A 108,272-nucleotide genomic window follows, 5' to 3' on the forward strand; every position below is an offset into this window, starting at 1 on the left:
CTCCGGGTGGAAAAGGCCCCGGCGAGGCCGGGGGAGGTGGTCTTGAAGGTGGAGGACCTCGAGGCCCCGCCCCGCCTCAAGGGGGTGAGCTTCCAGGTGAGGGCCGGGGAGATCGTGGGCATCGCCGGGGTGGAAGGGAACGGCCAAACCGAGCTGGTGGAGGCCCTGGCGGGCCTGCGCCCTTACCGGGGGGCGGTGCGCCTCCTGGGCCACCCGCTGCCCCCAAGGGCCCGGGGGGTCAGGGACCTGGGGGTGAGCCACATCCCCGAAGACCGCCTGTCCCGGGGCCTGGTCCTGGACTTTTCCGTCAAGGAGAACGCCATCCTGGGCGACCAACACCGCCCCCCCTTCCGGGGGTTTCTGGGCTTCCTGGAAGACGGGGCGATGGAGGCCAGGGCCCAGGCCCTGGTGGAGGCGTTTGACGTGCGCCCCCGCTCCACGGCGCTTCCCGCGCGGCGCTTCTCCGGGGGAAACCAGCAAAAGATCGTGGTGGGACGGGAGCTCCTAAGGGGCCCCCGGCTCCTCATCGCCGCCCAGCCCACCCGGGGCGTGGACGTGGGGGCCATAGAGTTCATCCACCAGCGCCTGGTGGAGGCCAGGGACCGGGGCTTGGCGGTGCTTCTGGTCTCCGCAGACCTGGCCGAGGTCCTTTCCCTTTCCGACCGCATCCTGGTCATGCAGGGAGGGCGGATCGCAGGCGAGGTGACCCCCGAGGAGGCCACGGAGGAGCGCCTGGGCCTCCTCATGGCCGGGGTCACTCCCTGAACTCCCCCGAGACCCGGGCCAGGACCACCACCTCCCCGGTCTTCAGGGCGTAGCGCACCCGCTCCCCTCGGACAAAACCCTTCTCGTCACGGCTCTCCACGCCGCCATACAGGTAGGCGTACCCCTCCTTCTCGGCGAGGAGGGCCCTCTCCGCCTTGGTGACGCGACCCCCTTGGGCGAGCTCCACCCCCCCCAAGAGCCAGAGGCGGTCCTCGTCCAGGAGGTAGCGGAGGCTTCCCGCCCTACCCTTAAGGGGCTTTTCCCCCTCCCTCTGGACCTCGAGGGGCCCCTCCAGGAAGGCCTCCCCCGTGTCGTTCAGGTAGCGGAGGCGGCTCCCCTTCACCCGTACCGCCCCCTGGGCCACCCATACCTCCCCCGGCTTAGGGTCCAGAAGGAGGCGGCCTTCCCCCTCCAGAAACCGGGCCTCCCCCCCGGAGAGGAAAAGCTCCTCCCGCCCGCCCCGCTCCACCACCGCCAAGGGCCCCCGGGCCTCCACCTCCTCCCCGAGGCGCACCCCCACCCCCTTGGGGTCAAAGAGCACCAGGCGCAGGTACCGCTCCGCCCGCCCCTCCCCCGCCCGCCTCAGGCGCATCAGGTAGGGCAAGCCCTCCCGCTCCAAGTCCCGGTTGAAGGCGGCCTCCACCCGCTCCCCCGGCCTCAGGCCCTCCTCCACGGCGCTCTCCTCGTTGCGGAAGAAGGCCCTCTCCCCCACCTGCACCCGCGCCTCCGTAAGCTCCCGGAGTTCCCCCACAAAGAGGTCCCCGTAGTCCGCGTAGAAGAGGGTCCCCTCCTCCCCGCTCACCCAGGCCACCACCTTCTTGTCCTTGCGGACCAGCTCCACTTGGGGACGGTACACCTCCTGGGCCAGCCCGAACACCAGCCCCACGAGGAGTCCGAGAAGGCAGGCGCGGCCGGGGAGCACGGCCTTAGGCCCTCACCTTTCCCCAAGCTTACGGAAGTCCTCCAGGGGGAGGCGGAAGGCCTTGCCGTACACCCGCACCTGGTGGCGGTTCACGTTGTGGAGAAGGGTGGAGCCGGAAAGCCGGAAGCCCTCCTTCTTGTTCTCGCTCACCGCAGGCCTACCCAAGACGATGGCCTCCCCGGTGGTGTCGTCGTAGTAGAGGCTCTCCCCGGTGGTCACCAGGTCCCCATCCTGGAGCCGCACGCCCCCGGTGGCGACGAGCCGCTTGGGACCGGTGAGGCTCCGCACCTCCTTGGCCAGGATCCTGAGGTCCCCCTCCTTGCGCTTGCGGGTGAGGACCACCTCCTTGGGGTCGGTAAAGACGGCAAGGCCACGCTCCTCCTCGTAGTACACGAAGCCCGCCCGGCCCTCCTGGTTGCCGCTCTTGAGGAGGGCGTTTTCGCTGGTGGAGGTGTCCGTATCCACTTGGAAGGTCATCCGGCTGGCCTCCACCTCCACGGGATCCTCCCCGGGCTTGGGCTCCTGGCGCATCCTGGCCGGGCCCAGAAGCTCCCCTTCCCCGGTCCTTTCCTGGTAGACCAGGATGGGCCCCCTGGCCTCCACGCGTCCCCTCTTCACCACCACCCCTCCCTCAAACCGGGCCTCCCGCTCCCCCTCCGCCTCCTGCATGGTCTTGCCCTTAGGCGCGGTGAGGGTGGCCCTCGGGGCCTCGATGAGGAGGTCCTTCACCCGGCCCTTGACCCCACCCTCAAAGGTCCAGGGACCAAAGCGCAGGTCCCCGGAGAGCCGACCGCCCTCCACCTGGATCACCCGGACGCCCGTGGCCGCCAAGGCCAGGCCTAAAAGCCAGATCCAGCCCAGTTTTCTCATGCGCTGCCTCCTTCCACGGTGCAGGGGCCAAAGCTTCCTCCTGCGGGGAACTCAAAGCGGGGGCTTCCCGCCTCCATCGTCTGGAGGCCGAAGTCCGAGCGGAAATCCCGGGCCTCGCCCCGGAGGTTGGGGGCCTCTACCCGCACCCAAGGGGCGAGAAAGCCCTCCTTCTGCCGGATGAGCACCTCCCCCTTCCCGGGGGCGGAAAGCTCCAGGCGGTAGCACCCCTTGAGGATCTCCACGCGGGCGTAGGGAGCCCGGAGGTTGTCCCCCGGCTCCACCACCACCTCGGGGGCGAAAAGGCGCAGGTCCAGCCGCCCCTCCACGTACCGGGCGCCGGAAAGCCCCCCGCGGATGCGGAAAACCCCCCCCTCCTCCACCATCGCCTCCGCCCGAAACCGCCACACCACCCCCTCCTCCTCGGGGAAAAGGGTGAACTCCACCCCCTCCAGCCTCACCGGAGGCCCCTCTTTCGCTCCCCTAGGGGGGCGAAAGAGGAAGAGGAGGGGAAGGAAGAGGGCAAGGAGGAAAGGCCAGAGGCGCCTCACGCCCTTCACCTTAGCCCAAGCTCCTTGAGAAGGATGACGCCTAGCCCAAAACATCCCGGGGGTTGCCCCGCACCCGAAGGTTCACCCAGGTCTTGCGCAGGCGCAAAAGGACCTTCAAGGGGCGGTAAAGGGGGGAGAGGGGGAGGGCGTAGGCGGGAAACCAGACCCTCCTCCCCCCAAACCCCTCCTTGAAGCGAAAGATCCCCTGCGCGTGGCTCCCTTCGGGGTTCCTCGGCACCCCCCAAAGGTCGTAGATCCGGTAGCCCCGGGCCATCCCGTGGCGGATGGCGGCGAGGTGCATCCCCATGGGGGCCTTGGCCTCGGGGTGGGCGCGGCTGCTCCCCCCATAGAGGTAGTCCACCTTCCCGGCAAAGGCCACGAAGAGCCCCGCCGCCAGGGCCTCCCCCTCCTTCCGGGCCAGGGCGAGGAAGGCCTCGCCCCAGGGCTGGTTCATCTCCCGAAGGACCGCCCGGTAGTAGGCCTCGGCGTGCTGCAGGAGCCTGGCCCGGCGGTTGGTCTCCTCAAAGAGGCGGAAGAACTCGGGAAAGGCCTCCTCCCCGGCGATGGCGAGCTCCACCCGCTTCAGGGCCAGGCGGGCGTTCCTGCGGTGCATCTCCTTCATGCCCCGGAGGAGGGCCTCCTCCCCTTGGGTGAGGTCCAGCCAGAGGGAGAAGGCCGGCTGTACCGGCTCCTCCGGGTAAAGCCCGGGGAAGGCCGGTGGAGGCTCCTCGAGGGCGAGGCCCGCCTCGGGCTCCAGAACCAGGTGGGTGCCCCGCACCCCCTGGGCCAGGGCCCGGGCCACCCGGGGAAGGTCCTGAAGGCGGGAAAGGGCGGGGCCTCGAGGGGCGTAGGCCAGGCCAAGCCCCCCGGGAAGGGGGCGAAGGAGGACCTGGGCCGCCCCCAAGGGCCTTTCCCCCTCGTAGACCGCAAGCCGCCTGGGCTCCCAGCCGGAAAGGCGCTTGACCTCGCCCCATCCCCAGGACTGCAGGGCGCTGGTGATGGGAAAGCCCGCCACCAGGCGGTTCCAGGCTTCGGGGTCGGTGATCTCTCGGAGCTCTGGCACCCCTCAAGCGTACAGAAGGGAGGCCAGCTCTTCCACCAGCCCATTCCCCTCCAGGGGAAGGCGCCCGGCCTTCAGGTACGCCTTCACCGCCTCGGCGAAGCGGGGGTCCTGAACCCGGGAGGCCCGCACCTCTATGGGAAGGAGGGGCCAGCCGTAGGCCAGGTGGCCGAGGAGGTCGTAAAGGTCGTAGTTCCCGGGGAGGAGGCGCCTTAAGAAGGCCTCGGTCCACCCCTTGGCCGTGAGGTTGTGGAGCAGGGCTCTGCGGCTCTGGGTCCTCCGCCAAAGGGCCTTGAAACGCGCCTCCTCGGGGAGGGCCTGGGCCAGGCGGACCCGCACCTCCTCGAGGGAGGCCGCCCGCTCCCCGCCCGGAAGGAGGAAGCCCTCCCGGGAAAGAAGGCCTTCCACCGCCTGCCTGAGCCTGCGTCCGGTAACGGGCTTTTCCAGGAAGAGGTCCGCCCCTAAAGCCTTCCCCACCTCCCCGAGTTCCCGCCCCCCGCCCGTGAAGAGGATCACGGGCACCTTGGCCAGCCGCCGCACGGCCCGGATGCGGCCCAGAAGGGTAAGGCCGTCCATCCCGGGCATAACCACGTCCAGAACAATAAGGTCGGGGGTTTCCTTTCGCAGGTATTCCAGGGCCTCCCTGGCGGTCTCCGCCTGGACCACCTGGTGGCCGTCGCCGGAAAGGACCACCTCCAGGAGGTAACGAAGGCTGGGATCGTCGTCCACTACGAGGATCCGGGCCACCTCCCTATCCTAAACCCCAGGCCCTTAGCGTACCATGAATGGGTATGAGGATCGCCTTTCAGGGAACCGAGGGGGCCTACAGCGAGGAGGCCCTGCTCAAGACCTTTCCCGGGGCCACGCCCCTAGGGTTCCCCACCTTCCATCAGGTCTTTGAGGCGGTGGAGTCGGGAGAGGCCGAGCTGGGGGTGGTGCCCGTGGAGAACACCACCGCCGGCAGCATCAACCAGACCTACGACCTCCTCCTGGAAAGCGACCTCCACGTGGTAGGCGAGATCGTCCACCGGGTGGAGCACTGCCTCCTCGCCCCCGAAGGTACCGAGCTCACCGAGCTCAAGGCGGTGAAGAGCCATCCCCAGGCCCTGGCCCAGTGCGACGGGTTCCTGGCCCGCCTACGCCTCGCCCCGATCCCCGTCTACGACACGGCGGGGGCGGCCCGGGCCCTGGCAGAAAACCCTGAGCCCGGGGTAGGGGCCATCGCCTCGAGGCGGGCCGCGGAGCTCTACGGGCTTAGGGTGCTGGCGGAGAACATTGAGGACTATCCCCACAACTACACCCGCTTCTTCGTGATCGGGCGGGAAGAGGCCCCAAAGGGGGAAGGCCCCTACAAGACCAGCATCGTCTTCGCCGTAAGGCACCGCCCCGGGGGCCTTCTGGAGGCTCTACAGGTCTTTGCCGAAGCCGGGGTGAACCTCACCAAGCTGGAGTCCAGGCCCAGGCGGGACAGGCCCTTCAGCTACCTCTTTTACCTGGACCTCGAGGGCCATCTGGAAGAGCCGGGGCCCGCCCAGGCCCTTTTGGGGCTCCTACGGCGGGCGGCCTTTCTCAAGGTCTTAGGCTCCTACCCCGCCTACCGGAACGGCGCTTAAGGGAAGGTTCAGCCGGAGCGCACGTCCACCACCCGCTCCCCCGCGGCCTTGAGCCTTTCCGGTACCCCCGCCACGTCCTCCCCCACCACCCGCATCACCAGGCGCTGGTAGCCCGGAAGGTGGGCCGCGGTGGCGATGGAAACGATGTTGGCTGGGGGCACGGCCCGGGCCATCTGGGCCAAGGCCCCGGGCACATCGGGAATGTCCACGGTGATGCGCAGGCCCCCAAGCCTCAAGCCCAGGGCTTCAATAAAGGCCCGAAGGACGTCGGTGACGGTGATGATGCCCACAAGCCTTTCCCCCTCCATCACCGGGAGGCCCCCGATCTTCTTCTCCTCCATGAGGAGGGCGGCCTTTTCCAGGGGCTCGTCGGCCGCGATGGTGATCACCGGTTTGGCCATCACCTCCTCCACGGGGAGCTTGGAGAGCAGGTAGTTCATCTCCCAGACGGAAAGGGTGGTGGCCTTGGAGGGCATGGCGTCCTTGAGGTCCTTGTCCGTCACCAGGCCCACGAGCTTCCCGTCCCTCATCACGGGGAGGCGACGGAAGCCCCTCTGCCGAAGCAGGTGGATGGCCTCCAACACCGGGGTGTCGGGGGTGACGGTAAGGGGGTCCCGCGTCATCCAGTCCCTGACCAGCATGGTCCACCTCCAAGCTGCAGTCTATCCCGGGCGGAGGGGGAAGAATGTCCCAAGGCCCAGCCCCATAGGCCGGGCCCCGGCTTGCCCACGTCCCTTAGCGCAGGTTAACCCCGATCACCGTGCGGCCGAACCGCCCGCCGCCAAAGGCGTAGAAGTACTCCCCGTCCAGGAAGAGGCCGGTGCGGGGGTCCAGCAGGAACTCCACCCCCAGGGAAAGCCCGAGGCCCACCTCGGGGTTGCTGCCGCCGGGGATCCACACCCCAAGGCCCCCGCCGAAGTAGGGGCGGATGCCCCTGAGGTCGCGGTCCACCTGCCCCAGGTCGGGCTTGAAAAGGAAGTCCCCCGCCACCAGGAAGGAGGGCCCGGAGGGGAAGAGGTCCCCGTAGACCCGGAGGGCGGTGTTCCGCTCCAGGGGCGCCTCGAGGCCGAGCCCGAGGCCCGCAGGGGGAAGGGAGAGGCGGAAGGAAACCGCCCGCTCAGCCCAAGCTCCTGTTCCCAAGGCCAAAAGCGCGAGAAGGAAGAAGGCTTTCCTCATACCGTCACCTCCCGGGGGCTAGGGTACCCCAGCCCAGGCCAACAGGGAAGAGGGGATTTTCTCACGCGCCCTTCACCCAAGGCCGGTAGGCTCTTTCCCATGAAGCGCTTTTCCCCGGCCCTCCTTCTTCTGGCCCTGGGCGCCCTCCTTACCCCCATGCTGGCCCAGAACAAAAACGTGGCCAGCCGCGTGGGCTTCGTGGACGCCGATGCCCTGGTCCAGGCCCACCCCGACTACAAGAAGGTGCAGGAGCTCCAGGCCCAGGCCCGCAAGGAGCTCGCCCCCCTCGAGGAGAAGCTCAAGCCCCTGGACCAGAAGGTGCGCTCCGGACAGGCCACCGCCAAGGAGCGCCAGGATTACGAGGCCCTGATGAAGACCTATCAGGACACCCTCAAGCGCTGGCAGGAACGGCAGAACCCGGTGCTCAAGCCCATCCTGGAGGAGGTGGACCAGGCCATCGCCAAGGTGGCCAAGGCCCAGGGCTTCGCCGTGGTCATGAGCCGGCAGGTGGCGGCCCAGTCGGGCCTGGTGGTCTACGCCGACGAGGAAACCGACCTCACCCAGGCGGTCATCCGGGAGCTGAAGCGCTAAGCCCCGATGAGCAAGGCCCCGGAAGCGCCGGGGCCCTTTCCTCCTCTTCCCCCCGCTTTATATAATGCCTCCGATGGCTAAGCGGAAGCCCGCGAAGCCCACGCGCAACCGCGACCTCGAGGCCCTCTCTGCCCTGGCGGGAGGGGCGGGCTTTTTCCTCCTCTCCCCCCTCCTCCTTCCCACCGCCGCCCTGGGGGAGTTCTTAGAGGAGCACTTCTACCGCTTCCTGGGGCTTCCCGCTTACCTGGTGCCCTTCGGCCTCTTCCTCCTGGCCTACGCGCTATACCGCCACCATCCCCTTAAGCCCCTCCTCCGGCACCTCCTCCACGCCCACCTCCTGGCCTTCGCCCTCACTCCCCTCCTCGGCCCCCTCTCGGGAAGGCTGGGGGAGGGCTGGAGGCGGGCCCTCGAGGCCCAGGCGGGGGCCCTCGGCCTCCTCTTCCCCGCCCTCCTCGCCTCCTTGGTCCTGGACCTCTGGCGGGGAAGGCCCCCCTTCCACCTGCTCCTCGGCCTGCTGCGCCTCGGGGTGGAAGGGGTACGCCGGGGGCGCTACGGGGTGAAGACCCTCCTCCTCAAGGCCCAAATCGCCCGCCTGGCCCGCCTCTACCCCGAACACACCGCCCTCAAGGCCCTGGGCGAAAGCCTCTCCCCCGAGGAGCTCCCCGAGGTGGAGCAGGCCCTTAGGGCCTTCCTGGCCGAGCGGGCCAAGGAGCTGGAAAAGCGGCTGGGGGAGGAGCAACGCCCGCTAGAGCCCAGGCTCCAGGCCCTCCTCCAGGGCCTGAAAACCCCCGTGGCCGGAACAGGCCCCTTGCGGGACGCCCTGGAGGAGAGGCGGGCCGCCCTGCTCCTCGAGGCCCAGGCCCTCCGGGCCAGGCTCAAAGCCCTCTCCGCCCTTCCCCGGGTGTCCCCGAGCCTCCGGGGCCTCCTCCGGGGAAAGAGGCTCCTGGAGGAAAGAAGGGCCCGCTGGGAGGAGGCCTCCGGCCTGCTCATGGACCTGGAGGAGCGCTTTGGGGAGCTTTCCCGCTGGCTGGCCTTTCTCGCCGCCCACCCCGAGGCAGAGAAGGAGGCCCTCAAGGCCCTCCTCACGGGAAGCCCGCCCCCCAAGGAGGCCCCACCCCCAGCCCCGGAACCCGAGCCCTTTGACCTGGACTTGGTCTTCCCCGAGCCCGTTCGGGAGGAAAGGCCCCAGGAGAAGACCCCGCCCGCCCCCGCCGCCCTCGCCCTCCCTCCCCCTGACCTCCTGGACCCGCCCGAGCCCAAGGGGACGAGCCGGGCCCTGGAGGAAGAGGCGGAGCGCCTGAAGCGGGCCATCGGGGAAACCCTAAGGCAGTTCGGGGTCCAGGCCGAGGTGGTGGGCCACGCCCGGGGGCCCTCGGTGACCCGCTACGAGCTCCTCCCCGCCCCGGGGGAGAAAATCAGCCGCATCCAGAGCCTTCAGAACGACCTGGCCCGGGCCCTGGCGGTGGGGGCGGTACGCATAGAGGCTCCCATCCCCGGGAAGCACACCGTGGGCCTCGAGGTGCCGAACCCCAAGCGCGAGGTGGTGCGCCTCTCCGAGGCCATCCTCTCCCCCGCCTTCCAGCACGCCAAGGGCCTCCTCCCCCTGGTCCTGGGCAAGAGCATAGAGGGGGAGATCTGGGTGCGGGACCTCGCCCGAATGCCCCACCTCCTCATCGCTGGCTCCACGGGAAGCGGCAAGAGCGTGGCCATCAACGCCCTCATCGCAAGCCTCCTCTACCGGCACCTCCCCACCTCCTTGCGCCTCCTCCTCATTGACCCAAAGATGGTGGAACTCACCCCCTACGAGGGGATCCCCCACCTGGTGCGCCCCGTGGTGACGAGCCCAGAGGAGGCCGCCGGTGTGCTCCAAGGGGCCGTGGCCCACATGGAAAGGCGCTACCGGATGATGAGCGGGGTGGGGGCGAGGAACCTGGAGCAGTACAACGCCAAGGTGGGCCCCGAGGAGGCCCTCCCCTACCTGGTCATCGTGGTGGACGAGCTGGCCGACCTCATGATGACCGCCCCCAAGGAGGTGGAGGCGGCCATCCTGCGCCTCGCCCAGATGGCCCGGGCCACGGGGATGCACCTCATCCTCGCCACCCAGCGCCCCAGCGTGGACATCCTCACCTCCCTCATCAAGGTGAACATCCCCGCCCGGCTGGCCTTCGCCGTCTCCAGCGGCTTTGATTCCCGCACCATCCTGGACACCCAAGGGGCGGAGAAGCTCATCGGCCAGGGGGACGCCCTCTTCCACCAGCCGGGCCTCCCCAAGCCCGTGCGCCTCCAGGTGCCCTACATTTCCGAAGAGGAGGTGGCCCGCCTGGCCGGCTTCCTCCGGGGGCAAAGCCACGAGGACCGCTTCGCCGAGGCCTACGCCAGCGACTTTGAGCCCCCCAGGCTCCCGGAGGGAGGGGGCGTGGGCGAGGTGGACTTCTCCGACCCCCTCCTGAAGAAGGCGGCGGAGATCGTGGTGGAGGAGGGCTACGGCTCGGTGAGCCGCCTGCAGCGGCGGCTTTCTGTGGGCCACGCCCGCGCCGGCAAGCTCATGGACGCCCTCGAGGCCATGGGCATCGTGGGGCCGGCCCGGGGGTCCAAGCCCCGGGAGGTCCTCATCACCAAGGAGCAGCTCAAGGACTTCTTCGGCTGATGTGCTAACATGGGCCCTCGTGGAAACGGTGCCGGGCGGGCGCTGGGTGGCGGAGATCTACGGCTGCGACCTGGACGTGCTGGAGAACCCCAAAATGGTGGAGGCCGCCCTTCTGGACGCGGTGATGCGTCTGGGCGCCCCTAGGGAATCGGCCCAGTCCGTGGTCTACAAGTTCCACCCCCAGGGGCTTTCGGCGGCGGTGGTGAGCCCCGTGGCCGCGGTGATGATCCACACCTGGCCTGAGGACGGCGCCTCGGCCACCCTGGACCTCTACTTCTACCGGGACGGGGTGGACCCGGAGGAGGTCCTGAAGGGGCTCTCTCGGGCCTTTGGGGCCAAGGAGGAGTCCGCCTTCCGCTACTGGCGGGGCACGGAGCACGCCATCAAGCGCCGCGCCTTCGGCGCGCAAAAGGAGGGTTAGCCATGGACTACGGCATGTACTTCTTTGAGCACATCACCCCTTTTGAAACCATGGTGCGCCGCATGGAGCGGGTCATCGCCTCGGGGCGCACCCGCTACCAGGACTATTTCCTCTTTGAGACCAAGGGCTTTGGCAAGGTTCTGGTCTTGGACAAGGACGTGCAGAGCACGGAGCGGGACGAGTACATCTACCACGAGACCCTGGTCCACCCCGCCATGCTCGCCCACCCCGAGCCCAAGGCGGTGCTCGTGGTGGGGGGCGGGGAAGGGGCTACCCTGAGGGAGGTCCTCAAGCACCCCACGGTGGAAAAGGCGGTCATGGTGGACATCGACGGGGAGCTCGTGGAGGTGGCCAAGGCCCACATGCCCGAGTGGCACCAGGGGGCCTTTGAGGACCCCCGCACCGTCTTGGTCATCGAGGACGCCCGGGCCTACCTGGAGCGGAACCCGGACACCTACGACGTGATCCTCATTGACCTCACCGACCCCGTGGGGGAGGAGAACCCGGCCAGGCTGCTCTACACCGTGGAGTTCTACCGCCTGGTGAAGAGCCGGCTGAACCCAGGCGGGGTCATGGGGATGCAGGCGGGGATGATCATGCTCACCCACCACCGGATCCACCCCGTGGTCCACCGGACGGTGCGGGAGGCCTTCCGCTATGTGCGGAGCTATAAAAACCACATCCCGGGCTTCTTCTTGAACTTCGGCTTCCTCCTGGCCTCCGACGCCTTTGACCCCGCAGCCTTCTCGGAAGGGGTCATGGAGGCCCGGATCCGCGAGCGGGGCCTCCCCTTGCGCCACCTTTCCGCCCCCTACCTCGAGGCCATGTTCGTCCTCCCCAAGGACCTGGAGGAGGCCATCGCCCAGGAAACCTTGGTCTCCACCGATCAAAACCCCTTTTACGTCACCCCTGAGGGGGAGGCCCGGCAGGCTCCCCTCCCGGGCTAAGGCTTCTCAGGCAGGGGCGTGGTACAGTGAGCCCATGCCGCGCGTCATCGTGGCCGTAGTGATGGTGCTCGCCCTGGTGGGCCTGGGCTGGATCTTCCTCGGTCCCAAAGGAAAAGCCGGCCTGGACCCCGCCCGGGGAGCCCGGTTCGCCTTGGGCCGGGAGGACGCCCCCCTCGTGGTGGTGGACTTCTCCAACTACCTCTGCCCCCACTGCCAGAACCACGCCCTAAACGTTCTTCCCCGGCTCAAGGCCGAGTACATAGACACGGGCAAGGTGCGCTACCTCTTTCGGGACTTCCCCTTCCCCGGCCAGGCGAACGTGATCCGGGCGAGCGAGGCCGCCGCCTGCGCCGCCGAAGAGGGCCGGTACTACGAGTACCACGAGGTCCTCTTCCGGGCGGCGGCGAGCTGGGGCGGCCTGGAGGGCCCCTCCCTGGACCGGTACCTCACCGACCTGGCCGGCCAGCTGGGGCTGAACCCAAAGGCCTTCGCGGAATGCCTAGCCTCGGGGCGGCACCGCGAAGAGGTCCTGGCCGACCAGAAGCTCGCCACCGACCTGGGCCTTACGGGCACCCCCACCTTCTTCATCGCGGGGGAGAAGCGCACGGGCTTCTTGCCCTACGAGGAGTGGAAGGCCCTCTTGGACAAGGCCTTGGCTGAGAAAAAGTAGGCAGGTCGGGCTTGGGGCAGGGGGTAGGCTTCCCCTGCCCCCTTTGCTACCCTTGGGGCATGGAAGCCCTCTGGGTGGGCGCGACCTTCGCCCTGGGCCTTCTCGCAAGCCGCCTGGGTTTCCCGCCCCTGGTGGGCTACCTGGGGGCAGGGTTTGCCCTCCACGCCCTGGGCTTCCGGGAGACGCCCTTCCTGCGCCAGGCGGCGGAGGTGGGGGTTCTCCTCCTCCTCTTCAGCGTGGGGGTAAAGCTCAGGCTCAAGGATCTCCTCGAGGCCCGGGCCCTGGGAGCAGGAAGCCTCCTCCTCGTCCTCTTCAGCCTCCTGGCCTTTCCTTGGGTGAAAACCCTTCCCCTGGCCCTAGCCCTGGGCTTCTCCAGCACGGTGCTGGTGGCCAAGATCCTGGAGGACAAGAGGGAGCTCACCACCTACCACGGGAGGCTTTCCATCGGCATCCTGGTCCTGCAGGACCTGGTGGCCGTGGGCCTCCTCGCCCTTTACGGGGCCCACGGCCCAAGCCCCTGGGCAGCCCTCCTCCTCTTCCTGCCCCTTTTGCGCCGGGGAACGGCTTGGCTCCTAGAGCGAAGCGGGCATGAGGAGCTTTTGGTCCTCTTCGGTCTCGGGCTCGCCCTCCTAGGCGGGGAAAGCTTCCGTTGGCTTGGGCTTCCCCCCGAGCTCGGGGCCCTGGTGGCGGGGGCCCTCCTTTCCGGCCACCCCAAGGGCACGGAGATGGGCAAGGCCCTCTGGAGCCTGAAGGAAGCCTTCCTTGTAGCCTTTTTCCTGGAGATCGGCATGCGGCAGGGCCTGGCCGGGGTGGACTGGGGCTTGGTCCTCAGCCTCCTCCTCCTCTCCCTGCTCAAGGCCCCCCTGTACCTCGCCCTCCTCCTCCTCCTCGGCCTCAGGGCCCGCACCAGCTTCGTGGCGGGGCTCTACCTCGCTAACGCCTCGGAGTTCGCCCTGATCGTGGGCGTGGCCCTGGAAAAGCAGGGGGCCCTGCCAGGGGGCCTGGCCACCCTGGCCCTCACCGTGGCCCTCTCCATGCTCCTCTCCGCCCCCCTGGCCCGGCAGAGCCACGGGCTCTACAAGCGCTTAGAACGCTTCCTCCTGCCCTGGGAACGCCGGGGCGTCCACCCCGATCAGGAACCCGAGCGCCTGGATGGGGCCACGGTGCTGGTGGTGGGTATGGGACGCACCGGAGGGGCGGTCTACCGGGTGCTGGAGGCCCAAGGGGAGCGGCCCTTCGGCCTGGACGCCGACCCCGAGAAGGTGGAGCGCCACCGGGCCAAGGGGAGGAAGGTCCTCTACGGGGACGCAGAGGACCCGGAGCTTTGGGAAAGGCTGGACCTTTCGGGGCTGAAGGCGGTGGTGTTGGCCATGCCGGACCTCGAGGCCAAGCTCCTCGCCGCCCGCTGGCTTAAGGAGCGGGGCTTCCGGGGTCTGGTGGCCGCCACCAGCTTCCACCTGGAGGAGGACCCAGCCCTTAAGGGGGCGGGGGTCACCCTCCTCTTCCACCCCTTCCGCGAGGCGGGGGAACGCCTGGCGGAGAGGGTTCTGGAGGCGCTGGCTATAATGGGTGGGGTGAGCCATGGCCGGTCATAGCAAGTGGGCCCAGATCAAGCGGAAGAAGGCCGCGAACGACCTGAAGCGCGGCAAGATCATCTCCAAGCACCTTAGGGCCATCCAGGCAGCGGCCCGGGCCGGAGGAAGCCCTTACCCCGAGGCCAACGTACAGCTACGGAACGCCATTGAGGCCGCCCGGGCCGAGGACGTGCCCATGGAGAACATTGAGCGCCTCCTGCAGAAGCTCCAAGGGGGCGGGGAGGGCGCGGAGCAGTACGAAGAGGTGGTCTACGAGGGGTACGCCCCCGGGGGGGTGGCCGTCTTGGTCTACGCCCTCACCGACAACCGCAACCGCACCGCCAGCGAGGTGCGCCACGTTTTCACCAAGCACGGGGGCTCCTTGGGCACCTCCGGAAGCGTGGCCTGGCAGTTTGAACGGAAAGGGATCCTCGTCTGTGAGAACAGCGAGGCCGCCCAGGAGGCCGCCATTGAGCTTGGGGCCTGGGACCTGGAGGAGGAAGGGGAAAGCCTCACCGTGTACACCGATCCGGCCGACGTCTACCGCATCGCCGAGGAGCTGCGGCGGCGGGGCGTGCGGGTGGAGGCGGTGGAGGTGGCCCAGCACCCGCAGAACACCGTAACCCTTTCCCCGGAGGAGGCGGCCAAGGTGATGCGCCTGGTGGAGGCGCTAGAGGACCTGGACGACGTCCAGCACGTCTACACCAACCTAGACCCCGCGGGCCTCCAGGTGGAGGCCTAGTACCCCCCCCGAAGTCCCCGCAAGGGTATAAGGCCTACTCCTTCTTACGCCTCTTCTCCTCCCGCATGAGGCGGCGGCGCTCCGCCCGGGAGAGCCCCGGCTGGGGAGGGGGGGTGGAGGGGCGTTTCTTGGCCACCCCAAAGACCCCGGCCTCCTGGGGCTTGGCCTCGGGCTCGGGCACGGGGGTGTAGGGGGCCGGGCGCACGGGCTCGGCCTCCACCTTGAGGCGGAAGAGGAACTTGGCCACCTCCCCCTTGATGGAGGCCACCATCTCGTTGAAGAGGCGGGTGGCCTCAAACTTGTACTCCTGGAAGGGGTCCTTCTGGCCGTAGCCCCGGAGGAAGATCCCCTGGCGGAGGACGTCCAGGTTGTGCAGGTGCTCCTTCCAGGCGGAGTCCACCACGTTGAGGATCACGAAGCGCTCCACCGCCCGCATGAGGGGAGGGGTGAGCTCCCTTTCCCGGGCCTCGTAGGCCTTCAGGGCCGCCTCCACCAGCCGCTCCACCCCTTCCTCGGCCTTGAGGGCGCGGAGCTCGGGGAAGGGGAAGCCCTCGAGCTGGGGGACCGTGTCCAGGAGGGCAGCCCTGAGGGCCTCGAGGTCCCAGTCCTCCGGGTGGACCTGGGGGTTTAGGTGGTTCTCGGCGATGGCCGCCACCGTCTCCTCCACCATCCCCAAGGCGGCCTCCCGCACCTCCTCGTCCTTCCCCAGGAGGATCAGGCGGCGCTGGGCGTAGATGACCTCCCGCTGGCGGGCCATCACGTCGTCAAACTGGAGGAGCTGCTTGCGGATGGCGAAGTTTCGGTCCTCCACCCGCTTCTGGGCCCTCTCTATGGAGCGGCTCACCATGGGGTGTTCAATGGGCTCGGAGTCGTCAAAGCCCATCCGGTCCAGCATGGCGATGACCCGGTCGGAGGCGAAGAGGCGCATGAGGTCGTCGTCAAAGGAGACGTAGAAGCGGCTCCCCCCCGGGTCCCCCTGGCGCCCCGCGCGGCCCCGGAGCTGGTTGTCTATGCGGCGGGACTCGTGCCGCTCCGTGCCGAGGATGAAAAGCCCCCCCAGCTTCCTCACCCTCTCCTCGTCGGCCCGGCACTCCTCCCGGATCTCGCGAATCCTGTGAAGAAGCTCCTCCCTCACCCCGAGCTCGGCCGCAAGGGCCCGGGCCTCCTCCTCCTGGCCCGCCACCATCTTCTTGATGAGGAGCTCCACCTTCCACTCGTAGCGGCTATAGCCCTCCTTCTCCAGAAGGGCGGCGGCCAGGTACTCGGGGTTGCCCCCGAGCTTGATGTCCGTGCCCCGGCCCGCCATGTTGGTGGCGATGGTGACGGTCTTGGAGCGGCCCGCCTGGGCGACGATCTCCGCCTCCTTGTCGTGGTGCTTGGCGTTTAGGACCTGGTGGGGGATGCCCTGGCGGAGAACGGAGAGGGTGTGCACCGCCCGCTTAAGCCCCTCCCAGGCCGTGCGCAGGGCCCCTTTTGGGGGAACGAGGCCCTCAAAGGGGGCGAGGTCCTCGTCCTTGAGGCCCGTGGGCCTTTCCAAAAGCTTCCTCAGGCGCTCCCACTCGGGGCCCTGTTGCTTGGCGCTGGCCTTCTTGAAAAGCTCCACCCGCATCTCCAGGCGCGGGAAGTACAGCCTGGGCTCTTTGAGCATCTGGGAGAGCCTTTCGGACTTCTCAATGCTGATGGTGCCCACCAGGACGGGCTGGCCCCGCTCGTACTTTTCGGCGATCTCCTCCACCACGGCGTAGAACTTCCCCTTCTCCGTCCGGTAGACCACGTCGGGGAAGTCCACGCGGATCATGGGCCGGTTGGTGGGGATCACCACCACGTCCATGCCGTAGATCTCCTGGAACTCCTTCTCCTCGGTCTTGGCGGTGCCGGTCATCCCCGCCCGCTTCTCGTAGAGGCGGAAGAAGTTCTGGTAGGTGATGGTGGCCAGGGTCTGGTTCTCCCGCTCAATCCGGACCCCCTCCTTGGCCTCAATGGCCTGGTGGAGCCCCTCCCCGTAACGCCGGCCCGGCATGAGGCGGCCCGTGAACTCGTCCACGATGATGACCTGGCCGTCTTGGACGATGTAGTCGCGGTCCCGGTGGTAGAGCTCCTTGGCCCGGATGGCCTGGATGAGCATGTGGGCGAGCTCCATGTTCTCCGGGCTGAAAAGCCCCTCCACCCCGAGGAGCTTCTCCGCCTTGGCGATGCCCTGGAGGGTGAGGTGGACGGAGCGGTTCTTCTCCTCAATGGTGTAGTCCCCCGTGGGCTCCTTCCGCACCCCGGGCTCGGCGGGCAGGCCCCTCTCCAGCTTCTTGGCGATCTCGGCCATCCTGTAGTAGAGGTCGGTGGCCTTCTCGGCGGGGCCACTGATGATGAGGGGGGTGCGGGCCTCGTCAATGAGGATGGAGTCCACCTCGTCAATGATGGCGTAGTGGAGGGGGTGATCGTGGCGGAGGACGAGCTGCTCGGGGCTTATCGCCATGTTGTCCCGGAGGTAGTCAAAGCCGAGCTCGGAGTTGGTCACGTAGGTGACGTCGCAAAGGTAAGCCCGGCGGCGCTCCTCGGGGGTGGAAGCGTGCTGGATGACCCCCACGGAGAGGCCCAGGCCCCGGTAGACGGGCCCCATCCACTCGGCGTCGCGCCGGGCCAGGTAGTCGTTCACCGTGACCACGTGGACGCCTTTGCCGGTGAGGGCGTTTAGGGCCACGGCCAGGGTGGCCACCAGGGTCTTGCCCTCCCCCGTCTTCATCTCGGCGATCTTCCCCTCGTGAAGGACGGCCCCGCCGATGAGCTGGACGTCAAAGTGCCGCATGCCCAGGTAGCGCTTGGCCGACTCCCGGGTGAGGGCGAAGGCCATGGGGAGGAGCTCGTCCAGGGAGGCCCCCTTCTCGTGCTTCTCCTTGAGCTCGCGGTAGGCGGCGGCGAGGTCCTGGACCCTCTCCACCTCGGCCTCGAGCCGGTTTACCGGCTCCACCACCTGCTTCTGGTAGCGGGCGATCTCCCGCTCGTTGTTGTCAAAGAGCTTCCGTATGAGGCCCAGCATCCTAAGCCCGATTGTACCCCCTCGGGATGAGAAACCCCTCAGGGCCCCTCGAGGGGCCAGTAGGCGGTGGCCCCCAAGGAAAGGGGACTTGGGGGAAAACCTCTCCTATAGCGGCGCCAGGCGGCCAGGGCGATCATGGCCCCGTTGTCCTGGGAAAGGCCCCGGGGCGGGAAGAAGACCTGCAGGCCTGCCTCCTTAAAGCGCTCCTGCAGCGCCCGGTTCGCCGCCACCCCCCCGGCCACGAGGAGGGTTGTGTGCCCCGTGTTCTTCGCCGCCCTTAAGACCACCTCGGCGAGGTGGGCGATGGCCGCCTCCTGGAAACCTTTGGCCAGGGCGGCCTTGGGGAGGCCCTTCTCCACCAGGCGGAGGGCGTGGGTCTTGAGCCCGGAGAAGCTGAAGTCGTACCCCTCCTGATCCCTGAGGGGCACGGGGAAGGGAAGGGCCTCCTCCGCCTCTCCCGCCAGGCGCTCCACCTCCGGCCCCCCGGGGAAGCCGAGGCCCAAGAGCCTCGCCACCTTGTCAAAGGCCTCCCCGGCGGCGTCGTCCCGGGTGGCCCCGAGGAGGCGGTAGCGGCCCAGGTCCAGGACCTCGTACAGGTGGGTGTGCCCTCCCGAGGCCACCAGGGCGAGGAAGGGGGGGTTTAGGTCCTCGGGCCAGGCGGCGGCGATGTGGCCCTCGAGGTGGTGGATGGCGTAGAAGGGCCTATCCAGGGCAAAGGCCAGGCCCTTGGCGAAGGTGTACCCCACGAGGAGGGCCCCGATGAGGCCGGGCCCCCGGGTGGCGGCGATGAGGTCCAAGTCCTGGGGCCCTATCCCCGCCTCGGCCAGGGCCCTTTGGACGAGGGCGGGAAGGGCCTTCAGGTGTTCCCGGCTTGCGAGTTCCGGCACCACGCCGCCGTAGGCCTCGTGCAGGCGCACCTGACCCGCCACCAGGTTCACCCGCACCTCGCCGTCCTGCACCAGGCCCACCCCGGTGTCGTCGCAGGAGGTGTCCATCCCCAAGACCCACACCGCCTCCACTCTAGCAAGGGGTAGCCTGAGGGCAGGGTGCTCTGGCTCCTCCTTCCCGTCCTCCTCCTCGTCTACCTCCTCTACCGGAGGCGCGCCCCTAGGCCCAAGCCCTGGGCCGGGGTGTGGCTTTGGAAAAGGGGGCAGGCGAGGCGCTTCCGCCCCCGGCCGGACCTCAGGCTTTTCCTCCTCCTCTTGGCCGGGGCCCTCCTGGTTCTGGCCCTCGAGGACCCTCCCCTGGGGCCTTCCCCCATGGTCTTCGTGGTGGACGCCTCCGCCAGCATGGCGGCCCTGGAGGGCCGGGAGACCCGCCTGGACCTGGCCAAAAAGCGGCTCCTTCCCCTCCTGGAAAGGGCCCCGGAGGCGGTCTTGGTGCGGGCGGGGGAAAGGCCCACCGCCTTCGGCCCCGCTCCCGGAGTGGCCCTAAAGGAGAGGTTGCTCGCCTTGGAGGCCAAGGACCGGGGGGCGGACCTGGAGGCGGCCATCGCCTTGGGAAGGAGGCTTCTCAAGGCCCCGGTGGTGGTGGCCACGGACGGCCCACCGCCCCCTGGGGTAGAGGGGTACCTGGGGGTGGGAAGCTCCCAGGAGAACCTGGGGATCGTGGCGGTGGCCCCGAGGTTTTTGGCGGTGGGGAACAGCGCCCCTGCCCCCCGCCTGGCCCGGGTGGAGGTGGGGGGCAGGGTGCGGGAGGTGCGGGTCCCCGCCCGGGGCTACGCCCGCCTTCAGGGCCTCCCCCAAACCTTTTCCGCCCGGCTCCAAGGGCAGGACGCCCTGCCCCTGGACGACCGGTCGGCCTTCGGCCTAAGGCGCCTGGGGGTGGACTTCCCGAGGCTTCCCGCCCTGGAGAGGCTTTTCCGCCTGCTCTCCGCCGTGCCGGGAAACGAGGTCCGGGTGCGGGTGGGCGTGCCCCAAGGCCCCCCGGAAGGGCCCACCCTCTACCTGGCCCCCTCCGGAGGTAGCCCTCTTCCCGTCCTCCTCACCGCCCCCCATCCCCTTCTGGAAGGGGTGGTCCTCCTGGGGGAAAGGCTTCCCCCGCCCCCCAGGCCCCCAAAGGGCTGGCAGGCCCTGGCCGAAGGGGAGGGTGGCGTGGGCCTCCTCTACTTCGCCGAAGGGGGCCTTTACCTCCCCCCCCTCCCCGCCATCCAGGACCGGCCCTTTTTCCCCCTTTTGGTCTACCAGTTCCTGAAGCCCTACCGGGAGGTGCGGCAAGGCCTCCTCGCCCCGGAGGAGACCCTCCTCCCTGTCCCCGAGGGGAGCTTCCTCCCCAGGGCCCCCGGAGGGGCGGGCCGCCTCCTGGCCCTTTTGGCGGGGCTCACCCTCCTCGCGGAGGGCCTCCTCTTCCTGCGGAGGCCACAAGGGGCATAATGGAGCCATGCGCTTTCGCCCCTTCGCCGAGGAGGACCTGGACCGCCTGAACCGGGTAGCGGGGGCAAGGCCCCTCCGCCTCGGGGCCCTCCGGTTCTTCGCCCGCACGGGCCACTCCTTCCTGGCCGAGGAAGGGGAGGAGCCCTTGGGCTTTGCCCTGGCCCAGGCGGTTTGGCAAGGGGAGGCCACCACCGTGCTCATCACCCGGATTGAGGGAAAGGCGCAAGAGGTCCTCCAGGGCCTCCTTCAGGCCGTGGTGAAGAGCGCCTACGACGCCGGGGTCTACGAGGTGGCCCTGCACCTGGACCCCGCCCGCAAGGAGCTGGAAGAGGCCCTCAAAGCCCAGGGCTTCGCCGTGGGGCCCCTGGTCCTGGCGGTGCGGGTCCTGGGAAGCCGCGGGATGCGGGGGGAAACCCGAGGCGTCCTAGAATAGGGCCATGAGCCGCGTGTTGATCGGGATTCGCGGGGAGCCCACCCCAGAGGGGATGGCGCGAATCCTCGAGGCCCTTAAGGCCCTGGAAGGCGTCGCCGAGGCCCAGGCCACGGGCCCGGCCCAGGTCCTGGTGGAATACGACCCCCAGACCCTCACGGTCATGGACCTGATCCGCACCCTCCGGGAGGAGGGCTTCCTCGCAGGCATGCTCTAGTAGACTGAAAGCCGAGGTGCCCCATGCTGGACTTTTACGCCGTGGAGGACCTCCTCACCCCGGAGGAAAAGGAGGTGCAGAAGGCGGCCCGCCGCTTTCTGGAGAAGGAGGCCCTGCCCCACATCGCCGAGTGGTGGGAAAGGGGGGTGTTCCCTACCCACCTCGTCCCCAGGTTTGCCGAGCTAGGCTTCCTGGGGGCCACCCTCCCCCCGGAGTACGGGGGAGCGGGGGTGACGAGCGCCGCCTACGGCCTCATCTGCTACGAGCTGGAAAGGGTGGACTCGGGGCTCAGGAGCTTCGTGAGCGTCCAGAGCTCCCTGGTCATGTACCCCATCTACGCCTTCGGGAGCGAGGAGCAAAAACGGCAGTTCCTCCCCAGGCTCGCCCGGGGGGAGATGGTGGGGTGCTTCGGCCTCACCGAGCCCGACGGGGGCTCTGACCCCTACGGCAACATGAAGACCCGGGCCCGGCGGGAAGGGGACACCTGGGTCCTCACAGGGAACAAGATGTGGATCACCAACGGGCACCTGGCCCACCTCGCCCTCATCTGGGCCAAGGACGAGGAGGGGGTGGTGCGGGGCTTCCTGGTGCCCACCGACGCCAAGGGCTTCCAGGCCCGGGAGGTCAAGCGCAAGATGAGCCTACGGGCCTCGGCCACCAGCGAGCTCATCCTGGAGGGGGTGCGGGTCCCCGAGGCCCTGCGCCTGCCCAAGGCGGAGGGGCTCAAGGCCCCCCTCTCCTGCCTTACCCAGGCCCGCTTCGGCATCGCCTGGGGGGCCATGGGGGCGCTGGAGGCCGTGCTCCTCGAGGCCCTGGACTTCGCCAAAAGCCGGCAGAGCTTTGGCCGGCCCATCGCCGCCAAACAGCTCGTGCAGGCCAAGCTGGCCGAGATGCTTTCCTGGCACACGGAGGGCCTCCTCCTCGCCTGGCGGCTCGCCCGGCTCAAGGACGAGGGGAGGCTTAAGCCCGCCCAGGTCTCCTTGGCCAAGCGGCAGAACGTGAAAAAGGCCCTGGAAGGGGCCAGGCTCGCCCGGGAGATCCTGGGGGGGAGCGGGATCACCCTGGAGTACCACGCCATCCGCCACCTGCTCAACCTGGAGACCGTCTACACCTACGAGGGGACCCACGAGGTCCACACCCTGGTCCTGGGACGGGAGCTCACGGAAGAGAGCGCCTTCTGATGCTGGTGGCCTTTACCGGGGATCCCTTCTTGGCCAAGGAGGCCTTCTGGCAGGAAGCGCGGCTATGGGGGCTTTCCCGCCTTACCGAGCCCACGCCCGAGGCCCTCGCCCAGGCCCTCTCCCCTGGCCTCTTCGGGACCGGGGGGGCGCTTTTGGACCTTCGGGAGCTCTCGGAGGGGGAGTGGAAGGCCCTCAAGCCTTTCCTGGAAGGGATCCCGGAAGAGGTCCCCGTCCTCGTCCTGGACCCCAGGCCAAGCCCCTCCCGGGCTGCCTTCTACCGGAGCCGGGAGCGGCGGGACTTCCCCACCCCAAAGGGGAAGGACCTCCTCCGGCACCTAGAGAACCGGGCCAAACGCCTGGGCCTCCGGCTTCCCTCGGGGGTGGCCCAGTACCTGGCGAGCCTCGTGGCTCCCCCCTCAGGGGAGGAGGCCGTGGACCTGGAAGCCCTGGAGCGGGAGCTGGAGAAGCTTGCCCTCCTCACCCCGCCCCTCACCCTGGAGAAGGTGGAAAGCGCCGTGGCCCTCAAACCCCCCGTGGGCGGCTTTGACCTGGTGAGGGCTGTGCTGGGGAAGGACCCCAAGGAGGCCCTGGCCCGCCTAAAGCGCCTTAAGGAGGAAGGGGAGGAGCCCTTGCGGGTGCTCGGAGCCCTTTCCTGGCAGTTCGCCCTCCTCGCCAAGGCCCACTTCCTCCTCCAGGAAACCCCCAGGCCCAAGGAGGAGGACCTCTCCCGCCTCAGGGTCCACCCCTACGCCGCCCGGAAGGCCCTGGAGGAGGCCCGCCGCCTGCAGCGGGAAGGGCTTGCGGAAGCCCTGGACACCCTCATAGAGGCGGAAAGGCGCGCCAAGGGGGGCAAGGACCCCTGGCTCGCCCTCGAGGCGGCCGTCCTCCGCCTTGCCGGTTGACCCGCGGGTCAGCCCCGGGTAGACTCGGGGCATGCTCAAGCCCGAGCTGGTGGAGGCGGTCCTGGCCCGCGCCCTCAAGGGCGGGGCGGACTTCGCCGAGGTCTACGCCGAGCGCTCCAAGAGGCGCAGGATGAAGGTGCGCTCCGGGGCCTTAGAGGAAGCCCTCTCCGGCCTAGACTTCGGAGCAGGGATACGGCTCTTTTTCGGCACCGAGGTGGTCTACGCCTACACCAACGACCTCACCCAGGAAGGCCTCCTGGAGGCCCTGGACACCCTCCTTTCCGCCCGGGGGAGCCTGGGGCTAGTGGATGAGCGGGGAAGGGGAGGCCTGGACTTCCGCAAGGCCCTCCCTCAGGGCCTCCACGCTCCCAAGGTGGGCTACGGGGAAAAGGACAGGCGCTACCGGCTGGAGAGGCTCCTCGAGGCCGAGGCCGGGGCCCGGATCGCCCCCGAGATCAAGGAGGTGGAGGCAAGCCTCCTGGAGTGGGAAGAGGAGGTCCTCATCGCCAACACCGAGGGGGTCTGGGCGGAGGAAAGGCGGGTGCGCACGCGGCTCTTCGTCCTGGCGGTGGCCCAGGAGGGGGCCGAGGTGCAGACCGGCTACGCCGGGCCTGGGAAGAGCATGGGGCTGGAGCTCTTTGACCTCTACCCGCCCAAGGCGGTGGGGGAGAAGGCCGCCCGCCAGGCCCTGACCAACCTCAAGGCCAGGCCCGCCCCCGCGGGCACCTTCCCCGTGGTGGTGGGGCCGGGCTTCGGCGGGGTCCTGTTCCACGAGGCCGTGGGCCACCTCCTGGAGACCACGAGCGTGGCCAAGAAGGCGAGCGTCCTGGCGGACAAGCTGGGGGAGGTGGTGGCGAGCCCCGCCGTGACCTACATTGACGACGGCACCCTGCCCCAGGCCTGGGGCTCCACCGAGGTGGACGACGAGGGCCGCCCCACGGAGCGCACGGTGCTCATAGAGGAGGGGGTCCTCAAGAGCTACATGGTGGACCGGCTGGGCCACCTCCTCACCGGCTACCCCATGACGGGCTCAGGCCGCCGCCAGGACTACACCTTCGCCCCCACCTCCCGCATGCGCAACACCTTCCTCGCCCCCGGAAAGGCCCAGGTGGAGGACCTCTTCGCCGGGATAGACTTCGGCCTCTACGCCAAGGAGATGGGGGGCGGGCAGGTGAAGCCGGGAAGCGGGGAGTACAACTTCGCCGTGCAGGAGGGGTACATCATCCGCAAAGGCCGCATAGAGGAGCCCGTGCGGGGGGCGATGCTGGTGGGGAAGGGCCCCGAGACCCTCATGCGGGTGGTGGCCGCGGCCCAGGACCTGGAGAACGCCCCCGGCATGTGTGGGAGCCTCTCGGGGGCCGTCCCCGTGGAGGTGGGCCAACCCCACGTGCTGGTCTCGGAGATCGTGGTGGGAGGTCGGGCATGACCCTGGAGGAGGCCAAGCGCTACGTGCTCAGGCGGGCCCAGGAGCTGGGCCTGAAGGCAGAGCTCCTCTTTCAGGAGGAGCGGGAGCTCTCCTTGAGGGCCAGGGAGGGAAGGCTCGAGGAGATCAAGGAGGCGAGGCAGCGGGGCCTGGGCCTCCGGGTGGAGGCGGAGGGAAAGGTGGGGTACGCCTACACCGAGGAGCTCTCCCAGGAGGCCCTGGACTGGGCCCTCGAGGAGGCCCGGGAAAACGCCCTCCTCTCCGGCAAGGCAGGGGCCCTGCCCCAAGGGAAGCCCCTGGGAAGCCACGACCTCCTGGGGGAGGGCCTCTCTGCCCCTCTGGAGCGGAAGAAGGCGGCGGCCCTTGCCCTGGAGCGGGCGGTCCGCGAGGACCCCCGGGTGAAGAGCGTCCTCATGGGCGGCTACCTGGAGCGGGAGATGCGGGTGGGCCTGGAAAGCACCCAAGGGGCGAGCGGAAGCTTCCGTACGGGCCTGGCTGCCTTGATGGGAAGCTTCGTCATGGCCGAAGGGCAAAGCGTCAAGCAGGGGTGGGACTTTAGGGCGGGGAAGGAGTTCCACGCCCTGGAGCCTGGCCGCACCGCCCTGGAGTTCCGGGAGAAGACCGCAAGGCTCCTCAATGCCAAGCCCCTAAAGACCGGACGCTACCGAGCCTACCTGGAGCCCAGGACCATGGCCATGCTCCTCTCCGTCCTCGCCCAGGCCCTCTCCGGCAAGAACGCCCTGGAGGGGAAAAGCCGCCTCCTGGGGAGGCTTGGGGAAAAGGTGGCGAGCGAGCTCGTGACCCTCATAGACGACCCCACCCTGGAAAGGGGCCTCCTCTCCCGCCCCTTTGACGCCGAGGGCACCCCTACCGCCCGCACCGTGGTGGTGGAGAAGGGGGTCTTCCACACCTTCCTCCACAACTCGGAGACCGCAAGGGCCCTCGGACACAAAAATACGGGCCACGCCGTCCGCTCCTACCGAGGGGTCTTGGGAACGGGGCCCACCAACCTCTACCTGGAGCCCGTGGGGAACCTCCGCCTCACGGAAGGGGTGGTGGTCACCGAGCTCATGGGCCTCCATGCCGGGGCAAACCCCGTGAGCCTGGACTTCTCCGTCCAGGCCCTGGGGCTTTGGGTAGAGGAGGGAGAGGTGCGGCACGCCGTGGAGAACTTCGCGGTGAGCGGAAACCTCCTGGAACTCCTCCAGGCGGTGGAGGCGGTGGGGGACGACCTGGACTGGTTCCTCTTAGACGCCGCCTACGGGAGCCCCACGGTGGCGGTGGCGGAGCTCTCCTTCGCCGGGGCATGACCCCACCCCAGGCTGGCCCAAGCCAGCGTGGGGACCGAGGTAAAAAAGCATGAGGGTCTTCGTCACCCGCTCCCTCCCGGGGGAGGCCCTAAACAGGCTAAAGGAGCGAGGCCTCGAGGTGGAGGTCCACCCGGGCCCCCTCCTTCCCCGGGAGGAGCTCCTAAGGAAGGTGGAGGGGGTAGTGGGCCTCATCCCCACGGTGGAGGACCGCATAGACGCCCCGGTGATGGACCGGGCCAAGGACCTCAAGGTCATCGCCTGCTACAGCGTGGGGGTGGACCACGTGGACCTCGAGGCGGCCAAGGCCAGGGGCATCCGGGTCACCCACACCCCGGGTGTCCTCACCGAGGCCACGGCCGACTTTACCCTGGCCCTTCTCCTCGCCGTGGCCAGGCGGGTGGTGGAGGGCGTGGACTACGCCAAGGCGGGCCTCTGGAAGGCCTGGCACCCCGAGCTCCTCCTGGGGCTGGACCTCGAGGGCCTAACCCTCGGCCTCATCGGCATGGGGCGGATCGGCCAGGCCGTGGCCCAAAGGGCCCTGGCCTTCGGGATGCGGGTGGTCTACCACGCCCGCACCCCCAAACCCCTCCCCTACCCCTTCCTCCCCCTGGAGGACCTCCTCCAAGAGGCCGACATCGTCTCCCTCCACACCCCCCTCACCCCGGAAACCCATAGGCTCCTGAACCGGAAAAGGCTTTTCGCCATGAAACGGGGGGCGATCCTCCTCAACACCGCCCGGGGCCCCCTGGTGGACACCGAGGCCCTGGTGGAGGCCCTAAAGGGCCACCTCTTCGGGGCGGGCCTGGACGTGACCGACCCCGAGCCCTTGCCCCCAGGCCACCCCCTTTACGCCCTTCCCAACGCCGTCATCACGCCCCACCTGGGCTCGGCGGGGCGGAGGACCCGGGAGCGCATGGCCGAGGTGGCGGTGGAAAACCTCCTCGCCGTCCTGGAGGGCAGGGAACCAAAAAACCCGGTAGTATGAGCCCCATGAGCCTCCTCATCGGCTTTCTCGGCGGGCTCTTTGGGGGCCTCGTGGGCCTGGGGGGCGGGGTGGTGATGATCCCCCTCATGGTGGGGGTGCTCAAGCTCTCCCAGCACCGGGCCCACGGCACCAGCCTGGTGGCCGTCTTCTTCACCGGGCTCGTGGGGGCGCTGACCTACGGCCTCCGGGGCTCCTTGGAACCGAAGGCAGCCCTTTTCCTGGCCGTGAGCGCCATCCTTACCGCACGCCTAGGGGCTCAGTACGCCCATGGCCTTCCCGAAAGGGAGCTCAAGCGCGCCTTCGGGGGGTTTCTCCTCCTGGTCTCCTTCCTCCTCCTCCTAAAGCCCTACCTCGCCCCCATGGGCCTCCTTTCCGGCGAGGCCCTACAGGACCTGGCCCTCCTCCTGGCCGGAACCCTCACCGGGTTCCTTTCGGGGATGATGGGGATCGGGGGGGGAACCATCATGGTTCCGGCCATGGTGCTCCTCCTGGGGATACCCCAGCACACCGCCCAGGGCACCAGCCTTCTCGCCATGGCCCCGGCCAGCCTCGTGGGGGCCTACACCCACCACCGCCTGGGCAACGTGGCCGCGCCCGTGGCCTTGGGCCTCGTGCCCGGGGTCTTCCTGGGCACCTTCGCCGGGGGGGAGCTCGCCCACTTCCTGCCGGAATCCGCCCTCCGGACGGCCTTCGCCCTCCTCCTCGCCTGGACGGCCCAGCGGTACCTCCGCTCCCCCAGCCGGAGAAAGTAAGTAATCTCACTATTTTTTGGACTCAAGCAGGTTTAAGCTCCGGTTGGAAGGAGGTGAGGGTGTATGCGGCGTTGGCAGGACTGGGCCAACCTTGTCCTGGGCCTTTGGCTCATCCTCTCTCCGTGGCTTCTCGGCTTCAGCGGCACCCCTGTGGCCACCTGGAACGCGGTGGTCATCGGGGTGGCGGTAGGGCTCATGTCCCTCTTGCACCTCCGGAACGGCCCCATGTGGGAGGAGTGGGTCAACGTGGTCCTGGGCGTCTGGCTCATCCTCTCTCCCTGGATCCTCGGGTTTAGCGGGATGGCCAACGCCCTGTGGAACGCGGTGATCGTGGGCGTGCTGGTAGGGGCTCTGGCCTTGAGCGTCACCCGGGAAACGCCCAAGGCGGCGTAAGCCTCGGCCGCCTGGCCCCCGCCCGGGGGTTCCCCTTGCCCGGGCGGGGCAGGGGGTGTAAGGTAGGGGTGGCCTTTAAACCGGTCCCGCGAGGCCGGAAAGGGGGGAAGATGCGAGAAACCGGGGAACAAACCGAGGTTGGGCGGACGGGCGGAGGCTTCGGCCTCCGCCCTTTTTGGGGGGTGGGGCGTGCGTTTTAAGGCAGAGCTCATGAACGCCGAGGAGATGCGGCGGGCCCTCTACCGCATCGCCCACGAGGTGGTAGAGGCCAACAAGGGAACGGAGGGCCTGGCCCTGGTGGGCATCCACACCCGGGGCATCCCCCTCGCAGCGCGCATCGCCCGCTTCATCGGGGAGTTTGAGGGGAAGGAGGTGCCCGTGGGGGTGTTAGACATCACCCTCTACCGGGACGACCTCACGGAGATCGGCTATAGGCCAGAGGTGCGGGAGACCCGGATCCCCTTTGACCTCACGGGGAAGGCCCTCGTCCTGGTGGACGACGTCCTCTACACGGGCCGCACCGCCCGGGCAGCGTTGGACGCCCTCATGGACCTGGGAAGGCCAAGGCGCATTTACCTCGCGGTCCTCGTGGACCGGGGGCATAGGGAGCTTCCCATCCGGGCGGACTTCGTGGGGAAGAACGTCCCCACCTCGAGGACCGAGGTGGTAAAGGTGAAGGTGGAGGAGGTGGACGGGGAGGACCGGGTGGAGCTCTGGGAAAAGGAGGGGGCATGAGGCACCTCCTGGACTTCGGGGGCTGGACCAGGGCCCAGGTGGAAGCCCTCCTGGACACGGCCCGGGTAATGCGGGAGGTCCTGGAGCGCCCCATAAAGAAGGTTCCCGCCCTGCAGGGCTTCACCGTGGCCACGGTCTTCTTTGAGCCCTCCACAAGGACCCGCATCTCCTTTGAGCTCGCCGCCAGGCGCATGTCGGCGGACGTGGTCTCCTTCGCCGCCCAGACCAGTAGCCTGCAAAAGGGGGAGAGCTACAAGGACACCCTCCTCACCCTCGAGGCCATGGGGGTGGACGCCTACGTGATCCGGGCCGACAGCGCCGGCGTGCCCCACCAGGCCACCCGCTTTGTCAAGGGGGCGGTGATCAACGGCGGGGACGGCCGCCGCGCCCACCCCACCCAGGCCCTCCTGGACGCCTACACCCTCCTGGAGGCCCTGGGGACCCTCGAGGGGAAAAAGATCGCCATCGTGGGGGATATCCTCCACTCCCGGGTGGCCCGCTCCAATGCCGAGCTCCTTCCCCTCCTCGGGGCCCGGGTCTTCCTAGCCGGCCCCCCAAGCCTCCTTCCTCAAAGCCTCCCCGGGGTCCACCTTACCCCCCGTTTGGAGGAAGCCCTGGAGGAGGCGGACGCCGTCATGGTGCTCAGGCTCCAAAGGGAAAGGATGGAAGCGGGGCTCGTGAACCTGGAGGACTACCTCGCCCGCTACCAGGTGACCGAAAGGAGGCTCGCCCTGGCCAAGCCCCAAGCCCCCCTTCTCCACCCCGGCCCCATGAACCGGGACGTGGAGCTGGAAGGCTCCCTGGCGGACTCGGCAAGGAGCCTGGTGACCCGCCAGGTGCAAAACGGGGTGGCGGTGCGCATGGCGGTGCTCTACCACCTTTTGGTGGGAAAAGGGAGGTGACGTGGGGTACCCTGAGGCCATGGCGAAGGCCGAGGAAGCCCTGGCGGAGCTTCTCCACCGGGTGCGGGTGCGCCCCCCGCAAAAGGCCCGCAGGAAGCGTCCCAAGCCGGTGCTCCTGAAGGGAGAAACGCCCCCTCTCCATGAACTCCTCACCCAGGAACGGCGCTAAGGTCTTCTTCGCCGACACCAGCGCTCTCCTCTACCTCGAGGAGGCCCCCCTGGCGGCGGCCATGGCCCTTTTTCGCCAGGTTTCGGGGGTGTTCTTGACCCTGGACCGCAGGCAATACCGGGTGGCCCGGGCCCTGGTGCCCACCTAGCCGGTGCCCGAACTGGAGGAAGCATGATCCTGATCCGAAACGTACGGCTCGTGGACGCTATGGGGGAACGCGGCCCCCTGGACGTCCTCATCGGCGAAGGGAGGATCCTCTCCCTGGAAGGCGGCGAGGCCCAACGGGTGGTGGACGGCACAGGGTGCTTCCTTGCCCCGGGGTTTCTGGACCTTCACGCCCACCTGCGGGAGCCCGGGGAGGAGGTGAAGGAGGACCTGGCCTCGGGGCTTCTCGCGGCGGTGCGGGGCGGGTATACGGACGTGGTTTCCATGCCCAACACCAAGCCCGCCGTGGACGCGCCGGAGGTGGTGCGGGCCCTCAAGAGGAAGGCGGAAGGCCTCCGCCTGGCCAGGCTCCACCCCGCCGCCGCCCTCACCCTGGGCCAGGAGGGGAAGGAGCTCACGGAGGTGGGCCCCCTTAAGGAGGCGGGGGCCGTCCTCCTCACCGACGACGGGCGGACCAACGAGGACGCGGGGGTCTTGGCGGCAGGGCTTCTCATGGCCTCGCCCCTGGGCCTCCCCGTGGCGGTCCACGCCGAGGACCCAAGCCTAAGGCGCCACGGGGTGATGAACGACGGGGCCCTGGCCGATCTCCTGGGCCTTCCCGGGAACCCCCCGGAGGCCGAGGCCGCGCGGATCGCCCGGGACCTCGAGGTCCTCCGCTACGCCCGAAGGCGGAGCCAGGCCACGCCCAGGCTCCACGTCCAGCACCTCTCCACCCGGCGGGGCCTGGAGCTTGTACGGGAGGCCAAGCGGGCGGGCCTTCCCGTGACCGCCGAGGCCACCCCTCACCACCTCAGCCTCACCGAGGAGGCCCTAAAGGGCTTTGACCCCCTCTTCAAGGTGGCCCCGCCCCTCCGCACGGAAGAGGACCGGGAGGCCCTCCTAGAAGGGCTCTTGGACGGCACCCTGGACGCCATCGCCACCGACCACGCCCCCCACACCCTGGCGGAGAAGGAGGGGGACCTCCTAAGGGCCCCCTTTGGCATCCCCAGCCTCGAGGTGGCCTTCCCCCTGCTCTACACCGAACTTCACCTCAAGCGGGGCTTCCCGCTTCCGAGGCTCGTAGCCCTCTTCACCGACGGCCCGAGGCGGGTCCTGGGCCTTCCCCCCCTTCACCTGGAGGAGGGCGCCGAGGCGAGCCTCGTCCTCCTCTGTCCCAAAGAGCGCCCCGTGGACCCCACCGCCTTCGCCTCCAAGGCCAAGTACTCCCCCTGGGCGGGATGGGTCCTTGGGGGCTGGCCCGTCCTCACCCTGGTGGAGGGCCGGATTGTCCACGAAGCGCTAGAATAGGGGCGTGCTGAAGAAGCTCTTGGAGGCGGATGCCATCGGCCTCAGGCTGGGGGGGGGGGGTGGGCTTCCCCTCTGGGAAGCCCACCCCACCTACCGGCACCGGAAGGCGGTGGACCGGATCCGGCAAAGCCTCCGGCCTAAGGAGGGCGCCTCCTGCGCTTGCGTCTACGTGCGCTTTCCCGATGGCTCCTACAAAAGGCCCGACATCGCCCTCTTCTGCCGGGAACCCGAGGAGCTGGACGAGGCCATCACCCTTCTCCCCGAGGCGGTGGTGGAGGTGGTGAGCCGGGGCTACGAGGCCAAGGATTTGGAGATCGCTCCCCGCTTCTACCTCTCCCAGGGGGTGAAGGACGTGGTGGTCTTTGACCCCTACACCCTTCTCGTCCTCCACCTACGCCGGGACGGAGCCTCGCGCTACGTTTCCCCGGTGGAACTGGAGCTCGAGGCGGGCTGTCTCCTCACCGTCTGAGGCCCCGGCAAAGTCCTGGCGAGGTTTTTGGAGCTTAGATCCACGGGGGCCCGGGTGAAGACCCTTTGCCTGGACTCAGGAGGGGCGAAGCTCCCTCAAGGAGGAAACCCCCTCCGCCTCCATGAGGCGGAGAAGCCCCTGAAGAAGCCGCCTGGGGAAAAGGGGCCCTCCGTAGACGAAGCCGGTGTAGACCTGGAGGAGGCTCGCCCCCGCCTTGAGCCTCTCCCAGGCCTCCTCAGGGGTCTCTATCCCCCCCACGCTCACCAGGGCGAGGCCTCGAGCGCCCTCTGCCAGGTGGCGGAGGACCTCCAGGGCCCTTCCCCTCAAGGGCCTCCCGGAAAGCCCCCCGGCCTCCCGGGCGAGGGGGCTTTTTAGGCCTTCCCGGGCCAGGGTGGTGTTCACCGCCACCAGGCCCTCGAGGCGGTGCTTCCGCGCCAGGCCCACCACCTGGTCCAAGGCGGGCCAGGAGAGGTCCGGGGCCACCTTGAGGAGGAGGGGCTTAGGGGTGGCCGGGCGCAGGCGGGCGAGAAGCTCGTCCAGAAAAGGCCCCTCCTGGAGCGCGCGAAGCCCCGGGGTGTTGGGGGAACTCACGTTGAGGACGAAGTAGTCCCCGAAGGGCTCCAGGATGCGGAGGGCCTCCAGGTAGTCCTCCGCCGCCCTTTCCAAAGGGGTGTCCCGGTTCTTCCCCAGGTTGACCCCCAAAGGGAAGGAAAGCCCCCTTTGGCGGAAGCGCCTCAGCCGCTCCGCCGCCTCCAAGGCCCCCCGGTTGTTGAAGCCCATGCGGTTGATAAGGGCGCGGTCCTCCAGCAGGCGGAAGAGCCTGGGCTTTGGGTTTCCCTCCTGGGGCCTGGGGGTGAGGGTGCCCACCTCGGCGAAGCCAAAGCCCAGGGCCCACCAGGCGCCGAGGGCCCTGGCGTCCTTGTCCATCCCCGCCGCCAGGCCCAAGGGGTTGGGGAAGCGCTGGCCCAGGGCCTCCACCTGAAGCCTCGGGTCCTCCACCCGGAGAAGCCTCCCAGGAACCTCCAGAAGGGGGCCCCTTTCCGACCAGAGGGCAAGGAGCCTCAGGGCAAGCCCGTGGGCCTCCTCGGGGTCCAGAAGGAAGAGGGCGCGGTGCATCCTTCCCTATGGTAAAGTCCTCCCGTGAGACGCGCCGCTTGGCTCCTCGGATTGCTCCTCGCCGCCTGCTCGGCCACCCTCACCGTGCCCCTCCCCGACCAGGTCCTGGACCTCCCCGGCCTCACGGACACCGCCGGGCAGGTGGCCTACCCCAAGGAACCCCTCTCCTTTAACCCTCCTCCCGTGAACGTGATCCGCGGGATACGGGTGGAAGGAACCCTCGAGGCCTCCCTTCCCCTGAACGCCACCTTGGAGTTCTACGCCCGCACCCAGGACCCGAAAGACGACCCCTCGTGCCAGGCCTTTGCCTCCTTTTACCTCTGCCCCGTGGGCCCCGGGGACGAAAAGGCGGGCGAAGCGGCGTTTCAGGGGAGCACCCAGGCCGCCTTCACCCTCCAGGGGAATAAGCTCCTAGAGGGGCTACGCGCGGGCCGCTTCTTTCTGGGCCTGAAGGCCAGCGGGCTCCCCGCAGGGCCGCTGAGGCTCACCTTTAAGAACATGAAGGCCTACCTCACCGTGGGGCTTTAGCGCCCTTGGTGCCCTGGGCCCCTTTGGGTCCCCTGGGGGCCCGCTATCATGGAGCTAGATGAGAGACGCCTTGCGCCTAGAACTTCCCGTTTTGCCCCTTAGGAACACCGTCATCCTCCCCCATACCACCACGGGGGTGGACGTGGGCCGCATGAAGAGCAAGCGGGCGGTGGAGGAGGCCCTCTCCGCCGACCGGATGCTCTTCCTGGTGGCCCAGAAGGACGCCGAGGTGGACGACCCCGCCCCGGAAGACCTCTACGCCGTGGGCACCCTGGCCGTGGTGAAGCAGGCCATGCGCCTCCCCGACGGCACCCTCCAGGTGATGGTGGAGGCGAGGAACCGGGCGAAGCTTCTCCAGTACGTGGCCGCCCCCTACCTCCGGGCCGTGGGGGAGATCCTCCCGGAGCCCCCTCTGCAGGACGCGGGCCTCGCCCGGGTTCTGGTGAACGAGGTGCAGGAGGCCTTTGAGCGTTACCTGCAGGCCCACAAGACCCTGCGCCTGGACCGCTACCAGCAGGAGGCCGTGCGGAGCACCCTGGACCCCGCGGTCCTGGCCGACCTCGTGGCCCACCACGCCACCTGGTCCCTCGAGGAGAAGCAGGACCTCCTGGAGACCGCGGAGGTGGAGGAGCGGCTAAAGAAGGTGCTCTCCCTCCTTCTGCGCGACCTGGAGCGCTTTGAGCTGGACAAGAAGATCGCCGCCCGGGTCAAGGAGCAGATGGACCAGAACCAGCGGGAGTACTACCTCCGGGAGCAGATGAAGGCCATCCAGCGGGAGCTCGGGGGCGGGGAGGACCTCCTCTCGGAGATAGAGGAGCTCAGGGAGCGCATAGAGAAGAAGGGGATGCCTGAGGCGGTAAAGGACAAGGCCCTGAAGGAGCTCAGGCGCCTGGAGCGCATGCAGCCCGGCTCCCCCGAGGCCACGGTGAGCCGTACCTACCTGGACTGGCTTCTGGAGGTCCCCTGGACCGAGGCCGACCCCGAGGTCCTGGACATCGCCGTCACCCGGCGCGTCCTGGACGAGGACCACTACGGCCTTCGGGACGTGAAGGAGAGGATCCTGGAGTACCTGGCGGTGCGCCAGCTCACCAAGGAAAAGGAGGTGAGGGGACACGCCCCCATCCTCTGCTTCGTGGGGCCTCCGGGGGTGGGCAAAACCTCCCTGGGCAAGAGCATCGCCCGCAGCATGAACCGCAAGTTCCACCGCATCTCCTTGGGCGGCGTGCGGGACGAGGCGGAGATCCGGGGCCACCGCCGCACCTACATCGGGGCCCTGCCCGGCAAGATCATCCAGGGGATGAAGCAGGTGGGGGTGGTGAACCCGGTCTTCCTCCTGGACGAGATAGACAAGCTCTCCTCCGACTGGCGGGGGGACCCCGCTTCGGCCCTTCTGGAGGTCCTGGACCCGGAGCAGAACCACACCTTCACCGACCACTACCTGGACGTGCCCTACGACCTCTCCAAGGTCTTCTTCATCACCACGGCCAACACCCTGGCCACCATCCCCAGGCCCCTTTTGGACCGGATGGAGGTCATTGAGATCCCCGGCTACACCCTCCCCGAGAAGCGCGCCATAGCCCGCCACTTCCGCTGGCCCTTCCAGGTGAAGGAGGCGGGGCTTGAGGGCAGGCTGGAGATCACCGACCGGGCCATAGAGCGCATCGTCCAGGAGTACACCCGGGAGGCCGGGGTGCGGAACCTGGACCGCGAGCTCTCCAAGGTGGCCCGCAAGGCGGCCAGGGAGTTCCTGGAAAAGCCCTGGGAGGGGGTGCGGGTGGTGGACGCGGAGGACCTCGAGGCCTACCTAGGCGTGCCCAAGTACCGCCCCGACCGGGCAGAGAAGGCCCCCCAGGTGGGGGCGGCCCAGGGCCTGGCCTGGACCCCTTACGGGGGGACCCTCCTCACCATAGAGGCCGTGGCCGTCCCCGGGACGGGCAAGGTGAACCTCACCGGGAACCTGGGGGAGGTGATGAAGGAGTCGGCCCACGCCGCCCTCACCTACCTCAGGGCCCATCGGGAGGAGTGGGGGCTCCCCGAGGGCTTCCACAAGGACTTTGACCTTCACATCCACGTACCCGAAGGGGCCACCCCCAAAGACGGCCCCTCGGCGGGGATCACCATGGCCACCGCCCTGGCGAGCGCCCTCACGGGCCGCCCGGTGCGCATGGACGTGGCCATGACGGGGGAGATCACCCTGAGGGGCAAGGTCCTCCCCATCGGCGGGGTGAAGGAGAAGCTCCTCGCCGCCCACCAGGCGGGGATCTACCGGGTGATCCTCCCCAAGGAGAACGCCCCCGAGCTCAAGGAGGTGCCGGAGGAGATCCTCAAGGACCTGGAGATCCTCTTCGTGGAGGAGGTGGGCGAGGTCTTAAGGCTCCTCCTCCTGCCTCCCCCGCCGCCGCCCCTCCCCGCCGATAGGCCCCAGCCCGGGGCGGGAGCCTAGGAGAGCACGGGGACGCCGAGGGGGGCCAAGGCCTCGGCCGAGCCTTCCTCGGGAGCGTAGGCCTCCAGGCGGAAGGAGGCGATGCCCGGCGTCCGGAGTTCCAGGAAGTAGAGCCCCTCGGGCAGGAGGAGGAGGTGGTCCATCCCCTCCTCCGGCAGGACCGTCCCCCAGAAGTAGTGGCCGGGGACCGCGCCGGGAAGAAAGCTCACCTCCCGCTCCGCGCCCCTGAGGCGAAGGGGGAAGGCCTCGAGGCTCGCCCCGAGGCCCAGGGGGAGTTCCTGGTGCACCTGCCCTCGCAGGCGGAGGAGGGTGGGCTCCGGGAGGCCAAGCTCCACCCCAACCCCCTCGCCCCCCAGGGAGACCAGGTGCACCTCCTCGAGGCCTTCCAGGATCCGGCGCCGCCCCAGGCCGACCCGCACCCGGGGCACGGAGGGAGGACGGGCCACAGCCCGGCGCCAACCCCTTAGCCGCGTCCCCAAAAGCCCCACGTCCACGGCCTCCCCCCCTTGGTGGCGGTGGTAGGCCTCGGCCACGGGGTCCCCGAGCCCGGCGAAAGCCTGGGCCAGCCTCCGGTGGAGGTGGGCCCGCTGCCCCGCCCCAAAGCCTGCGGCGAGGTAGGGGCGGAACTGGGGCTCGGTCAGGCGGTAGCGCCCGCCCTGAAAGGCGAGCCACCCCCGGTGTTCCAGCTCGTTCACCTCCTCCTGCAAGCCCAGGGCTTCCGCGAGCTCCGCCGGCCAAGGCCCGGGGTGCAGGCTCAGGACCTCCAGGGCCAGCCGTACCGCCAAGGGGAGGTAGCGGGCCTCGAGGGCCACTGCGGCCCGCACCCGCTGGGGCAGGGCCTCGGGACTTCCCATACTGAGGAGCTCCCGTAGCACCTCCACCCGTCCCCCGCTCCGCAAAAAGAAGCGGGCGGCCTCGAGGAAAGGCCGGTGGCGCAGAGGGCCGTCCCTCGCCTCCGGCCAGGAGAGGCGGGGCACCTCCTCCACGAAGGTGATCTCGGCGGGAAAGCGGGCCCTCAGGGCAAGGAGGAAGGCCGGGTCCTCCCCAAAGCGGCTCCGGGCCACCACCAGCACCTGTTCCGGGGCGGGGTGCAGCGCGAAGGCCAGCTCCTTCCCGGGCAGGGGCTCGCCGAAGTAGTACACCCCCGGGCCCTGGGGCCTCCCCTGGCGGAAGGGGAGGGAAAGCCGCTCCGAAAGCGCCCTGGCCACCTCCTCCCGCCCCGAGCCCGGAGGGCCGATGAGCACCACCAAGGCCGGAGGTCTGACCCCTTTCAGGCGCTCAGGGAAAGGAAGGGTTTCCTCCGCCTTTCCCCACCGGGCCCGCCACATCTGCACCCAGTCGGCAAAGGAGGGGGAAAGGTCCTCGAGGCCCTCCAAAGGGTCCCCGCCCGAGGCGGTACGGTCCAGCTCCACCCCGGGGGGCAGGGAGAGCACCGGCCCGCGCAGGGCCTCCTTCCCCAAGAAGGAGCGGAGGTGGGTGAGCTCGGCCCGCAGGTTCTGCAAGGCGGCCCCATGCCCCCAAAGGAGGTCCGCAAGCCTCTCCCTGCGCGTAGGGCCTTCCAGGGCGAGGTAGTAGAGGATCCCCAAGGCCTTCCGCCTCAGGGGCAGGGGCCCAAGAGGACCCGCTGCCTTGGCCGATCCGTAGAGGGGAAGCCGTACCCTGAACATGCCTTGCCACCGCTAAGCCAAACATAAAACGTCCCTGAAGCAGCCAAGCTCAACGTGCTTCCATCTTAGCGGATTCCGGTAAAGGACCTGTCAAAGGGCACATTCCACGCCGCACGCGTCCGGGCCTGGGGATCAAGTACCTCAAAGGGAAGGCCTGCAGAAGCCGGTGCTCCCTCCACACTGCCAAAGCCCAAGCCCTAGAGGCTTAAGGAAGCTCCCCCTTCCGATTGGCGTTCAGGAAGAGGTGCTCCCCGAAGCGGGCTAGTACCTCCTCCGCCGGAATATAGGTGGCCCCCGACACCTCCATCACCCGCCTCAGGAGGAAGTCCCCTTCCCGGATCTGCCTTTCCACCTGGGGCAGGCAGTCCTTGTGGTAGAGGGCCATGAGGGGCTCGGGGTGGCCCTCCGGGCCGTGGACCGCCACCACGGGATGGGGGGAGGCCAGGGCCTTCTCATAGAGGAAGTCCCAGTACTCCCGGGTGAGGAAGGGGAGGTCGGTGGCGGCCACCGCCACCCAGGGGAAGCGGGCGTGGTGGAGGGCCGAGTGGAGTCCCGAAAGGCTATCCGCCCCCGGAAGGAGGTCGGGGTAGACGGGGACGCCGAAGCCCTCGTAGGGGCGGTTGGCCACCAGGAAGCGCTCCGCCGCCCCCCTTAGGCTCTCCAGGACCCAGAGGAGGAGGGGCTTTCCCCGGTAGACGAAGAGGGCCTTGTCCTCCCCGAAGCGCCTCGAGGCTCCCCCCGCCAGCACCGCGCCCGAGTACACCCTCCAGTTTAAAGCCGGGAGGCGAGCCGCTCGGCGAGGAGGGGGGCGTGGAGGAAGCCCGTGGAGCCAAACCCCGTGAGGGCAAACCCACCCTCCACGGGGAAGAGGTGGGGCCCGGGAAGGCGGAACCTCGTCCCCCGCCAGCAGGAGACCACCCGGGGCCGGAACCCTACCAGGGCCTCGGCGCCCGCTAAAAGCCACTCCACCTCCCCTTCCGTGGGCGGGGGAAGGCGGTAGGCCTCCTCCCCGGGAAGGTAGCTCCCCCCGAGGGCGGACCCCGCCAGGTAGACCCGGTAGCTCACCGCCCGGGGAAAGCCTTCCCTAAGGGCGAGGACGAGGCCCGGGATGTGCCGCCCCTTTAGGCCTAGGAGGTGGGCCCCCCGGCCGCCCCCGGCATAGACCAGGACCTCCCCCCTGACCCTCACCCCTCCTTCCAGCTCCAGAAAAGGCGGAACCCACGCCCTCACGCGCCCCCTGAGGAGGGGAAGCCCCTGGGCGAGGCGGGCGAGGAGGGGTCTAGGCTCCAACCAAAAGGCCTCCTCCAGGACCACGCCCCCCGCCTCAAAGCGGTGCCTAAGGCCGGAAAGCCTTTCCGCCACCTTGGAGCGCTCGGCCTCAGGAACCGGGCGGAAGACCTCGAGGTGGAGCTCGGCGAAACGGGTGTAGAAGGCAAGGGCCCTCTCCAGAGCCTCCTCCCCCTCCTCCGCCAGGGTGAAGCGCTTGCCCCTCAGGGGGTTCACCAGGGCCACCGGGGTCCTGCTCGCCTCCCCCAGGTCCTCGGCCACCACCAGGACCCGCAGGCCTCGCTCCCAGAGGAGCCGGGCGAGGGCGAGCCCCGCCACCCCCGCCCCAAGGATCACCACCCCCGCTTCCCTCAGGGCCACGGCCGCCTTATACCTAGGCTCCAAAATCTCCCGGGGCCCGCATAGGGTCCCCCCCATGAAGCCGCCCGATGGACCGCACTTAGAACCGGAATCCCTCCCCCTCCCTCCGGCAGAGGCCCCGCTCCGAAAGCCCCTCCAAGAGGGCCCGGGCCTCGGCCTCGGGAAGGAAGGCCCGAAGGTCCTCGGGCCGCACCACCCCACCCCGCCGCCAGGCCTCCCTCATGGCGAGCCTTTCCAGGGCCTGCCGGGAAGGTCCCCGGGCGAGAAGCCCCCCTTGCCAGCGCCCAAGCCCCACATAGCCCAAGGCCCCGCCCAGGAGGGCCAGGAGGAAACCCACCCCCGTGAAGCGGGAGAGGGCGAAGAGGAGGAGGAAGAGGGCAGCCGCAGCGAAAAGGGGAAGGAGCCTGCCCATCCCGCCCCCTTAGGCCACGGGCAGGGGGATGGGGGCGGGTGCCCCGGCCCCCACCACCTCGCCAAAGAGCAGGTGGGGCGTGGCCTGCGTGATCTCCACCTGGTAGAGGCCGGGCGCGGGGGCCTGGGAGGCGGGAAGGAGCACGGGGTGGTTCCCCCGGTCGTGCCCCTGTACATACCCCTCCTCCTTGGCCTCGCCCCGCACCAGGACCTCCACCGTCTTCCCCACCCACCCCAGGTTCCGGCGGTAGCTCCACTCCTTTTGCTTCTCAATGAGGCGTTGCAGGCGCTCCACCTTCACCTCCCGGGGCAGGTCCTGGAAGTGCTTGTAGGCGGGGGTACCAGGACGGGGGGAGTAGATGAACATGTAGGCCTGGTCGTACCCCACCTCGTCGTAGAGGGAGAGGGTCTCCTGGAAGTCCTCCTCCGTCTCCCCCGGGAAGCCCACGATGATGTCGGTGGAGAGCACGGCATCGGGGAGCACCTCCCGGATCCTCCGGATCCGTTCCAGGTAGTGGGCCCGGCGGTACTCCCGGGCCATGCGGCGGAGCACCCGGTCCGAGCCGGACTGCACGGGCAGGTGGATGTAGCGGCAGATGGCGGGGGTCTCGGCGATGGCCTCGAGGATATCGTCGGTGAAGTTCACCGGGTGGCTGGTGAGAAAGCGCACCCGGGGGATGCCCATCCCGCCCACCATGCGGAGGAGCTCGGCGAAGGAGGGAAAGCCCGGCTGATCCTTGCCGTAGGAGTTCACGTTCTGGCCGAGGAGGGTGACCTCCACCACCCCCGCCTGCTTCAACCGCTCCACCTCCTTGAGGATGAGGTCGGGGTGGCGGGAGACCTCGGGGCCGCGGGTGGTGGGGACGATGCAGTAGGTGCAGTGGTGGTTGCACCCTCGGATGATGGTCACGTGGGCGGAAAGCGCCCCCTTGGGCGGCGGGGGGATGTAGTCCAGGAGGTCGTCGCGGAAGGTGAGGTCCCAGAACTTCTCGCTCGCCTTCAGGGCCTCAGGGAGGGAGGTGAGGGCCCCGGGGCCCAGAAGGACGTCCACCCCGAACTTCCGGGCCATCTGCTGGCCCTCGTCCAGCTGGGCCAGGCACCCCATCAGGCCGATGAGCAGGCCCCGCCTCTCCTTCTCCTTGCGGAGCTTGCCCAAAAGGGAGCGCACCTTCTCCACGGGCTTACCCCGCACGGCGCAGGTATTCACCAGGACAAAGTCCGCCTCCTCCACCGTGTCCACCAGCTCCCAGCCCAGGCTCACGAGCTCGCTGGCCACCAGGTGGGAGTCGTACTCGTTCATCTGGCATCCGTAGGTGATGATGTGGGCGCGCATCTTCCCTCCAGGGCGACCGGGGGGATCCCGGGCCCGTCCCTTCAGTGTAGCAAGAAAGGCCCCCACCTCGAGGGGCCCCCTGGTGGCGGCGGTGGGACTCGAACCCACGACACCACGATTATGAGTCGTGTGCTCTGACCACCTGAGCTACGCCGCCCGGCGCCAGGCAACCCCCATCATAGGGGAGAGCGGGTCTTCGGTCAACACGGCGTTTTTCCGGAGCCCGCATGGGGCGGCCTCACACAATGCCCCGCTCCCGCAGGGGCTTTCCTTCCCGAAAGCGGCTTAGGCGGAAGGGCCCGATGTCCAGGGTTTGAGCCTGGCCGTAGGCCACCTCCTCCGCCATGAGGCGGCCCACCATGGCCGCCTGCTGCACCCCGTGCCCGGAGAAGCCTGCCGCCACCAGAAGCCCCTCCTCCACGAAGCCCAAGATGGGGTTGTGGTCCGGGGTCACCTCGTAGTAACCCCACCAGCTTGCCCTTGGGTCCAGGGAAAGCCCCTCCAGGAAGGGGAAGCGGGCGAGGCCGGCCTCAAGGGTAGGCCCGAGCCAACTCCAGTCCATCCCCTCCCGGAAGCCCGGGGGTTCCTTGGGATTGGAGCGGCCGAAGAGGAGGCGGAGGCCTTCGGAGCGCAGGTAGAAGCCCGTGGCGAGGTCTATGGTGAGAGGGAAGGCGTGGGGAAAGGGCGCGGGGGCGGTGGCGAAGACCATGCGGCGCACCGGGTAGATGGGGATCTCCAGGCCCAAACGCCTTCCCACCTCCCCCGTCCAGGCCCCGGTGGCGAGGAGAAGGTAGGGGGCCTCGTACCGCCCCTTGGGCGTCTCCACCCGCCAAAGCCCCCCCTCCCGCCGGGCGGAGAGGAAGGCTTCCGAAAAGCGCACCTCCGCCCCCAGGCGCCTGGCCTCCCGCAGGTAGAAGGCCGTGGCCCCGTGGGGGTCTATGGTCCCGTCCATGGGGCCATAGGTGGCGAAGGCCAGCCCCTCCTCCCTAAAAGGCACCCGCTTCCTGGCCTCCTCCAGGGAGAGCCGCTCCACAGGCACCCCCAGGGCCTTCTGCGTCCGGAGGGCCTCCTCCTGGGCCTCCCTAAGGGCCTCGGGCACCAGGAAGAGGTAGCCCGTGGGGCGGTAGGCGGCCTCGGGGATCCTCTGGTACTCCAGGATGGAGTGGTAGGAGAGGAGGACGTTCAGGGGCTCGGAGAACTGCACCCGCACCCCCGCGGCGCTCCGGCCTGTGGAGCCTTGGGCGAAGGTGGCCTCCTTCTCCAGGAGGAGGACCTCGAGCCCCCTCTCCGCCAGGCGGTAGGCCGAGGCCGCCCCTACGATCCCCGCCCCCACCACCACTACCCGGGCCACACCCCGAGTCTACAGGGCCTTAGCCCCGTGGTGTAGTGTAAGAGGGGGCGCTTCCGCCCCCGGAGGTGAACCCATGCCCCTGATCACCACGGAAACCGGCAAGAAGATGCACGTCCTCGAGGACGGGCGCAAGCTCATCACCGTGATCCCCGGAGACGGCATCGGGCCCGAGTGCGTGGAGGCCACCCTAAAGGTCCTCGAGGCGGCCAAGGCCCCCTTGGCCTACGAGGTACGAGAGGCGGGGGCGAGCGTCTTCCGGCGGGGCATCGCCTCGGGCGTTCCCCAGGAGACCATTGAGTCCATCCGCAAGACCCGGGTGGCCCTGAAGGGTCCTTTGGAAACCCCGGTGGGCTACGGGGAGAAGAGCGCCAACGTCACCCTAAGGAAGCTCTTTGAGACCTACGCCAACGTCCGCCCCGTGCGGGAGTTCCCCAACGTCCCCACCCCCTATGCGGGCCGGGGCATAGACCTCGTGGTGGTGCGGGAGAACGTGGAGGACCTTTACGCCGGGATTGAGCACATGCAGACCCCGAGCGTGGCCCAGACCCTCAAGCTCATCTCCTGGAAGGGGTCGGAGAAAATCGCCCGCTTCGCCTTTGAGCTGGCCCGGGCCGAGGGGCGGAAGAAGGTCCACTGCGCCACCAAGTCCAACATCATGAAGCTCGCCGAGGGGACCCTGAAGCGGGCCTTTGAGAAGGTGGCCCAGGAGTACCCCGAGATAGAGGCGGCCCACATCATCGTGGACAACGCCGCCCACCAGCTGGTAAAAAGGCCCGAGCAGTTTGAGGTGATCGTCACCACCAACATGAACGGGGACATCCTCTCCGACCTCACCTCGGGGCTCATCGGGGGCCTGGGCTTCGCCCCCTCGGCCAACATCGGCAACGAGGTGGCCATCTTTGAGGCCGTCCACGGCTCCGCCCCCAAGTACGCTGGGAAGAACGTCATCAACCCCACCGCGGTCCTCCTCTCCGCGGTGATGATGCTCCGCTACCTCGAGGAGTTCGCCACGGCGGACCTTATAGAGAACGCCCTCCTCTACACCCTCGAGGAGGGCCGGGTCCTCACGGGGGACGTGGTGGGCTACGACCGGGGGGCCAAGACCACGGAGTACACCGAGGCCATCATCCAGAACCTGGGTAAGACCCCAAGGAAAACCCAGGTACGGGGCTACAAGCCCTTCCGCCTGCCCCAGGTGGACGGGGCCATCGCCCCTATCGTCCCCAGGAGCCGCCGGGTGGTGGGGGTGGACGTCTTCGTGGAAAGCGACCTCCTGCCCGAGGCCCTGGGGAAGGCCCTGGAGGACCTCGCCGCGGGCACCCCCTTCCGGCTCAAGATGATCTCCAACCGGGGCACCCAGGTCTACCCGCCCACCGGCGGGCTCACGGACCTGGTGGACCACTACCGCTGCCGCTTCCTCTACACGGGAGAGGGGGAGGCCAAGGATGCAGAGATTTTGGACCTTGTAAGCCGGGTAGCGAGCCGCTTCCGCTGGATGCACCTGGAAAAGCTCCAGGAATTTGACGGCGAGCCCGGCTTCACCAAGGCCCAAGGGGAAGACTAAGGCCAACCCATGCCGGCATGGGGCCCCCGCCTAGACCAGGGCGAAGCGGGCCTCGAGGCCCGGAAGGTCCGCCTCCAGGAAGCGGAGGCGGACCTCGGCGTTCAGGGGGAGGGGCCCGGAGAGGGCCACCTGGGCGGAAAGCCCGAGCTCGGGAAGGAGGAAGACCCCCTGCCCGCCCCGCCTCTCCACCAGGACGCCCGGGCCCTCATAGCCTTCCTCCATCAGGTAGAGGAGGGTCCGGTGGAGCTTGCTCCGCCTTTCCGCCTCCCGCACCAGGTCGGCCACCGCCTCCGCCGCCCCCACCCTCTCCAGGACCTCGGCCTGGGAGAGGGACCTTTCCCCCTTAAGCCAGGCCCTGAGCTGCTGGTGGGCCACCAGGTCTAGGTAGCGCCGTAAGGGGCTCGTCACCTGGGCGTAGAGGGGAAGGCCAAGGCCCCTGTGGGGGGCGGGGACCGCTTTGAGCTGGGCCCTTTTCAAGGCCTTCCTTTGCTCCCACATGGCGGCGAGGCCCTCCCCCTCCACCCGCCTTCCGGGGGCCTCCTGGGTGGCGAAGGGGATGGGAAGCCCCTCCCTTAGGGCGAGGTGGGCGGCGGCATACCCTGCGAGGAGCATGGCCTCCCGCACCCAGATGCGGCTTGCGTAGGGGGGAAGGGGGGTAATCCGGACCTCCTCCCCCTCCACCCGCACCTTGACCTCGGGGAGGTGGATCTCTAGGGCGCCCGCGGCGAGGCGCCTCGCCCGGAAGGCCTCGGCGAGCTCCTTAAGGGGCTCCAGGGCCGCCACCTCCAGGGCCTCCCGGTAGGTGAGGCGCCTCACCCGCACCCAGGAGGGGTAGACCCTTTCCTCCAGGACCTCTCCCTCCTCGGAGACCCAAAGCTCAAAGGTGAGGGCCGGGGAGACCTCTCCTAGGCCCAGGCCGAGCGCCTCGGTGACCGCGGGGGGAAGCATGGGCACCGTGCCCTCGGGGAGGTAGAGGTTCGCCCCTCGGCGCAGGGCCTCCCGGTCCAGGGGGCTTCCCGGCGCCACCAGGGCCGCCACGTCGGCCACATGGACGAAAAGCCGAAAGCCCCCCTCCACCCGCTCGGCGTAGACGGCGTCGTCCGGGTCCTCGCTCCCCTCGTCGTCTATGGCGAAGGCCGGGAGCGGGGTGAGGTCGGCCCGCGCCTCCTCGGGGAGGGGGGGGACGGGGAGGTCAGGGGGCAGGAGGGGAAGGCCGAGCCGCCTCGGGTGGGGGTTCTCCCTCTTCCAGAGGCCCAGGCGGAGGAGGAAGGCGTGGGCAGCCTCCGGGGCCTCGGGAAGGCCCAGGGCCCTCAGCACCCGGCTTTCCCGCCTTTCCCCGTAGGCCAGGGCCTCCACCTCGGCAAGGAGGGGGCGGTCCTCGGGAAGGAAGCCTCCCTTTCGGAAGCGCTCCAGGGCCTCCTGGAAGGCCCGCTCTCGCTCCGCCCGTTTCCTCTCCGCCTCCTCGAGGGCTTGAAGCTCCGCCCGGGTGCGGGCCCGCACCCGCTCCCCTTCCAGGACGAAGCGCTCCCCCGCCTTGGCGAGGAGGTAGGCCCCGTAGGCGGCCTCCGGGGTATAGGCCCCGTAGACCAGCTCGGCAAGCTCCCTTAGGCTCACGGTCCCGCCCTCCAGAAGCTCCCAGGCGGCTTCCTCCTCCCCCTTGGGGACCTTCAGGCCCAAGGAGGCAGGCCCCGGGTGCAGGAAGAGGACGTCCTTGGGGCGGACCCTCTGCCTTTCGCCCCCCTCCAGGGTGAGCTCCAAGCGGCCTTCCCTTTCCTCGGCCAGAGCGGGCCTCCCTTTGTAGATGACGAGCGCGGCCACGCCCTCTAGCTTAAGGGCCAAGGAGGCCAAGCCCTTAAGCTAGGGACGAGGGGGTAGCCCATGACCGTAGACCTAAACGCGGATGCCGGGGAGTCCTACGGCGCTTTCACCTACGGCCACGACCAGGAAATTTTCCCCTGGGTGAGCTCCGTCAACCTGGCCTGCGGCTTCCACGGGGGAAGCCCGGACCGGATGCTGGAGGCCGTCCGCCTGGCCAAGGCCCACGGGCTGGCCATCGGGGCCCACCCCGCCTTCCCCGACCTGGCGGGCTTCGGCCGGAGGGAGATGGCCCTCCCCCCCGAGGAGATCTACGCCCTCGTCCTCTACCAGGTGGGCGCCCTCCACGCCTTCCTGCGGGCGGAGGGGCTCTCCCTGCACCACGTGAAGCCCCACGGGGCGCTTTACCTCCAGGCCTGCCGCCACCGGGACACGGCCCGGGCCATCGCCCTGGCCGTGCAGGCCTTTGACCCGAAGGTGCCCCTGGTGGTCCTGCCGGGGACCGTCTACGAGGAGGAGGCGCGGAAGGCGGGGCTCAGGGTCGTCCTCGAGGCCTTCCCCGAAAGGGCCTACCTCCGAAACGGCCAGCTCGCCCCCCGCCACCTGCCCGGCTCCTGGATCGTAGACCCCGAGGAGGCCGCGCGGAGGGCGGTGCGCATGGTCTTGGAGGGCCGGGTGGAGGCCCTGGACGGGGGCGAGGTGCCGGTGAGGGCCGAGACCCTCTGCCTCCACGGGGACAACCCCAACGCCCCTCAGGTGGCCAAGGCGGTGCGGGAGGCCCTGGAGAAGGCGGGTGTGGAGGTGAGGGCGTATTGAGCGCCCGCCTGGAGGGCGGGAAAAGGGTATCCTTGGGGCGTGGAGTGGGACCTTTCGGACCTCTATGCCTCCCCGGAGGACCCCGGGCTATGGGCGGACCTGGACCGGGCCCTCGCCCTGGCGGAGGGGCTTTCCCCGGAGGACCTCTTGGACCCAGAGCGGGCGGAAGGCCTCTTCCGCCGCTACGAGGAGGCTCTGGAAAAGGCCTATAAGCCCCTGAACTACGCGAGCCTCTACTTCGCCACGAGGACCCAGGACCCCGGGGCCAAGGCCCTGTTGGACCGGGTAAGGAACCGGTTCACCGAGGTCAAAAACCGCCTCGTGCCCCTGGAGGTGGCCCTGAGGAACCTCCCCGAGGAGGCCTTCTTGCGCCTCCTAGATCACCCGGGCCTCAAAGACCTCCACCACTTCCTGAGGAGGCAGAGGGCCTACGCCCCCCACACCCTCTCGGCGAAGGAGGAGGAGCTCCTTAACCTCAAGGCCCTGGTGGGCAGGAACGCCTGGAGCCAGTTCTACACCGAGTACACCGGCCGCTTCCGCTTCCAGGTGGGGGGGAAGGAGCTCACGGAGATGGAGGTGCGGGCCCTCCGCCGCGACCCAAGCCCAGAGGTGCGCCGGGAGGCCCACCGGGCCCTTTACGGGAAGCTTTGGGAGGAAGCCCCCACCTTAAGCGCCGTCTTCAACGCGGTCTACCTGGACTACCTGCAGGAGCTCAGGCTCCGGAACTACCGCCACCCCCTGGAGCCCGTGGCCCTCCGGGACGAGGTAGAGGTGCGGGACATTGAGGCCCTCTTGGAGGCCACGGAGAGCTTCTATCCCCTGGTGGAGCGCTACTACCTGTGGAAGGCGAGGCGGCTCGGCCAGGAGAAGACCCCAAGCGAGGACCTGCTGGCGCCTTTGGGAGAGAAGCCCAAGGTGCCCTTTGAGGAGGCGAAGGCCCTGGTCCTCGAGGCCTTCCGCCGCTTTTCCCCCGAGGTGGAGGCCATCGCCCGCGAGTTCTTTGCAAGGCGGTGGCTGGACGTCTACCCGAGGCCCGGGAAGCGGGGCGGAGCCTTCTGCAGCGGGGGGCTTCCCTCCACCCACCCCTACGTCCTCCTCAACCACACGGACGACCTGGACAGCGCCCACACCTTAGCCCACGAGCTCGGGCACGGGGTGCACTTCTACCTCGCCCGCCAGCAGCGCCTCCTCAACTTCGGGGCCTCCACCCCCCTGGCCGAGACGGCCAGCGTCTTCGCCGAGATCCTCCTGGACGACCTCCTCCTGGAGAGGCTTTCCGGGGAGGAAAAGACCCTCCTCCTCGCCGAGCGGGTGGAGGACGCCATCGGCACCCTCTTCCGCCAGGTGATGTACACCTTCTTTGAAAGGCGAAGCCTCGAGGCCCGACAGGAGGCCGCCCTCTCCCCGGAGGCCTTCCACCAGGTCTGGCAGGAGGAGCAGGAAAGGCTCTACGGGAAAGCCGTGGCCTGGACGGCGCTGGATCGGGCGGCCTGGGCGGGTATTCCCCACTTCGTCCACTACCGCTTCTACACCTACAGCTACGCCCTGGGGTACCTGGTGGTCCTCGCCCTCTACGGCCGCTACCAGGAGGAAGGCCGGGCCTTCGTGCCCAGGTACCTGGAGGTCCTGAAGGCCGGGGAAAGCCAAAGCCCGAGGGAGATCCTGAGGCGGGCCGGGGTGGAGCCCTTCACCGACCGCTTCTTTGCGGAGGGGTTCCGGGTCCTGGAGTCTTGGCTCAAGGCCCTCCCCTAGGCGAGAATGGGGGGATGGACCTCATCTACCGCCCTGAGCGCTACCCCTTTCTTACCCAGGACCTCCCCGGGGTAGGCGGGGAGATCCGGGTGGAGCCCGAGGACTTCCAGGTGGAGGAGATCCCCGCCTACCTCCCCAAGGGGGAGGGGGAGCACCTCTACCTCTTCCTGGAGAAGGAGGGGCGCACCACCCGGGAGGTGGTGGAGTTCCTGCGGGACGAAGTGGGGGTACCCGAGAAGGAGATCGGGGTGGCGGGCCTCAAGGACAAGCACGCCCGCACCCGCCAGTGGCTCTCCCTCCCCAGGCGGTACGAGGACGCCCTCTGCCTTTTGGAGAACCTAAAGGGGGTGAGGCTTCTTGAGGCCCACCTCCACCCCCATAAGCTCAGGACCGGGCACCTCAAGGGAAACCGCTTCCGCGTCCTCATCCGTAATCCCAAGGGGGGCCTCCCCGAGGCGGAGGCGGTCCTTAGGCGCCTCGCGGAGAAGGGCGTCCCCAACTACTACGGCCCCCAGCGCTTCGGCCTGGGCGGCCTCAACCCGGTCCGGGGCTACCGGTTGGTGAAGGAGGGGAAGGGCCGGGGGACCCCCTGGCTCAAGCGCTTCCTCATCGGAAGCCTCCAGAGCCTCCTCTTCAACGACTGGGTGGCCCTGAGGCTGGAGCGGGGCCTCTACGACCGGGTGGTCCCCGGGGACTGGGCCAAGAAGCACGACACCGGGGGGGAGTTCCTGGTGGAAGACCCGAAGGAGGCGGAGCGCGCCCTAAGGCTTGAGATCAGCGCCACCGGCCCCCTCTTCGGCAAGAAGTACCCCGAGGCCCAAGGGGAGGCGAGGGCCCTGGAGGACGAGGTCCTCGCCCAATACGACCTCAGGCGGGAGGAGTTTAGGGCGCGCAAGGGCGCAAGGCGGCCGGTAAGGGTGCCCCTTAAGGAGTGGCAGGTGGAGGAGGCCAAAGAGGGCCTCTGGCTAAGCTTCTCCCTTCCCAAGGGGAGCTACGCCACCAGCCTCCTCCGGGAGGTGATGAAGAAAGAGGTGGACACGCCCAAGGAGGCGGAGGAGGAGGCCTAGGCCCCGCGAAACCCCTCCCCGAGGAGGAAGCCCCCCACGAGGTCCAAGACCTCTGCCGGCGCCTCCCAGGGCACCAGGTGCCCTGCCTCGTCCACCGCGAAGCGGAGGGCCTCCCCCTTGGCGAAGTCGGCCACCTTGGCCCCGTGAAGGGGGGGCGTGAAGGCGTCCAGGGCCCCCTGGACCACGAGGACCCGGGCCCTCGTGCCCCGCAGCCAGCGCCTCTCATCCTCCAGGGCCTCGAGGCGCCCAAGCCACTGCCAAAGCCCCGCCTCGCTCAGGCCCTCCTTCCAGGCCTCGTAGACCTCCTCGCTCCCCGCGCTTAAGGCCCCGAAGAAGAGGGCCCGGCCCACCCGGGCGAACCCCTCCACCCCGCCTTGCTCCAGGCCGAAGCGGAGGGCGGAAAGCCGGGCGGAAAGCAACGCGTCCCGGAAAAGGACCGGGGAGAGGAGGACGAGGCTTCTCGCCTCCTCGCGGAAGGCCACCTTTAGGGCGTCCAGGGCCCCCTCGGCGAAGGCGACGAGGTGGAGGCCCTCCTCCGCAGGAAGGCCTTGCAAGAACTCCAGGCCCGCCGGAGGGGCCAAAAGGCCGGGGAAGAGCCGGATCTCCCCCACAGCCCCTTTATACTTCAAGGCATGGACGCACAGGCCCTCCTGGAGCGGGAGACCCTGGACAAGACCCTGGGGGTGCGCTACCTGAGGGTAGAGAAGGACGAGGTGGTGGCGGAGCTTGCGGTGGTCCCCCGGGTCCACCAGCCCTTCGGCTTCCTCCACGGGGGGGCCACGGTGGCCCTGGCGGAGAGCGTGGCCAGCCTGGGCGGGCTCCTCCACTGCCCCCCGGGGCACGCCGCCTTCGGCCTGGAGATCAACTGCAACCACATCCGGAAGAAGCGGGAAGGGACGATCCGGGCCGTGGGAAGGCCCCTGCACGTGGGCCGCACCACCCAGGTCTGGGAGGTCAAGGTCTACGACGAGGAGGAACGCCTCGTGGCGGCGAGCCGCTGCACCCTGGCCGTGGTGCCCTTAGAACCAGCTAAGGAGCCAGCCTAGCCAGTTCCCGCCCAGGAAGCCCTCGTCCCCAAGCAGCCAGAGGTCCCGGTGCCGGTCCAGGCCCAAGGGAACGGCCTCGAGGCCGAACCCGCCGTCCCAGTCTGTGCCCAGCCCCACCCGCCCTGGGCCCATCACGGCCTCGGCGTGGGCCCGGTGGCGCAGGAAGGCCTCTAAGGGAAGCCGCGGCATCCCCCGCCGCCAGCTGGAGTCCAGGAAGGCGTTAAAGGGCACGAGGCCCAAAACCCCCTCCCGCCCGGCCAGGGCCCGGAGGAGGTCGTCGGAGAAGTGCCTCTCCGAGGGCACCAGGGCCCGGCAGTTGGCGTGGGTGGCGGCCACGGGCCCCCCGTAGGCCTCCAGGGCCTCCCAGGCCGCCTCCTCCGCCAGGTGGGAAAGGTCCAGGGCCACGCCCAAGGCGGCCATCTCCCCAAGGAGGGCCCTCCCCGCCTCCGTGAGGGGCCCAGGCTCGGCATTCCCCCCGGCGTAGGCGTTTTTCGTGGCCCAGGTGAGGGAGAGGAGCCTCAGGCCCCGCCTACGCCACGCTCTTAAGGCCCCGGGAGTGGGAAGGGGGTGGGCCCCCTCCATGAGGAGGACGAGCCCCAAAACGCCGTCCTCGGGAAAGCGCTCCAGGTGGGCCTTGAGGTCGTCCCTCTCCCTCAGGATCCGCACCAGGCCCCGCCCTTCCCAGGCCTCGTAGAGGGCGAGCTGGGCCCAGGCCTCGTCCTCGTATTCCCCGGGGGGCACCCCTTGCGGGTCCACGAAAAGGGTGGCAAAGGCCAGGGCGACCCCCGCCTCCTGGAGGCTCGGAAGGGTGACCAGGGGGGTTTCGGGGTGAGGGTCTTGGGCGCGGAGGGCCTCGAGGGGGAGGGTGAGGTCGCGGCCTAAGGCCCTGGCGTTCCAGGCCAGGTCCAGGTGGGCGTCCACCAAAAGGGGCACGGGAAAAGTCTACAATGGAGGCCGTGCGGCTCGAGGACCTTCCCCCTCTCCCCGAGGCGCCCGGCGTCTACCTGTGGAAGCGGGGGGAGGAAGTGCTCTACGTGGGCAAGGCCAAAAGCCTCCGCGCCCGGGTGAAAAGCTACTTCCACGCCGAGGGGAAGGCAAGGCGCATCGCCCAGGAGGCCACGGGCCTGGACTTCATCGCCACCCGGGACGAGGTGGAGGCCCTCCTCTTGGAGGCCAACCTCATCAAGGCCCACCGCCCCCCCTACAACGTCCTCCTCAAGGACGACAAGCACTACCCCTTCCTCAAGCTCACCCAGGAGCCCTTCCCTACCCTTCTCGTGGTGCGGCGGGTGGAGGAGGACGGGGCCAAGTATTACGGCCCCTTCCCCGAGGCGGGGGCCCTCCGCCGCATCAAGACCCTCATTGACCGCCTTTTCCCCTTGCGCAAGAACTCGGGCTACCCCATGCGGAAGAGGCGCTACCCCTGCCTCAACTACAGCATGGGCCGCTGCCTCGCCCCCTGCGTGGGCCTGGCCGACCCCGAGGCCTACCGCGAGGCGGTGCGCCAGGTGGAGGCGGTCCTGGAGGGGCGGGTGGACGGCCTTCTCGCCGAGCTGGAGACCCGGATGCGGGAAGCGGCCAAGAAGCTTGAGTTTGAGCGCGCGGCCGAGCTCCGGGACCAGATGGAGGCCCTAAGGGCCTTCTTCTCCACCGCGCAGCAGGCCTTTGACCCGGAGTTGGGCGACCTGGACTTCCTGGGGATGGCCCGCTCGGGGGCCCTGGCCGTGGTCCAGCTCTACCAGGTGCGCTCCGGGCGCATCCTCGGCCGCATCAGCCGGGTGGTGGAGAAGGAAGAGGCCCAGGAGGAGGAGATCCTCTGGGCCTTCCTCCGAGAACACTACCTCGAGGCCTCCCCCCTGCCCTCCCAGGTCCTCCTCCCCTTCCCCCTGGAGGACCTGGACAGCCTCGCCGAGCTCCTCCGGCGCCGCGCCGGGCGCAAGGTGGAGCTCAAGGTGCCCAGGCGGGGGGAGAAGCAGAGGCTTCTGGAGCTCGCCCAGCGGAACGCCCGCCTCGCCCTGGAGGCGGAGCTCAAGCTCTTGGAGAAGCGGGGGGACCACCCGGCCCTTAAGGCCCTCCAGGACCTCCTCGGGCCCTCCACGCGCCCCTTCCGCATAGAGGGCTACGACGTGAGCCACCTCCAGGGCCAGGCCCGGGTCTTCTCCCTGGTGGCCTTTGAGGGGGGGAGGCCCAAAAAGGCGGAGTACCGCAGGATGCGCCTAGGTTCGGGGAACGACGACTACGCCGCCATGGAGGAAGGCGTATACCGCCGCTTCACGGGAAGCCTCAAGGACCTTCCCCTCCCCGACCTCCTCCTCATTGACGGGGGCTTAGGCCAGGTACGCGCGGCAGAGAAGGCCCTGGAAAGGGCCGGGCTCAGGCTTCCCCTGGTGGGCCTCGCCAAGGGGGAGGAGGTCCTGGTGACCCCGGAAGGAAGGGAGCTCCGCCTCCCCCTCACCCACCCGGCCCTCCAGCTCCTCATCCACGTGCGGGATGAGGCCCACCGCAATGGCCTCCGCTATCACCAGAAGAAGCGCACCGAGGAGGCCCTGAAGGTCCTCGCCGGGATCCCCGGGATCGGGGAAAGGCGGAGGCGGCTCCTTTTGGAGCGCTACGGGGGGCTTAGGGCCCTCAAGGAGGCCCCCTTGGAGGAGCTCGCCAGGCTTCCCGGGATGAGCCTGAAGGCGGCCCAAGCTCTCAAGGAAGCCCTGGAAAGCGGACCTGAACGGGCCTAAGCCTCCCCTCCCTCGAGCCATCCCCCAGCTGGCCGAAGCGGTTGTCCCCCCAGGCGAAAACGCTCCCGTCCGAGCGAAGGGCGAGGCTGTGGGCGTCCCCCGCCCCCACCGCCACCACCCCCTCCAGGCCCTCCACCCTCCGGGCCTCGAGGCGCCCCTCCTGGGTGCCGTCCCCCAGCTGGCCCTCCTCGTTCTCCCCCAGGGCATACACGCGGCCGTCCTCCCCCAGGACCAGGAGGTGGGCCCGGCCCGCGGCCAGGGCGCGGGCCCGGGGCAGGCCCTCCACCTTGCGGAAGGTGGCGCTGTCCAGACCCGTGATCCAGACGCTCCCGTCCTGAAGCAAGGCGGCAGTGAAGCTGCCCCCGCCCACGGCAAGCCGCACCCTCTCCAGGACCTTCACCGGCCTCGGGCTGGACTCCACGGTGCCCGTGCCCAGCTGGCCGGAAAGGTTGCTGCCCCAGGCGTAGAGGTCCCCTCCCTCCGTCCAGGCCAGGCTATGGAAGTAGCCCGCGGCGACCCCCACCACCAGGGGCAGGCCCTCTACGGGGAGAAAGCGGTTTCGCGACCTTTCTCCGGACTCCCCAAGCTGCCCCTCCTCGTTGGACCCCGCGGCGTACACCCTTCCCTCGGGGCTAAGGAGAAGGCTATGGGTGTAGCCTGCGGCCAGGGCCTTGGCAGGAAGAGGAAGGGGCACGGGCTTCCCCTTACTGGCAAAAGTGCCGTCCCCAAGTTGCCCCCGCTCGTTGTGCCCAAACCCGAGCGCTTTCCCCTCGGGAAGCAGGACCAGGGTGTGGAGGCTCCCCACGGCCACCCCCAGAACCCCCTCCAGCACCCGAAGGGGCCTCGTCCGGTTGAGGAATGAACCGTCCCCCAGCTGGCCGTCGTACCCCCAACCCCAGACCCAAAGCGCCCCCCCTACCACTGCGGCGCTGTGCCCCTGCCCTCCCCCAAGAAGCCCCTGGCCTAGGGCGAGGCCCAACCCCAGAGCGAACCCCAGCAAGCGCCTCCCCATACCCCAAGCTTAACCGGGGCGCCCTAAACGCCGCTTAAGGGTATGATGACCCCCTGATGGTGCGCCGCGCCCTGGAGGAAGCCGTCCACGAGGCCCTAAAGGAGCTGGGCCTGGACCTGAGGCCCAAGGTGGCCCGGGCCCCCAAGGACAAGCCGGGGGACTACGGGGTCCCCCTCTTCGCCCCCGCCAAGGCCCTGAAGAGGCCTCCCCAGGCCCTCGCGGAGGAGCTGAAGGCCCGCTTGAAGCTGCCCCCCTTCGTGGAGGAGGCCATCCCCGTGGGGGGGTACCTTAACTTCCGGCTCCGCACCGAGGACCTCCTCAAGGAAGCCCTCCGCCCCAAGGGTCCCCTTCCCAGGCGGGAGGGCCTGGTCCTCATGGAGCACACCTCGGTGAACCCCAACAAGGAGCTCCACGTGGGCCACCTGCGCAACATCGTCCTGGGGGACAGCCTGGCCCGGATCCTGGCCTACGCAGGGCGGGAGGTGTTGGTCCTGAACTACATCGACGACACCGGACGCCAGGCGGCGGAAACCCTCTTCGCCCTAAAGCACTACGGCTTGGAATGGGACGGGAAGGAGAAGTACGACCACTTCGCGGGCCGGGCCTACGTGCGCCTGCACCAGGACCCCGAGTACGAGAAGTTGCAGCCCGCCATTGAGGAGGTCCTCCACGCCCTGGAACGGGGGGAGCTGAGGGAGGAGGTAAACCGGATCCTCCTGGCCCAGATGGCCACCATGCACGCCCTTTCGGCCCACTACGACCTCCTGGTCTGGGAGTCGGACATCGTCCGGGCAGGGCTTCTGGAGAAGGCCCTCGAGGTTTTGCAGCAAAGCCCCCATGTCTTCCGGCCCAAGGAAGGCAAGTACGCCGGGGCCCTGGTGATGGACGCCAGCCCCTTCATCCCGGGCCTCGAGGACCCCTACTTCGTCCTGGTGCGCTCCGGGGGGGCCGCCACCTACTACGCCAAAGACATCGCCTTCCAGTTCTGGAAGATGGGGCTTTTGGAGGGGCTCCGGTTTAGGCCCTACGAGAACCCCTACTACCCGCGCCTCCGGACCAGCGCCCCCGAGGGGGAGCCCTACACCCCCAAGGCGCGGGAGACCATCAACGTCATTGACGTGCGCCAGAGCCACCCCCAGGCCCTGGTGCGCACCGCCTTGGCCCTGGCAGGGCACCCGGAGCTCGCCGAGGGGGCCTTCCACCTGGCCTACGAGACGGTCCTCCTGGAGGGCAGGCAGATGTCGGGAAGGAAGGGCCTCGCCGTGAGCGTGGACGAGGTCCTGGAGGAGGCCACCCGCCGGGCCCTCCTGGTGATAGAGGAGAAGAACCCCGAGCACCCCGACAAGGAGGGGGCGGCCCGGATGGTGGCCCTGGGGGCGATCCGCTTCGCCATGGTGAAGACGGAGCCCAAGAAGCAGATAGATTTCCGCTACGAGGAGGCCCTCTCCTTTGAAGGGGACACGGGCCCCTACGTCCAGTACGCCCACGCCCGGGCCCACGCCATCCTGCGCAAGGCGGGGGCATGGGGGAGGCCCGACTTCGCCCAAGCCACCCCCTACGAGAGGGCCCTGGCCCTGGCCCTTCTGGACTTTGAGGAGGCGGTGCAGGAGGCCGCCGAGGAGAGGACCCCCCATGTCCTCGCCCAGTACCTCCTGGACCTGGCGGGAAGCTGGAACGCCTACTACAACGCCAAGGAGGAAGGCCGCCCGGCCACCCCCGTCCTCACCGCCCCGGAGGGCCTGAGGGAGCTCCGGCTGGAGCTGGTGAAGAGCCTGCAGGAAACCCTGAGGGCGGGCCTTGGGCTCCTGGGGATTCCGGCCCCTGAGGTAATGTAAGGCCATGCGACCCCTCTTCCTGGCCTTCGCCCTCCTCGCCCTCGCCCTGGGCCAGCGCCTCGTCTCCCCCGAGGAGGTGGCCCGGAGCCAGGTCATCAAGAAGGCCCTCCCCGCGGTGGTGCGGGTGCAGGGCACCTCCCCCACCGCAGGCGAAGGGGGGGTGATGGGCACGGGCTTCTTCGTCAGCCCCTTCCGGGTGGTGACCAACTACCACGTGGTCCAGGACCTGGCGGAGATCACCCTGCGCCTCTACGATGGGCGCACCGTCCTGGCGGAGCGCTTCGCCGTGGACCCCGGGATAGACCTGGCCCTCCTCACGGTCCGGGGGGTGCAGGCCCCGGGGGTCTTGGGCTTCAGCAAGACCCCGAGCTCAAGCCTCCCCTTGGGGATGGGGGTGGTCCTGGTGGGCTTCCCCTACGGTCAGGGCCCCCTGGCCTCCTACGGCATCCTGGCGGGCCTCGGCCCCCTCGAGGTGGCCACCCCGGACCCGAGCATCGGAACCGAGGTGGGGGAGTACCTCTTCACCGACGCCCCCCTCACCGTGGGCAACTCGGGAAGCCCCCTGCTGAACCTTCAGGGCGAGGTGATCGGGGTGGTGGCGGACGTGGTGGGCGGGCCCTCGGGGGTAGGAGGGATCGGGGTGGCCATCCCCGCCGAGCTCGCCGCCCAGAGCGTCCAGGACCTGGAGCGATTCGGCATTCCCCAGCGGGGCTGGCTGGGGGCGAGCCTGGTCTCCCTGGAGGAGCTCCCTCCCGTCCTCCTCCGGGCGGTGGGGCTCACCACCGTCCAGGGGGCCATGGTGGACCGGGTGGAGCCGGATAGCCCCGCCGCCCGGGCCGGCCTCCGGGGGGCGCAGCGGGACGCCCAGGGAAGGCTCCTCGCCCTGGGGGACGTGATCCTCTCGGTAAACGGCAAGCCGGTGCGGAACAAGGCCGAGGTGGTGCGCCAGATCGCCCGCTATCGCCCCGGGGACCGGGTGCGCCTCACCCTTTGGCGGGAGGGGCGCAGGCTGGAAGTGACCCTGGTCCTGATGGCCCGCCCCAGGAGGTGAGGGAATGTACCTCGCGGTGGAAGGCCCCATCGGGGTGGGCAAGACCACCCTGGCCCGCCTCCTCTCCGAGGCCTTGGGCGCCGAACCCCTCCTGGAGGTGGTGGAGGAAAACCCCTTCCTCCCCCTCTTCTACCAGGACCGGAAGGCCTATGCGTTTAAGGTCCAGGCCTTCTTCCTCCTCTCCCGTTACCGGCAGCTGGAACCCCTCCGGCAAAAGCCCCTCTTCGGCGGGGTGGTGGCCGACTACCTCCTGGACAAGGACGCCATCTTCGCCAGCCTCAACCTGGAAGGCCCCGAATGGGACCTCTACCTGGAGCTCTACCGGGCCCTGGCCCCCAGGGTGCCGCCCCCCGACCTCACCATCTACCTGAGGGCCCCGGTGCCCGTGCTCCTGGAAAGGATCCGGAAGCGTGGGCGGCCCTTTGAGGCAGGCCTGGACCCCGCTTACCTGGAAGCCCTTTCCGAGGCCTACGAGCGGCACTTCGCCCGGTACCCCCATCCCCTCCTGGTCCTCGAGGCCCAGGCCCTGGACTTCGGCCCAGGAGGACCCCACCGGGAGGAGGTGGTGGCCCTGGTCCGGGCCCACCTTCCCCAGGGCAAGGTCTAGGCCATGTACCTCGCCATTGCCGGCAACATCGGAAGCGGCAAAAGCTCCCTCACCGCCCTCCTCTCCGAGGCCTTCGGCCTAAGGCCCGTGTACGAGGCGGTGAGCGAGAACCCCTATCTGGAGGACTTCTACCGGAACATGGCCGCCTACGCCTTCCACTCCCAGGTCTTCTTCCTAGCGAGAAGGCTACGCCAGCACCTCCTGGAGGTGAACGGCCAGGACCGCGTGGTCCAGGACCGCACCCTCTACGAGGACGCCCTGGTCTTCGCCCGCCACCTCTACCGGGAGGGCTACCTCTCCGAGCGGGACTGGCGGACTTATTTGGACCTCTTCCAAAGCATTGCCCCCGCGCTGAGGAAGCCCGACCTCCTCCTCTACCTGAGGGCGAGCCTCCCCACCCTCAGGGCCCGCATCGCCAAGCGGGGCCGCCCCTTTGAGCGGGAGATCCCGGACCGCTACCTCCTGGGGCTGAACCGGCTCTACGAGGAGCTCATGGCGGATTGGGACCTCTCGCCGGTCTACGTGGTGGAGGCGGACCGGGTAGACTTCGTGGAGAGGGAGGAGGACCGCGAGGCCCTTCTGGAGGCCCTGCGCCCTTGGATCCGGCCATGACCCTGGAGGAGCTCTTCGCCCCCTTCGACCAAAAGGCCCCGCCCCTTCCCGTGGCGGGCCTCGCCTGGGATTCCAGGCAGGTGGAGAGGGGCTTTGTCTTCGTGGCCATCCCCGGGGTCCCCCTCCCCCACCGCAGGCCCCTGGACGGCCACGCCTTCATCCCCGAGGCCCTAAAGCGGGGGGCCATCGCGGTGGTGGGGGAAAGGAACCTCACCCTTCCCGTCCCCTACCTGAGGGTGGAGGACGCCCGCCGGGCCCTTGCCCTCCTGGCGCGGCGCTACCACCGGGAGCCGGACCAAGACCTCTGCCTCTTCGGGGTCACGGGCTCCAAGGGGAAGAGCACCACGGCAGCCCTCCTCCGCCACCTCCTCCCCCAAGCGGCCCTCCTCTCCACCGTGGGCCTGTGGCTAGGGGAGGAAAGGAGGCCCCCCCTGGGCCACTTCACCACCCCAGAGGCCCCCGAGGTCTACGCCTTTTTGCGGGAGGCGGCCGACCGGGGCCTGAAGGAGGCGGTGCTGGAGGTGTCCAGCCACGCCCTCGCCCTCAAGCGGGTGGAGGGCCTCCGCTTCCGGGTGGGGATCTTCGTGAGCTTCTACCCCGACGACCACCTGGACCTCCACGGCACCCCGGAGAACTACTTCCGGGCCAAGGCCCTCTTGGTAGAGCGCTCCGAGCTCGCCGTCCTGAGCACCCGGCTACCCCACTTGGGGCTTCTTTGCCAAAAACCCCACCTCCTCTTCGGCCCTGGCGGGGAGGTCTTTGCGGAAGGGGTCCGGGAAACGCCAAGGGGCCTCGCCTTCGTCCTTCACACCCCCTGGGGCCGGGGAGAGGCCTTCTTGCCCATGCTCGGCCCCTACAACGTGGAAAACGCCCTGGCCGCCAGCGCCGCCGCCCTGGCCTCAGGGGTCCCCTTGGAGAGGGTCCTGGCCCGCCTGGCCGACTTCCCGGGGGTCCCGGGCAGAATGGAGGTGGTCCAGGAGGAGCCCTTCCGCGTGGTCATTGACTTCGCCCACACCGGGAAGAGCCTCGAGGAGGCCCTCAAGACCCTGAGGCGCACCACCAAGGGAAGGCTTCTTTTGGTGGTGGGGGCGGCTGGGGAGCGGGACCCGAGGAGGCGGGAGGACATCGGCAAGGTGGCCGCCCGCCTCGCCGACAAGGCCTTCTTCACCGAGGAGGACCACCGCACGGAGCCCCTGGAGGCCATCCTCGAGGCCCTCGCCGAGGCAGCGAGGCGGGAGGGTGGGGTCTTTGAGCTCGTCCCGGACCGGGAGGAGGCCATCCTCCGGGCCATCCAGGAGGCCAGGGCGGGGGACACGGTGCTCCTTTCGGGCAAGGGACACGAGGCCACCCTGGAAAGGGGAACCCTCGCCCTTCCCTGGAACGAACGGGAGGTGGCCCTGAGGGCCCTCAGGCTCAGGGCGCAGGCTGAAGGGTCCGCGTCCCGGGAAGGGAAGGCCTGAGGGCGGAAAGCCATCCCGAGAAGGCCAGTAGGCCTCTCCGGTACATGGCCTCCCGCTTCTCCTTCTTCCCCATCCTGCCCTCCACGGGGGGCACCAGGCCCCAGTTGGCGTTCATGGGCTGGAACCCCTCGGGGTGGGCGGTGGCCAGGAAGCGGACCAAGGCCCCGAGCATGCTCTCCTCGGGGGGCGCCGCGGGAGGGAGGCCGAGGAAGCGCCTCGCCGCGTTGAGCCCCGCCAAAAAGCCCGTGGCCGCGCTCTCCAGGTACCCCTCCACCCCGGCCAGGACCCCGGCGGCATAAAGCCCCTCCGCTCCCTTGAACTCCAGGGTCTCCGCAAGGAGCCTCGGGGCGTTTAGGTAGGTGTTCCGGTGCATCACCCCGTAGCGGACGATCTCCGCGTTCTCTAGGCCTGGGATCATCCGCAGGAGGCGCTTCTGCTCCGGCCACTTGAGCCCTGTTTGGAACCCCACCAGGCTCCACATCCGCCCCGCCTTGTCCTCCTGGCGGAGCTGGACCACGGCAAAGGGCTCCTTGCCCGTGCGGGGGTCCTTTAGCCCCACGGGCTTCATGGGGCCAAAGAGCAGGGTCTGGTAGCCCCTCCGGGCGAGCTCCTCCACAGGGACGCAGGCCTCAAAGAACTCCAGCTTCTCCCAGTCGTGGGGGGTGTGGCGCTCGGCCTCGAGGAGGGCCTGGTGGAACCTCCGGTACTCCTCCTCGGTCATGGGGCAGTTGAGGTAGTCGGCGCTTTGTCCGTAGCGGCCGGCGCGGAAGCACTTGGTGAGGTCAAGGCTCTCGTAGAGGACGATGGGGCTTGCGGCGTCGTAGTAGGCGAGGAAGTGGTCCCCGAAGCGGCGCTTCAGGGCCTCGGCCAGGGCCTCGGAGGTGAGGGGGCCGGTGGCGAGGACGGTGATCCCAGGGGGAATCTCCTCCACCTCCTCCCGTACGACCTCGAGGAGGGGGTGGCCCGTGAGCCTTTCGGTGATGTGCTGGCTAAACTCCTCCCGGTCCACGGCCAACGCCCCCCCGGCGGGGACCCGGGCCCTTTCGGCCGCCTCCATGACGAGGCTCCCCGCAAGGCGCATCTCCGCCTGGAGGAGGCCCTTGGCCTGGGTCTCCCCTTCCCCGCCTAAGGAGTTGGAGCAGACGATCTCGGCGAAGCGGTCCGTGCTGTGGGCCGGGGTCATCCGCTTGGGGCGCATCTCAAAAAGGCGCACCGGGATGCCCATGCGCAAGAGGGTCCAAGCGGCCTCACTCCCCGCGAGGCCCCCGCCCACCACGTTCACCCGTTCCATCCCTTAGATGGTAGCACCGGAAGGGCCTTTGGGAAAGTATAATGGCCCCTATGGTGCGGCACCGGTTCCGGGTGGAGCCCCTACGGGCCCTCCATCCTGAGCCCCGCCTGGAACTCCTAGACGGCGAGGTCTACGAGATGGCCCCCCCCTCCAGCGAGGACGCCGGGCTACTGGACGGGCTCCTCTCCGCTCTGACCCCCAAGGCGGCGGGGCGCGCCCAGCTCCGGGGGCAAAACCCCTTGCGCCTCTCCGAGGAAAGCCTGCCCCTTGCCGACCTCCTCCTTAAGCCCCGGGAGGACTTCTACCCAGAGGTGAGCCTCTCCACCGCGGGCTGGGAAAAGCTTCCCCTTTACGCCCAGGCGGGCCTCCCCAAGGTCTGGCTCCTCACCCGGGAGGGCCTCGAGGTCCACCGGGAGCCCGAGGAGGGCCGCTTCCCGGCGAGAGGCGAGAGGGTCGCCCCCCTCCTCCTGCCCGAGGCCGAGCGCCTCTTCCGGCCCCCCCTATGAGCCTCGCCAAGCGCATCGTCCCCTGCCTGGACGTTCACGCGGGCCGCGTGGTCAAGGGGGTGAACTTCGTGAACCTCAAGGACGCCGGGGACCCCGTGGAGGCGGCCCGGGCCTACGACGAGGCAGGGGCAGACGAGCTCGTCTTCCTGGACATCTCCGCCACCCACGAAGAAAGGGCCATCCTCCTGGACGTGGTGGCGAGGGTGGCCGAAAGGGTCTTCATTCCCCTCACCGTGGGCGGGGGGGTGCGCTCCCTGGAGGACGCGAGGAGGCTCCTCCTGGCCGGGGCCGACAAGGTGAGCGTGAACTCAGCGGCGGTGCGGCGCCCCGAGCTCATTCGGGAGCTTGCCGACCACTTCGGAGCCCAAGCGGTGGTCCTGGCCATTGACGCCAGGTGGCGGGGGGACTTCCCCGAGGTGTACGTGGCGGGGGGGCGGTTTCCCACAGGGCTCCACGCCGTGGAGTGGGCGGTTAAGGGCGTGGAGCTCGGCGCTGGGGAGATCCTCCTCACCAGCATGGACCGGGACGGGACCAAGGAGGGGTACGACCTAGAGCTCACCCGCAGGGTGGCGGAGGCGGTGGGGGTGCCGGTGATCGCCAGCGGGGGGGCCGGGCGGATGGAGCACTTCCTCGAGGCCTTCCAGGCCGGGGCTGAGGCCGCCTTGGCCGCGAGCGTCTTCCACTTTGGGGAGATCCCCATCCCCTCCCTCAAGCGCTTCCTTTCGGAAAAGGGCCTGCACGTGCGGCTAGACTAGGGGCATGGACCTGGAGGCGGTGCACTTTGACGAGCGGGGCCTTGTGCCCGTGGTGGTCCAGGACGCCCGCACGGGGGAGGTCCTCACCCTGGCCTACGCCAACCGGGAGGCCCTGGAGGAGACCCTAAGGACGAGGCGGAGCACCTTTTTTAGCCGAAGCCGCCAGGCGCTTTGGCGCAAGGGGGAGACCTCAGGGCACACCCAGGAGGTGGTGGAGGTCCTCCTGGACTGCGACGGGGACGCCGTGGTCTACCGGGTCCTCCCCCAAGGGCCCGCCTGCCACACCGGAGCGAGGACCTGCTTCCACCGCCCCCTCCTGGAAGGCCCCAAGGACCTGGGCTTCGTGCTGGGCCAGGTCTACGCCACCATAGAGGAGCGCCTAAGGACCCTCCCCGAAGGGAGCTACGTGGCCAAACTCCACCGGGCGGGCCTGGACCGGATCCTGAAAAAGATCGGGGAGGAGGCCGGGGAGGTCATCCTCGCGGCCAAGAACGGGAGCCCGGAGGAGGTCTGCCACGAGGCCGCGGACCTCCTTTTCCACCTCCTCCTCACCCTGAAGGAGGCGGGGGTGACCCTGGAGGACCTCGCCCAGACCCTCTGGGAGAGGCACCGGCCTAGGGAAGGCTAGGACCCGCTACATGGGATGCCCTGGCCAGGTTTGTGGAGGAGCCCTTTGGGGCCCCCGAGAGCGGGCGAGGCTCCTCAGCGGGATTCCCGGGGACAAGGTGGTATGATGCCAGGCAATGGGCGAGGTTTTCGTCCGCCTCCGGCAGGGTCGCTGGCCCCTCTCCAAGGGGCTTCTGGTGGAAGCCCTCCTGCCCCTGGGGGTGCCCCTCGAGGCCGCCCAGGCGGTGGCCCACACCGTGGAGGAGCGCCTCAAGGAGGAGGGCCGGGCCGAGGCCACGCCCCGCGTCCTGCGCCGGGTCTTTCTGGAGGAGGTGGCCCGGGCCCTGGGCCCGGAGGTGGCGGAGAGGCTCGCCCGTCAGACCCTTCCCTTTGAGGAGATCCAGGTGGTGGAGGGCCGGAGGCGGCGCCCCTTCTCCAAGGGGCTTCTCGCCCGGAGCCTGGAGGAGGCAGGCCTCTCCCTCAGGGAAGCCCACGAGCTCGCCAAACAGGTGGAGCGCCGCCTCCGGGAGGAGGGAACCCGGCGGATCTCCGCCCGCCGCCTGGAGGCCCTGGTGGCCCAAGAGCTGGGCCGCGTCAAGGGGAAGGCCGCCAGGCGCCGCTATTTGCAGCGGCAGGCCTTCGCCGGGGAACTCTTCGTGGAGGAAGCGGAAGGGGAACCGAGGATGCCCTTTTCCAAGGGCATCCTGGCCCAGTCCCTCATGGGCATCGGCCTCTCCCCGGAGCGGGCCTACCGCCTGGCCCGGGAGGTGGAGGTGGGGCTCCGCCAGGAAGGGCGGCGGAGCATCCGCCGGGATGAGCTGAGGGCGCTGGTGTACCAGACCCTCCTTAAGGAAGCAGGGGAGGAGATGGCCCGCCGCTACCTCCTCCTAAGGCACCTCCGGCGGAGCGCCCGGCCCGTGCACATCCTCATCGGTGGGGTCACGGGGGTGGGAAAGAGCGTGCTGGCCTCCGCCCTCGCCTACCGCCTGGGGATCACCCACATCGTGCCCTCGGACGCGGTGCGCGAGGTCCTCCGCGCCATCCTCTCCAAGGACCTCCTCCCCACCCTGCACCACTCCACCTTTGAAGCCTGGAAGGCCCTCCCCTCGGAGATGGGCCGGGGGGACGGGACCCACGAGGACCGGGTCATGGGGGGGTTCCTGGACCAGGTGATGAAGGTGGCCGTGGGCCTCCGGGCCATCCAGGAGCGGAGCGCCCTGGAGGGCACCTCCATCGTCCTGGAGGGGGTGCACGTGGTGCCCCGTTACCTGGACCACCCCTACCGGGAAAGGGTCCTCACGGTGCCCATGCTGGTGGTCCTACAGGACGAGAAGCTCCACCGGGACCGCTTCCTCTTGAGGGACCGGGAAACCGCTCACGCCCGGCCGCAGGAAAAGTACCTGGTCCACTTTGCCGAGATCCGCCTCATCCAGGAGCACCTCCTCCTCTGGGCCCAGGAAGAAGGGGTTCCGGTCATCCCGGGGGAAGACCTAGACGAGGCGGTGGAGAAGGCCCTGGAGGTGCTGGTGGCCTACCTGAAGACCCAGGAGGGGACCCATGCTTGAGGCGGCCGGCTTCCTCCTCCTCCTCGCCCTAGCCCTCCGCCTGGAAAAGCGCCTTTCCCTCCCGGTCCTGGGGATCTGGCTCAACCTTCTGTGGTTCGTCTACCAGAACGAGTGGGGCTCGGGGTGGATCCCCTACCTCCGGGGGCTCGGGGCAGGGCTTTTCCTCGCCGCGGGGTACGGCAGGCCCGACCTGGCCTGGGCCCTAACCCCTTGGCCCCTCCTCCTCTACCTGCACCTGAACCTGCGGGAGCTGGCCCCTTACCTCCCCGCCCTGGGGGAGGGCATGCTCCTCGGGGCCTTGCTCTATCTGGCGGGCCTCCGCAGGCGGTAGGCCAGGTAAGGCAGCGCCGCCCCCAAGGCCCCGCCCAGGAGGAAGGGAAGGGGGTGGCCGAAGAGGGCCTGGAGAAGGAGCAAAAGGCCGAAGAGGCCCAGGAAAAGGGGTACGGGAAAGGGCCTTTCCCCGTAGGCGAAGGAGGCGCCCCCAAGGGCCAGGCCCAGGGCCAGGGCGATGCCCTCCTGGTTCGGGCGAAGCCAGAGGAAGTAGGCGTAAGCGGCCACCCCCAGAAGGGAGAGGGCCTGCGCCAGGCGGTTGGCGTCCATCAGTCCTTGACGAAGCGGACCACGAGCAAGGAGCTGAGGGCGAGGGCCACACCCCCCCAGGCCACCTGGGGCTCCCGGCCCAGGAAGCCCATGGCCGCGGAGAAGACCCCAGCCAAAAGGAAGAAGGGGGCGTACCTAGGGTTCACGGTGAGGCCCAAGACAAAGGCCACCAGAAACCCCGCCACCCCGGGGGGCAGGTTCGCCCCCAAGGCCAGAAAGAGGAGCATAAGGGCTATGGTGATGGCCCCGGCCAGGTAGTAGGCCCCGGGAAAGGGCTCCTTCCGCCTCTTGCGGGCATCCTTGGCCTCGGACATGGCCCAAGCTTATCACAGGAGGCCCGCCGCCTGGGCCACCGCCTCGAGGCGGGGGGGGACGGGCGGGGGAAGCTCGGCCACCTTCTCGGCGGTGGCCGGGTCCTTGAGGCCGTGGCCCGTGAGGGTAAGGACCACGGTGCTTTCCGGAGGAAGCCTCTCCTCCCTCAGGAGCCGCCACACCCCGGCCATGGCGGCGGCGCTGGCGGGCTCGCAGAAGACCCCTTCCTCTCGGGCCAAGTAGCGGTAGGCCCAAAGGATCTCCTCGTCCGTCACCGCCTCTATGGCCCCGCCCGACTCCTCCTTGGCCCGGATGGCCCCCTGCCAGCTCGCCGGGTTGCCGATGCGGATGGCGGTGGCCAGGGTCTCCGGGCGCTCCACCGGGTGCCCGAGGACCAAAGGCGCCGCCCCCGCCGCCTGGAAGCCGAGCATTTTGGGAAGCCGCTTGGCCTTCCCCAGGGCGAAGAACTCCTTGTAGCCCATCCAGTGGGCGGTGATGTTGCCGGCGTTCCCCACGGGGAGGGCGTGGTAATGGGGGGCGTCGCCAAGCTCCTCCACCACCTCAAAGGCCAGGGTTTTCTGGCCCTCCAGGCGGTGGGGGTTCACCGAGTTCACCAAGGCCACGGGAAAGCGCTCCGTGAGCTCCCGGGTGAGGCGGAGGGCGTCGTCAAAGTTCCCCTCCACCTGGACGATCCTGGCCCCGTGAACCAGGCTCTGGGCCACCTTGCCCAGGGCCACGTACCCCGCCGGGAGGACCACCACGGAGAGGATCCCCGCCCTAGCGGCGTAGGCGGCCGCCGAAGCGGCGGTGTTCCCGGTGCTGGCACAGGCCACGGCCCTGGCCCCGGCCTCCACCGCCTTGGAAACGGCCAAGGTCATGCCCCGGTCCTTGAAGCTCCCCGTGGGGTTCAGCCCCTCCAGCTTGGCGTAGAGACGGACGCCAAGCCTCCTCGCCTCCTCGGGGCCCTTGAGGGGGAGGAGGGGGGTGGAGCCCTCGAGGAGGCTCACGACCGGGGTTTTCTCCGAGACCGGGAGGAAGTCCCGGTAGCGCTCCATGAGGGGAAGCCGCATAGCCCCATGCTCCGGCCTCGAGGCCCCGCCGTCAAGGGAGGAAAAGGCCCCGGGTTTCCAAGCTCGGGGTCTAAGGGCCCCCGTTCCGGCCCCTAATGCCTCCCGGCCGGAAGACCCCCAGCCGGTGAGCGTGGGGGTCAAGGAGGACCCAAAGAGGCACCCCGTTTTTCAGGTACCACGCCGCCTTACCCCGCAACCCTTCCAGGCTTTGGCTTCGGGAACGGACCTTAAAGACCGCGTCCGGGGCGAGGACCGAGCCATCGGGAAGCTTGAACCAAAAACCACCCCCAGCCCCCACGCCTCGTTCCAGCGGTAAAGCTGTCCAAGGACGGCGGCGCTGATCCGCCCGCTCTCGCCTCCCGTCGGCCAGACGCTCAAACGGCCAGCCCGGGTTCTTTTCGGAGAGGGCGCGCAGTTCCTCCTCGCTCACGGGGCGCAGGAGGTCCAGAAGGGGCACGGGCTCACTCTACCCCCGGCCAAGGGCTCCCCTCCGCCAAAGGGGGCCTCGCCCGAGGTGCGGGCAGGTGCCCCGGGGCCCCGGACAGCAGGCGGAGGAGGTCGGCGAAGAGCCCGCTTGCCGTGGCCTCCCCTCCTGCCCCAGGCCCCGCCACGAAAGCCTCGCCCAGGGGCCTCGCCCGCACGTAGAGGGCGTTCCCCCGGGCCCTCGCCAGGGGGTGGTCCTGGGGGAGGCGGACCGGGGCCACCCGGGCCCGCCACCTCCCCCCCTGGCCGTAGAGGCTCGCCACCAGGCGCACCCTTTCCCCCCGGGCCTCCGCCTCCCTCAGGGCCTCGAGGGTGAGGCGGGTAATGCCCCGGACCTCCACCGCAGGAAAGGGAAAGCCGGGGTCCACGAGGAGGCGGGCCAGGAGGGTGAGCTTGTGGGCGGCGTCTATCCCCTCCACGTCCAGGCTGGGGTCGGCCTCGGCGTAGCCCAGGCGCTGGGCCTCGGAAAGGGCCTCGAGGTAGGCCTTTCCCTTTTCCATCTCCTGGAGGATGTAGAGGGTGGTGCCGTTCAGGATCCCATGGAGCTCCAAAGGCTCGCTTCCCCTTAAGGTCTCCAAAAAGGAGAGGGCCGGGGTGCCCGCCATGACGCTGGCCTCGTGGTAGATCAGGCCCTCCTCCGCGAAGGGACGGAGGCGGTCCCAGGCCTCGGCCAGGAGGGCCTTGTTGGCGGTGAGGAGGGGGATGCCCGCCTCGAGGGCCGGGAGGACGAGGCGAAGGGGGGCCTCCACCCCCCCCATGGCCTCCACCACCAGGTCGGCCTCGAGGAGGTCAAAGGGCTCGGCGCGAAGGAGTTCCTCGGGAATGGCCCGGGGCTTCTTCGGGTCCCGCACCAAAACGCCCATAAACCGGGGAATGACCCCAAAGGCGGCAAGTTCCTCCTCCCTCTCCAGGACGAGGCGGTAGAAGGCGCTTCCCACGGTGCCGCCGCCCAGAAGGGCGATCTTTAAGGCCTCCATGGGGGGATTATACCCCTTGCGCCTCTTAGCTAAGCTGACTAAGCTAAGTCCGTGAAGACCTTCACCGTGCACCAAGCCAAGACCCACCTCTCCCGCCTCTTGAAGGCCGTGGAAGAGGGGGAGGAGGTGGTGATCCTTAGGGGCAAAACCCCCGTGGCCCGCCTCGTCCCCTACCGCAAGGGGAAGCGCCCCCTGGGGTTCGTTCCGGGGAGGCTCCCCGAGAGCTTCTTTGAACCGCTTCCCGAGGAGGGGCTCGCCCTGTGGGAAGGCGCTACCTCCTAGACACCCACGTCCTCATCTGGGCCCTCACGGAACCCAAGCGGCTGAGCCCCAGGGTCCGGGGGCTTTTGCAGGACCCCGACACCCCCCTTCTGGTCTCCTCGGCCAGCGCCTGGGAGATGGCCACCAAGCACCGCTTAGGCAAGCTTTCCGGCGCCGAGGCGGTCTTAGAGGGCCTGGAAGGCCACCTCTCCCGCCTGGGGGCCGAGGAGCTTCCCATAAGGCTCGCCCACGCCCTCCTGGCGGAAAGACTTCCCGGGGAGCACCGGGACCCCTTTGACCGCCTCCTGGCTGCCCAGAGCCTGGTGGAAGGCCTCGTCCTCCTCACCACCGACCGCGCCTTCCCCACCTTCGGCGTGGAGACCCTGTGGTGAAGGACCTCCTGGAGGAACGGGCGCGGGAGCTGGGGCTGCTTTTTGCCTGGGCCCCTCTAGACCTGCCCGAGGAGGCGGAGGCGCGCCATCGGGCCTGGCTAGAGGCAGGCCGCCACGGGGGTATGGCCTACCTGGAATCCCCGGAGCGCTTCCACCCAAGGGGGCGCTTTCCCTGGGCAAGGAGCGCCCTCCTCCTCTTCGCCCCCTACGCCTACCCCGACCCTGGGCTTCCCCAGGGGGGCCTCCGGGTGGGCCGGGTGGCCCGATACGCCTGGGTGCGGGACTACCACCTCCTCCTAGGCGAGGTCCTCCGGGAGCTGGAAGGGGTGGCGAGGGGCCTGGGCCTAGAGGCCAAGGGCTACGTGGACCACGGGCCCCTCCCCGAAAGGACCCTCGCCGCCCTCTCAGGGGCGGGCTGGATCGGGAGAAGCGGCTACTTCCTCTCCCAAGCCTTCGGGGTCCACGCTTTTCTAGGCGTCCTCCTCACCCCCCTGGAGGTGGAAGCTCCCCCCCTCCACCCACACCGCTGCGGCCGCTGCGCCCGCTGCCTTCCCGCCTGCCCCACGGGGGCCCTCCTCGGGGATGGGACCCTGGACGCCCGCCTCTGCGTGAGTTACCTGACCATTGAGCACAAGGGGCCGATCCCTCCCACGCTCTGGCCCGGGGTGGGGGCCTGGGTCTATGGGTGCGACCTCTGCGGGGAGGCCTGCCCCTGGGAGCGGTTCGGCCGGGTCTGGAAGGGGTTTCAGCCCGAGCCCGAGCTCGCCCACCCGGACCTTTTGGACTTCTTCCGCCTCTCGGGCCGGGCCTTCGCGAGGAAGTACGCCGGCACCGCCTTCCTCCGGGCAGGAAGGCCCCGCCTGGCCCGAAACGCCCTTATTGTCCTCTCCAACCTGGGCCTCGGGGAGGCCCTCTTCCTAGAGGCGGCCCGCGACCCCAGCCCCCTGGTGCGGCGCACCGCCCTTCACGCCCTCCTACGGGCAGGGAAGGGGATAGAGGCCTTTCGGGAAGACCCGGACCCCGGGATCCGGGGGGAGGCCCTAGCCCTGCTTGGGGAAGCGCCCGGTGCGGTAGACCTGGGCCAGAACGGGGGGGAGGCCGGAGGCCTCTAGGTCCCTGATCACAGGACCAGGGTCATAGGGGACCTTAAGGAAACGGGCCTCGAGGGTTTCCGTGTCCAGGAGGAGGGCGTCGGCCCCGGGCTCGCCGGAGAGGCTTAGCCCCGCGCTCCCCGGGTCGGCCAAAAGCCCCGCCCCCACCCGCCGGGCCAAGGGGAGGTGGCGTCCCCCCAGGAGGAGCACCTGGGCCCGGTAGCGGGAGAGAAGCTCCCAGAGGCCCCTGGCCGGGGCCAAAAGGTCCAGGGGTTCCTCGGGGTTTCCCGGGCTTCCGTGGAAGGCCAAAAGCCGACGCTCCCCGAAAACCAGGCGGTGGGAAAGGCGCAGGGAGCGCAGGTAGGCGAGCTCCCTTTCGGAAAGCTGGGCCCGGGTCCACTCCAGGGTGGCCCGCCCCACCCCCTCGGGCAGGGCGCCGGGAAGGGGGTAGGCCACCCGCAGGTCCCAGGCCCCGGCGATGGCGGGGAGGCCCTCCTTCCAAACCCGGTGGATCACCTCCCGGGGGTGGGGGCCGTAGCCCACCAGATCCCCAAGGAGCAGGACTTCGTCCACCCCCTCCCGCCTCAAGGCCTCCAGGGCGGCCTCGAGGGCGGGGAGGTTGGCGTGGATGTCCGAGAGCACCCCCAGGCGCATGGCCCCATTCTGCCACCCCTCCGGTAAAAGCCCCGTGAAAAGTGGCCGGGAAGCCCCTATACCAACCCAGGCGGGCCCCGGTGGAAAGTCCCCGCGAGGTTCATTATGGTGTAGGGGTGCGGGCCTTCCTCAAAGGCCTCCTCCTGGCCCTCGCCCTGCCCCCCTTCCCCTTAGGCTTCCTCGCCCCCCTCCTCCTGGTCCCCCTCCTAAAGGGAGGGTTCCGGGAGGGGTTCTGGGCGGGGGTGGGTTTTTGGGGCCTCCACCTTTTCTGGCTTCCCCAGAGCTTCGCCGAGAACTTCGGGCCCTGGGGGGCGGTGCCCTTCCTACCCCTCGTCCTGGCGAAGGCCCTCTCCTGGGGCCTCCTCTTCGCCCTCACCCCCAACGTCCCCATGCGCATCGGGGGCTGGGTCCTCGTGGAGTGGCTCTCCGAGCAGGGGGAGCTCGCCTTCCCCTGGGGGCCTTTGGGCTCCGCTCTGGTGGAAGCCCCGGGGAGGGTGCTGGCCGCCTGGGGCGGGGTCTACCTCCTCTCCCTCCTGGTCCTCCTCTTCGCTTGGGGGCTTCGGGCAAGGCGGCTTTGGGTCCTCCTCCCCTGGGCCCTGCTCTGGCTCCTCCCTCTCCCGCCCGCAAAGCCCGAGGCCAAAGCCCTCCTGGTCCAGGGCAACATCAATCCCCTGAGGAAGTTCCAGGGTGAGCTGGACGAAGCCGTCTACCTGCGCCTCACAGAAGCGGGGCTTAGGGCCTACCCGGAGGCGGACCTCGTGGTCTGGCCCGAGACCGCGGTCTGGGCCATCCCTAGCGGCGTAGACCGCCTCCTGGGTCCACGCCCCCTCCTCACCGGGCTCAACCTCTTTGGCCCCAACCGGGCGGTCCTCTACCGGGAGGGGCGGGTTCTGGCCCACTACGATAAGACCCGCCTCGTCCCCTTTGGGGAGCGCTTCCCCTTCCGGGAGGCCTTGGGCGGGGTCTACGCCTTCTTCTTCCGGGCCATGGGGCTCGGCGAGCTGGCCGACCGCGTCCCCGGGGAGAAGGTGGCCCCCCTCGGTCCCTACGGCGTCCTCATCTGCTACGAGTCCGCCTTCCCCGCGGTGGCCCGGGCCCTGGCGCGGGAGGGGGCCAGGGTCCTCGTCCTCCTCACCAACGACGCCTGGTTCGGTCCCTCCTACGGGGGCCGGCAGCACTTTGCCCTGGGACGCCTGAGGGCAGTGGAAACGGGGCGCTGGCTCCTCAGGGCCGGGAACGACGGCATCACCGCGGCCATAGACCCCTGGGGCCGGGTGGTGGCGGCCATCCCCCCCCACCAGGAGGGCCTCCTCCTCGCCCCCTTCGCCCTAAGGGAGGGGAAAACGCCCTACGTGCGCTACGGGGACTGGGCGGTGGGCCTCGCCTTGACGCTCCTCCTCCTGGGGCGTATCCTGGGCTTGCGCGCGCCGGGGTGGCGGAACCGGTAGACGCGGCAGACTCAAAATCTGCTGCCCTTCTGGGGCGTGCGGGTTCGAGTCCCGCCCCCGGCACCAAGGGGCCCCCAAGGGGGCCCTTTGCCTTCCCTTGACCGGGCGGGGGAGGCGTGGGAAAATCCCTGGCATAAGGAGGCGGTATGAAGGCCGTGGTGATGGAGGCTCGAGGCGGTCCGGAGGTCCTTAGGTTGGCGGAGGTGCCCGCGCCGGAGCCCGGGCCCAAGGAGGTGCGCCTCCGGGTGAGGGCAGCAGCGCTCAACCACCTGGACGTCTGGGTGCGCAAGGGGGTGGCGAGCCCCAGAATCCCCCTTCCCCACATCCTGGGCTCGGACGCCAGCGGGGTGGTGGAGGCGGTGGGGCCCGGGGTGAAGGCCTTCCGCCCGGGGGACGAGGTGGTGGTGAACCCGGGGATCTCCTGCGGGCTCTGCGAGCGCTGCCTTTCGGGAGAGGACAACCTCTGCCCCCACTACGAGATCCTAGGGGAGCACCGCCCAGGGGCCTACGCCCAGTACCTCGTAGTTCCCGAGGCCAACCTGGCCCCCAAGCCCAAGGGCCTCTCCTTCGCCGAGGCCGCCGCCCTCCCCCTCGCCTTCCTCACGGCCTGGCAGATGGTGGTGGACAAGCTCGAGGTGCGCCCCGGGGACGACGTGCTGGTGATGGCCGCGGGCAGTGGGGTGAGCGTGGCCGCCATCCAGATCGCCAAGCTCTTCGGAGGGCGGGTCATCGCCACCGCCGGCTCGGAGGAGAAGCTCAGGAAGGCCCTGGAGCTCGGGGCCGACGAGGGGGTGAACTACACCCACCCCGACTGGCACAAGGAGGTGCGCCGCCTCACGGGGGGCAAGGGGGCGGACAAGGTGGTGGACCACACCGGGGCCCTTTACTTTGAAGGGGTGATCAAGGCCACGGCCAACGGGGGCCGGATCGCCATCGCCGGGGCCTCCTCGGGGTACGAGGGCACCCTTCCCTTCGCCCACGTCTTCTACCGCCAGCTCTCCATCCTGGGCTCCACCATGGCCTCAAAAAGCCGCCTTTTCCCCATCCTGAGGCTGGTGGAGGCGGGAAGGCTCAGGCCCGTGGTGGGCCAGGTGCTCCCCCTCGAGGCGGCCGCGGAGGGGCACCGCCTCCTGGAGGAAAGGCGGGTCTTCGGGAAGGTGGTCCTCGAGGTGGCCTAGTCCCCCCTGAGCCTCGGAGCCTCTAAGGGTATGCATGTGCAGGAAAGGGCAATAAAATGCCAAGGAGAGGAGGGGGCATGGAGCACACGGACGTGATCGTCATCGGCGCGGGGCCGGCGGGGCTTTTCGCAGGGTTTTACGTGGGCATGCGGGGGCTCTCCTTCCGCTTCCTGGACCCCCTGCCCGAGCCCGGGGGGCAGCTCACCGCCCTCTACCCGGAAAAGTACATCTACGATGTGGCGGGGTTTCCCAAGATCTACGCCCGGGACCTGGTGCGAGGCCTGGTGGAGCAGGTGGCCCCCTTCCACCCCATCTACAGCCTGGGGGAGCGGGCGGAGACCCTGACCCGGGAGGAGGGCCTCTTCCGGGTGGCCACCTCCCTAGGCCACACCTACACCGCCAAGGCAGTGATCATCGCCGCCGGGGTGGGGGCCTTTGAGCCCAGGCGCCTCGGGGCCCCAGGGGAGAAGGAGCTGGAGGGCCGGGGGGTTTACTATGCGGTGCGGGCCAAGGCCGAGTTCCAGGGAAAGCGGGTGCTCATCGTGGGCGGGGGGGACAGCGCCGTGGACTGGGCCTTGAACCTCCTGGACACCGCGGGGTCCATCACCCTGATCCACCGCCGCCCCCAGTTCCGGGCCCACGAGGCCAGCGTTCAGGAGCTCATGCGGGCCCACGAGGCAGGCCGGCTCCGGGTGCTCACCCCCTACGAGGTGCGCCGCCTCGAGGGGGACACCTGGGTAAGGCAGGCGGTGATCTTCCACAACCAGACCCAGGAGGAAGAGGCGCTGGAGGTGGACGCGGTGCTCATCCTGGCAGGCTACCTCACCAAGCTGGGCCCCCTGGCCCACTGGGGCCTCGCCCTGGAGAAGAACAAGATCAAGGTGGACACCACCATGGCCACCAGCCTCCCGGGGGTCTTCGCCTGCGGGGACATCGTCACCTACCCGGGGAAGCTTCCCCTCATCGCCCTGGGCTTCGGCGAGGCGGCCATCGCCGCCAACCACGCCGCCGCTTACGCCAACCCCGCCCTCAAGGTGAATCCCGGCCACTCCTCGGAAAAGGCAGAGGAAAAGGCCCCGGCCTAAGTACCCCAAAAGGGCCTCCTTATATCTAGTTCCTGCGCTCCTAGGTTCCAAAAACCTCGCAGGGACTTCCTACCGGGACCCCCATGCGGGCTTGGGCCCGCACGGGGTGGTATAAGATGAGGGCGCCATGCGGGTTGCCCTGTTCATTGACGGTTCCTACATGTACCAAGCGGCGAAGCGCCTGGGTTGGAACGTGGACCACCGGCGGGTCCTCACCCAGTTCGCCACCCCCGAGCAACTCTACAACGCCTTTTACTATGTGCCCATCACCGACCCCGAGGACGAGCGCCAGCAGCGCTTCATAGACGCCCTGGTCTTTATGGGCTACACGGTCCGGAGCCGCTTGGTGCGGGGAGAGGTCCGCTTTGAGGCTATGATGGCCACGGACCTCCTGACCACCGCGCCCCGCTGGGAGCGGGCCATCGTGGCCTCGGGCTCCGGGGACCTGGTGCACACCTTCCAGGCCCTTCGGGCCATGGGCAAGGAGATCTACCTCCTGGGCGTGCACGAGCTTGCGGACCTCGAGCTCCGCAACCAGGCGGACCGGTTCCTCCACCTCCCCGAGTGGCGGGAGGTGCTGGAAAGAACCTTAGGGGGCCGGCGCACCTACGCGGGCTACCCGGTGGAGGCCACGGTGGAGGTGCCCCCCTCCCAGGCGGAGACCCCGGGAACCTGACCCATGCCCCGGGGGCCTTGGCCCGCCCTTCTCCTCCCGGTCCTCCTCTTCCTGGCCCTACCCCTTCCCCCCTCCTCACCCGCCTCCCCGAGCCTCAGGGAACTTCTCCCCTACCCTAAGGCGGAGCAGGAGGCCCTGGTGGCCCAGCACCTGGCCCAGAAAGCCAGCCTCCAGCTCCTCCTCGGGGAGGAGGCGGCCCGGGCCTACGACCGCCTCCTGCGCCTCGAGCTCCACAACCAGCGTGCGGGCAAGCGCTCCGCCTTCCATAGCGCCAAGGAGGCCCTTCTCGCCGCCGGCCTCTGGATCCAGGCCATCGGGGAGGCCTGCCGGCAGGCCCCGGTAGACCTGTCCCACCTGCCCGCCGCCCCCCACCACGTCTTGCCCCACGCCCTAGAGATCCGCGCCGCCGCCTACGCCCTCCGCCTGCCCTTTGGGGTGCTGGCGGCCATCGTGGACAATGAGCAGTACGGCGGGGACAAGGCCCTGGGCCTCTCCCGGGGAGTGCGGGAGGTGGCGGACGGCCTGGCCCAAGAGCTTTCGGTCCGGGAGGGCCGGGCCCCCTTCAGCAAAACCCTGGGCCTGGCCCAGATGAGCTGGGAGGACGCCCTGAAGCAGGAGGCCCGCCTCAGCCGCTTCGGGGCCTGGGATCCGGCCAGGCCCTTTCCCCGTAGGGAGGCCGAGGCGCGGGAGGCCCTCTTGGATCCCTACCTCAACCTCCTCTTCACCGCAAGCCGCCTGCGGGGCTACTTCAACGCCCTCCTCGGCCTTTCTCCCGAGGACACCCGCCCCCTCGAGGACCCCTGGCTCTACTACCTGGGACCCGCCTGGCACAACTACCCCCTCCGGGCCCAGAACCTGGAGACCTGGGAGGACAGCTTCCACGGCTTCTTCAAGGGCCTCTTCTACCAGGTGGCCCTGGAAAGGCGGTGGCGCCTGGAGGGCAAGCGGCTCCTCCCCTTGCGGGCCTGGGGACCCGGGGCAAGCCCCACCCGCCCGGATTCGCCCCCCCAGTACGTTCCCTGAGGAGCCGCTTCCGCGCCCCGGAAGACCCCTTTACCAGGCCCGGGTCCGCTCCCGGCTTAGATGCGCTCCATCCAGGGAAGGGGCTCCCCCGGGGGGAGCACGGGCCATCGCCCTTCACGCATGTGGCGGAAGATGGCCTCCACCGCCTCCTCCGCCCGGGCCACCCACTCCGGGGGGTAGAGGGGGCGCTTCGCCAAAAACTCCTCCCGGTCAAAGACCTCACAGGTGTGGTCGGCCCGGCACCGCACGTCCAGCTCCAGGTCGTACTGGCGGAAGGCCTCCCCCGTCCACTCCGCCGGGGTCTGGACGTTCCAGTAGTATTCCAGCACCCTTCCTGCCCGGACGTCGGGCCCCCCCGAGTACCAGGCCCCGGGGAAGAAGGCCACGTAGGCGTCGTGGTCCAGGACCACCGCCTTCCCCTTGGCCGCGTGGTGGAACACCCCTCCCTGGGGCAGCAGGGTGAGGACCCCCTCCTCCCGCACCTCCACCACCCTCGCCTCCCACCAGTAGTGGAGCCCATTCCCGGGGAACTTGTAAAACTCCACCCGCACCCGCTCCCCGGGGGCCACGGGGAAGCTCACCGCTTGGTGCTAATCCCAAGGAGCCGGTAAAGGGCGCAGAAGCCGGTGAGGGCGGTGAAGAGGAGGACAACGGCCACCACGCCCAGAATCCAGTTCCAGGGCGAGGCGGACTGGAAGGCAAAGTAGAAGAGAACCAGGGCCAGCACAAAGCGGATCACCCGGTCGGCGGTGCTCTCGTTTACCGTCATGGGTCTCACCTCCACAACAAGTGTACACCCGAAAGCGTGGGCCGTCGCCCTGCCTTGTGCTACAATGGCTTTCCGGCGCGGGCCGTTAGCTCAATCGGTCAGAGCGGCCGGCTCATAACCGGTTGGTTGCAGGTTCAAGTCCTGCACGGCCCACCATCTCGCCCCCTTGCCGGGGGCTTTCCCTTTCCGCATACTCAGGGCATGGAGCCTTTGGAAGCCTTCGGATTTTTGGACCTGAGGGTGGGCCGGGTGATCCGGGCCGAGCCCAACGAGAAGGCCAAAAAGCCGAGCTACAAGCTCTGGGTAGACTTCGGGCCCTTAGGGGTGAAGACAAGCTCGGCCCAGATCACGCACCTCTACCGCCCCGAGGACCTGGTGGGCCGCCTGGTGGTGGCGGCGGTGAACCTCGGCACCCGGGTGGTGGCCGGCTTCCCTTCGGAGGTCCTGGTCCTGGGGGTGCCGGACGCCGAAGGGCGGGTGGTCCTCCTCGCCCCCGAGCGGGAGGTGCCCCTAGGGGGAAGGGTTTTTTGAGGCCCTAGCGGGTGCGGGTCACCTTGGCAAGGTGCCGGGGCCGGTCCGGGTCCAGACCCCGGGCCCGGGCTAAGGCCTCGGCCATGGGGTAGAAGGCCTGGAGCAAGAGCAGGGGCGTAAGCTCCGGAGCGGAGGCTACCGGCAGCCGCAAAGGATCGTGGGCCAGGGCTAAGGCATCGGGTTCGGGAGAGAGGACAAGGAGGTGAGCCCCCTTGGCCTTTAGGCCCTCCAGCACCCTCAAGGAGGCCTCCAGAGCCTCATCCTTTTGGACCAAGGCCAAGACGGGGAAGCCCTCTTCCAGAAGGGCCTGGGGGCCGTGGAGGAACTCGGCCAAGGAAAGCCCTTCGGCGTGGAGGCCGGCCGTCTCCTTGAGCTTGAGGGCGGCCTCGAGCGCCGCGGGGTAGACTAGGCCCCGCCCCAGCACAAAGAGGTGCTCCACCCCCACCAGGTAGTCCCACCCCCCCTCGGCGGCCAGGGCCTGGGCCAGGGCCTCGGGCAGGGCAAGGAGGGCCTCCCTCAGGGCCAGGCCCTCCTCGAGGTGGGCAAGGAGCTGGGCGGTGGCCGCCATCATGGCCAGCACGCTTTTGGTGGCCGCCACCGCCTTCTCCTCCCCTGCGTAGAGGGGGAGCACCACCTCCGCCGCCTGGGCCAGGGGGCTTTCCTCCCGGTTCACCAGGGCCAGGGTGAGAACCCCCGCCTCCCGGTAAGCCCGCACCGTCTCCACCACATCGGGGCTCTCCCCGCTTTGGCTGTAGGCCAGGAGGAGGGCGGGGTAGGGCAGGAGCAGGCGGGCCCGGTAAAGGGTGAGGACCGAGGGGGCAAGGGAAAGGACGGGCCAGCGGCGGCGGGCCTCGAGGAGGTACTTGGCGTAGAGGGCCGCGTGGTCCGAGCTTCCCCGGGCCACGGTGAGGACCAGGGCCGGTGGGCGTCGCTTGAGGAAGGCGGCCAGGCCCCTCACCTCCCCCTCGTTCTCCCGGAGGAGGCGCTCCACGACCCCAGGGGCTTCCTCCGCTTCCCGGCGCATCCAGGAGGCCATAAGCCCATCTTAAGGCCCAAGCCCCGGCCCTACTCCTTCCCCCGGAGGGGTGGTATACTTCCACGGATGGACCGCATCGTCATCCGGGGCGCGCGGGAGCATAACCTCAAGAACATCAGCCTCGAGCTCCCCCGGGGCAAGTTCATCGTCATCACCGGGGTCTCGGGCTCGGGCAAGAGCACCCTGGCCTTTGACACCCTGTACGCCGAGGGGCAGCGGCGGTACGTGGAAAGCCTCTCCAGCTACGCTCGGCAGTTCCTCGGAGTGATGGACAAGCCTGAGGTAGAGAGCATTGAGGGGCTCTCCCCCGCCATCTCCATAGACCAGAAGACCACGAGCCACAACCCCCGCTCCACCGTGGGCACGGTGACGGAGATCCACGACTACCTCCGCCTCCTCTTCGCCCGCGTGGGGCAGGCCTACTGCCCCGAGTGCGGCCGCCCCATAGAGAAGCAGTCCGCCAGCGAGATCACCGACCGCCTCCTCATGCGCCCCCCGGGGACCCGGGCCGTCCTCATGGCCCCCCTGGTGCGGGGGAGGAAGGGGGAGTACCGGAAGCTCTTCCAGCAGCTTCTGAAGGAAGGGTACGCCAGGGTGCGGGTGGACGGGGTCATCTACCTCCTGGAGGAGGCCCAGGGCCTCAACCTGGAGAAGTACGAGAAGCACGACATTGACCTGGTCATTGACCGGGTGGCCCTTAGGGAGGAGGAGCGGCCCCGGATCGCCGAGGCGGTGGAGCTGGCCCTCCTCCGGGGAGAGGGGCTTCTCCGGGTGCTCTACCCCGACACGGGGGAGGAGGAGCTGTTCTCCGAGAAGTTCGCCTGCCCCGAGCACGGCTCGGTCCTGGAGGAGCTGGAGCCCCGCATCTTCTCCTTCAACGCTCCCTACGGGGCCTGCCCCGCCTGCTCGGGCCTCGGGTACAAGCAGGAGTTTGACCCAGCCCTCATCGTGAACCCCGAGCTCTCCTTGGCCGAGGGGGCCATCCTCCCCTGGGCCCGGGGGCGGGACACGGGGCGGAGCTACCTCTGGGAGCGCCTTAGGGCCCTGGCCGAGCACCTCGCCTTTGACCTGAGGACCCCCTTCAAGGACCTGCCGGAGGCGGTGCAAAGGGCGGTGCTCTACGGCCTCCCCGAGCCTTTTGAGGTGGTCTTCCGCCGCGGGGGCAAGGAAACCTTCCGGGTGGAGGTGCACTACGAGGGGGTCATCCCCTGGCTGGAGAAGCGCTACCAGGAGTCGGACTCCGAGGGGGTAAGGGAGGTCCTGGAGGGCTTCATGTCCCTAAAGCCCTGCCCGGTTTGCGGGGGCACCCGGTACAAGCGGGAGGTCCTCTCGGTGAAGGTGGCGGGGCAAAACATCGCCGAGGTCTCTGCGCTGCCCGTGCGGGAGGCTTTGGAGTTCTTCCGCACCCTGGAAAAGAAGCTTCCCCCCTTTCAGGCCAAGATCGCCGAGCCCATCCTGCGGGAAATTGTGGAGCGGCTCGGGTTTCTGGTGGACGTGGGCCTGGACTACCTCACCCTGGACCGGGCGGCCAACACCCTCTCCGGCGGGGAGGCCCAGCGGATCCGCCTGGCCACCCAGGTGGGCTCGGGCCTCACGGGGGTGCTCTACGTGCTGGACGAGCCCAGCATCGGCCTCCACCCCCGGGACAACCAACGCCTCATCGCTACCCTGAAGCGCCTCCAGGCCCTGGGGAACACCCTCATCGTGGTGGAGCACGACGAGGAGACCATGCGGGCCGCGGACTGGATCGTGGACATGGGCCCGGGGGCGGGGATCCATGGGGGAGAGGTGGTGGCGGAGGGCCCCCTCGAGGCCATCCTCCAGAACCCGCGGAGCCTCACCGGGGCCTACCTCAGGGGGGAGAAGCGGATCCCTGTGCCCAAGGAGCGCCGCAAGGGAAACGGCAAGTGGCTCGTGCTCAAGGGGGCCAGGGAGCACAACCTCAAGGGGGTCACCCTACGCATCCCCTTGGGCCGCTTCGTGGCGGTCACCGGTCCCTCGGGCTCGGGCAAGAGCACCCTCGTCCACGATGTCCTCTACGCCGCCTTGGCCCAGCGGCTCATGCGGGCCAAGACCACCCCGGGAAGCTACGAGGCCTTAGAGGGGGTGGAGCACCTGGACAAGGTCATTGAGATTGACCAGTCCCCCATCGGCCGCACCCCCCGCTCCAACCCCGCCACCTACACGGGCATCTTTGACGAGATCCGCGACCTCTTCGCCAAGACCCCGGAGGCGAGGAAGCGGGGCTACGGCCCGGGCCGCTTCTCCTTCAACGTGAAGGGGGGGCGGTGCGAGGCCTGTGGCGGGGACGGCACGGTGAAGATTGAGATGCTCTTCCTGCCGGACCTTTACGTGCCCTGCGAGGTGTGCAAGGGGAGGCGCTACAACAAGGAGACCCTCGAGGTGAAGCTCAGGGGGAAGAGCATCGCCGACGTCCTGGACATGACCGCCGAAGAGGCTCTGGACTTTTTCCAGAACGTGCCCACCATCGCCCGCAAGCTCCAGCTCATGGTGGACGTGGGCCTCGGGTACATGCGCCTGGGCCAGCCCTCCCCCACCCTCTCGGGGGGCGAGGCGCAGCGGATCAAGCTCGCCACGGAGCTCGGCCGCAAGTCCACGGGCCGCACCCTCTACATCCTGGACGAGCCCACCACCGGCCTTCACTTTGACGACGTGGCGAAGCTCCTCGCCGTGCTCCACCGGCTGGTGGACGCGGGGAACACGGTGGTGGTCATTGAGCACAACCTGGACGTGGTGAAGACCGCGGACTGGGTCATTGACCTGGGCCCCGAGGGAGGGGACCGGGGCGGGGAGATCGTGGCCGAGGGGACGCCCGAGGAGGTGGCCCTCACGGGAAGCCCCACCGGGGCCTTCCTGGCCAAGATCCCCGAGATCGCCCAAAGGCTCAAGGTGGCCGCGGACTAGGCCCTGGCCCTCCTGGGCTTGGCCTGCCGTTCCAGGATCCCCTCGAGGGCCAAGGCCAGGGACTTCTTCAGCTCCTCCCCCAGGTCGCGGTGCGGAGTGTAGGCGGCCCAGCGGAGGGCCGAGAGGAAGTAGAGGTCGGCCAGGGTCCGCCCCATGCGCTCCAGGGAAAGATCCCTCCGCACCACCCCCCGCTCCCGCAGGGGCCTTAGGACCTCGGCGATGAGGTCGCCCAGGGGCAGGGCCTCAAAGGCCGCCTTGGCCCGGATGGGATCGGGGTTCAAAAGCTCGTAGAGGAGGGGAAGGACCAGCTCCTTCTCCGCCTTGGTGAAGGAGGCCACCTCCTGGAAGAGGTAGTGCAGGACCTCCAGGGGGTCCGCCCCTTGGGCCAGCCGCCGCTTGACCTCCTCCTTGAGGCGGGAAAGAAGCAGGCTTCCGTAGTCCAACAAGACGGCCTCCTTGTAGGGGAAGTAGTTGAAAAACGTGCCCCGGGACACATGGGCCGCCTTGGCGATGTCGCTGGCCGTGGTCTCCCGGAAGCCCCGCTCGCGGAAAAGGGCCATGGCCGCCTGGAAGATCCGGTCCCGGCGGCGCTTCTTCTGGTACTCCCTCACGGACATGGGCTAAGTGTACTACAGAGTCCAAACTCAAAGCTCAACCGCTTTTCCTACCCAGTCCGAGAGGGCCTCCAGAAGGGCAAGCCCCCCCCGGGTGGCGTACACCTTCCCCTCCCGCAAGAAGGCCCCGGCCACCACCCGGTAGCCCATCCCGGAAAGAAGCCCCGCCACCTCCTCCCCCGCCGCCACCCGGGCGGGAAGCCTTCCCGCCTCCGCCAGGAAGAGGTGGGCGTTGAAGCCCAGGAAGACCGCCTCGAGGCCCTCCCACACCTCCTCCAGAAAGGCCAGCCAGGAGGCGTCCTTGGCGGGGCGCTCGGGCCTCCTGGCCCCGGGAATGAGAAGGGCGCTGGGCGGCGGGGCCGCGGGGAAGGCGTAGGCGGGGGTCCAGACAGAGCCCGCCAGGGCCAAGGTGCCCTTGCGGCCCTTGGCCACGGTGTAGGCGGGAAGGCCGAGGCGCCTCGCCCCCTCCAGGGCCAAGGCCGCCTCCAGCTCGGAAAACTCTGGGAGGAGGAGGACGGCGAGCACCCTGGGCCCATTATGGCAGAAGGCGGAAGAGGAGCTCGGCTGCCTCCCCCCGGGAGACCCCCTCCGGACCCCCCACCCCAGCCTCTCCTAGGGCCAGCAGGAGCTGGTTGAGGAGCCGGCGCGCGAGGGGGCGCTGCAGCTCCTCCCGGTAGAGCTCCCTGGCCTTCAGCACCACCCGGAGGTCCTCCTCGAGGCCCTTGGCCCGGTAGTAGTGCTCCAGGTTGGCCAAAAAGTCCCCCAGGAGGATGGGGTCGGCAAGGCCGAGGCTTCCTTTCAGGTAATAAGGTCCGGCGAAGAGGCCCCGCCGGAGGAGGCTCACCGCTTCCCGGAGGCCCCGCCTCCCCTCCTCCGGCCGCCCCTTCTCCGCGGAGGAAAGCCTCGCACCCCGCTCCAGGAGCCGCTTCCGCAGGGCCTCCATCCCGCTTGCGCTCTGGGCGAGCTGGTGAAAGTCCACCAAGGGGGCCTTCTCCAGCCCCGCCTGGGGGGCCTTGCGCAGGAGGGCCGCCGCTACCCCCGCTGCCTCCCCCAAGGCCATCTGCAGGGGCACCACCCGGGCGGAGAAGGCGGCGGCGCTGTCAAACCCGGCCGCCTGGGAGACCACCAGGAGGTTCCGGACCTCCCGCGGAACCAGGGTACGGAAGGGCACGCCGTAGGGGGCTGGGGTGCCCAGGAGGTAGGGGGTTTCCCGGGGGAAGTAGGCCTGGCCGTCCAGGGGGTACCCCCCGAGGGCCACGGCGTCGGGGAAGTTCCTGCCCAGGAGCACCTCCTCGGCCCGGAGGCGGTAGAGGGCCTTCAGGTGGCGGCTTTCCCTGAGGTAGAGGGCCGGGGCCACGCCGGAAAGCCGGGCCGTGCCGAAGACCAGGGGGTCTTTTTCCCGCAAATAGGCCACCACCCGATCGGCCTCCAGAGCCCCCTCGGCCCGGGTGCGCTCCAGGGCCAAGGGATCCGTCCCGTCCACCCCGAAGATCAATAGGGCGTTCACCAGGAGGCTCCCGTCGTCCTGACGGGCCAGGTTGAGGCCGCGGAGGGCGTAGCGGGCGGGGTCGGAAGGAACGTACCCCCGCGCCAGGTCCCCAAACCCCCACCCGCTCCGCCCCCAGGCCCCGGCCCCCGTGCGCCGGACCTGGCCCTCGTAGTTCAAGGCCAAAAGGACCGCCCCCCAGGGGACGCCCTCCAGGCGGAAGACCAAGGTGGCGGCCATGGCCCTCTGGTCCAGCCCCGTGTCCTCCCGCCCCAGGGTGAAGGAGGCCCCGGCGCGGAAGGCCAGCTCGGCGGTGTCCGTGGCGTCCACGAAGTAGAGGGCCGGGTAGGTCCCCTTGGGGGTGGCCAGGGCAAGGAGTCTGGAGCCCTCCCGCTCCAGGCGGTCCAGGGGCTCCTCGAGGCGCACCTCCACCCCGGCCTCCCGGAGCATGGCCCAAAGGCCTCGTTCCGCCTCCTTCACGTCAAAGGAGGCCTCCTGCCCGATGCGGCGGTAGAAGTCCCGGAAGAGGCCGCCCTGCAGGAGGCCCTCGCGGTCCTTGGCCAGGTCCAAGGTGGCGAGCCACCCCTGGGTGAGCACCCCCCCGACGCCCCGCCCGGGCTCCAGGAGGAGGACCTTAAGCCCCTCCTGGGCCCCCGCCACCGCCGCCGCCACCCCCTGCGGCGTGGCCCCGTAGACCACCAGGTCGTACTGGGCCCAGGCCGGGGTCAGGACCAGAAGAAGGAGAAGGAGCGCGCGCATACCCGAAGACCCGGGGCTCCCTTTAGGGCAGGGTCCCCTTGGCCTCCTGGTACTCCGCCACCAGGCGGGCCACCACCTCCTTGGCCGAGGGGATCTCGCGGATGAAGGCCACCCCATGCCCGGCGGAGTAGACCTCCTTCCAGGCCTTGCCCCCACCTTTACGGAAACGCTCCAGGTAATCCCGGAGGAAGTTGGCGGGCACCCCGGTGACCTCGGGGGTGTACAGGATGTCCTCCGGGGTGGCCCTGAGGAGGGCCTCCTTGTACTCCAGGGGGGCCGCCGACTCCCGGGTGGCGATGAAGCGGGTGCCGATGTAGACCCCGTCCCCCAGGGCCAAAGCCGCGAGCACCTGCCTGCCGGTGGCGATCCCCCCGGCGATGAGCACGGGCACCCCCAGCGCCTCCTTGAGCCAGGGGCCGAGGACGAAGGGGCTTACCTGGCCCGCGTGCCCCCCAGCCCCCGAGGCCACGGCCACCAGGGCGTCCGCACCGGCCTCTACCGCCTTTTTCCCGTGGCGAAGGCCCACCACGTCGCACCAGACCACGCCCCCGTAGGCCTTCACCCGCTCCACCACCCGCGTGGGGTCGCCCAGGGAGGTGACCACCAGGGGCACCTTGCGTTCCACCACGGCCTGGAGGTCCTCCTCGAGGCGGGGATTGTCCTTCAGGATGAGGTTCACGCCGAAGGGCACCCGGGGGAAACTCTCCAGGAACTCCCGGAAGGCCTCGTGGGTGCGGAAGTTGAGGCTCGGGATCACCCCGATGCCCCCAGCCTCCGCCACCGCCTGGAGAAGGGGGCCGTTGGACACCAGGAACATGGGCGCGGCCACGATGGGGTAGCGAAGGCCCAGCATCCTCGTGATGGCCGTCTCCATGGGGAGGATTTTACCCGGTTCAAGGATAATCGGGGGGTGGAACCGGAGCGCTCCCTCAAGCTTTCCATCTGGGAAGGAGCCCTTTCCATCCTCTTCCTCAACTGGAGCACCGGGGTGCTCCTCACGGGCTACGCCCTCGTCCTGGGGGCCTCCCCCGGGGCCTTGGCCGCTCTTGGGGGCCTTCCCTTCCTGGCCCAGCTCCTGGCCCCCCTGGCCCTCTTCCTGCGGGGAAGCCGCAAGGCCTTGGCGGCGCGCCTCAACCTCCTTGCCCGGGCCCTCTTCCTGCCCGCGGTCCTCGTCCCCTTCCTGCCCGAGGCCCTCCAGGTACCCAGCCTCCTCCTCTTCGCCGGCCTCTCCCAGCTCCTGGCGGCCCCCGTGGGGGTGCTCTGGCTTTCCTGGATGGCGGACCTCGTGCCTGAGGAGAAGCGCGGGCGCTATTTCGGCCTCCGCAACGCCCTTTTGGGCCTGGTGGGCACCCTGGGCAACCTCCTGGGCGGGGCGGTGGCGGACCGCCTTCCCCCGCCTCTGGGCTACCAGGCGGTCCTCCTCCTGGGGGTGGCCCTGGGCCTTCTCTCCGTGCGCCTCCTCTGGCTCCAGGCGGAGCCCCCGCCCCCCTCCTCCCCCCCTCCCCTCGAGGCCCTCCGCGCCGCCGGGCGGGACCGGACCTACCTCCGCTACCTGCTCTGGGTCTTCGCCTGGTACCTGGCGGTGATGGTGGGGGGGCCCTACGCGGTCCCCTACTTCGTCCAGGTGGGGGGGCTTTCCATGACCCAGGTGGGCCTTTGGACGGTTCTCTCCGCCGTCTCGGGCCTTCTCTTCGGCCCTCTGTGGGGCCGGATGGCGGACCGGGAGGGGCACGGGGCGGTCCTCTTCCGCACCGCCCTGGTGGCGGCCCTGATGCCCCTCTTGTGGCTTGCGGGCTCCCGGGGCTTCCCCTGGCCCATCTGGCTCGCCGCCCTGGCCGATGCCCTGGCCTGGAGCGGCCTGAACACCGCTCTGGCCAACGCCGCCCTGGCCCAGGCCCCCAAGGCCGCCCGGGGAGGCTACCTGGCCCTCTTTTGGCTGGCCCTGGGGCTTGGGGGGCTCGTGGGAAGCCTGGGGGCAGGCGGGCTTGCCCGGCTCAGCTCCGAGCCAAGCCCCTACCACCTGCCCATTCTGGCCTCCACGGTCTTAAGGCTCCTCACGGCCCTGATCCTTCGCCGCCTAGCCCCCTAGCCCCTTGCGGCGCATCTCCCCCCACTGGCCCCGTCGGCGCAGGACCTGGAAGGTGGCCAGGAAGCGCTCCAGGGCCAGGACCTGCCGGTAGCCCAGGACCTCGGCCAGGCTCAAGAAGAGGAGGGCCACCCGGTCCCAAAGCCTGGGGTAGCGCTTGAGGAGGAGGGTCTCCATGCCGATGGCCAGCTGGGAGAGGAGAACCCCGTAGCCCAGCGCCAGGAGCAGAAAGAGGAGGGCGAACTCTACGTTCAAGACGCCGAAAAGGAAAAAGATCGGCAACACCCCATATCCCAGCACCTCCACCACCGGGCCTAAGCCCTCAAAGAGGAAAAAGTAGGGCATGGCCAAGAGGCCTAGACGCCCATAGCGGGGGTTGAAAAGCATGGCCCGGTGCATCCATAGAACCTCCCAGAGACCCCGGTGCCAGCGGTTGCGCTGCCGCCTCAGGGTGGTCCAGTCCGAGGGCACCTCGGTGTAGCAGATGGGGTCGGGGGTGTAGAGGATGCGGTAGTCCCGCCCCTCCTCCCGGGCCCGGCGGTGCAGGCGGACCACGAGCTCCATGTCCTCCCCCACCGTGTCGGTGCGGTAGCCCCCTACCCGCAGGACCTCGGCCCGGCGGAAGAGGCCGAAGGCCCCGGAGATGATGAGCAGGGCGTCCATGGCGCTCCAGCCCGCCCGGCCCATGAAGAAGGCCCGGGCGTACTCAATAATCTGCATTTTTTCAAGAAATCCAGGGGGAAGGTGGAGCTCCTCCACGATCCCTTCGCGCACCCTGGCCCCGTTCAGGGGGCGGATGGTGCCCCCCACCGCCAGGACCCTCTCGTCCTCCAGGAAGAGGCGGCTCGCCCGGAGAAGGGCCTGGGGGTCTAGGAGGCTGTCAGCGTCCACGGCGCAGAAGAGGGGGTAGCGGGCAAAGTTGAGTCCGGCGTTCAGGGCGTCCGCCTTGCCCCCGTTCTCCTTGTCCACCACCAGCAGGTTGGGGTAGAGAAGGGAGCGGTAGACACCGCGGATGGGCTTGGTAGGAAGGACCCTGCGGAAGACCCAGTCCACGCGGACCAGCCTGAAGGCCTCCTGCAGCACCTCGAGGGTCCGGTCCTTGGGCCCATCCGCCACCACGATCACCTCAAACTGGGGGTAGTGGAGGGCCAGGAAGGAGCGCACCGAGGCGGCGATGGTCTTCTCCTCGTTGTAAGTGGGGACCAGGATGGAGACGGGAAGGTAAGCCTCCCGCTCCAGAAGGTCCTTCAGGGAAAGCTCGGAAAGCTCCCTGGCGTAGCGGGCCACCATCTGGAGGCCAAAGAGGGCGAAGGCCGCGTAGAGGAGGTTCAAAAAGGCAAAGTAGTAGAGGACGAAGACCTGGTAGGCGTAGAGGATCAGGGCTACGACCTCCATACCCCCTCCCGGAGCACCTGGGCCGCCATGGCCCGGCCGTAGGGGTCGGGGTGCCTCCCCGCCGCTTCCCGTAAGGCCTGGGCATCCAAGGCGGCCAGAGCCTCCGCCGCCGCCCGGCGCACGTAAAAGGAGGGGTCCTTGAGGGCCTCCCACAGGGCCCTGCGGGCGAGGCCAGGAGGGAGAAGGGGGAAGAGGCGGGCCGCCTGCACCCGCAAAAACTCTTCCCCCTGGCGCAAGAGGGAGAGGACCACCCCCTCGCGGCCGGAAGGCGGGTAGCCCAGGCGGGCGAGGGCCCGGAGCGCGGCCGCTTGAACCTCGGGGTCTTCCGCCTCCAGGAAGGGGAGCACCTTCTCGGCCAGGGCGTGGAGGCGGAGGCGGCCCAGGGCCTCGAGGGCCGCCCAGACCGCCTCCTTGTCCCCCTTCTCCAAAAAGAGGGCCGCCACCGGCGGGGCCCGGTCCTCCAGGAGGAGGAGGGCCTCCAGCAGCGCCCCCCGGGAAAGACCCGAGGCGAGGAGGGCCTGGCCCAGGCGCAAGACCCCCTCGCCCTGGGCCACCCGGGCCCCGGCCCGGGCCGCCGCCAGGCGGAGCACGGGGTCCTGCTGGCCCAGGTAGGGCAGGATGACCTCCAGGGTCTCCGGCAGGCGGGCGAGGCCCAGGGCCTCCAGGGCCTGAAGGCGCTCGGGCCTCGAGGTGAAGCGGCTTCGCAGCCAGTGGGCCCAAGGGGGGCGGGCCCTGCGGATCCAGACCGCCACCTTTTCCCCCATCTCCCCCTTAAGCATCTCCCGCAGGCGGAGCAGGGCCCAAAGGGCGGGCTCCGGCCAGGGGGGAGGCGGAGGGGGCTTGTCGGCGAAGAGGGCCTCGGTGAAGATCCCGAGCCAGCGGGCGAAGGCCTCCTTGTCCCGGGCCTCCTTGAGGGCGGTGTAGGCGTGGTAGAGGAGGATGTACGCCCCCAGCACCAGGAGGATCAGGCCGGTGAGGCCTAGGGCCTGGAAGAGGGCCGCCTGGACCCGGGAAAACTCCGCCCTTTGGAAGAGCCGGGCGGAAAAGGCCAGCACCAGGGCCCCGAGGGCGTAGGCCTCCAGGGCCACCACCAGGAGGACCATGAAGGCGTAAAGCCGCTCACCGCGCCGCCACATACCGCTCCAGGCGGAGGAGGAGCTCCATGGGGCTAAAGGGCTTGGTGAGGTAGTCCTGGGCCCCGAGCCTTAAGGCCTCCAGGACGTGGTGCTCCTGCTTGAGCCCCGAAAGGACGAGGACCGGCGTGTCCCGCCCGAGTTCCTGGCGGAGGTGGCGTAGGAGGTCCAGGCCGAAGCCCCCGGGCAGGTTCAGGTCCAGGACCACCGCATCCCAAGGCTCCGCAAGGGCCTTCCTGCCCAAGGGAAAGTCCTGCACCAAGAATACCTGATGACCTGCCCGCTTGAGGGTCAGCTCCAGCACCCGGGCCACAGTGGGGTCGTCCTCCACCACCAGGATCCGGGCCATGGGGCTATTGTATCCGGGCAAGCAGGGCGCGCACCTCGGGGTCGGGGTTTAGGCGGAGTTCCTCCAGGAGGAGCCCCTTCGCCTCCTCCTTCCTTCCCTCCTCCAGGAGGGCCTTGGCCAGGGTGAAGCGGGCAAGAGGGTAGTCGGGCCTCACCGCCAGGACCTGGCGGGCAAGAAGCTCCGCCTCCTTGGCCCGGCCCAGGGCGAGGAGCACCTCGGCCAGGCCCCAGCGGGCGTCCAGGTTCCCGGGGTCTTGGGCCAGGACCCGGCGGTAGACCTCCTCTGCCTCCCCGTAGCGCCTTAGGTGATAGAGGAGCCTGCCGTAGCGCACGCGGATGTCGGGGCTATCCAGGAGGGCGAGGGCCCTTTCGTAGAGGGGCTTGGCCTCCAGGTAGCGGCCCTGGAGGTAAAGGGCAAAGGCGAGCTCCCCAAGGGCCTCGGCATCGTCGGGAAAGGCGGCCACGGCCCGCCTGAGGTGGGCCTCCGCCCCCTTGGGGTCCTGGGGCAGGCGGCGCTTGCCCTCGTAGAAGCTCTTCCTTTCCCGGAAGGGGACGGGGTCGGAGGGGAAGCCCTCGAGGCCCACCTCGTCCAGGGCGAAGGCCCGCACCTCGGCGAGACGGTCGGCCTGGGGGCGGTAGGTGAAGGAGCCCTCTACCGTCTTGGCGGAGAGGACCACCCGCCCCCCGCTTCGCACCTCCACCCGGAAGCCGCGCGCCCCCTGCGGGCCCACCAGGCGGAAGACCACCTCGCCCGCCTCTCCCGGGGCCGGGCGGACCAAAGGAGGGGGAAGGAGCTTCCGCCTCTCCTGCGTGCCCAAAACCGCCCCCTCCCCGGCGGGAAGCCGCTCCTTCCCCAAGGCTACCTGACCCTGGTAGAGGGAAAGCCGCGCGCCCCCCTCCCGTGAAAGGCGGAGGTGGGTGCCCAGGGGCCGCACCCCTCCTTCGGGGGTGGAGAGGAAAAGGGGCACGGGGGCCTTCCGCACCGCCTCCACCCCGCCCCCTTCCAGGGTGATCCGCACCCGCTCTCCCCCACCCCAGAGGCTCCGCCAGCGCCTCGCCTCCCCCCGGGCGTCCGGGCTGAAGGCGAGCTCCAAGCCCTCTAGCCGCACCACCTCCCCGGCGGGCACCTCCCCGAAGGCCCTGCCCCCCAAGGGGGCGGGAAAGAGGGGAAGCCGGGTGAGGGCCAAGAGGAGAAGGAGAAGGAGCAACAGCCTTCCCACGGGGGGCCGCTCCCCGGGCCTCGGCCGGGGCAGGAGGAGGAGGAAGGTGCTCCCCCGGCCCAGGCGGCTTTTCAGGCGCACCTCCCCCCCGTGGGCCTCGAGGACCCGCTTCACCAGGGCAAGCCCAAGCCCACTCCCCTCCACCCCTCCCCGGGTGGAGGCCCGGTAGAAGGGCTCAAAGACCTTGGCCTGTTCCTCCTTGGGGATCCCGGGCCCCGTGTCCGAGAAGGCGAGAACGTACCGGTCCGTCCCGAGGAGGAGCCTCACCGAAACCCTTCCCCCCTCGGGGGTGTATTTAACGGCGTTGTTTAAGACGTTCAGGACCGCCTGGTAGAGCCAGTCCGGGTCCCCGTAGACCCAGGCCTCCCCCTTGGGCAGGGTGAGGCGGAGGGCTATGCGCTTCCTCCGGGCCAAGGGCCGCACCTCCTCCGCCGCCTGGCGGAGGAGGGCCTTCAGGTCCACCCGCTCCGCCTTCAGCCGGACACCCTGGCCAAGCCTCAGGTAGTCCTGAGCCTTGTCCAGAAGCTCCCGGATGCGCCGGGCACTCCTTTCGGCGATGTCCAAAAGCTCCCTGGCCTCCTGGGGCAGGTCCTCCGTTTCCAGAAGCTCCAGGGCCCCGAGGATGCTCATGAGGGGGTTTTTGATCTCGTGGAGGAGGAGGCGCAAAAGCCGCGCCCCCTCGTCCTGGGCCTTGAGCAGGGCGAGCTCCCGCTCCTTGAGGGCCAGGAGCTCCCCGAAGGCCCGAAGGAGGAGGCGGAGGGCCTCCTGGGTCTCCTTGGCCGGGGGTCTCGGGCTCTCCCAGTAGAGGGCAAGCTCCCCCTCCTCCAAAAGCTTTTCCCCCTTAAGGGGGCCCTCGGGGAGCACCCTTCCCCGGAAGACCACCCGCACCGGGTAGCGCCTCAGGAGCTCCGCGAGGAAGGCGAGGTCTTTGGGGAGGTGCTGGACCACGGCTAAAGGCTAAGGCCTGCCCGTGAAAACCCTGTGAACGCCTAGGGCTTGGGCGCCATCACCACCAGGAGGAGGGCGGGGCTTGCCGACTCGTTGCGCACCCCGTGGGGCGCCTGAGCCGGTGCGAAGGCGGCCATGCCCGGGGCCAGAAGGGCCTCCTCCTCCCCCACCCGCACCACCACCTCTCCCTCGAGGACCACGTAGACCTTGTCCGAACCCTCGTGGGCGTGCACCCTCTGGGCCTGCCCAGGGAGGAGGGCGTAGAGGTCCAGGAACATGTGCTCCGAATCAAAGACGGGAATCTTCAAAAGCCTCTCCTCGGAGAACCGGGCAAGCTTCTTCAGATCGCGGATTTCCATGGCCCAAGTGTACTTGACGGAAGGGCGGCCAAGGGCTAGACTAACCTTTGCGCGCCGGGGAGTAGCGCAGCCTGGTAGCGCACACGCTTGGGGTGCGTGTGGTCGTCGGTTCAAATCCGGCCTCCCCGACCAAAGCAAGGCCCCGCCACAACGCGGGGCTCTTTCCTTTTCCCTAAGCCCGGCCCACCGTACCCATGAGGGCAAACTTCTCGCGGATCACCTGCTTCAGGTAGTCCCGCCCCTTGCCCAGGATCTTGCGGGGGTCGTACTCCTTGGGGTTTTGCGTCACCACCTCCCGTATCCCCAGGGTCATGGCCAGGCGCAAATCCGTGTCTATGTTGATCTTAGCGATGCCGTTGGGGATGGCCCTTTGGATGTCCTCGTCGTGGATGCCGGTGGCCTCCTTGAGCTCGGCTCCCGTGGCGAGAAGCCTCTCCTTAAGCCACGTGGGCACCCCGCTCGCCCCGTGGAGGACCAAGGGGATGGAAACCCGTTTGGCGATCTCCTCCAGGCGCTTGTGGTCTATGTAGGGCCTTCCCCTCCCCTTGTAGGCCCCGTGGCTGGTGCCGATGGCGATGGCCAGGTAATCTATCCCCGTCTCCGCCACGAAGCGCTCGGCCTCCCCGGGGTCGGTGAGGAAGGCCTCGGCCTCGGAGACCTGGACGTTGTCCTCAATCCCCTGGAGACGCCCCAGTTCTGCCTCCACGCTCACCCCCACGGCGTGGGCCGCCTCCACCACCCTTTGGGTCTCCCGCACGTTCTCCTCAAAGGGATGGTGGCTGGCGTCTATCATCACGCTGGTAAAGCCCGCCCTGAGGGCCTGCATGACCATCGGGAAGTCCGCCCCGTGGTCCAGGTGGAGGACCACGGGCACGCGCACCCGGCCCGCCATGTCCTTCACCAGGTTGGCCAGGGTCTCCATGCCGGCGTACTTGCGGGCCCCGTCGGAAACCTGGATGAACACCGGGGCCCTAAGCTCCTCGGCCACCTCGAGGATGGCCTGGGTGATCTCCAGGTTGTTGGTGTTGAAGCTGGGCACAGCGTAGCCTTCCCGCCTCGCCTTGTCCAAGACCTCCTTACCTGTCACCAAGGGCATAGATGGCCTCCTTCAGCGCTTTTAAGTTCTCTGCCACCGGGCGGCCGTTAAAAAGGGCGCTTCCCGCCACGGCCACGTCGGCCCCTGCCCGGTAAACCTCGGCCACGGTCTGCCGGTTCACGCCCCCGTCCACCTCAATCAGGCAGCCTGGGTTCAGGCGGTCCCGCATCTCCTTGAGGCGCTTGAGCCTGGCCGTGGCGGTGGGGATGTACCGCTGGCCGCCAAACCCCGGGTTCACGCTCATGAGGAGGGCGAGGTCCAGCTCGGGAAGGAGGGGCTCAAAGGCCTCTAGGGGGGTCCCAGGGTTCACGGCGAGCCCCGCCTTTTTCCCCAGCTCCTTCACCCGCTCCACCGCCCGGTGCGGGTGGTAGGTGGCCTCAAAGTGCACGGTGATGTGGTCCGCCCCGGCTTGGGCGAAGTCCTCGAGGTAGCGCTCCGGCTGCACGATCATGAGGTGAACGTCCAAAGGAAGGTCCGTGACCCGCCGCACCGCCTCCACGAGGAGAGGCCCGAAGGTGAGGTTGGGGACGAACAAGCCATCCATCACGTCCAGGTGGATCCAGTCCACCCCCGCCGCCTCCGCCTCCGCTATGGCCTCCTTCAGCCTCGTCAGGTCCGCCGTGAGAATGGAGGGCGCGAACTTTAGCATCCTTCCCCCTAGGCCACCCGCAGGTGCCCCCGCTCAATGGCCAGCTCCCGCATCTTAACCAGGTAGTAGGCGATGATGAGCTGGGTCAGGGCCAGGGGGTAGCTCTGCCCCGCCCTATCCCAGAAGGTGCCCACCAGGCTGGGGTCAAAGTGCTCTGCGTGGGGACCCAGGTGCTCCCAGACGATCCTTTCAAAGGCTTGGGCCCTCTCGGGGGAAATGTTTCCGGTGATGTCCAGGATGTCCGCCTCCTTGCGGGTTTCCAGGCGGACGAGGGCCTCGTCCTCGTAGGCGGAATGCAGGACCTCCGAAAGGTCCATCCGGGGCAGGGTGTGCTTGAGGGTGATGCGCACGTTAAGGGTGCTGGGGTTTTCCGGGTCGTAGCCAGGGGGACGGTAGAAGCGGACCACGATGTCCGCGTGCTCCTTCTGGGGCCAGATGAAGGCACGAGAGTCGGGCATGCGCCGCTCTATATCGGCCAAGACCTCCTCCGGGGTGTAGCCCCGCTTGGCCACATCCCGTTTCACCTTCCACTCCCGCCTAAGCTCCTCCTCAGGGTCCAGGTAGACCATCAGGTGGTACCGCCCCCTCAGGGCAGGGGAGTACAGGGTGAGGAGGCCTTCCAGGATCACCACCCTCGGGATAAGCCGCCCCCCTTCCTCCACCGCCCGTGGGGCAGGTACATATACCGGCGGGTCAAAGGTGCCGGTGGAGTGGTTATAGACCGGCTTCAGAATGGGCTCCCCCTCCGCCAGGAGCCGCACGTGCTGCTCCATGATGTCCAGGTAGTTGCACTCGGGGTTCAAGGGGGTGATGCCCAGCTGCTTGCGCTGCTTGCGGTCGTACCTGTGGTAGTCGTCCACGCAAATCCGGGTGGTGCGCTCCTCCCCCAGAAGCCGAGCGATGCCTGCGGAGAGGGTGGTCTTCCCCGCCCCCGAGTCCCCGGCAATACCCAACATGAAGGGCCTATGTGGCATCTTCCGCCTCCTTCCTCTCCCTAAAGACGGAGCTTTGGTAGATGTCCTCCGCCTCCAAGGTCATGAGCTCCTCCGGGGTCACGGGGCCCGCCTTCTGGTAGAGGCGGTAGGCCTGCCGGAGCTTGAAGCGGTCTAGCGCGTTGCGCACGCTCCGGGCATAGGCAAAGTTAGGCAGGGCCATCCGCCTCTCCAGGTACTCCCGGAAAGCCCCCTCGGCCTCCGGGCTAAGGCGGTAACCCTGCCTCTCCAGCATGAGGAGGCCGATGCGGTAGAGCTCCTCTAGGCTGTAGGGGGGGAACTCTATGTGGTGGGCGATGCGGGAGCGCATACCCGGGTTAAGGGCGAAAAACTCCTCCATGCGGTCCTTGTACCCGGCCAGGATCACCACCAGGTCCTCCCGCTGGTTCTCCATGACCTGGAGGAGGATCTCCAGGGTTTCTTGCCCGTAGTCCCGCTCGTTTTCTGCCCGGTAGAGGCTGTAGGCCTCGTCGATGAAGAGGACCCCCCCCATGGCCCGCTTCAATACCTCCTTGGTCTTGGGGGCTGTGTGGCCGATGTACTGGCCCACCAGATCGTCCCGGCTCGCCACCACCAGGTGGTCCCGGCGAATGTAGCCCAGCCGGTGGAGGATGGTGGCCATGCGGAGGGCCACGGTGGTCTTTCCGGTGCCCGGGGGGCCCACGAAGGCCATGTGGAGGGTAGGGCGGTCGGAAACCAGGCCCAGCTCCCGGCGGAGCCGGTCCACGGAGAGGTAAGCGGCGATCTCCCGGATGCGCCGCTTTACGGGGGCAAGGCCCACCAGCTCCCGGTCCAGCGCTTCCAGCACCGCCTCTATCTCCGGGTTTTTCACCACCGCGAGGCCTTTCGGTTCCATGATCCTCCTTTGGGGAAGAGGAGGGCCGGAAAGGCCCGGCCCTCCTTGGGTTCCGGCCTTACTCCTCCCGATAGCGCTCCCCTTCTGGCTTCTGGGTGGCGTAGGGTTCCAGGGTGTACTTGAGCCTCCTGCCGTCGCTCCAGAGGGTGCGGTGGAGGCGGAAGCCCGGCTCCTCCGCCCTGGGCCTGTGGGCGATGAAGGAGACCCGCTGGGCCTGCCACATGGGGGAGGGGTCGTAGCCGTTCACCTTGATGTAGTGGTGGGGGAAGGCCTCCCGGCACTTCCTGAACTCGTACATGGCCGGGGCCGGGTCCTCCAGGTCAAACATGGGCAGGCCCCACATGTTCCAGTAGACGTTGTAAGGGCTGGGATCATCGGTGTACTCAATGGACACCGCCCAACCGTTTTGGAGGATGTAGCGGATCTGGGCCTCGATCTCCTCGTCAGTGAGGTCCGGCAGATAGGAAAAGGTCCCTTGGGTGATCCTCATGGCTTCCTCCTCTAGCTCGGGGTAGGCAGGGCATCCGGGGTGTCGGTGGAAGCGAAGTCAAAGGTGACGCTCCCCCAGGTCTCCAACGCGGCGGCCAGGGCAGGGGAGTGCTGGGCCGCCTTCTTCAGGATCTCGGGCCCCTCGGCCAGGATGTCCCGGCCTTCGTTTCTGGCCTTGACCATGGCCTCGAGGGCCACCCGGTTGGCCGTGGCCCCTGCCTGGATGCCCATGGGATGGCCGATGGTGCCACCCCCAAACTGCAACACCACGTCGTCTCCAAAAAGGGAGAGGAGCAGGTGCATCTGGCCGGCGTGGATGCCCCCCGAGGCTACGGGCATGACCGCGGGCAGGTAGGCCCAGTCCTGGTCAAAGAAGATGCCCTTTACGGGATCGGCCCTGACATACTGCTCCCGGAGGATATCGTAGTACCCCCGCACGAGGTTGGGATCCCCCTCCAGCTTCCCCACGGCGGTGCCCGCGTGGATGTGGTCCACCCCCAGCATGCGCATCCACTTGGCCAGAACCCGGAAGTTGATGCCATGGTTTTTCTGCCGGGTAAAGGTGGCATGGCTGGCCCGGTGGAGGTGGAGGATCATGCCGTTTTTGTGGCACCAGTTGGAAAGGCTCTGGAGGGCCGTATAGCCCATGGTGAGGTCCGCCATGATGATGATGGACCCTATTTCCTTAGCGAACTCCGCCCGCTCGTAGACCTGCTCCATGTCCGGAGCGGTGACGTTCATGTAGTGCCCCTTGCGTTCCCCGGTCACCTGCTCCGCCTTCATTACCGCCTCCTGGGCGTAGAGGAAGCGGTCCCGCCAGCGCATGAAGGCTTGGGAGTTGATGTTCTCGTCGTCCTTGGTGAAGTCCAGCCCTCCGGCCAAGGCCTCGTAGACCACCCGGCCGTAGTTTCGGCCAGAAAGCCCCAGCTTGGGCTTCACCGTGGCCCCGAGGAGGGGGCGGCCGTACTTGTTCAGCATGTCCCGCTCCACGGGGATGCCGTGAGGGGCCCCCTTGAAGGTCTTGAGGTAGGCCACGGGGATTCGCAAGTCCTCAAGCCGCAGCGCCCTCAAGGCCTTGAAGCCGAAGACGTTGCCGATGATGCTGGAGGTCATATTGGCGATGGAGCCTTCTTCAAAAAGCGCCAGGTCGTAGGCGATCCAGGCAAAGTACTGCTCGGGGTTACCGGGAACCGGCTCTACCCGAAAGGCCTTGGCCCGGTAGCGGTCCAGGTAGGTGAGGCGGTCCGTCCAGACCACGGTCCACGTGGCGGTGCTGGACTCCCCAGCCACCGCAGCGGCCGCCTCTTCGGGCTCCACCCCAGGCTGAGGGGTCACCCGGAAAAGGGCGATGGTGTCGGTGTCCTTAGGCTCGTAGTCGGGGTCGTAGTAGCCCATCTCCTTGTACTCCAAGACCCCCGCCTTGCTGTACTTGCCTTTGCCCGCGTACTGGGTTGCCATACCTCCCACCCCCTCAGTAGGCCACGGGGCTGATGCCCCGAAGCTTCTCAAGCCGATGCCAGGCCTCCACCTTGCGGAGGGTACCCGTGGCCCCACGGATCACCCAGCTTTCCGTCCACGCCTGGCCTTTCCCATAGCGCACCCCCCGAAGGAAGGGACCGTCGGTGATGCCCGTGGCGGCGAAGTGGGTGTCCTCGGCTTTACATAGTTCATCTAATGTGTAAACCTTGTCCAGGTCAAAACCCGCGTGAATCAGGTTCCAGCGCTCCTCCTCACCCTGAGGATCCAGGCGCATCTGCATCCCACCCCCTAGGGCCTTGACCGCCACCGCAGCCAGCACCCCCTCTGGGGTACCTCCCGTGCCCATGAGCACGTCCACCCCGGTGTCGGGAAGGACGGCGGCCAAGGCGCCGGCCACGTCCCCATCGGTTTGCAGGCTCACGCGGGCCCCCGCCAAACGGATCTCCTCTATGAGCCGGGCATGCCTGGGCTTGTCCAAAACAAAAACGGTAAGCTCCCGCACCTCTTTCCTCAGGGCCTTGGCGATCGCCCTCAGGTTCTCCGCCACGGAGGCCCGGAGGTCTATGGCCTCCCTGGCCTCAGGCCCCACCACCAGCTTGGCCGCGTAGAAGCCGGGCCCGGGGTTGAAGAGGGCCCCCTCAGGGGCTGCGGCGATGGCGCTGATGGCCCCAGGCCGCCCCAGGGCGAGAAGCCTGGTGCCCTCCACGGGGTCCACGGCCAGGTCCCAAAAGGGACCCTCCCCCTGGCCCAGCACCTCCCCGTTGTACAGCATGGGGGCCCGGTCCTTTTCCCCCTCCCCGATCACCACCCGGCCCCGAAAGTCCAAGGTGTTGAGCAGGAGGCGCATGGCCTCCACCGCCGCCCGGTCCCCGGCCTCCTTGTCCCCCCGGCCCACGTGCCGGGCCGAGGCCAACGCAGCGGCCTCTGTGGCCCGCATGAGGTCCAGGCCGAGGTTGCGCGTGGGCATAGCCATGCGCTTACCTTAGGGGGGGAAATCTATTATTGCAATCATATGCTCAGCCATTTACTATAAGCACATGCTCATATCCAAAGGCGCTAAACTCCCGAACCCTGCCGCATTACGGGTCTTCGTGACGGTGGTGGCGGAGGGGGGAGTGGGCCGGGCGGCCTTGGCCCTGGGGATCACCCAGCCCGCGGTAAGCCAGTACCTGCGGACCCTGGAGGAACAGGTAGGCCATCCCCTCTTTGAACGGCAGGGACGGCACTTGGTCCTCACCCGGGTAGGAGAGGCCCTGCTCCCCGAGGCCCGGCGGGTGGTGCAGGCCCTGGAGGAGTTCCAGCGCATTTCCCAGGCCATGGGGCGGCTGGAGCTGGGCGAGGTAACCCTGGGGGCTGCTACCACCATGGCCACCTACGTCCTCCCCCTTTTCCTCAAGAAGTTCCACGAGGCCCACCCCGGGGTGCGGGTCCACGTGGAAAGCGGAAGCTCCGAGCGCCTGGCAGAGCGCCTCCGGCTTGGCGAGCTGGAGCTAGCCGTCCTGGAAGGGGTGGAGCGGTGGGAGGGGTACGAGCGCCACCTCTTCTACGAGGACGAGCTGGTGCTCATCGTGCCCCCGGAACATCCTTGGGCAGCCCGGGAAGGGGTGCCCCCCGAATGGCTGAGGGAGGAAACCCTGGTGGTGCGCAAACCGGGCTCCATGACCTGGCGGGTGCTGGAAAGGGCCTTTGAACAGGCGGGGTTGGAGTTAAACCCCACCTTTTACACGGACAACAACGAGGTCACCAAGCGGCTGGTGATGGCGGGCGCAGGGGTGGGCATCGTGAGCCGGGTGGTGGTCCAGCCCAACCTGAAGGTGGGGAACCTCAGGGCCCTCAGGCTTGCCCCGCCGGTGGGCGAGATCCGGCGTTACTTCTGGCTGGTCCACCCTAAGGCGGTGACGAATCCCGCAGCCCAGGCTTTGATTGACCTCCTACGGGCCTGACCCAGCGTATGGCCAGGGCAAAGGCCAGCACCATGAATGCGAGGAGGCCAAGCTCGGCCAAGGCCGCCAGAAAGGCGGGCTCTTTGAGGTCAAACTTCTCCAGTGCCTCAGCGGTTAGGACCAGCACCCGGCGGATGGCCGCGATGATGCCGATGACCAGGAAAGGCGTGGCCTCGAGGCCCCCTTCCCGGGCAAAGCGAACCAAGGTGTAGAGGATCTCCGCCAGCATCAGGGAGAGGAGCACGCGGTCCAAAAGCCCCAAGGCCACCCTTCCATAGTCCCCCTGCCAAAAGTGCTGGATCCCCTCCGTCAGGGTGGTGAGGAGGAGGAGGGCAGCTCCCGCAGCGATCAGGAACCCGGCGAAGAGGTAGATGATCGTCTCCGTGGCCTGAAGGATGCGCAAAGCGGTCCCTCTCATCCCGTCAGTCTACATCGTTCAGGTAATTCATCTCCCCGTGCTCTTCCAGAAAGCGCTTCATCTCGTAGGGGGAACGCACCTCGGAAAGATCGGACTTGGGTCCCTCCATCCAATGGGGCAGGGCGGCGGGGGGCGGGGACTGGAAGCCGTAGAAATAATAAAGGGCATAAAAACCCCGCTCGTCCTTCAGCACCACGGCGTCCCCATACCCGTCCTCTAGCACCTTTACTGCCATGGCCTTTGCCTTAGCGAAGGGCAGCTCATCGTACTCCATACCCCCTCCTTACTTAGACTCATTGATGAAAAGGTGGTAGCCGTTCTCCTCCAGCCACCGCGCCTGGTCGTAGGGGTCGCGAAAGCCTTCGGGCGAAGGCTTCGGGCCCTCCACCCAGTCGGGCGTTTCCTCAGGGTGAGGCGCCCTGAGACCGTAGAGGCCGAAGAGGTAGTAAAGGGCATAAAATCCCCCTTCCCCCTCTAGGACCAAGGCCTCCCCCATCCCGTCCGCCAACACCTTGAGGGCCTTCTCCTCCGCCTCCCGGTAGCTCATCTCCCGCATGGGGGCACCTCCAGGACCACCTGGTAATCGGTGGTGAGGCGGTCCTTGGCCATGGGGCGAAAGACCCGGTCGGCGAAGTCCACGTGCAGGGGGTGGTCCCGGTAGCGTTCCACCACCTCGGGCCCAGAAAAGAGAACGGAGATAAAGTAGCGGTAACGAACCCCTGGCAAAAGGGCCTCCCCAAAGCGAAGCCCCACCACCCCGGGAATGCGAAGCAGGACCTCCTTGGCCTCCTCGGCCATGCGCAAGACCTCCTCACGGGAGGCTTCCGCGTTGAACACGATCAGGTGCTCCACCACCCTCTCACCTCCTCCAGATACGCCAGGTCCGCCACCAGTGCCTGCCCCTGCCGGGGACCCTGGAGCACCCGCCCGGGCCTTCCCGGCTCTCCCAGGTGGGTGAGGACCGCCTGGGCCTCGGAAAAGTCTTGGTGGGCGGTATAAAGCCCCGGGGTGACCAGGACGGGAAGCCCGGCCCCCGAGGCAGCGAGAAGGCCATTGCGGGAATCCTCCAGGGCCAAAGCCTCCCGAGGGGCCAACTCCAGGCGCTTTAGGGCGAGGAGGTAGATGGCGGGGTCGGGCTTTTTCCGGGGAACCACATCCCCTGCCAAAACCAGGTCAAACACCCCCTCTAGGCCGGTACGCGCCAGGAAAGCGTGGGCGTTTTCCGGGCTGGTGGTGGTGGCCAGGGCCAACCTAAGCCCTGCCCCTTTGGCCTCCCAAAGGAGCCGAGACACCCCAGGCCTCAGGGCCACACCCTGCGCCAGGAGCTCGGCGAAGAGCTCGTTCTTGCGGCGGTGCACGCGGGCGATCTCCTCGGGGGAAAGAGGGGGGCAGCCTTGGCAACCCTGGAGGAAGCGGGCGATGCGCTCCTTGCCCCCGGTGGTCTCCAGGAGGGAGCGGTACAGGTCTTGGTCCCAAAAAAGGGGCAGGCCCATCTCGGCGAACGCCCGGTTGAAGGCCGCCCGGTGGACCTCCTCCGTCTCCGCCAGGGTGCCGTCCAGATCCCAAACCAACGCCTTCAGCCCCACCATAGGCGCATCCTGGCCATGGCCAGCCCCTTGAGGGCCTCCTTCATTCCCGCCATAAGCTCCAAGTACGCCCCCTGGGCCTCCTTTAGAGCCCGGGCGGCCTCGAGGGCCAGGTCGGCGTAGAGGTTGATCTTGCGGATCCCCCGGGCGATGAGGGCCCGGTACTCCTGCGGGGAAAGCCCCGAGGCCCCGTGCAACACCAAGGCCACGGGTAAAGCGGAAAGCTCCTCCAGGAGGGGAAGGTTCAGGCGCACGGGTCCCTTGTAGAACCCGTGCCGGGTACCCACGCTCACCGCCAAGGCGTCCACCCCGGTAGCTTCCCAAAAGCGGCGGGCCTCCTCCGGGTCCGTGTAGAGGGGCTGGGCCTCCCCTTCCTCCCCCTGGGCGCCGTAATGCCCCGGCACCACCCCCACCTCCCCCTCCACCCCGGCCCCAAAGGCCCGGGCCACCTCCACCGCCAAGCGGGTAAGGCGGAGGTTCTCCTCCAAGGGCAGGTGGCTTGCGTCCAGCATCACGCCGGTGAAGCCCAGGCGGAGGGCCTCCGCGATCTGGGCGAGGCTTTCCCCGTGGTCCAGATGGAGCGCCACGGGAACCCGGGCCGACTCCCCCAGGTAGCGAAGCCCGGGGGCCAGGGCCCCCAGAGGGGCCCCCCCCAGGTGAGGGGCCACGCTGAGGATCACCGGCACCCCTAGGGCCTCCGCCGCTTCCAAAACCGCCTCGGCCCACTCCAGGCCCACCACGTCAAAAGCGGCCACGGCCCGGCCCCGTTCGGGAAGGACCTCCCTAAGGCTCCTGAGCATCGGCCCTCCGGAAGACCATGCCCTCCCCGCGGAACCCCGCATAAAGGGGCACCACCCCATGGGCGTCCACCCGTGCGCACGCCTCCACGTCCGCCGAAAGCCCCACCTCCCGCAGGGCCAAGGCGGCTTCGGATGCTTGTAAAACCTCCAAGGGGGGTTGATGGGTGAGAAGGAGGGCAAGGACAGCCCCATCCCCCATAGGCCGGAAGCCCCTCTCCTGGAGGCGCTTACCGATGATGCCTGCGGTGTAGAGGTCGTCCAAGGCCACCCGGCCTTCCCTGCCCGCGCACACCAAGGCGACCTCCTCCCCCAAGCGGGCGGCCTCCTGGGCCACAGCGGTGGCGTTTTGCAGGCTTCCCAGAAGGATGGCCCGGGCCCCCCGGACGGCGTGGGCAGCCCGGGTGCCGTTGGTGGTGGCCATGACCACGGTCCGACCCTCGAGGCCAGCCACCTCCCTCGGGGAGTTTCCCAGGTCAAACCCCGGGGGCCTAAGCCCCCCCACCTCCCCGGCCAGAACCTCCTCCCTGCCCTTTAGGGCCCGGGCGGCCTCGAGGGAAGGGGCCAATACCAAGGCCCGGGCCCCGGCCCTAAGGTAGGCCGCTGCGGTGGTGGTGGCCCGGATCACGTCCACCACAACGACCACCCCGGCGTAGGCCCCAGGGCGCGGGAGGGGGTCCACCCAGAACCTCATAGGAGCTCGGCCAAAGCCTCCGCCACCCGCTCGGGGGTGAAGCCCAGCCGCTCGTAGACCTCGGGATAGGGGGCGCTCGCCCCGAAGCGGTCCAGGCCCACCACCTTCTTTGCATACCGCTCCCAGCCCAGGGTCGCCCCGGCCTCCACCGCCACCACCGGAAGCCCCGGGGGAAGGACCTCGTGGCGGTAGGCCTCGGGCTGGGCCTCAAAGAGCTCAAAGGAGGGCAGGCTCACCACCCGCACCCGCACCCCCCTCTCCAGGAGGAGGGCCCTGGCCTTCAGGGCCAGGTGCACCTCGCTCCCCGTGGCCACGAGAACCCCTTGGGGCTCCTCGGCGTCCTCCAGCACATAGCCTCCCCGCAAAAGCCCCTTGGCCTTCTCCGGGGAGAGGAGGGGCACCGCCTGGCGGGTGAGGACGAGGGCGGTGGGGCCCTCCTTGCGCTTTAGGGCCACCTGCCAGGCGTAGAAGGTCTCGTAGGCATCGGCAGGCCGGATCACCCAGAAGGTCGGCATGGCCCGAAGGCTCATGAGGTGCTCCACGGGCTGGTGGGTGGGGCCGTCCTCGCCCAGGGCGATGGAGTCGTGGGTGAAGACATAGACCGTGGGGGTACCCATGAGGGCGGCGAGGCGGAGGGCGGGGCGCATGTAGTCGGAGAAGACCAGGAAGGTTCCCCCGTAGGCCCGGTACCCCCCGTGGAGGTTGAGCCCGTTCAGGATCGCCCCCATGGCGTGCTCCCGCACGCCGAAGTGCAGATAGCGGCCCAAAGGGTTCCCCCGGGAGAAGCCCTCCATGCCCTCGGCCTGGGTGTTGTTGGAAGGGGTAAGGTCGGCACTTCCCCCAAGAAGCTCCGGCAGACGGGGGACGAGGACGCTTAGGACCCGGCCGCTCGCCGCCCGGGTGGCCACGGGCTTGTCAAAGACCGGGGGTTCCTCGGGAAGGGGGGGAAGCTCCCCTTGAAGGCGCCGCATAAGCTCCTGGTACAGGTCCGGGTACTCCCGAGCGTAGGCCTTAAGGCGCCGCTCCCAGTCCTCCTGAAGCGCCCTTCCCCTTTCCCGCTGGTCCATGTGGCGGTAGACCTCCTCCGGCACCGCGAAGGGGGGATAGGGCCAGGCAAGGCGCTTGCGGGTGGCCTCCACCGCCTCGGGCCCCAAGGGCTCCCCGTGGGCCTTGTGGGAGTCCTGCTTGGGGGAGCCAAAGCCGATGTGGCTCCGCACAGCAATCAAGGTGGGCCGCTCGTCCAGCTTGGCGAGCCTTAGGGCATGGCGGAGGGCGTCTAGGTCGTTGGCGTCCTCCACCCTTAGGGTCTGCCACCCGTAGGCCCGGTAGCGCCCGAGGACATCCTCGGTGAAGGCGAGGCCGGTGGGGCCGTCAATGGAGATGCGGTTGTCGTCCCAGAAGACGATGAGCTTGGAAAGCCCCCAGTGCCCCGCCAGGGAGGCCGCCTCCCCGGAAACCCCCTCCATCAGGTCTCCGTCCGAGGCCAGGACGTAGGTGTAGTGGTCCACCACGGTGTGCCCGGGGCGGTTGAACTCGGCGGCGAGCTTCCTTTCCGCCAGGGCCAGGCCCACGGCGGTGGAGATTCCCTGGCCCAAAGGCCCCGTGGTCACCTCCACGCCCGGGGTGTGGCCGCGCTCGGGGTGGCCCGGGGTCTTGGAGCCCCACTGGCGGAAGCGCTTTAGCTCCTCCAGGGGAAGGTCGTAGCCCGTGAGGTGGAGGACGGCGTAGAGGAGCATGGAACCGTGCCCCGCCGAGAGGACAAACCGGTCCCGGTCGGGCCAGCTGGGGTCCAGGGGGTTGTGGCGCATGACCTCCCGGAAGAGGAGGTAGGCCAAAGGCGCCATGGCCATGGGCATCCCGGGGTGGCCGCTTTTGGCCTTTTCCACAGCGTCCACAGCCAGAAAGCGGATGGCGTTCACCGAAAGGGCGGTGAGGTCCTGGGTCTGGGTCATCTTCCCTCCAGGCTAGCCTCCCGTGAAGCCGGGCACAAGGCAGGCCCGGACCTCCGGGCATAAAGGGGGGCTTATGGAAAACCCGCCCCTCAAGGGGCTTTGGCCCCGGGGGAAGACTATACCCCGAGGCCAGGGGGAGGAGGGCTTGACCCTAGGGGCCCGAGCCCCTAGACTGGGGCCCAACATGTGGCCTTACTCCCGCAATGACGCCTAAGAGGGGGGCCAGGCTTCCGCCCCCCCGGCAGCCCTTGGCCGGGGGGGCTCGGCTTAAGGAGGTAAGGATGCGCGTTCTAGTGAGCGAACTCAGGGAGCACACGGGCCAGGAAGTGGAGATCTTGGGGTTTTTACACTGGCGAAGGGACCTGGGAAAGGTGCAGTTCCTCCTCGTCCGGGACCGAAGCGGGGTGGTCCAGGTGGTCTCCGGGGGCCTAAAGCTTCCCCTTCCCGAGTCCTCCTTAAGGGTGCGGGGCAGAGTGGTGGAAAACCCCAAGGCCCCGGGGGGCCTCGAGGTCCTGGCGGAGGAGGTGGAGGTCCTCTCCCCTGCCCTGGAGCCCACCCCGGTGGAGATCCCCAAGGAGGAGTGGCGGGCCAACCCCGAAACCCTCCTGGAGTACCGCTACGTGACCTTAAGGGGGGAAAAGGCCCGCGCCCCCCTCAAGGTCCAGGCCGCCCTGGTGCGGGGCTTCCGCCGCTACCTGGACCGCCAGGGCTTCACCGAGGTCTTCACCCCAAAGGTGGTGCGGGCCGGGGCGGAAGGGGGCTCTGGCCTCTTCGGGGTGGACTACTTTGAGAAGCGGGCCTACCTCGCCCAATCCCCCCAGCTCTACAAGCAGATCCTGGTAGGGGTGTTTGAACGGGTTTACGAGGTGGCCCCGGTGTGGCGGATGGAGGAGCACAACACCAGCCGCCACCTGAACGAGTACCTCTCCCTGGACGTGGAGATGGGCTTCATAGAGAGCGAGGAAGACCTCATGCGCCTAGAGGAGGAGCTTCTCCAGGAGATGCTGGAAGAGGCCCAAACGAGCGCGGGAAGGGAGGCCGCCTTGCTGGGGGCCGACTGGCCCTCCCCCCCCAAGGACATTCCCCGCCTGACCCACGCCGAGGCCAGGAGGGTCCTCAAGGAGGAGCTCGGCTACCCCGTGGGCCAGGACCTCTCCGAGGAGGCCGAGCGGCTCCTCGGGGAGTACGCCAAGGCCCGCTTTGGCTCCGACTGGCTCTTCGTCACCCGCTACCCGCGGGCCCTGCGCCCCTTTTATACCCATCCCGAGGAGGACGGCACCACCCGGAGCTTTGACCTCCTTTTCCGCGGCCTGGAGATCACCTCCGGGGGCCAGCGGATCCACCGATACGAGGAGCTCTTGGAGAGCCTAAAGGCCAAGGGGATGGACCCCGAGGGCTTCCAGGGGTACCTCGAGGTCTTCAAGTACGGGATGCCCCCCCACGGCGGCTTCGCCATCGGGGCGGAGAGGCTTACCCAGAAACTTCTGGGCCTCCCCAACGTCCGCTACGCCCGGGCCTTCCCCCGGGACCGCCACCGGCTCACGCCCTAAGACCCCCCCATGCGGGCGCGCGGGGGAACCGAGCCCCGCCCCAGCAGGGCCAGGGCGGGGGCTTCGGCCGTCCCTAGAAGCGGTCAAAGAGGATCTCCCGCTTGACCTCCTCAATGAGCTGGGTCACGGGAATCTCCCGGGGGCAGGCCTCGGTGCAGTTGAAGGCGGTGCGGCAGCGCCAGACCCCGCTTGCCGAGGCCAGGGCCTTGAAGCGCTCCCTTTTGCCCCGGTCCCGGGAGTCAAAGAGGAAGCGGTGGGCTTGGACGATGGCCGCGGGGCCGAGGTAGGTCCCGTTGGTCCAGAAAACCGGGCAGCTCGTGGTGCAGGCGGCGCAGAGGATGCACTTGGTGCCGGGATCAAACCGCTCCCTTTCCTGGGGGGACTGGAGCCTTTCCCTCTCGGGCGGGGGCTCGTCGTTGATCAGGAAGGGCTTCACCGCCCGGTAGGCGGCGAAGAAGGGCTCCATGTCCACGATGAGGTCCTTCTCCACGGGGAGGCCCCGGATGGGCTCCACGGTGATCACGCTTCCCAGGTCCTTGACCAGGGTCTTGCAGGCCAGGCGGTTTCTGCCGTTGATGAGCATGGCGTCGGAGCCGCAGATCCCGTGGCCGCAGCTTCGCCGGAAGGCCAGGGTGCCGTCTTGCTCCCCCTTCACCTTGTGCAGGAGGTCCAGGACCCGGTCCCAGGGCTCGGCTTCCACCTGAAAGGTCTGCCAGCGGGGCCGCGCGTCCTTGGCGGGGTCAAAGCGGAGGATCTTGAGGGTCACCTGCATGCTGCCTCCTAGTAGGTCCGGGCCCGGGGCTCAAAGCGGCCCAGGACCACGGGCTTGTAGCGGAAAGAGACTTTGCCGTCCCCCACCTTGTAGGCCAGGGTGTGCTTGAGCCAGTTCTGATCGTCCCGCTCGGGGTAGTCCTCCCGGGCGTGGGCCCCCCGGGACTCGGTGCGGTTCAGGGCCGAGTGCACCAGGGCCTCGGAAACCTCGAGGAGGTACCCGAGCTCCAGCGCCTCCACGAGCTCGGTGTTGTAGGCGTCCCCCTTGTCGTCAATGGCGATCCGCTGGTACCGGTCCATGAGCTCCTTGAGGACCTCCACCTGCTTCTTAAGGAGCTCCCCGGTGCGGAAGACGGAGGCGTGGTCCATCATGGACTGCTGGAGCTCGGCCCGGAGCTGGGCCACCTTCTCCTTGCCGGTGGAGTTCTTGATGCGCTCAATCCGCTCCCGGCTTTCCCCCAGGTGTTCCTCGGTGAGCTCCAGGTAGTCCTGATCCTTGGCAAAACGGGCGGCGTGAATCCCCGCCCGCCGGCCAAAAACCACGAGGTCCCCCAGGGAGTTCGTCCCCAAGCGGTTCGCCCCATGGAGGCTCACGCAGGCCGCCTCCCCGGCGGCGTAAAGCCCGGGGACCACGGTGTTCTTCTCGTCCCGGATCACCTCCCCCCAGAGGGTGGTGGGGATCCCCCCCATGGCGTAGTGGGCGGTGGGCATCACCGGGACGGGCTCCTTTCTGGGGTCCACCCCCAGGTAGATGCGGCTGAACTCGCTGATGTCGGGCAGCTTCTTCTCAATGACCTCGGGGGGCAGGTGGGTGAGGTCCAGGAGAACGTGGTCCTTCTTCGGGCCGCAGCCCCGCCCCTCCCGCACCTCCAAGTACATCGCCCGGGAGACGAGGTCCCTGGGGGCCAGGTCCTTGATGGTGGGGGCGTAACGCTCCATGAAGCGCTCCCCAAGGGCGTTGCGCAAAATCCCCCCCTCGCCCCGGGCGCCCTCCGTGAGGAGGATGCCCAAGGGGAAAAGCCCCGTGGGGTGGAACTGGTAGAACTCCATGTCCTCGAGGGGAAGCCCCTTGCGGTAGAGGATGGCCTGGAGGTCCCCCGTGAGGGTGTAGGCGTTGGAGGTCACCTTGTAGATGCGGCCGAACCCCCCCGAGGCGATGACGATGGCCTTGGCCTCAAAGAGGTGAAGCTCGCCGGTGGCCAGCTCATACGCCACCAGGCCCCGGGCCACGCCGTCCACCAGGATCACGTCGGTCACATGGAACTCGTTGTAGAAGGTGATGTTGTGTTTGACGCACTGCTGGTAAAGGGTCTGGAGGATCATGTGCCCGGTGCGGTCCGCAGCGTGGGCCGCCCGGTGGACGGGGGCCTTGCCCCAGTCCTTGGTGTGCCCGCCGAAGCGGCGCTGGGCGATCTTGCCGTTAGGGAGCCGGTCAAAGGGGAGGCCCATGTGCTCCAGCTCAATCACCGCCTCAATGACCTCCTTGGCGAAGACCTCGGCGGCGTCCTGGTCTGTGAGGTAGTCCCCCCCCTTGACCGTGTCAAACATGTGCCACTCCCAGTGGTCCTCCTCCACGTTGCCGAGGGCGGCCCCTATCCCGCCCTGGGCCGCCCCGGTATGGCTTCGCGTGGGGTAGAGCTTGGAGACCACGGCCACGTCCGCCCCTTCCCTGGCCGCATAGAGGGCGGTGGCCAAGCCCGCTCCCCCTGCGCCCACCACGATGACCTCGTGCCTGTGCGCCATGTCACCTCACCCCAAAGTCGTGGTTGAAAAGGGCCAGGCTACCCAGGAAGAAGAGAAAAGCGATGAGGCTGTAGACCACCACCTTGGTCCAAAAGCGCCTCACCGGGTGCCGCACCCAGTCGTCCAGCACATAGCGAAGCCCGTTTCCCCCATGGAGGAAGGCCAAGGCCAGGATGAGCCAGTCGTAGACCTTCCAGGTGGTCTGGGAAAGTCTCCTGGCCACGTAGTCGTAGTCAATCCGGTTCAGGTCCACCAGGATGGCGTTCATCCACATGTGGCCGATGAGGAGGAAGACCAGGACCACCCCGGAGATGCGCATGAAGACCCACCAGTAGAGCTCCAGGTTGGTGCTGGCCTCCAGCCTGGCCTCCTCGTAGCGCCTGGACTTAATCGCCATGGCCGCCTCCTAGGATCCCACCCCCGATCTTGACGAGGAAGGGCAGGTAGAAGATCACGAAAAGAACCCAGGCCGCGTACCAAAGTTGCCGCTGATAGCGCACCCCCCAGGAGGTAAAGTCCATGAGGATGATCCTTAGGCCGT

The 108,272-nt window shown here is 68.8% G+C and carries 114 protein-coding genes and 4 tRNA genes (2 of these 118 only partly in view); 59 read left to right on the plus strand and 59 right to left on the minus strand.

The features are described from left to right. Nucleotides 1-765: the 3' portion of an ABC transporter ATP-binding protein gene (locus H531_RS0105775; protein WP_028490679.1), read on the plus strand. Its footprint begins 726 nt before the window's first position; only the last 765 of its 1,491 coding nucleotides appear in the window; its start codon lies off the left edge, out of view; it ends in the stop codon at nt 763-765. On the opposite strand, the gene H531_RS0105780 is transcribed toward H531_RS0105775, so the two are convergent. From H531_RS0105780 to H531_RS0105800, 5 genes are read right to left on the minus strand one after another with little or no spacing between them, the layout of a single operon-like run. After that, nucleotides 755-1,687 carry a hypothetical protein gene (locus tag H531_RS0105780; RefSeq protein WP_022798416.1) on the minus strand — a complete coding sequence of 311 codons (933 nt, stop codon included), beginning with the start codon at nt 1,685-1,687 and terminating at the stop codon, nt 755-757. The two genes, H531_RS0105775 and H531_RS0105780, sit on opposite strands and share 11 nt — an antisense overlap. 12 nt (nt 1,688-1,699) lie before the next feature. Then, nucleotides 1,700-2,557, minus strand: coding sequence for an LptA/OstA family protein (locus tag H531_RS0105785; protein ID WP_022798417.1), 858 nt, complete (start codon nt 2,555-2,557; stop codon nt 1,700-1,702). Next, on the minus strand, nt 2,554-3,159 hold the full coding sequence (locus H531_RS0105790) for a hypothetical protein (RefSeq protein ID WP_245540666.1): 606 nt from the start codon (nt 3,157-3,159) through the stop codon (nt 2,554-2,556). Before H531_RS0105790 ends, H531_RS0105785 begins: the two co-directional genes overlap by 4 nt. Beyond that, nucleotides 3,146-4,168, minus strand: coding sequence for a lipid II:glycine glycyltransferase FemX (locus tag H531_RS0105795; RefSeq protein ID WP_022798419.1), 1,023 nt, complete (start codon nt 4,166-4,168; stop codon nt 3,146-3,148). The genes H531_RS0105790 and H531_RS0105795 overlap by 14 nt, the downstream gene beginning before the upstream one ends. A gap of 3 nt (nt 4,169-4,171) precedes the next feature. Continuing rightward, the gene (locus H531_RS0105800) at nt 4,172-4,912 is read right to left on the minus strand and encodes a response regulator (RefSeq protein WP_022798420.1); all 741 of its coding nucleotides are present in this window, start codon (nt 4,910-4,912) and stop codon (nt 4,172-4,174) included. Nucleotides 4,913-4,956: 44 nt separating this feature from the next. Between H531_RS0105800 and pheA the strand changes: the two genes are divergently transcribed. Further along, entirely contained in the window at nt 4,957-5,778 is an 822-nt protein-coding gene (gene pheA / locus H531_RS0105805; protein WP_022798421.1) for a prephenate dehydratase, read from the plus strand. 8 nt (nt 5,779-5,786) lie between these two features. Here the strand turns inward: pheA and H531_RS0105810 are convergent, their stop codons facing one another. Both H531_RS0105810 and H531_RS0105815 read right to left on the minus strand, forming a co-directional pair. After that, nucleotides 5,787-6,419 (minus strand): CBS and ACT domain-containing protein, encoded by a 633-nt coding sequence (locus H531_RS0105810; RefSeq protein ID WP_022798422.1) that lies wholly within the window; start codon nt 6,417-6,419, stop codon nt 5,787-5,789. 94 nt (nt 6,420-6,513) lie between these two features. Then, on the minus strand, nt 6,514-6,954 hold the full coding sequence (locus H531_RS0105815; RefSeq protein ID WP_022798423.1) for a hypothetical protein: 441 nt from the start codon (nt 6,952-6,954) through the stop codon (nt 6,514-6,516). Nucleotides 6,955-7,053: 99 nt separating this feature from the next. On the opposite strand from H531_RS0105815, the gene H531_RS0105820 reads away from it, so the two are divergent. The 7 genes from H531_RS0105820 to H531_RS0105850 all read left to right on the plus strand — a co-directional run bounded on the left by H531_RS0105820 (nt 7,054) and on the right by H531_RS0105850 (nt 14,546). Further along, nucleotides 7,054-7,545 (plus strand): OmpH family outer membrane protein, encoded by a 492-nt coding sequence (locus H531_RS0105820; protein ID WP_022798424.1) that lies wholly within the window; start codon nt 7,054-7,056, stop codon nt 7,543-7,545. A gap of 73 nt (nt 7,546-7,618) precedes the next feature. Continuing rightward, complete coding sequence (locus H531_RS0105825) at nt 7,619-10,192, plus strand: DNA translocase FtsK (RefSeq protein WP_022798425.1); 2,574 nt, start codon at nt 7,619-7,621, stop codon at nt 10,190-10,192. A gap of 19 nt (nt 10,193-10,211) precedes the next feature. Next, a complete protein-coding gene (gene speD, locus H531_RS0105830) occupies nt 10,212-10,613 on the plus strand; it encodes an S-adenosylmethionine decarboxylase (protein ID WP_028490680.1) in 402 nt (133 codons plus the stop codon). 2 nt (nt 10,614-10,615) lie between these two features. Next, nucleotides 10,616-11,560 (plus strand): polyamine aminopropyltransferase, encoded by a 945-nt coding sequence (gene speE / locus H531_RS0105835; RefSeq protein ID WP_022798427.1) that lies wholly within the window; start codon nt 10,616-10,618, stop codon nt 11,558-11,560. A gap of 34 nt (nt 11,561-11,594) precedes the next feature. Beyond that, complete coding sequence (locus H531_RS0105840; RefSeq protein WP_022798428.1) at nt 11,595-12,230, plus strand: DsbA family protein; 636 nt, start codon at nt 11,595-11,597, stop codon at nt 12,228-12,230. Between the two features lie 59 nt (nt 12,231-12,289). Further along, the gene (locus H531_RS0105845; protein ID WP_022798429.1) at nt 12,290-13,825 is read left to right on the plus strand and encodes a cation:proton antiporter domain-containing protein; all 1,536 of its coding nucleotides are present in this window, start codon (nt 12,290-12,292) and stop codon (nt 13,823-13,825) included. Further along, nucleotides 13,812-14,546, plus strand: coding sequence for a YebC/PmpR family DNA-binding transcriptional regulator (locus H531_RS0105850; RefSeq protein WP_022798430.1), 735 nt, complete (start codon nt 13,812-13,814; stop codon nt 14,544-14,546). Before H531_RS0105845 ends, H531_RS0105850 begins: the two co-directional genes overlap by 14 nt. Before the next feature lie 34 nt (nt 14,547-14,580). Here the strand turns inward: H531_RS0105850 and secA are convergent, their stop codons facing one another. Further along, nucleotides 14,581-17,577 carry a preprotein translocase subunit SecA gene (secA, locus tag H531_RS0105855; protein ID WP_028490681.1) on the minus strand — a complete coding sequence of 999 codons (2,997 nt, stop codon included), beginning with the start codon at nt 17,575-17,577 and terminating at the stop codon, nt 14,581-14,583. Between the two features lie 38 nt (nt 17,578-17,615). After that, entirely contained in the window at nt 17,616-18,587 is a 972-nt protein-coding gene (tsaD, locus tag H531_RS0105860) for a tRNA (adenosine(37)-N6)-threonylcarbamoyltransferase complex transferase subunit TsaD (protein WP_028490682.1), read from the minus strand. Between the two features lie 36 nt (nt 18,588-18,623). Here tsaD and H531_RS0105865 point away from each other — a divergent pair, with 36 nt between their 5' ends. The 16 genes from H531_RS0105865 to H531_RS0105940 all read left to right on the plus strand — a co-directional run bounded on the left by H531_RS0105865 (nt 18,624) and on the right by H531_RS0105940 (nt 31,269). Next, nucleotides 18,624-19,949, plus strand: coding sequence for a vWA domain-containing protein (locus tag H531_RS0105865; protein ID WP_022798431.1), 1,326 nt, complete (start codon nt 18,624-18,626; stop codon nt 19,947-19,949). A gap of 7 nt (nt 19,950-19,956) precedes the next feature. Then, the gene (locus tag H531_RS0105870; RefSeq protein WP_022798432.1) at nt 19,957-20,382 is read left to right on the plus strand and encodes a DUF1999 family protein; all 426 of its coding nucleotides are present in this window, start codon (nt 19,957-19,959) and stop codon (nt 20,380-20,382) included. A 4-nt stretch (nt 20,383-20,386) separates the two neighbouring features. Continuing rightward, complete coding sequence (locus tag H531_RS0105875) at nt 20,387-20,596, plus strand: heavy-metal-associated domain-containing protein (RefSeq protein ID WP_022798433.1); 210 nt, start codon at nt 20,387-20,389, stop codon at nt 20,594-20,596. A gap of 23 nt (nt 20,597-20,619) precedes the next feature. Continuing rightward, entirely contained in the window at nt 20,620-21,777 is a 1,158-nt protein-coding gene (locus H531_RS0105880; RefSeq protein WP_022798434.1) for an acyl-CoA dehydrogenase family protein, read from the plus strand. After that, nucleotides 21,777-22,679, plus strand: coding sequence for a DNA polymerase III subunit delta (holA, locus tag H531_RS0105885; RefSeq protein ID WP_022798435.1), 903 nt, complete (start codon nt 21,777-21,779; stop codon nt 22,677-22,679). Before H531_RS0105880 ends, holA begins: the two co-directional genes overlap by 1 nt. Before the next feature lie 31 nt (nt 22,680-22,710). Beyond that, nucleotides 22,711-24,105, plus strand: coding sequence for a TldD/PmbA family protein (locus H531_RS0105890; protein WP_022798436.1), 1,395 nt, complete (start codon nt 22,711-22,713; stop codon nt 24,103-24,105). Continuing rightward, nucleotides 24,102-25,412 carry a TldD/PmbA family protein gene (locus H531_RS0105895; protein ID WP_022798437.1) on the plus strand — a complete coding sequence of 437 codons (1,311 nt, stop codon included), beginning with the start codon at nt 24,102-24,104 and terminating at the stop codon, nt 25,410-25,412. Before H531_RS0105890 ends, H531_RS0105895 begins: the two co-directional genes overlap by 4 nt. Before the next feature lie 49 nt (nt 25,413-25,461). Continuing rightward, nucleotides 25,462-26,397, plus strand: coding sequence for a 2-hydroxyacid dehydrogenase (locus H531_RS0105900; RefSeq protein WP_022798438.1), 936 nt, complete (start codon nt 25,462-25,464; stop codon nt 26,395-26,397). Between the two features lie 5 nt (nt 26,398-26,402). Then, nucleotides 26,403-27,149, plus strand: coding sequence for a sulfite exporter TauE/SafE family protein (locus H531_RS0105905; protein ID WP_022798439.1), 747 nt, complete (start codon nt 26,403-26,405; stop codon nt 27,147-27,149). Nucleotides 27,150-27,212: 63 nt separating this feature from the next. Further along, nucleotides 27,213-27,542 carry an SPW repeat protein gene (locus tag H531_RS0105910; RefSeq protein WP_022798440.1) on the plus strand — a complete coding sequence of 110 codons (330 nt, stop codon included), beginning with the start codon at nt 27,213-27,215 and terminating at the stop codon, nt 27,540-27,542. Between the two features lie 189 nt (nt 27,543-27,731). After that, nucleotides 27,732-28,277, plus strand: coding sequence for a bifunctional pyr operon transcriptional regulator/uracil phosphoribosyltransferase PyrR (pyrR, locus tag H531_RS0105915; protein WP_028490683.1), 546 nt, complete (start codon nt 27,732-27,734; stop codon nt 28,275-28,277). Continuing rightward, nucleotides 28,274-29,179 (plus strand): aspartate carbamoyltransferase catalytic subunit, encoded by a 906-nt coding sequence (locus tag H531_RS0105920; RefSeq protein WP_022798442.1) that lies wholly within the window; start codon nt 28,274-28,276, stop codon nt 29,177-29,179. Before pyrR ends, H531_RS0105920 begins: the two co-directional genes overlap by 4 nt. A 19-nt stretch (nt 29,180-29,198) precedes the next feature. Continuing rightward, complete coding sequence (locus tag H531_RS14450; protein WP_169562198.1) at nt 29,199-29,348, plus strand: hypothetical protein; 150 nt, start codon at nt 29,199-29,201, stop codon at nt 29,346-29,348. Beyond that, nucleotides 29,320-29,496 (plus strand): hypothetical protein, encoded by a 177-nt coding sequence (locus H531_RS14455; RefSeq protein WP_022798444.1) that lies wholly within the window; start codon nt 29,320-29,322, stop codon nt 29,494-29,496. Before H531_RS14450 ends, H531_RS14455 begins: the two co-directional genes overlap by 29 nt. 23 nt (nt 29,497-29,519) lie before the next feature. Continuing rightward, nucleotides 29,520-30,800: a dihydroorotase gene (locus tag H531_RS0105935; RefSeq protein WP_022798445.1), complete on the plus strand. Its 1,281-nt coding sequence runs from the start codon at nt 29,520-29,522 to the stop codon at nt 30,798-30,800. Nucleotides 30,801-30,804: 4 nt separating this feature from the next. Beyond that, nucleotides 30,805-31,269: a Uma2 family endonuclease gene (locus H531_RS0105940; RefSeq protein WP_022798446.1), complete on the plus strand. Its 465-nt coding sequence runs from the start codon at nt 30,805-30,807 to the stop codon at nt 31,267-31,269. A gap of 75 nt (nt 31,270-31,344) precedes the next feature. On the opposite strand, the gene H531_RS0105945 is transcribed toward H531_RS0105940, so the two are convergent. Further along, entirely contained in the window at nt 31,345-32,385 is a 1,041-nt protein-coding gene (locus H531_RS0105945; protein WP_022798447.1) for a quinone-dependent dihydroorotate dehydrogenase, read from the minus strand. Between the two features lie 24 nt (nt 32,386-32,409). On the opposite strand from H531_RS0105945, the gene H531_RS0105950 reads away from it, so the two are divergent. Both H531_RS0105950 and lon read left to right on the plus strand, forming a co-directional pair. Further along, nucleotides 32,410-32,913: a hypothetical protein gene (locus tag H531_RS0105950; protein ID WP_022798448.1), complete on the plus strand. Its 504-nt coding sequence runs from the start codon at nt 32,410-32,412 to the stop codon at nt 32,911-32,913. A 58-nt stretch (nt 32,914-32,971) separates the two neighbouring features. Next, nucleotides 32,972-35,356, plus strand: coding sequence for an endopeptidase La (lon, locus tag H531_RS0105955; RefSeq protein WP_022798449.1), 2,385 nt, complete (start codon nt 32,972-32,974; stop codon nt 35,354-35,356). Here the strand turns inward: lon and H531_RS0105960 are convergent. The 7 genes from H531_RS0105960 to H531_RS0105990 form a co-directional block, all read right to left on the minus strand. Beyond that, on the minus strand, nt 35,353-37,023 hold the full coding sequence (locus H531_RS0105960; protein WP_022798450.1) for a hypothetical protein: 1,671 nt from the start codon (nt 37,021-37,023) through the stop codon (nt 35,353-35,355). The two genes, lon and H531_RS0105960, sit on opposite strands and share 4 nt — an antisense overlap. 205 nt (nt 37,024-37,228) lie before the next feature. Beyond that, complete coding sequence (locus H531_RS0105965) at nt 37,229-37,786, minus strand: molybdenum cofactor guanylyltransferase (RefSeq protein ID WP_022798451.1); 558 nt, start codon at nt 37,784-37,786, stop codon at nt 37,229-37,231. 8 nt (nt 37,787-37,794) lie between these two features. Then, nucleotides 37,795-38,664, minus strand: a complete 870-nt coding sequence (locus tag H531_RS0105970; RefSeq protein ID WP_028490684.1) for an NAD(P)/FAD-dependent oxidoreductase — start codon at nt 38,662-38,664, stop codon at nt 37,795-37,797. Nucleotides 38,665-38,749: 85 nt separating this feature from the next. Next, nucleotides 38,750-39,082: a hypothetical protein gene (locus H531_RS0105975; protein ID WP_022798453.1), complete on the minus strand. Its 333-nt coding sequence runs from the start codon at nt 39,080-39,082 to the stop codon at nt 38,750-38,752. 9 nt (nt 39,083-39,091) lie between these two features. Further along, entirely contained in the window at nt 39,092-40,414 is a 1,323-nt protein-coding gene (miaB, locus tag H531_RS0105980) for a tRNA (N6-isopentenyl adenosine(37)-C2)-methylthiotransferase MiaB (protein WP_028490685.1), read from the minus strand. An 80-nt stretch (nt 40,415-40,494) separates the two neighbouring features. Further along, a tRNA-Met gene (locus H531_RS0105985) sits at nt 40,495-40,571 on the minus strand. Between the two features lie 81 nt (nt 40,572-40,652). Further along, the gene (locus H531_RS0105990; RefSeq protein WP_022798454.1) at nt 40,653-41,765 is read right to left on the minus strand and encodes an NAD(P)/FAD-dependent oxidoreductase; all 1,113 of its coding nucleotides are present in this window, start codon (nt 41,763-41,765) and stop codon (nt 40,653-40,655) included. Between the two features lie 73 nt (nt 41,766-41,838). Here H531_RS0105990 and H531_RS0105995 point away from each other — a divergent pair, with 73 nt between their 5' ends. Next, nucleotides 41,839-43,329, plus strand: a complete 1,491-nt coding sequence (locus tag H531_RS0105995; protein ID WP_022798455.1) for an NADP-dependent isocitrate dehydrogenase — start codon at nt 41,839-41,841, stop codon at nt 43,327-43,329. A gap of 30 nt (nt 43,330-43,359) precedes the next feature. Here H531_RS0105995 and H531_RS0106000 read toward each other — a convergent pair whose 3' ends face one another. Beyond that, on the minus strand, nt 43,360-45,147 hold the full coding sequence (locus H531_RS0106000; protein WP_156860460.1) for an RNB domain-containing ribonuclease: 1,788 nt from the start codon (nt 45,145-45,147) through the stop codon (nt 43,360-43,362). 60 nt (nt 45,148-45,207) lie between these two features. Between H531_RS0106000 and H531_RS0106005 the strand changes: the two genes are divergently transcribed. The 3 genes from H531_RS0106005 to truD are packed head-to-tail and all read left to right on the plus strand — an operon-like array spanning nt 45,208 to nt 48,779. Then, nucleotides 45,208-45,960 carry a LamB/YcsF family protein gene (locus H531_RS0106005; RefSeq protein WP_022798457.1) on the plus strand — a complete coding sequence of 251 codons (753 nt, stop codon included), beginning with the start codon at nt 45,208-45,210 and terminating at the stop codon, nt 45,958-45,960. Nucleotides 45,961-45,999: 39 nt separating this feature from the next. Beyond that, nucleotides 46,000-47,712 carry a M3 family oligoendopeptidase gene (locus H531_RS0106010; RefSeq protein WP_022798458.1) on the plus strand — a complete coding sequence of 571 codons (1,713 nt, stop codon included), beginning with the start codon at nt 46,000-46,002 and terminating at the stop codon, nt 47,710-47,712. A gap of 14 nt (nt 47,713-47,726) precedes the next feature. Then, nucleotides 47,727-48,779 (plus strand): tRNA pseudouridine(13) synthase TruD, encoded by a 1,053-nt coding sequence (truD, locus tag H531_RS0106015; RefSeq protein WP_022798459.1) that lies wholly within the window; start codon nt 47,727-47,729, stop codon nt 48,777-48,779. Here the strand turns inward: truD and H531_RS0106020 are convergent. Next, complete coding sequence (locus H531_RS0106020) at nt 48,776-49,390, minus strand: alpha/beta fold hydrolase (RefSeq protein WP_022798460.1); 615 nt, start codon at nt 49,388-49,390, stop codon at nt 48,776-48,778. The two genes, truD and H531_RS0106020, sit on opposite strands and share 4 nt — an antisense overlap. A 21-nt stretch (nt 49,391-49,411) precedes the next feature. Here H531_RS0106020 and H531_RS0106025 point away from each other — a divergent pair, with 21 nt between their 5' ends. Further along, nucleotides 49,412-49,825, plus strand: coding sequence for a PaaI family thioesterase (locus H531_RS0106025; RefSeq protein ID WP_022798461.1), 414 nt, complete (start codon nt 49,412-49,414; stop codon nt 49,823-49,825). On the opposite strand, the gene H531_RS0106030 is transcribed toward H531_RS0106025, so the two are convergent. Next, complete coding sequence (locus H531_RS0106030) at nt 49,799-50,749, minus strand: dipeptidase (RefSeq protein ID WP_028490687.1); 951 nt, start codon at nt 50,747-50,749, stop codon at nt 49,799-49,801. The genes H531_RS0106025 and H531_RS0106030 overlap by 27 nt on opposite strands. A 23-nt stretch (nt 50,750-50,772) precedes the next feature. Between H531_RS0106030 and uvrC the strand changes: the two genes are divergently transcribed. Continuing rightward, on the plus strand, nt 50,773-52,557 hold the full coding sequence (gene uvrC / locus H531_RS0106035; RefSeq protein ID WP_022798463.1) for an excinuclease ABC subunit UvrC: 1,785 nt from the start codon (nt 50,773-50,775) through the stop codon (nt 52,555-52,557). On the opposite strand, the gene H531_RS0106040 is transcribed toward uvrC, so the two are convergent. Beyond that, nucleotides 52,520-53,569, minus strand: a complete 1,050-nt coding sequence (locus tag H531_RS0106040) for an RCC1 domain-containing protein (RefSeq protein ID WP_022798464.1) — start codon at nt 53,567-53,569, stop codon at nt 52,520-52,522. The genes uvrC and H531_RS0106040 overlap by 38 nt on opposite strands. Before the next feature lie 56 nt (nt 53,570-53,625). On the opposite strand from H531_RS0106040, the gene H531_RS0106045 reads away from it, so the two are divergent. From H531_RS0106045 to H531_RS0106065, 5 genes are read left to right on the plus strand one after another with little or no spacing between them, the layout of a single operon-like run. Beyond that, nucleotides 53,626-55,404, plus strand: coding sequence for an arginine--tRNA ligase (locus H531_RS0106045; RefSeq protein ID WP_022798465.1), 1,779 nt, complete (start codon nt 53,626-53,628; stop codon nt 55,402-55,404). A 4-nt stretch (nt 55,405-55,408) separates the two neighbouring features. Then, nucleotides 55,409-56,455 (plus strand): S1C family serine protease, encoded by a 1,047-nt coding sequence (locus H531_RS0106050; protein ID WP_022798466.1) that lies wholly within the window; start codon nt 55,409-55,411, stop codon nt 56,453-56,455. Between the two features lie 4 nt (nt 56,456-56,459). After that, a complete protein-coding gene (locus tag H531_RS0106055) occupies nt 56,460-57,062 on the plus strand; it encodes a deoxynucleoside kinase (RefSeq protein WP_022798467.1) in 603 nt (200 codons plus the stop codon). Nucleotides 57,063-57,065: 3 nt separating this feature from the next. Beyond that, a complete protein-coding gene (locus H531_RS0106060; protein ID WP_022798468.1) occupies nt 57,066-57,674 on the plus strand; it encodes a deoxynucleoside kinase in 609 nt (202 codons plus the stop codon). Further along, nucleotides 57,671-59,134 (plus strand): Mur ligase family protein, encoded by a 1,464-nt coding sequence (locus H531_RS0106065; RefSeq protein WP_022798469.1) that lies wholly within the window; start codon nt 57,671-57,673, stop codon nt 59,132-59,134. Before H531_RS0106060 ends, H531_RS0106065 begins: the two co-directional genes overlap by 4 nt. Here H531_RS0106065 and trmFO read toward each other — a convergent pair. Beyond that, on the minus strand, nt 59,088-60,425 hold the full coding sequence (trmFO, locus tag H531_RS0106070; RefSeq protein WP_022798470.1) for a methylenetetrahydrofolate--tRNA-(uracil(54)-C(5))-methyltransferase (FADH(2)-oxidizing) TrmFO: 1,338 nt from the start codon (nt 60,423-60,425) through the stop codon (nt 59,088-59,090). The genes H531_RS0106065 and trmFO overlap by 47 nt on opposite strands. Before the next feature lie 50 nt (nt 60,426-60,475). Between trmFO and H531_RS0106075 the strand changes: the two genes are divergently transcribed. The 5 genes from H531_RS0106075 to H531_RS0106095 all read left to right on the plus strand — a co-directional run bounded on the left by H531_RS0106075 (nt 60,476) and on the right by H531_RS0106095 (nt 64,188). Continuing rightward, entirely contained in the window at nt 60,476-60,931 is a 456-nt protein-coding gene (locus H531_RS0106075) for a Uma2 family endonuclease (protein WP_022798471.1), read from the plus strand. Next, on the plus strand, nt 60,928-61,686 hold the full coding sequence (gene hisF, locus H531_RS0106080; protein WP_022798472.1) for an imidazole glycerol phosphate synthase subunit HisF: 759 nt from the start codon (nt 60,928-60,930) through the stop codon (nt 61,684-61,686). The genes H531_RS0106075 and hisF overlap by 4 nt, the downstream gene beginning before the upstream one ends. A 4-nt stretch (nt 61,687-61,690) precedes the next feature. After that, a complete protein-coding gene (gene hisIE / locus H531_RS0106085) occupies nt 61,691-62,314 on the plus strand; it encodes a bifunctional phosphoribosyl-AMP cyclohydrolase/phosphoribosyl-ATP diphosphatase HisIE (protein WP_022798473.1) in 624 nt (207 codons plus the stop codon). 115 nt (nt 62,315-62,429) lie between these two features. Continuing rightward, the gene (locus H531_RS0106090) at nt 62,430-63,857 is read left to right on the plus strand and encodes an ATP cone domain-containing protein (protein ID WP_022798474.1); all 1,428 of its coding nucleotides are present in this window, start codon (nt 62,430-62,432) and stop codon (nt 63,855-63,857) included. Continuing rightward, the gene (locus H531_RS0106095) at nt 63,850-64,188 is read left to right on the plus strand and encodes a hypothetical protein (RefSeq protein WP_022798475.1); all 339 of its coding nucleotides are present in this window, start codon (nt 63,850-63,852) and stop codon (nt 64,186-64,188) included. The genes H531_RS0106090 and H531_RS0106095 overlap by 8 nt, the downstream gene beginning before the upstream one ends. On the opposite strand, the gene H531_RS0106100 is transcribed toward H531_RS0106095, so the two are convergent. The 5 genes from H531_RS0106100 to H531_RS0106120 all read right to left on the minus strand — a co-directional run bounded on the left by H531_RS0106100 (nt 64,161) and on the right by H531_RS0106120 (nt 67,299). Then, nucleotides 64,161-64,457 (minus strand): hypothetical protein, encoded by a 297-nt coding sequence (locus H531_RS0106100; RefSeq protein WP_022798476.1) that lies wholly within the window; start codon nt 64,455-64,457, stop codon nt 64,161-64,163. The two genes, H531_RS0106095 and H531_RS0106100, sit on opposite strands and share 28 nt — an antisense overlap. Then, complete coding sequence (locus H531_RS0106105; protein WP_022798477.1) at nt 64,457-64,771, minus strand: hypothetical protein; 315 nt, start codon at nt 64,769-64,771, stop codon at nt 64,457-64,459. Before H531_RS0106105 ends, H531_RS0106100 begins: the two co-directional genes overlap by 1 nt. A gap of 12 nt (nt 64,772-64,783) precedes the next feature. Continuing rightward, nucleotides 64,784-65,839, minus strand: coding sequence for a threonine synthase (thrC, locus tag H531_RS0106110; protein ID WP_022798478.1), 1,056 nt, complete (start codon nt 65,837-65,839; stop codon nt 64,784-64,786). Nucleotides 65,840-65,909: 70 nt separating this feature from the next. Beyond that, the gene (locus H531_RS13450; RefSeq protein WP_245540667.1) at nt 65,910-66,296 is read right to left on the minus strand and encodes a Uma2 family endonuclease; all 387 of its coding nucleotides are present in this window, start codon (nt 66,294-66,296) and stop codon (nt 65,910-65,912) included. A gap of 4 nt (nt 66,297-66,300) precedes the next feature. Further along, nucleotides 66,301-67,299 (minus strand): homoserine dehydrogenase, encoded by a 999-nt coding sequence (locus tag H531_RS0106120; RefSeq protein WP_022798479.1) that lies wholly within the window; start codon nt 67,297-67,299, stop codon nt 66,301-66,303. A gap of 51 nt (nt 67,300-67,350) precedes the next feature. Between H531_RS0106120 and H531_RS0106125 the strand changes: the two genes are divergently transcribed. From H531_RS0106125 to queG, 3 genes are read left to right on the plus strand one after another with little or no spacing between them, the layout of a single operon-like run. Then, entirely contained in the window at nt 67,351-67,581 is a 231-nt protein-coding gene (locus tag H531_RS0106125) for a type II toxin-antitoxin system Phd/YefM family antitoxin (protein WP_022798480.1), read from the plus strand. Beyond that, nucleotides 67,560-67,952: a type II toxin-antitoxin system VapC family toxin gene (locus H531_RS0106130; RefSeq protein ID WP_022798481.1), complete on the plus strand. Its 393-nt coding sequence runs from the start codon at nt 67,560-67,562 to the stop codon at nt 67,950-67,952. Before H531_RS0106125 ends, H531_RS0106130 begins: the two co-directional genes overlap by 22 nt. Further along, nucleotides 67,946-69,064: a tRNA epoxyqueuosine(34) reductase QueG gene (gene queG, locus H531_RS0106135; RefSeq protein ID WP_028490688.1), complete on the plus strand. Its 1,119-nt coding sequence runs from the start codon at nt 67,946-67,948 to the stop codon at nt 69,062-69,064. Before H531_RS0106130 ends, queG begins: the two co-directional genes overlap by 7 nt. Here queG and H531_RS0106140 read toward each other — a convergent pair. Further along, nucleotides 68,993-69,697 carry a metallophosphoesterase family protein gene (locus H531_RS0106140; RefSeq protein ID WP_022798483.1) on the minus strand — a complete coding sequence of 235 codons (705 nt, stop codon included), beginning with the start codon at nt 69,695-69,697 and terminating at the stop codon, nt 68,993-68,995. The genes queG and H531_RS0106140 overlap by 72 nt on opposite strands. Nucleotides 69,698-69,813: 116 nt before the next feature. On the opposite strand from H531_RS0106140, the gene lnt reads away from it, so the two are divergent. The 6 genes from lnt to H531_RS0106170 all read left to right on the plus strand — a co-directional run bounded on the left by lnt (nt 69,814) and on the right by H531_RS0106170 (nt 75,107). Beyond that, nucleotides 69,814-71,145, plus strand: a complete 1,332-nt coding sequence (lnt, locus tag H531_RS13875) for an apolipoprotein N-acyltransferase (RefSeq protein WP_028490689.1) — start codon at nt 69,814-69,816, stop codon at nt 71,143-71,145. Beyond that, nucleotides 71,124-71,211: transfer RNA gene (locus H531_RS0106150), tRNA-Leu, on the plus strand. Before lnt ends, H531_RS0106150 begins: the two co-directional genes overlap by 22 nt. A gap of 80 nt (nt 71,212-71,291) precedes the next feature. Beyond that, nucleotides 71,292-72,323: a zinc-binding dehydrogenase gene (locus tag H531_RS0106155; protein WP_022798484.1), complete on the plus strand. Its 1,032-nt coding sequence runs from the start codon at nt 71,292-71,294 to the stop codon at nt 72,321-72,323. A 77-nt stretch (nt 72,324-72,400) separates the two neighbouring features. Next, nucleotides 72,401-73,408 (plus strand): NAD(P)/FAD-dependent oxidoreductase, encoded by a 1,008-nt coding sequence (locus H531_RS0106160; RefSeq protein WP_022798485.1) that lies wholly within the window; start codon nt 72,401-72,403, stop codon nt 73,406-73,408. A 127-nt stretch (nt 73,409-73,535) separates the two neighbouring features. Then, nucleotides 73,536-74,084: a LabA-like NYN domain-containing protein gene (locus H531_RS0106165; protein WP_022798486.1), complete on the plus strand. Its 549-nt coding sequence runs from the start codon at nt 73,536-73,538 to the stop codon at nt 74,082-74,084. A 3-nt stretch (nt 74,085-74,087) separates the two neighbouring features. Beyond that, nucleotides 74,088-75,107 (plus strand): hypothetical protein, encoded by a 1,020-nt coding sequence (locus H531_RS0106170; RefSeq protein ID WP_022798487.1) that lies wholly within the window; start codon nt 74,088-74,090, stop codon nt 75,105-75,107. A 56-nt stretch (nt 75,108-75,163) separates the two neighbouring features. Here the strand turns inward: H531_RS0106170 and H531_RS0106175 are convergent, their stop codons facing one another. Both H531_RS0106175 and H531_RS0106180 read right to left on the minus strand, forming a co-directional pair. After that, on the minus strand, nt 75,164-75,688 hold the full coding sequence (locus H531_RS0106175; protein WP_022798488.1) for a DUF402 domain-containing protein: 525 nt from the start codon (nt 75,686-75,688) through the stop codon (nt 75,164-75,166). Beyond that, nucleotides 75,685-75,876 (minus strand): YgaP family membrane protein, encoded by a 192-nt coding sequence (locus H531_RS0106180; RefSeq protein ID WP_022798489.1) that lies wholly within the window; start codon nt 75,874-75,876, stop codon nt 75,685-75,687. Before H531_RS0106180 ends, H531_RS0106175 begins: the two co-directional genes overlap by 4 nt. A gap of 79 nt (nt 75,877-75,955) precedes the next feature. Here H531_RS0106180 and H531_RS0106185 point away from each other — a divergent pair. Beyond that, nucleotides 75,956-76,032: transfer RNA gene (locus tag H531_RS0106185), tRNA-Ile, on the plus strand. 45 nt (nt 76,033-76,077) lie between these two features. Next, nucleotides 76,078-76,407 carry a tRNA-binding protein gene (locus H531_RS0106190; RefSeq protein WP_022798490.1) on the plus strand — a complete coding sequence of 110 codons (330 nt, stop codon included), beginning with the start codon at nt 76,078-76,080 and terminating at the stop codon, nt 76,405-76,407. 4 nt (nt 76,408-76,411) lie between these two features. On the opposite strand, the gene H531_RS0106195 is transcribed toward H531_RS0106190, so the two are convergent. Then, nucleotides 76,412-77,443, minus strand: coding sequence for an SIS domain-containing protein (locus H531_RS0106195; RefSeq protein ID WP_022798491.1), 1,032 nt, complete (start codon nt 77,441-77,443; stop codon nt 76,412-76,414). Between the two features lie 66 nt (nt 77,444-77,509). Here H531_RS0106195 and uvrA point away from each other — a divergent pair, with 66 nt between their 5' ends. Then, on the plus strand, nt 77,510-80,368 hold the full coding sequence (gene uvrA, locus H531_RS0106200; protein ID WP_022798492.1) for an excinuclease ABC subunit UvrA: 2,859 nt from the start codon (nt 77,510-77,512) through the stop codon (nt 80,366-80,368). Here uvrA and H531_RS0106205 read toward each other — a convergent pair. Genes H531_RS0106205 through H531_RS0106220 form a run of 4 tightly spaced genes read right to left on the minus strand, consistent with a single transcriptional unit; the run spans nt 80,365 to nt 84,101 of the window. Next, nucleotides 80,365-80,985, minus strand: a complete 621-nt coding sequence (locus H531_RS0106205) for a TetR/AcrR family transcriptional regulator (protein ID WP_022798493.1) — start codon at nt 80,983-80,985, stop codon at nt 80,365-80,367. The two genes, uvrA and H531_RS0106205, sit on opposite strands and share 4 nt — an antisense overlap. 27 nt (nt 80,986-81,012) lie before the next feature. After that, nucleotides 81,013-81,507, minus strand: coding sequence for a hypothetical protein (locus H531_RS0106210; protein WP_022798494.1), 495 nt, complete (start codon nt 81,505-81,507; stop codon nt 81,013-81,015). Nucleotides 81,508-81,517: 10 nt separating this feature from the next. Next, nucleotides 81,518-83,227 (minus strand): FAD-dependent oxidoreductase, encoded by a 1,710-nt coding sequence (locus H531_RS0106215; RefSeq protein ID WP_022798495.1) that lies wholly within the window; start codon nt 83,225-83,227, stop codon nt 81,518-81,520. Between the two features lie 22 nt (nt 83,228-83,249). Next, on the minus strand, nt 83,250-84,101 hold the full coding sequence (locus H531_RS0106220) for an NAD(P)H-dependent flavin oxidoreductase (RefSeq protein ID WP_022798496.1): 852 nt from the start codon (nt 84,099-84,101) through the stop codon (nt 83,250-83,252). Nucleotides 84,102-84,137: 36 nt separating this feature from the next. On the opposite strand from H531_RS0106220, the gene H531_RS0106225 reads away from it, so the two are divergent. After that, a complete protein-coding gene (locus tag H531_RS0106225; RefSeq protein WP_022798497.1) occupies nt 84,138-85,316 on the plus strand; it encodes an MFS transporter in 1,179 nt (392 codons plus the stop codon). On the opposite strand, the gene H531_RS0106230 is transcribed toward H531_RS0106225, so the two are convergent. The 5 genes from H531_RS0106230 to H531_RS0106250 are packed head-to-tail and all read right to left on the minus strand — an operon-like array spanning nt 85,305 to nt 90,716. Beyond that, nucleotides 85,305-86,708: a glycosyltransferase family 2 protein gene (locus H531_RS0106230; RefSeq protein WP_022798498.1), complete on the minus strand. Its 1,404-nt coding sequence runs from the start codon at nt 86,706-86,708 to the stop codon at nt 85,305-85,307. The two genes, H531_RS0106225 and H531_RS0106230, sit on opposite strands and share 12 nt — an antisense overlap. Beyond that, nucleotides 86,696-87,844, minus strand: a complete 1,149-nt coding sequence (locus H531_RS15090) for a HEAT repeat domain-containing protein (protein WP_022798499.1) — start codon at nt 87,842-87,844, stop codon at nt 86,696-86,698. The genes H531_RS0106230 and H531_RS15090 overlap by 13 nt, the downstream gene beginning before the upstream one ends. Further along, a complete protein-coding gene (locus tag H531_RS0106240) occupies nt 87,828-88,190 on the minus strand; it encodes a response regulator transcription factor (protein ID WP_022798500.1) in 363 nt (120 codons plus the stop codon). The genes H531_RS15090 and H531_RS0106240 overlap by 17 nt, the downstream gene beginning before the upstream one ends. Nucleotides 88,191-88,194: 4 nt before the next feature. Further along, nucleotides 88,195-90,357 (minus strand): ATP-binding protein, encoded by a 2,163-nt coding sequence (locus H531_RS0106245; protein ID WP_022798501.1) that lies wholly within the window; start codon nt 90,355-90,357, stop codon nt 88,195-88,197. 41 nt (nt 90,358-90,398) lie between these two features. Then, nucleotides 90,399-90,716 carry a cupin domain-containing protein gene (locus H531_RS0106250; RefSeq protein WP_022798502.1) on the minus strand — a complete coding sequence of 106 codons (318 nt, stop codon included), beginning with the start codon at nt 90,714-90,716 and terminating at the stop codon, nt 90,399-90,401. Nucleotides 90,717-90,771: 55 nt separating this feature from the next. Between H531_RS0106250 and H531_RS0106255 the strand changes: the two genes are divergently transcribed. Then, nucleotides 90,772-90,848: transfer RNA gene (locus H531_RS0106255), tRNA-Pro, on the plus strand. A 40-nt stretch (nt 90,849-90,888) separates the two neighbouring features. On the opposite strand, the gene fba is transcribed toward H531_RS0106255, so the two are convergent. The 7 genes from fba to glpX are packed head-to-tail and all read right to left on the minus strand — an operon-like array spanning nt 90,889 to nt 97,244. After that, on the minus strand, nt 90,889-91,812 hold the full coding sequence (gene fba, locus H531_RS0106260) for a class II fructose-1,6-bisphosphate aldolase (protein WP_022798503.1): 924 nt from the start codon (nt 91,810-91,812) through the stop codon (nt 90,889-90,891). After that, on the minus strand, nt 91,793-92,461 hold the full coding sequence (gene rpe / locus H531_RS0106265; protein ID WP_022798504.1) for a ribulose-phosphate 3-epimerase: 669 nt from the start codon (nt 92,459-92,461) through the stop codon (nt 91,793-91,795). The genes fba and rpe overlap by 20 nt, the downstream gene beginning before the upstream one ends. 8 nt (nt 92,462-92,469) lie before the next feature. Then, complete coding sequence (locus tag H531_RS0106270; RefSeq protein WP_022798505.1) at nt 92,470-93,435, minus strand: phosphoribulokinase; 966 nt, start codon at nt 93,433-93,435, stop codon at nt 92,470-92,472. Beyond that, the gene (locus H531_RS0106275; RefSeq protein ID WP_022798506.1) at nt 93,425-94,309 is read right to left on the minus strand and encodes an AAA family ATPase; all 885 of its coding nucleotides are present in this window, start codon (nt 94,307-94,309) and stop codon (nt 93,425-93,427) included. Before H531_RS0106275 ends, H531_RS0106270 begins: the two co-directional genes overlap by 11 nt. A 58-nt stretch (nt 94,310-94,367) precedes the next feature. Next, a complete protein-coding gene (locus H531_RS0106280; protein ID WP_022798507.1) occupies nt 94,368-94,799 on the minus strand; it encodes a ribulose bisphosphate carboxylase small subunit in 432 nt (143 codons plus the stop codon). 11 nt (nt 94,800-94,810) lie between these two features. Next, on the minus strand, nt 94,811-96,256 hold the full coding sequence (locus H531_RS0106285; protein ID WP_022798508.1) for a form I ribulose bisphosphate carboxylase large subunit: 1,446 nt from the start codon (nt 96,254-96,256) through the stop codon (nt 94,811-94,813). A 13-nt stretch (nt 96,257-96,269) separates the two neighbouring features. After that, nucleotides 96,270-97,244 (minus strand): class II fructose-bisphosphatase, encoded by a 975-nt coding sequence (glpX, locus tag H531_RS0106290; RefSeq protein ID WP_022798509.1) that lies wholly within the window; start codon nt 97,242-97,244, stop codon nt 96,270-96,272. A 70-nt stretch (nt 97,245-97,314) separates the two neighbouring features. Between glpX and H531_RS0106295 the strand changes: the two genes are divergently transcribed. Beyond that, nucleotides 97,315-98,220: a LysR family transcriptional regulator gene (locus H531_RS0106295; RefSeq protein WP_022798510.1), complete on the plus strand. Its 906-nt coding sequence runs from the start codon at nt 97,315-97,317 to the stop codon at nt 98,218-98,220. On the opposite strand, the gene H531_RS12880 is transcribed toward H531_RS0106295, so the two are convergent. From H531_RS12880 to tkt, 8 genes are read right to left on the minus strand one after another with little or no spacing between them, the layout of a single operon-like run. Continuing rightward, nucleotides 98,165-98,638: a phosphate-starvation-inducible PsiE family protein gene (locus H531_RS12880; RefSeq protein ID WP_022798511.1), complete on the minus strand. Its 474-nt coding sequence runs from the start codon at nt 98,636-98,638 to the stop codon at nt 98,165-98,167. The genes H531_RS0106295 and H531_RS12880 overlap by 56 nt on opposite strands. Before the next feature lie 4 nt (nt 98,639-98,642). Beyond that, entirely contained in the window at nt 98,643-98,912 is a 270-nt protein-coding gene (locus H531_RS0106305) for a hypothetical protein (RefSeq protein ID WP_022798512.1), read from the minus strand. Between the two features lie 9 nt (nt 98,913-98,921). Next, nucleotides 98,922-99,194 carry a hypothetical protein gene (locus tag H531_RS0106310; RefSeq protein WP_022798513.1) on the minus strand — a complete coding sequence of 91 codons (273 nt, stop codon included), beginning with the start codon at nt 99,192-99,194 and terminating at the stop codon, nt 98,922-98,924. Further along, the gene (locus tag H531_RS0106315; protein WP_022798514.1) at nt 99,182-99,493 is read right to left on the minus strand and encodes a Dabb family protein; all 312 of its coding nucleotides are present in this window, start codon (nt 99,491-99,493) and stop codon (nt 99,182-99,184) included. The genes H531_RS0106310 and H531_RS0106315 overlap by 13 nt, the downstream gene beginning before the upstream one ends. Then, nucleotides 99,478-100,227, minus strand: a complete 750-nt coding sequence (locus H531_RS0106320; RefSeq protein WP_022798515.1) for an HAD-IA family hydrolase — start codon at nt 100,225-100,227, stop codon at nt 99,478-99,480. The genes H531_RS0106315 and H531_RS0106320 overlap by 16 nt, the downstream gene beginning before the upstream one ends. Next, nucleotides 100,215-101,024, minus strand: a complete 810-nt coding sequence (locus tag H531_RS0106325) for a class II fructose-bisphosphate aldolase (protein ID WP_022798516.1) — start codon at nt 101,022-101,024, stop codon at nt 100,215-100,217. Before H531_RS0106325 ends, H531_RS0106320 begins: the two co-directional genes overlap by 13 nt. Next, nucleotides 101,008-101,715 carry a 2-phosphosulfolactate phosphatase gene (locus H531_RS0106330; RefSeq protein WP_022798517.1) on the minus strand — a complete coding sequence of 236 codons (708 nt, stop codon included), beginning with the start codon at nt 101,713-101,715 and terminating at the stop codon, nt 101,008-101,010. The genes H531_RS0106325 and H531_RS0106330 overlap by 17 nt, the downstream gene beginning before the upstream one ends. Beyond that, on the minus strand, nt 101,712-103,667 hold the full coding sequence (gene tkt / locus H531_RS0106335; protein ID WP_022798518.1) for a transketolase: 1,956 nt from the start codon (nt 103,665-103,667) through the stop codon (nt 101,712-101,714). Before tkt ends, H531_RS0106330 begins: the two co-directional genes overlap by 4 nt. A gap of 281 nt (nt 103,668-103,948) precedes the next feature. On the opposite strand from tkt, the gene aspS reads away from it, so the two are divergent. Continuing rightward, a complete protein-coding gene (aspS, locus tag H531_RS0106340) occupies nt 103,949-105,217 on the plus strand; it encodes an aspartate--tRNA(Asn) ligase (protein ID WP_028490692.1) in 1,269 nt (422 codons plus the stop codon). A 73-nt stretch (nt 105,218-105,290) separates the two neighbouring features. On the opposite strand, the gene H531_RS0106345 is transcribed toward aspS, so the two are convergent. The 4 genes in view from H531_RS0106345 to sdhC are tightly spaced (at most 8 nt apart) and all read right to left on the minus strand, a layout consistent with a single transcriptional unit that may run on beyond the window. Then, on the minus strand, nt 105,291-105,989 hold the full coding sequence (locus H531_RS0106345; protein WP_022798520.1) for a succinate dehydrogenase iron-sulfur subunit: 699 nt from the start codon (nt 105,987-105,989) through the stop codon (nt 105,291-105,293). Nucleotides 105,990-105,997: 8 nt separating this feature from the next. After that, complete coding sequence (gene sdhA, locus H531_RS0106350) at nt 105,998-107,731, minus strand: succinate dehydrogenase flavoprotein subunit (RefSeq protein WP_022798521.1); 1,734 nt, start codon at nt 107,729-107,731, stop codon at nt 105,998-106,000. Between the two features lies 1 nt (nt 107,732). Next, complete coding sequence (locus H531_RS0106355; protein WP_022798522.1) at nt 107,733-108,128, minus strand: succinate dehydrogenase hydrophobic membrane anchor subunit; 396 nt, start codon at nt 108,126-108,128, stop codon at nt 107,733-107,735. Next, nucleotides 108,118-108,272: the 3' portion of a succinate dehydrogenase, cytochrome b556 subunit gene (gene sdhC, locus H531_RS0106360; RefSeq protein WP_022798523.1), read on the minus strand. 211 nt of this gene lie beyond the right edge of the window; only the last 155 of its 366 coding nucleotides appear in the window; its start codon lies beyond the right edge, outside the window; it ends in the stop codon at nt 108,118-108,120. Before sdhC ends, H531_RS0106355 begins: the two co-directional genes overlap by 11 nt.

Origin of the sequence: Thermus islandicus DSM 21543 (assembly GCF_000421625.1) — a bacterium.
Classification (GTDB): Bacteria; Deinococcota; Deinococci; order Deinococcales; family Thermaceae; genus Thermus; species Thermus islandicus.

Coding starts and splice junctions, on each gene's coding strand:
- H531_RS15090 (WP_022798499.1), bottom strand. CDS start 87,844: ATGTGGCGGCGCGGTGAGCGGCTTTACGCCTTCATGGTCCTCCTGGTG.
- H531_RS0105840 (WP_022798428.1), top strand. CDS start 11,595: ATGCCGCGCGTCATCGTGGCCGTAGTGATGGTGCTCGCCCTGGTGGGC.
- H531_RS0106095 (WP_022798475.1), top strand. CDS start 63,850: ATGCTTGAGGCGGCCGGCTTCCTCCTCCTCCTCGCCCTAGCCCTCCGC.
- H531_RS0106230 (WP_022798498.1), bottom strand. CDS start 86,708: ATGGAGGTCGTAGCCCTGATCCTCTACGCCTACCAGGTCTTCGTCCTC.
- H531_RS0105845 (WP_022798429.1), top strand. CDS start 12,290: ATGGAAGCCCTCTGGGTGGGCGCGACCTTCGCCCTGGGCCTTCTCGCA.
- glpX (WP_022798509.1), bottom strand. CDS start 97,244: ATGCCCACGCGCAACCTCGGCCTGGACCTCATGCGGGCCACAGAGGCC.
- H531_RS0106065 (WP_022798469.1), top strand. CDS start 57,671: ATGACCCTGGAGGAGCTCTTCGCCCCCTTCGACCAAAAGGCCCCGCCC.
- H531_RS0106170 (WP_022798487.1), top strand. CDS start 74,088: ATGCCCCGGGGGCCTTGGCCCGCCCTTCTCCTCCCGGTCCTCCTCTTC.
- trmFO (WP_022798470.1), bottom strand. CDS start 60,425: ATGGAACGGGTGAACGTGGTGGGCGGGGGCCTCGCGGGGAGTGAGGCC.
- H531_RS0106165 (WP_022798486.1), top strand. CDS start 73,536: ATGCGGGTTGCCCTGTTCATTGACGGTTCCTACATGTACCAAGCGGCG.
- pheA (WP_022798421.1), top strand. CDS start 4,957: ATGAGGATCGCCTTTCAGGGAACCGAGGGGGCCTACAGCGAGGAGGCC.
- H531_RS0106220 (WP_022798496.1), bottom strand. CDS start 84,101: ATGGAGACGGCCATCACGAGGATGCTGGGCCTTCGCTACCCCATCGTG.
- H531_RS0105790 (WP_245540666.1), bottom strand. CDS start 3,159: ATGTTTTGGGCTAGGCGTCATCCTTCTCAAGGAGCTTGGGCTAAGGTG.
- H531_RS0106270 (WP_022798505.1), bottom strand. CDS start 93,435: ATGCCACATAGGCCCTTCATGTTGGGTATTGCCGGGGACTCGGGGGCG.
- H531_RS0105895 (WP_022798437.1), top strand. CDS start 24,102: ATGACCCTGGAGGAGGCCAAGCGCTACGTGCTCAGGCGGGCCCAGGAG.
- lon (WP_022798449.1), top strand. CDS start 32,972: ATGAGAGACGCCTTGCGCCTAGAACTTCCCGTTTTGCCCCTTAGGAAC.
- H531_RS0106060 (WP_022798468.1), top strand. CDS start 57,066: ATGTACCTCGCCATTGCCGGCAACATCGGAAGCGGCAAAAGCTCCCTC.
- H531_RS0105995 (WP_022798455.1), top strand. CDS start 41,839: ATGCCCCTGATCACCACGGAAACCGGCAAGAAGATGCACGTCCTCGAG.
- fba (WP_022798503.1), bottom strand. CDS start 91,812: ATGCCCTTGGTGACAGGTAAGGAGGTCTTGGACAAGGCGAGGCGGGAA.
- H531_RS0105905 (WP_022798439.1), top strand. CDS start 26,403: ATGAGCCTCCTCATCGGCTTTCTCGGCGGGCTCTTTGGGGGCCTCGTG.
- H531_RS0105935 (WP_022798445.1), top strand. CDS start 29,520: ATGATCCTGATCCGAAACGTACGGCTCGTGGACGCTATGGGGGAACGC.
- H531_RS0106330 (WP_022798517.1), bottom strand. CDS start 101,715: ATGAGGTTCTGGGTGGACCCCCTCCCGCGCCCTGGGGCCTACGCCGGG.
- H531_RS0105875 (WP_022798433.1), top strand. CDS start 20,387: ATGAGCCGCGTGTTGATCGGGATTCGCGGGGAGCCCACCCCAGAGGGG.
- H531_RS12880 (WP_022798511.1), bottom strand. CDS start 98,638: ATGAGAGGGACCGCTTTGCGCATCCTTCAGGCCACGGAGACGATCATC.
- uvrA (WP_022798492.1), top strand. CDS start 77,510: ATGGACCGCATCGTCATCCGGGGCGCGCGGGAGCATAACCTCAAGAAC.
- thrC (WP_022798478.1), bottom strand. CDS start 65,839: ATGCGGCTTCCCCTCATGGAGCGCTACCGGGACTTCCTCCCGGTCTCG.
- H531_RS0106325 (WP_022798516.1), bottom strand. CDS start 101,024: ATGCTCAGGAGCCTTAGGGAGGTCCTTCCCGAACGGGGCCGGGCCGTG.
- H531_RS0106355 (WP_022798522.1), bottom strand. CDS start 108,128: ATGGCGATTAAGTCCAGGCGCTACGAGGAGGCCAGGCTGGAGGCCAGC.
- H531_RS0106005 (WP_022798457.1), top strand. CDS start 45,208: ATGACCGTAGACCTAAACGCGGATGCCGGGGAGTCCTACGGCGCTTTC.
- H531_RS0106040 (WP_022798464.1), bottom strand. CDS start 53,569: ATGGGGAGGCGCTTGCTGGGGTTCGCTCTGGGGTTGGGCCTCGCCCTA.
- aspS (WP_028490692.1), top strand. CDS start 103,949: ATGCGCGTTCTAGTGAGCGAACTCAGGGAGCACACGGGCCAGGAAGTG.
- H531_RS0106195 (WP_022798491.1), bottom strand. CDS start 77,443: ATGGCCTCCTGGATGCGCCGGGAAGCGGAGGAAGCCCCTGGGGTCGTG.
- H531_RS0105850 (WP_022798430.1), top strand. CDS start 13,812: ATGGCCGGTCATAGCAAGTGGGCCCAGATCAAGCGGAAGAAGGCCGCG.
- H531_RS0106120 (WP_022798479.1), bottom strand. CDS start 67,299: ATGGAGGCCTTAAAGATCGCCCTTCTGGGCGGCGGCACCGTGGGAAGC.
- H531_RS0106240 (WP_022798500.1), bottom strand. CDS start 88,190: ATGGCCCGGATCCTGGTGGTGGAGGACGACCCCACTGTGGCCCGGGTG.
- sdhA (WP_022798521.1), bottom strand. CDS start 107,731: ATGGCGCACAGGCACGAGGTCATCGTGGTGGGCGCAGGGGGAGCGGGC.
- H531_RS0106285 (WP_022798508.1), bottom strand. CDS start 96,256: ATGGCAACCCAGTACGCGGGCAAAGGCAAGTACAGCAAGGCGGGGGTC.
- H531_RS0105960 (WP_022798450.1), bottom strand. CDS start 37,023: ATGTTCAGGGTACGGCTTCCCCTCTACGGATCGGCCAAGGCAGCGGGT.
- H531_RS14450 (WP_169562198.1), top strand. CDS start 29,199: ATGGCGAAGGCCGAGGAAGCCCTGGCGGAGCTTCTCCACCGGGTGCGG.
- H531_RS0105880 (WP_022798434.1), top strand. CDS start 20,620: ATGCTGGACTTTTACGCCGTGGAGGACCTCCTCACCCCGGAGGAAAAG.
- H531_RS0106055 (WP_022798467.1), top strand. CDS start 56,460: ATGTACCTCGCGGTGGAAGGCCCCATCGGGGTGGGCAAGACCACCCTG.
- H531_RS0106310 (WP_022798513.1), bottom strand. CDS start 99,194: ATGCGGGAGATGAGCTACCGGGAGGCGGAGGAGAAGGCCCTCAAGGTG.
- H531_RS0105815 (WP_022798423.1), bottom strand. CDS start 6,954: ATGAGGAAAGCCTTCTTCCTTCTCGCGCTTTTGGCCTTGGGAACAGGA.
- H531_RS0106275 (WP_022798506.1), bottom strand. CDS start 94,309: ATGGAACCGAAAGGCCTCGCGGTGGTGAAAAACCCGGAGATAGAGGCG.
- H531_RS0106205 (WP_022798493.1), bottom strand. CDS start 80,985: ATGTCCGTGAGGGAGTACCAGAAGAAGCGCCGCCGGGACCGGATCTTC.
- truD (WP_022798459.1), top strand. CDS start 47,727: ATGGACCTCATCTACCGCCCTGAGCGCTACCCCTTTCTTACCCAGGAC.
- H531_RS14455 (WP_022798444.1), top strand. CDS start 29,320: ATGAACTCCTCACCCAGGAACGGCGCTAAGGTCTTCTTCGCCGACACC.
- H531_RS0105825 (WP_022798425.1), top strand. CDS start 7,619: ATGGCTAAGCGGAAGCCCGCGAAGCCCACGCGCAACCGCGACCTCGAG.
- H531_RS0106320 (WP_022798515.1), bottom strand. CDS start 100,227: ATGGTGGGGCTGAAGGCGTTGGTTTGGGATCTGGACGGCACCCTGGCG.
- secA (WP_028490681.1), bottom strand. CDS start 17,577: ATGCTGGGCCTCATACGGAAGCTCTTTGACAACAACGAGCGGGAGATC.
- H531_RS0106050 (WP_022798466.1), top strand. CDS start 55,409: ATGCGACCCCTCTTCCTGGCCTTCGCCCTCCTCGCCCTCGCCCTGGGC.
- H531_RS0106075 (WP_022798471.1), top strand. CDS start 60,476: ATGGTGCGGCACCGGTTCCGGGTGGAGCCCCTACGGGCCCTCCATCCT.
- H531_RS0106295 (WP_022798510.1), top strand. CDS start 97,315: ATGCTCATATCCAAAGGCGCTAAACTCCCGAACCCTGCCGCATTACGG.
- H531_RS0105945 (WP_022798447.1), bottom strand. CDS start 32,385: ATGCACCGCGCCCTCTTCCTTCTGGACCCCGAGGAGGCCCACGGGCTT.
- H531_RS0105910 (WP_022798440.1), top strand. CDS start 27,213: ATGCGGCGTTGGCAGGACTGGGCCAACCTTGTCCTGGGCCTTTGGCTC.
- H531_RS0106190 (WP_022798490.1), top strand. CDS start 76,078: ATGGAGCCTTTGGAAGCCTTCGGATTTTTGGACCTGAGGGTGGGCCGG.
- H531_RS0106280 (WP_022798507.1), bottom strand. CDS start 94,799: ATGAGGATCACCCAAGGGACCTTTTCCTATCTGCCGGACCTCACTGAC.
- H531_RS0105870 (WP_022798432.1), top strand. CDS start 19,957: ATGCGCTTTCGCCCCTTCGCCGAGGAGGACCTGGACCGCCTGAACCGG.
- H531_RS0105975 (WP_022798453.1), bottom strand. CDS start 39,082: ATGGGCAGGCTCCTTCCCCTTTTCGCTGCGGCTGCCCTCTTCCTCCTC.
- H531_RS0106025 (WP_022798461.1), top strand. CDS start 49,412: ATGGACGCACAGGCCCTCCTGGAGCGGGAGACCCTGGACAAGACCCTG.
- H531_RS0105810 (WP_022798422.1), bottom strand. CDS start 6,419: ATGCTGGTCAGGGACTGGATGACGCGGGACCCCCTTACCGTCACCCCC.
- H531_RS0106305 (WP_022798512.1), bottom strand. CDS start 98,912: ATGGAGTACGATGAGCTGCCCTTCGCTAAGGCAAAGGCCATGGCAGTA.
- H531_RS0106100 (WP_022798476.1), bottom strand. CDS start 64,457: ATGGACGCCAACCGCCTGGCGCAGGCCCTCTCCCTTCTGGGGGTGGCC.
- miaB (WP_028490685.1), bottom strand. CDS start 40,414: ATGCGCGCCCACATCATCACCTACGGATGCCAGATGAACGAGTACGAC.
- H531_RS0105820 (WP_022798424.1), top strand. CDS start 7,054: ATGAAGCGCTTTTCCCCGGCCCTCCTTCTTCTGGCCCTGGGCGCCCTC.
- H531_RS0105900 (WP_022798438.1), top strand. CDS start 25,462: ATGAGGGTCTTCGTCACCCGCTCCCTCCCGGGGGAGGCCCTAAACAGG.
- H531_RS0106160 (WP_022798485.1), top strand. CDS start 72,401: ATGGAGCACACGGACGTGATCGTCATCGGCGCGGGGCCGGCGGGGCTT.
- H531_RS0106045 (WP_022798465.1), top strand. CDS start 53,626: ATGGTGCGCCGCGCCCTGGAGGAAGCCGTCCACGAGGCCCTAAAGGAG.
- hisF (WP_022798472.1), top strand. CDS start 60,928: ATGAGCCTCGCCAAGCGCATCGTCCCCTGCCTGGACGTTCACGCGGGC.
- holA (WP_022798435.1), top strand. CDS start 21,777: ATGCTGGTGGCCTTTACCGGGGATCCCTTCTTGGCCAAGGAGGCCTTC.
- H531_RS0106180 (WP_022798489.1), bottom strand. CDS start 75,876: ATGACGGTAAACGAGAGCACCGCCGACCGGGTGATCCGCTTTGTGCTG.
- H531_RS0105785 (WP_022798417.1), bottom strand. CDS start 2,557: ATGAGAAAACTGGGCTGGATCTGGCTTTTAGGCCTGGCCTTGGCGGCC.
- uvrC (WP_022798463.1), top strand. CDS start 50,773: ATGGAGGCCGTGCGGCTCGAGGACCTTCCCCCTCTCCCCGAGGCGCCC.
- speE (WP_022798427.1), top strand. CDS start 10,616: ATGGACTACGGCATGTACTTCTTTGAGCACATCACCCCTTTTGAAACC.
- hisIE (WP_022798473.1), top strand. CDS start 61,691: ATGGACCTGGAGGCGGTGCACTTTGACGAGCGGGGCCTTGTGCCCGTG.
- H531_RS0106250 (WP_022798502.1), bottom strand. CDS start 90,716: ATGGAAATCCGCGATCTGAAGAAGCTTGCCCGGTTCTCCGAGGAGAGG.
- tkt (WP_022798518.1), bottom strand. CDS start 103,667: ATGACCCAGACCCAGGACCTCACCGCCCTTTCGGTGAACGCCATCCGC.
- H531_RS0105920 (WP_022798442.1), top strand. CDS start 28,274: ATGAGGCACCTCCTGGACTTCGGGGGCTGGACCAGGGCCCAGGTGGAA.
- H531_RS0106215 (WP_022798495.1), bottom strand. CDS start 83,227: ATGCGCGCGCTCCTTCTCCTTCTTCTGGTCCTGACCCCGGCCTGGGCC.
- rpe (WP_022798504.1), bottom strand. CDS start 92,461: ATGCTAAAGTTCGCGCCCTCCATTCTCACGGCGGACCTGACGAGGCTG.
- H531_RS0106155 (WP_022798484.1), top strand. CDS start 71,292: ATGAAGGCCGTGGTGATGGAGGCTCGAGGCGGTCCGGAGGTCCTTAGG.
- H531_RS0106105 (WP_022798477.1), bottom strand. CDS start 64,771: ATGTCCGAGGCCAAGGATGCCCGCAAGAGGCGGAAGGAGCCCTTTCCC.
- H531_RS0106345 (WP_022798520.1), bottom strand. CDS start 105,989: ATGCAGGTGACCCTCAAGATCCTCCGCTTTGACCCCGCCAAGGACGCG.
- H531_RS0106090 (WP_022798474.1), top strand. CDS start 62,430: ATGGGCGAGGTTTTCGTCCGCCTCCGGCAGGGTCGCTGGCCCCTCTCC.
- H531_RS0105890 (WP_022798436.1), top strand. CDS start 22,711: ATGCTCAAGCCCGAGCTGGTGGAGGCGGTCCTGGCCCGCGCCCTCAAG.
- H531_RS0106140 (WP_022798483.1), bottom strand. CDS start 69,697: ATGCGCCTGGGGGTGCTCTCGGACATCCACGCCAACCTCCCCGCCCTC.